This is a genomic window from Staphylococcus durrellii, assembly GCF_015594545.1.
GTDB classification, from domain to species: Bacteria; Bacillota; Bacilli; order Staphylococcales; family Staphylococcaceae; genus Staphylococcus; species Staphylococcus durrellii.
The window spans coordinates 57,672-173,014 of sequence record NZ_JADIIO010000001.1 but is presented as its reverse complement, the minus strand read 5'-3'; the positions used below and the strand labels follow the sequence as shown (position 1 = coordinate 173,014).

Genomic DNA, 115,343 nt, shown 5'->3' with positions numbered 1-115,343 from the left:
AAATCAACCTCCTTTAATGGGAAGTTACCCTATCAACTTGTAAATAATCTTATTTTTTAAATTTTTTCGATTATAGAAATAAATTTTAAACTATTTAAATATGGCAAAAACTTTAAATAATACGCTTAAAAGTTGATTTAGTAATATTACAGTTATCAATATTGTGAAATGTTTATTTTATTTAAATAATACTGCTTTTAAAATTATGTTTTAATTTAAGCTATATTTTTCATCACAGCTATTATCGCTTTTCATCCTCTTTTTAAAAGTACATCAGCGTTTAATCTCTTTTCACAATAGCTTCTTGAATATGTTACTCATTCCAATCATAAAAGCTTCGTCCAGTTTTATAACCTAAATCGCCCTTGTTTAATGATCTTAATATATTTACTTTTACTTCTGCTTGCGTAAGAAAATAATACCTTTTTCAAATTGCCATTGCATAATTTTAGTTATTTTCAGTTTTTAATAGTTGAGATATGTTTTGTATAAGCGGATAAAGTGCTCGACCTCGTTGTGTCAATGAATAACGTACTTTTTTAGGGTAATCAGTCGTTTCGTCCCTTGATACAACCTGTAATTTAATAAGATCAGATAATTGTTCAGTAAGCATTTTACGACTTATACCAGATATTTCGCGATGTAAAGCATTATAATAATTGGGTTTTTCATAAAGTGCACTTAAAATGATACCCTTCCATTTACCACCTAATGAATTTAAGACACGTTCCACCGGACAACCTCGTTCAATTACTTCATTGCAATTGCCGTAAATCATCTCTGAACACTCCTTACTATTAAAGTAGTTACTTATTTGTGCCTTCTTGTGAAAGCAATTTTAATATATTACGGTCTTATTATATCAAATTTAAAACTGAGGTGATTTAGATGAAACTAGTACAAATATCAAGTAACGTATATAAATTGAGCGTTGAGGTTGTTGTGGGAAGACCTGTACTAATTAATACTTGGTATATTATTGATGATGACAACGTTTATATTATTGATACAGGAATGAATGAATATGCGAATTTGCAAGTAAAAGTTGCTAAATTATTAGGTAATCCGCAGGCCATTTTCCTAACTCATGGTCATATAGATCATATTGACGGTGCAAAAGTAGTATCTGAAACGTTCAATATACCAATTTATGCTCATGAAAAAGAACTACCATACATTAATGGACTAAATCCGTATCCCAATAAAAAAGAAGTCGAAAATACCGGTGTAGCACATAAGGTTTCACCACTTAATGAACAATTAGTTAGCAAATTACCCTTTGCCTATTATTTAACTCCGGGTCATGCGCCAGGTCACGTCATTTTCTATCATAAAAAAGATCACTTACTTATATGTGGTGATTTATTTATCTCAAATAGCTCGGCATTGCACCCACCAATTTATAAATTCACTTATGATATGCCTCGAAATATTAAAGAAGGATCAATTATAGATATTATAAAACCCAAGCTAATTTCTACATCACATGGAGAAGACATTGTATATAACGACAGCTTATACAAATACTATAAATTTAGTTATGAAGAGGAGTAGTTAATAAAAATTCAAATTTTAGTATTTGTAATAATTGAAGCAGAACTTTAATTAACAAAAAGGCGATGAACTTCAACAGTTCATCGCCTTCCCTTTTATTGTTGTCTAATTTTTTGCGATTGAGGATCAAAATAATGAATTGATTCTTTTCTTAATTGTTGTTTTTGTTCATCAGAAAGGTCATTTTTGTTGCCGTATACTGATGATTCCCAACTACCATACATTGGGTTAGGGAAAATAATATATTTTTTACCGAAATCATCTTTATGTCGTTGCACTAATTTTTCTCTGTCTGGTTGAGAAGGTGATTTAGGATCATCAAAATCTAATAAATTATCGCCAAATAACATGACTAAATTATGATTTTTTCTAACTTTTTCTCTTCTAGACTCTTTACTTTTATCATTTTTACTTTTCAACATTAGATGATCTTTAGTAGCTTGTGGGATGCCTAGATTTTTCAAATTTTGTTGAGTTCCTTCAAAATCTTGAGGATAATCTCTATCTGTTATGTAGTAAATGTCGACACCTTTTTTATCAGCATATTTTAAAAATTCTTTCGCACCATAAACTGGTTTAGCTTGTGCTGATTCTACCCATTCATGCCAACCTTCTGGGTGAGACTTGTTGTATAGCGTTGCATAACCTTGATATGGTGAATTATCTAGTACGGTTTCGTCTAAGTCTAGCGCAATCGCTAATTTCTTCTGACCTTTGCCTTTATGCTTTTTCAATTCTTTATCTAACTGAACTTTAGCGCTGTTGTAACCTTGTAAATACAACGCTTTAGCTTCCGCAGAATTTTGATACCAAGAAACCGCCATCGTGTTTTCTGAACCTGGAGTTGCCTGATTTTGTGCTTTAGGTGCTGGCTTAGTTTGCGTAGCTGTGCTATTTGCATGTGCCGTAGAAGAATATGTACCCAATGGAGCTGAAACAGTAACGGCTGTTGCTAGAGTAAATGCTGCAACGTACTTTGAAATTTTCTTCATAAATTCACCTCTTTTTAAATTTTAAAACTCAATTCTCAAGCAATTATATAATACTTCAACTATATAATGTACCTCTCAATTTAAATTTTATTGAAAATTAAGAAAATTTACGTAAATTTCATTAAATTTGTAATTCATTTACCGAACAGATGACTTCAATCTTTTATTATTTTTAAGACCAAATACTTCTAATTTAAAAATTCGAGCATATTTAAAATTTTTACTAGAAGAGTAGTCCAAAAATATACAATCGCCTGATTTAATTTTCACCTTTTGTGTCTAAAATAGATGCTGGTTCTGATACTCCAATTTTCTTTAATTTAGTAATATACGCTTTCGTACTACCGATTTTGCGTATTGTAAAACCTAAGTAATAGCCATGTTAATTATTTAATTCAAAATCCATAGTTCCAACCTTTTATCCTTTATATTCACTACAAAATTCTCTTTTTAATCACAACAATTTTCCTAAATGTCGTGATTAAAAAGAGAGTGCCGAATTTGCAGTAAAGTGAGACCTATCTCTTAAAAATTTTTATCTTTTTTTATATAAAAAACTTGCCGTAAGTTTCATTTCGGTGCATACTCATATTATGACCTGATGTCTTATTATCAAAAGTTAATCCATCAAGCAATAAAACGCTTTCTTTTTATCTTTCTGAAATGATTTTGATATAATGTAATTGGGTAAACAGATTTTAGTACACATTTTATGTCCTTCACCATCCTATTACTAAAAGTAATGGGTTCAATCAGAAATATGTATTTTTATAATATGTTGGAATATATTATAATTATAGGTGGAAAGAGGACATGGGTAACATGCGCGTTACTTATAACTTAATAATGAAAGGTGAGACAGTATGGCTAATCAAAAAGAATCAAAAGATGTCATTCTTATTGGCGCTGGCGTACTTAGTACAACATTCGGTTCTATGCTTAAAGAAATCGAACCTGATTGGAATGTTAAACTTTATGAACGTCTAGATCGTCCTGGTATTGAAAGTTCAAACGAACGCCACAATGCTGGTACTGGACACGCAGCACTTTGTGAATTGAATTATACAGTTCAACAACCTGATGGTTCAATTGACATAGAAAAAGCAAAAGAAATCAACCAAGAATTCGAACTTTCAAAACAATATTGGGGTCATTTAGTAAGAGAAAATTACATTGCAAACCCTAAAGAATTTATTCGTCCATTACCTCATATCAGCTTCGTAAGAGGTAAAAATAACGTTAAATTCTTAAAAGATCGTTACGAAACTATGAAAGACTTCCCTATGTTCGATAACATTGAATTTACTGAAGATATCGAAGTAATGAGAAAATGGATTCCCTTAATGATGCAAGGTCATAGTAATAGCGATATTATGGCTGCAAGTAAGATTAATGAAGGTACAGACGTAAACTTTGGTGCGCTAACTCGTAAATTAGCTAAAAATCTTGAAGAAACACCAAAAACAGAAGTCCATTACAACCACGAAGTTGTAGACTTTAACCAACGTGTAGACGGTAAATGGGAAGTTGAAGTTCGTGAACGTAACAGTGGTAGAACACAAACACAACTTGCTGATTACGTATTTATCGGTGCAGGTGGTGGCGCTATTCCATTACTACAAAAAACAGGTATCCCTGAAAGCAAAAATTTAGGTGGCTTCCCTATTACAGGTCAATTCTTAGCTTGTACTAATCCAGAGGTCATCAAACAACACGATGCCAAAGTGTATGGTAAAGAACCACCTGGCACACCACCAATGACAGTGCCTCACTTAGACACTCGTTATATTGATGGAGAAAGAACTTTACTATTCGGTCCGTTCGCTAGTGTTGGACCTAAGTTCCTAAAATATGGTTCAAACCTAGATTTATTCAAATCAGTTAAACCATATAACATCACAACATTATTGGCTGCTGCTGCTAAAAACTTACCATTAATCAAATATTCATTCGACCAAATCTTAATGACAAAAGAAGGTTGTATGAACCACTTACGTAGTTTCTACCCAGAAGCACGTGACAAAGATTGGCAATTATACACTGCTGGTAAACGTGTTCAAGTAATTAAAGACACTGAAAAAGATGGTAAAGGTTACATTCAATTCGGTACAGAAGTAGTAAACTCTTCTGACAACACTGTAATTGCTTTACTTGGTGAATCACCAGGGGCATCTACTTCAGTATCAGTAGCACTTGAAGTATTAGAGAAAAACTTCTCTGAGTATAAAGATGAATGGTTACCAAAAATTCAAAAAATGATTCCTTCATACGGTAAATCATTAATTGATGATGCTGACCTAATGAGAAAAACTCGTAAACAAACTTCAAAAGATCTTGAACTAAATTATTACGAATAATATATTTAAGCAATGCCATTATTGATATGTGATTTCTAAGTTTGTTTAAAACCTCATATCAAATGGCTTATTGCTGTTTAATATTACTCAGTCTAAAAATTTCGTTATAATTAATGAACTTAAAGGAGTACAAGATATGAAAACATTATTAGTTGTTGTAGCCTTAGGTGCGCTAGCATTCTTCGGGCTAAAACGTTATCAAAAACACGTAAACAAAGTACCAAACATCGAGTATTAATATGACGAAGCGTAACAGACATGATGTCTGTTACGCTTTTTTTGATTAACATCTAACAATTTATCCTGCATTATAAATCGGCAGCCCCCTCATTACTCTAGATTAGTGAGGGGGCTTTACAAAATGATTAAGTTACTATATGAACACTATCCAAACTATAAATATCTTCTAATATCGTATTTCGACGGTATTCTTTAGTTTTTACTCTTCCTGTAATATCAAAACAGACCTTATCGCCATTGATTTTATGAATACTGAATGCAATATAAAATATCAACATTTACCAGTCTTTGATTTATTCAAAAAAACTGATACAACATACCCATGTATACTGTACCAGTCTTTGATAATTATAAAATTTGTGAATCAGTTCATTTTAAACCGTTACAACTCCCATTAATAACGCAATGAGTAACATAACGATTGCGAAGCCCCATATCCAGAAGAATGCATATTTAATATATGTTCCCATGTTTGCTTCTGCTAAACCAATTGCTAACCATAATGCTGGCGAGAAAGGGCTGACGAAAGTACCGATAATATTTCCTATTAACATAGAATATGCTGTGGAAACTGATGGCACATGGAATTGACCTGCAGTTTGTTCCACAATAGGTAAGATTGCGAAATAATAAGCATCCGTACTTGTTAATAAGTCTAGTGGAACCCCAAATATACCAACGATGATGTGTAAGTATGGTCCAACTCCATTCGGAATAATATGGATAAAGTTAAGTGCAATTGCTTTCAACATGCCAGTTTCATTTAGCACGCCTAAAAACATCCCAGCCGCAATAATGACTGCGGCCATCATCAACGCATTAGGCGCGTGTGCTTTGAGTCGACTCATTTGCTCGTCGACATTTGGGAAGTTAATAATTAGTGCAATTGCCACACCAATCATAAATGCAAATTCTGGTGGTGCGACATTTACTAACATCATAACGATGATAACTAAAGTTAAAATAACGTTAATCCAATTAATCCAAGGATGTTTTACTACTGTGCCACGCACTGGAAATTTAACCTCTTGATCACGTTCATACACTTCTACTAATTTATGTACATCGACGTGTTGTGTATCTTCTATTTCTCCATTTATCACTGCTCGGTTGATTCTTCTTTTTTCTCTTAAACCTAAATATACAGCAAAAATTAGCACTAGAAATACACCAACAATTTGTACTGGTATCACGCCATACCATAATTCATTAACATTTTTCACATTTAAAACTGATGCTGTACGAGCCATTGGTCCGCCCCAAGGCACCATGTTCATTACTGAAGCACTTAAACCTAATAACAAGATAAGTAAATACCGATTCATGTTCAGTGCTTTATATAATGGTAGTAAAGCTGGTATTGATAGTAAGAATGTCGTCGCGCCTGCACCATCAAGCTGAATGATAGTTCCGATAAGCGCCGTCATAATACAAACAATCACAACGTTCCCTCTTGTAACTAATATTAACCTTTTAACTAATGGCTTAAATAAGCCAGCGTCAGTCATTAAGCCAAAGAATATGATGGCGAAAATAAACATAATTACTACGCTCATAACTTGATCCAAACCACTATTAAAATATTTAACTAAATCGCCAATACTATGCCCTAATACGAGCGCCCCAATACTAGGTATTAAAATCATACCCACAACAGGACTAATACGTTTAGCGATTAACAACCCCACAATTGAAATAATTATAACTAGGCCCACTATCGTAAGCCAAATACTATCATCTTGCATAAACATCCCCCTTAGTTTATTAAAGCGCTTACAATTAAGTATTAATTAATTGTAACAGAGAAAATAATATAAAACTATAAGCATAAAATATATTTTCCGATTAAATATCAATGTATAAGCAATACTTATTATATGCAATTATAATTTATTAATATTGAGAATTAGCATAAATTGTTCTTTTTCATATATTAAAGTAATCCCTCACTTGAAAGGCATGACAAGTATGCAAGTGCTTAAATTTTTAGTGAATTAAGTAATCTCATTTACATAATTTGAATAATCATTCTTTTCTTCCCCACACGCCGAAAGCCATATCACGTATAAATGCTGCCTGGGCTTCTTGGGCTTCGTGAGACATGTTAGCTTTAAATGTTTCCAATGAAAAATCTTGATTTACAATTTCATTTTGTTTCATTCTTGTTTCCATCATTTCTGTTAACCATTGAAGATCGTTATCGTCAGACGTTTGAATAAGTGCTTCTGCAATTACTTGTGGTTGAGGAATCCCAATATTAAGATACATCATATACAATTTCTGCCCTATATGAATATCTCCACCTTCCGCCGCTACCGTATCCCAAATACGTTGAATAGCTTGTTGATGTAACGGCAATTGATGCGCACCAGCACCTCCATTAATTGCGTCACTTTCTTGGAAACATAGTATGCCGCCAGGTTTTAAAAATCTTTTTAAGTTTTGTAAACATGCTTTTGCTTCAGGAAGATACATTAATATTCGTCTACCTACAATCACATCAAATGGCTCTAGTTCATCAGGTAATTGGTACACATCACTATTAATATATTCTATATTGTCTGCATTATTATTAGCTTTTGCTATATCAAGCAACTGCTCATTCATATCTACGCCGATCACTTCACCCGAAACGCCAACAATTTCTGATAACAAATGCGTTACTTCACCAGTCGCGCAGCCTACGTCAAGTACGCGCATACCTTCTTGAATATTCACCGCTTCAAGCAACCTTAACGTAAAATCATTTCTACCTTGATGTCTCATGCTGAACCCCTTTCACTAATTTACGTAAATTAGCATTATTTATATAGCGCTTTCATTATCCTATATTTATATATTTAGGTTAAGTAAATTGCTTTCAAACGCTAAATATTTGATGCTATAGCGCTCTGGTTTTCCACACCGTGTTCAAGGGAATATTAACTTAAATATATAATGTTATGGTGTAAATATTTTCAAAGGGGTGCTAAAGGTGAAATTAGGTATTATTGGTTCAGGACATATGGGCAGTGCTTTAGTAAAAGGTCTTTATAATTCGAATAACATAAATATGCAAGATGTTTATATTAAATCAGGTAACAGTGATAAGGCTAAAAACCTGTCGTTAGAAGTAGGCGCGACACTCGTTCACCATTATGATGATTTTACACACTGTGACATGATACTTTTAATCGTAAATGAAGCTGCAGTTAGAGAAGTTCTCGACAACTTAAGTAGCGTAGCGAATGAAGATACTATGATAGTTTCAATAGTACCCTCATTATCTATTGCTGATATGGAACGTGTATTTTCTAAACAGCAACCTATCGTCAGCCTATTACCGAATGTCGTCGTCGAAATAAATAAAGGTATTATTGGATACGCACATAATCAACTACATCAAAATAATAAAATGATTAAGGACGTATTTGGCTGTTTAGGTAAGCTGGTAGAAGTTAAAGAAAGTGAATTAGATATTTTTAGTACAATGTCTGGATGTGGTCCTGCCATTGTCGATGTCTTTGTAGAAGCTCTGTCTGACGGTGCCGTACTAAATGGTATGGATAGAAATCTTTCTTATGAAGTGATACTAGAAATGATAATTGGCGTCGCACAATTGGCTCAAAAAACAGGACAACACCCTGGCGCGCTCAAAGACCAAGTAACTTCTCCCGGGGGGAGCACCATTAAAGCTACGAGCGCATTAGAAAAAAACAACTTCAGATACGCACTTATAGATGCTATAAACTCAGTCGATAAACGTTGATTAGAGATAAAAGATTCCCGCATCATAAAATTTTGATGCGGGAATCTTTAAACTTCTCACGCTTCTTGTAAATGACTCAATTTGTCTGCGTTGTCTGTGAAGACGCCGTCTACGCCCCAATTAGCTAGTTGGTTCGCACGCATGGCTTTGTTTACGGTCCATACGTTAAGTTCGTAGCCAGCTTCTTTGATTGCTTTAACTTTTGCTTCTGTGAGTGATTTATCTTCGATGTTTACGGTTTTTGAATTGCAGAAGTTTAATATCGTACGCCAATCTTCTTCAAATGCCGCTGCCTTAAATATGACTGCTCGTTTGAATTGTGGCATAAGTTCTTCGGCTAATTTTACCAACATTACATTAAAGCTTGAAATAAGGATTTGTTGGTCGTGCTTTAAGTTTGCTAACTTATCGCTCACTTGTTGTACCATGCTTTTTGATAATGCTGTACCTTTTGGTCCTGTAACGCCTTTTAATTCTACATTTAAGTTCATGTTATAGTCATTGGCGAAATTAATCACATCATCAAATGTAGGTAAATGTTCATGTTTAAATTCCTTACCGTACCATGCGCCTGCTGAAGCCGATTTAATATCGCTGTAATTAAAGCGCGTAACCTCTCCCGTCATATTCGTCGTACGATCTAAGTAATCGTCATGAATAATAACGAGTTGTTCGTCATCAGTAATCGTAACGTCTAATTCAATCCAGTTAACGTCTTTCGCTTTTGAAGCAGATTTAAATGATGCTATGGTATTCTCTGGAGCTTGACTTGGCAAGCCTCTATGTCCATAGACAGTAAACATAATTTCACTCCTTAATTAAGTCATGTTTTTTCATACATAATTATGCTATGCTCAGAGTATATTTTCATCAACTCTTCTCTGAATCAACACAATTGTATTATCACATGAATGCTTTATTGATTCCATTCAGAAGTACATATGTTTTATTTTTTTGGGGGGAAGGCTTATGTCTGCACAAGCTATCACAATACATACGAAGCAGGATATTATTGATTATGTAAATGGGCAAAAAAATCAAAAACGTACCGCTTTATTGTTAATTATCGTACTGGGCACTATCTTTTTAGATGCTTATGATTTAACAATTCTCGGTACTGCAACTGATCAATTAACTTCAGAATTTAAACTATCACCAAGTTACTTATCTTTTGTCATGACAGCAATGCCATTCGGTGCATTCTTTGGGGCTGCCATTGGAGGATTTTTTGCGGATAAGTTAGGCCGTAAACTTATTTTATCCGTGTCATTAATTTCACTCATTATCGGTTCTTTAGGTGCCGCATTATCACCTACACCTGCTATCTTACTCTGTTTTAGATTATTAATGGGTTTTGCGATTGGTATGGATAGTCCAGTTGCATTTACATTCGTGGCTGAAATCAGTAACCAAAAAGATAAAGGACGTAACGTAAACTATTGGCAAGTTGTATGGTATATTGCAGTAGTATCATCTGCGTTACTTGTTATGCTATTTTACGCTTTAGGTACAGGCACACTTTTATGGCGTTATACAGTAGGTTTAGGCGCTGTCTTCGCTACAATTATCTTAGTACTACGACTATTTTATTTAAGCGAAAGTCCAACTTGGTCTATGAAAAACAAAACATTGGTTAAAGCAAGCCGCGAATTAGAAAAAAACTATAACATTAACGTTAATATTGAACCTTATAAAGGTGAGAATGAAGAATTTCGTCGAACAGACGTAAAACATCCTTTACGTACGCTGTTCAATAAACGTTACCGTAAAAGAACGATACTTGCTACTTCGATTGCTACATTACAAGGGATGCAGTATTATGCGATTGGTTTATATATCCCATTAATTGCTGCATATGTCATTGGTAATAATAAGATTGAATCACTTTCAGGTACAGCCTTAATTAACGTTGCTGGTATTATTGGAGGACTGACTGGTGCACTGTTAACGACTAAATTCGGTGCACGTAAATTAACGATTACTGGATTCAGTATCGTCGCATTTACGATGATTGTTATAGGCCTATTTTATGGTCACACTTACACCTGGCTTATCGCCTTTATGGTAGCATTATTCCTTTTCGGTCATTCTGGCGGACCAGGTACACAAGGTAAAGCCATTGCAGCTCTATCATATCCAACAATCTTACGCGGTAAAGGGACAGGCTTTGTAGAATCAATCAGCCGTTTCGGTAGTATGTTTGGTACGTTTGTCTTCCCAATTATTTTAGCAAGTTTTGGATTAAACAAAACAATGTTAATCATCGCCACGTTCCCTATTTTAGGTTTAATCATTACTAAACTTATTAAGTGGGAACCTGTTGGCAGGGATTTAGAATACGAAGATCAATATATCGAAAAAGTTTAATGCATTTAATTACACAGTGGCTTAACGGTCACTGTGTTTTTTGTTTATTCCAAACGGGTTAGACTACCTGTCAGTTTAAAAAAGTACGTTGCAACTTCTGTTTGCGGGCATTTCAACTAATACTATCGTGAATTTTATCATTGGTCACAGGAAGAACTAGCCGAAAAATGACACGTTTCAAGACAAAGCATTTCAAAATGGGAAAGCGAGACGAACTATCCTCCTTTAGATATCCTCGTTGCTATGAGTGATTTATTTGATATGTCGTTGGACCATTTAGTTAAGGGAGATAGTGCATTTAAACAACAAATTTTGGACGGCAAAATAAACAAACATGAAAAAAAGGACGAACTATGGGAGACTTTTTTGCGGGATATTGGTGGCTTATCTTCCCGCTTGGCGGTTTCTTTTACGGTATCTTCGCCCAAATCGTTAACTTTCCAATAAGATCTACTTATCAACATAAAAAGGAGACACTTGATTAAGTGTCTCCTTTTAGCTATTTTCAAATTTCAAAGCATTTTTAACATTCATCACTGATTCGGCTGAGTCTTGTAATTGCTCTTTTTCATACTCGTCTAACTCTAATTCCACAATCTGTTCTATTCCATTGGCGCCTAATATGGTTGGCACGCCTAAATAAATATCGTTATAACCATATTCCCCTTCTAATAGTGTAATTGCTGGTAATAAGCGTCTTTGATCTTTAATAATAGCTTCTATCATACTGTAGAGTGCTGCAGCCGGCGCATAATATGCTGAACCATTGCCAAGTAGGTTTACAATTTCTGCCCCACCTTTTCTCGTACGTTTGACAATTTTTTCTATGACGTCACTATCTAGAAGGTTTCTTACGGCAACACCATTCACATTAGTAGAATGAATAAGTGGCACCATCGTATCGCCATGTCCACCTAAGACAAGGCCTTTTACATCTTTGACAGAAACGTTTAATTCTTGAGCAATAAACGTTTGATAACGTGCAGTATCTAACACGCCAGATTGACCGATAACGCGTTCTTTGGGAAATCCAGATGTTTTATATACTGTATAAGTCATTGCATCGACAGGATTAGTTAAGACAATAATCTTACATTCAGGAGAATATTTAACAATTTTTTCCGTAACATCTTTCATTATTTGTTCGTTCGTTTGTACGAGATCGTCTCTACTCATGTTAGGCTTTCTCGCAACACCTGCCGTGATAACAACTACATCCGAATCTTTGGTTGCTTTATAATCTGCAGAAGCATTGATACTTACATCAAAACCAAAAATCGGGCTACTTTCTAAGATATCTAAAGCCTTGCCTTTAGCCGTATTTTCACTTTCTGGCCTATCAATTAAAACTACATCAGCTAGTTCTTGTTGCGCAACAATAAATGCAAGCGTTGCACCTGTATTGCCGCCACCAATAATTGATACTTTCTTTTTAGACATATGCGTCGCCTCCCTCGGTAACTTTAATTTCATTGTATCACATGAAAAACATTTTCTTTATTATATAGCTTAGTCATTAGACTTAGCTTTATACCAAGCCACTGCTTGTTTTTCGGCATTTTTAATAAAGTCATTTTTGCCATCCATGTATGACTCAATGTCGTTTGGATACGCTAAAGCAAGTCTTGATTTTAAATTGCCATATTGGCATGATATATCTGGGTGTGCAATTAAATATGCTTTAAAAGCTAAGTGTCTAATGATTTCATCCTGGCTACTTTGATCAAAGATATGCACATGATGCGTCCTTTTGCCTGAAGTCATATTATCTTTTCTAAAAAAGCGTCGCCCTACTATTCCATTTTCTCCAAGTGGCTCATAACCAAGTTCTTGCATCTGGTCATCGAATTTATCTACTTCATTGATATCACTGACAATGGGCATAATATCAATGACAGGTTTTGCTTTTAAATCTACTACGGAAGTACTGCCGATGTGATGTATTTCCAATAATAAATCATCATATATAGTATAGCTTTTATCTTTTGCGCTTCCTTTTCAAACTCATCTTTCCAGCGTGGATTATGAGTTATGACTTCGACTTGCATATAAAAACCCCCTAAATAATGATTTATAAGTTATATCACTACGCTCTCCACTGATTTATTCATATTTTACACTGTTTTTATATAATAGTGCACATATCCATTTTAATCGATATGTAAATGGTACTTTCAACAAAAATATGCTATTATAAAGTTAAATAAAATAGTTCTCTTATTAAGAGTGAGTGGAGGGACTTGGCCCTATGAAACTCCGGCAACAGCCTTTTGGCGATGTGCTAAATCCAACAGTTATTTGTAACTGAAAGATGAGAAGATGTGTGGAAGCTCTTCTGATCTAGAAGGGCTATTTTATTTGTTAAAAATAAAAAAGGTGGTCATATTATGACAACATGCCGCGAATTATTTTCAGAATTAGAAGAATGGGAAGCATACAAACCAATGAATATGCCAAGTAGCATAAGTAAAAACATGCATATTCATGAAACTAAGCAACAAATTATTGATAAGCTGCTGAGTAACGTTGATTTCAAGCAACAAAAAGAAATCATTATACAATTAACAGATAAGCATAGATAATAAAAAAGCAGTCACTAAGACTGCTTTTTATAATTCTTACGTATTAAAGAATCAATTTGTATAGCCATTCGATTACCTATACTTATCAATATTAAAGTAATTACTTATTATATTTTCTTCTTGAATTTCTTTATTCATATATTTTAAAAATAGGTTAACATCTATATTACAAATATCTTTTAAGAATTTAGTTTCAACTTTAAATGTATCTAAAATATTATTCGGTGTTATTATATTTTCACTGAACAACAGCTTTAATAAACTATTTATTTTAACTGGTCTAGGCAATTTAATATCTTCATCTAAAGGTTCTAATTTTTTATATCCTTTTTTATTTATTGATGCCCAAAAATATCTGTATTGAGAATTTGACATTACCCCTAAATAATAGGCACGCATAGCCATAGCTTGAATAGATACTTGCCACTTTTCTTTTATCATTGTTAAATAATCTGGATTAGACTTTTTTGTTATTTTATTGAAATCTTCTTTAAACTCTATTGCTGGTAATAAAAATTCAGCTGCAAATAAGTCAGCTTCTTGTTCAATTATTTTATGTTCCTCATTTGACAACATATCGAATTGGATTTGCCTATGACAAAGGATATGACCTAATTCATGCGCTAAATCAAAATGCCTTCTTGCCGTAATACCTTTACTGTTACCTAAAACTATATAAGGCATATCATTTTTAGTCCAAAAACTATATGCATCTGCATCATTGTCTATATTTTTTTCATATATAACTATACCTAATTGTTCTAAACTAAATAATAGTTCACTGTTTTGTTTGTTATTTAATATAACTTCTCTAGCTATACGAGCTGTTTGTTTTATAAAATATTTCTTTTCTTCAATTTGACCTAACTCACTATCAATAATTTTTAATAAGTTAAATATTTCTAGTTGTGGTAATTTGAGGTACTTGAAAATATAATTAGTAAACATAACAATATAATTAGCTTGATAATATTGCTTATTTAATAATTTAATTGAAATTTGTTGGTTTTTCGCCCTAAATGCTATTGCATGTTTGTTTACAAGCTCATTGTGATTATTATCTTTAATTTCTGAAATAAAATAAGCCGTTTTAACATGAAATAATTTAGCTAACTGATGTATCTTATTAATTTCAGGCATCATGTTTTTAGTTTCATATTGCCAAATTGCTTGCTCACTTATATTAATTTTATCGGCAAGTTCTTTTCGACTATAACCACTTAAAATTCTAATATTTTCTAAATTTTCCCCAATAAACATTGTTAGTTACTCTCTTTCTTTAATTAACTGATTTATCTATATCATTGTTTTCATTAGGCAAAATACCAAATGCAAACGTTGGATCGACATATTTTTCTTCTTCGTCGTTTTGGAGTACTTTTAATTCTTCATTCTCTAGTGCATAATCTTCATCATATTTAATTAATTCATTTAATTCCATTGTTAAATCCCTTAATAATACAGCTTTTTTATTTAATGGATTTGGTGCCCATATTTTAACAGCATTCAACATCTTAGAACTATAATCAATACCATATGTAATAATTATAAATTTAATTTCATTATTATTTTTATCATGGTTATCATGAGGTTGATTAAATAATAGCGATTCTCCACTAATTTGGTGTTCAACTTTAAACTCATTTTCTATTTTCCCAAAGTTTACATCTTTATTATTTTTAATAAGTTCCTCTAAGTATCTTACACTTTTTTTATCTTCAATTAATTTTTTACCTTCAGTTACATTATTAGCATTAAAATATAGCTCATTTTTTAAAATGAATTTGAATCCAGTTGTAGTTGATTCATCGTTTAATTGAAACATTAAATATTTCCAAGATGGTCCTGCGCTTTGCCTGCTAGCTTCTGCAAATTTTGATACATGTTTTGCGACTTGGTCATCTATATGATTTGCTTTGACATAAGCGTAAGCATCGCTTATTTCCATGGTCGAATTAGCGTGATTTCTAACTTTAATATAATCCTTGTATCCAGTAACAATACCTTTTAAAATATGTTCGTTAAATTTAGCATCAAAGTTAAACATGATTTCATCAACTTCTTTCACTCTAATATCAGTTTAATAATACACCAATAATTTGTAATTTCCAATACTTTTTTAAAGCACATTTGATTTTAAGTAAAAAATTAAAAGCAGTCTTATGATGACTGCTTTTTATAATTCTTGTTTTTTAAAAATACAAAGTGAACTTACGTAAGAAAAAATAATCGTCAAAATGCCAATTAACCCATAAACTATAAGCGAAATTATACTTGAAGATTGTGCTATGGCTTCAACAATTGAGCCTGTAGATGTCATGTTTTTTATTATAAATACAAAAAATTCTACATAAAATAAAGCTACAACAAAAATAGACGATGATATTAAAATAACGTTAGAGTTTTCAGCCCCAAATTTAAATGTCAGCGGAAACATAATCCCATAAGTTCCAGCTCCTCCTAGACCTAGTAATACTGAAGCAATCGCCACTTTTATACTCTGGGTCGAAATAGCAGTAACTATTAATCCTACAAGCAATCCTATAACTACGAGCAACATATAGTAAGTAAAATAGCCATTAATATAATCTTTTCTTCGTACAGGCAAAGTTGAGATATAATTCATCCACTTGGAATGCTTTTCATGCTTTATAGTATCTGTCACAGGTGAAATTAAAATTAACATCGGTAAGAAACTACTCATTATAGGATTCAAAAACCCAAAAATAACACTAGCTATAATAGCAATGACTAAATATAAATACACTGCCTTTTTAGATGCATAGTAAGTGCTTAATAGCATACCTTTCAATAGATTTCACCTCTCATAATAATCTTTGTAGCGTCGTCTATTTGTTGAAGTTGCTCCGCTTCTGCTAATATTGTATAGTCATTAACCAACGTTATATGTTCTTGTTTACGTATTCTTGAAGCTACTATCAATTCATTAGGGATATTAAAATCTTCAACAGGTTGTTTGACGATACCGTAATTTGTTATTAATTTGTCTTTTTCTTCTTCTAATATCACTTTGCCATCTTTCATAAAAACAAGTTTAGTCGCTAGTTGCTCAATATCTTCAGATATATGTGATGATAATAAAATGCTTTTCCCTTCATTAATAAAATCTTCAAGTATTTCCATTACTTGCTCTCTACCAGAAACGTCCATGCCCGCAGTTGCTTCGTCTAAAATCAATAACTTACTATCGTGCGCTAATGCTATTGCTAGCGCTGTTTTCATTCTCATACCTCTTGAAAACGTGTTAATTATATTTGTTTGAGGTAATTCAAACTGTTCTATTAGTGAAAAAAATTGCTCACTATCCCATGTTTCGAAAATTTTATTAAACACTTTATCAATATCATTAATTTTTAATTTATTAGGTACTCTCAAATCATCAAATACGACACCAATTTGTTCTTTATATTGATAATCATCTTGAGTTATATCTGTACCAAAAAAGTAAATATCACCAGACTCTTTTAATCTGTTACCAACTATAGTATTAATGAGCGTTGTTTTCCCAGAACCATTTTGTCCTATTAATCCAACGGCTTCATTTTTATTAATTGAAAAAGATATATTATTTAAACTAAATTCTGATTTTTCATAAGCTTTATTAAGCTGTTTAATTTCAAGTAATTGTGTCATTGTTTAACTCTCTTTCTATGAAGTTAATTTTTATAAAATTTACGTACTTTGGCTAAATAACCAAACGCATTATACATAAATATGATAATGAGCACTAATATACTCAATCCTTGATTTATGCCAGTTGCCATTGAATATATACCTAAGAACATTGTTCCGATGATTAACATCATTAAATTCCAGTGATAAACTTTATACATTGATACTAAAGTAATATGTTTTTCGCCATCATCCATAAGATTAAAGATTTTATCGCTATAATTTCTTTCACCTTGTTTCGGAAATCTAGAGTCAAATTTACGAAAATAAAAACCTATAATAGTACCAGCTATTGAAGCTACTAAAAACGGTGTAATGGCCAACAATACATCATATTCTGAACCTCGACCTAATACAATAATGAACATATGGATGAGACTTACAGAAACTAAAACATAATACATAGCGTTAACTTTTAAATAATAACCATTTGCTTTGTTTTCATAGTAGTCTGCCTTGTCGTCATCTATATCTTCAGCTAATTTATTTTTAAATTCTAAAGATTTACGTTGGGTTCTAAATAACACTACTAACAAAATAATATTTATCAATAAGGCAATTATCGTAATTACGATAACAGTATAATGATTAGCGAATTGTATATTAGTAATAAGTTGTTTAAATATTGATGATCCTATGATTCCCCCAAATAAACCACCTAGAACTGCACCTATTATTAAAATTAATAAATATCTACCTACTTTCATAATTCTTCCTCCTCAAAGATAAATATACTTTCAACATTTTCGTTAAATATACGTGCTATCTTGACTGCAGTTAATATTGATGGCATAAAATCATTTCGCTCAATTAAAGAAATAGTTTGCCTTGATATTCCTGCTTTCCTAGCTAGTTGTGTTTGGTTGTAACCATCTCGTGCACGCAGTTCTTTTAGACGATTTCGCAAGTTTCATCAACTCCTTGACCATAATGTACATTACTTATGTCATTTTGACAAGTATATTAGTCAAAATAATATAAGTATAAAAAAAGGAAGCCAATTATTATTTTGACTTCCTCCATAGGTATCTACTAAAAACTTTAGTTTAGTTTTTACGTTTTTCTACAGCATAACTGTAGTTACCTTCGTACTTAACTAATTTATTTTGCTCTAATATATAGGTAATGTTGAATAATTTATTTAAGAAATATCTATCATGAGAAATGGTTATAATGGTCCCATTAAAATCCATCAGAGCTTCTTCAATCGTTTCTTTAGCATCTATATCAAGATGATTCGTAGGTTCATCAAGTATTAGAACATTAAAGTCTTGATTAACAATTTGGGCCCATCTTAAACGCATTTTTTCACCGCCACTTAAGTCCTTTATCTGTTTAAATACGTCTGCACCATAAAACATAAAGTTAGCAAGTATATGACGTGCTTGACCTTCTGTTACGTTCACAAGTTCTCTAAAAGTTTCTAGCACTGTTTCGCAAGAATGATGTGAAAATGGATGTTGTGATAAATAGCCTATATTCAAATTATTAGCTCTTTTAACTATCCCTTCATCAGGCTTAACATCACCTAGAATTATTTTAATTAATGTCGTCTTACCTGAACCATTTGGTCCGACAATAGACACATTTTGACCTCGTTCCACTAATACATTAATATCTTCAAACAAAATCTCGTTATACATCTTCGCAACGTGCTGTAACTCAACTACATCATTAGAAACACGTTTATTTTCTTGTAAGTCAAATTTCATTTTATCCGTTTCTAATATGGGTTTTTCGAAACGCTTTATACGATTCAAAGCTTTTTCCATGCTTTTAGCTCTTTTATACATAGCTGCATTAGGTGGTTTAGCTTGGCTAGCCCACGTTCTTAATTGCTTAATTGATTGTTCCATTTTATTAATTTTCTTTTGTTGTGTTTGATATGCCTCAAATTCAGCTAAAATTCTTTTCTCACGTTCTACAATAAAATAAGAATAATTACCATGATATGAAAATAATTTTTGTTGATCAATTTCTAAAATATGATTTATCGTTTCATCAAGAAAATAACGATCATGGGAAATGATGACTACCGCACCATTTTTATTTTTTACATATTCAGTAAGCCAATTAATTGAATCAATATCTAAATGGTTAGTAGGTTCGTCTAGTAGTAATAAATCTGTACTTTTCAATAAAATTTGTGCTAGACCGACTTTAGTTTTTTCGCCACCTGACAGCTTTCCCCATTCACTTTCAAGTAATTGTTTTATATTTAAACCCTTGGATACTTTACGGATTTGTGCATCTATTTCATAACCCCCATGGGCTTCGAATTGTTCTTGAATTTTGCCATATTGAGATAATAAATTTTTTACATCATTATCATTAATTGTCATGCGTTGTTCAAGTTCAGTCATCTTGTCAGAAAGAACATTCGTAGTATGAAATACTTCTTTCAAACAATCATATACTTTTTTATCACTTGCATAATGTGGGATTTGATTTAAATAACCGATACACACATTCTTCTTCCAACTCATTGTACCTGTACTAGGTAACTCTATCCCAGATAATAAATTTAATAAGGTAGTTTTTCCTTCTCCATTTCGACCTACTATACCTACTTTATCGCCTTCATTAAGCGTAATTTTAATATTTTCGAAAACTGTGTTATCTAAATAACGTTTAGATATATTCGATGCATTTAATATATTCATTTTTACTTCCTCCAAGTGAGCTATAAGGAAGTAATTAGCATCTAACGGTGTTCATATTCCCTATAGCTCTTATATTTTCAAAAAAGACAGACTCCACCAATTTTGAAAATACATTCGCAAATTTGTTGCGAACGATATATAAATATCGGCAACTTTGAGCTATAAGAAACATGTCCAACACCTCCTAGATTTAAGATTAGTGCAAGTATATACTATAATATTTCATTATTTCAACCTGTTTTACACTTTTGATTATCACTACAACTTTCACATAATTATAGTCATAAAAAACTACACACCCAAATGGATGTGTATTTCGCGTAACTACCTCATAATTTAATTTATTTCGGGTTTAATTACTGTTGCTGAGCTGGCATCATCGAGACCTTTATTTTTGGTTTCTGGTGCCATAAAGATTGATACGACAAAGCCGATAAACAGTAATCCTGATGAAATATACATCGTTGTACTTAATCCATAGTTAGACAATATAACTGGAAAGAAGAATGTACTGATGGCTGATGCGATACGACTGACGGTAGTTGTAAATCCACCACCTGTACCTCTAAAGTGTGTCGGATATAGTTCATAAGGATAAATCCATTGGTGACTACTCATGCCAGTATTAAAGATACCGTAAATAACAAAGAGTAATAGTATTATCCAAAATGGTGGGTTATTACCTGATACTACACCAAGAACAAATAAGGCAATCGTAGTAATCAAGAACGGCCACAATAGTGTCGGTCTTCTGCCAATTTTCTCTACAAAATATAATGCTGGGAAGGCTCCAATTAAATAAAATAAGTTAATAATTGCAGAACCTAAATATTCTTGCGAACCGCCTTTCAAACTAAATTCAGACAGTATTTCAGGGATATATGTACCGATTGCAAAAGTTGTCATGACTTGTACTGACCAAAATATTGAAATAAATAGCGTTCTTTTACCGTAACCATTTCTAAAAATATCTAACAAATTAGGTTTTTGTTCTGAATGCTCTTTTTGGCTAACTTGGACATGATCGCCAAACACACTTTGTACGATGTCTTCGGCTTTTTGTTTTTGGCCATGCTTTAACAACCAATGTGGTGACTCTGGCATATTTAAACGTGCGAATAATAATACGACTACTGGCACTGCACCACTCGCTAACATCCATCTCCAACTTGTTGCGTTGCCAATTGGAATAAGTAAATAGCCAACAATAAATGATACAGCGTAACCGATAAACCAGAATGCATTGATACCACCTAATAATGCGCCACGATTTTTCTTCGGTGCAAATTCACTCATTAGTGAACCTGCGATAGGATAATCCATACCTAACGTGACACCGATTAATATTCTTAAGATGATTAATTGTGTTGGATCCGTCACGAAAAACTGAGATATCGTAAATACACCGAGTAGCAACATGTCGATGATAAACATTTTCTTCCTACCTATAAGGTCGGTAAAGTAACCGCCGACTAATCCACCGAAAACCATACCAAGTAACGTCCCCATGCCAAGAAGACCTACAGTAGTTACAGACATATTAATATCTTTTTGCATTATCGAGAGTGCTATAGCAATGATACCGAGCGCATAGCCATCTACGAATGAACTACCACTACAATATGCAAATATTTTCATGTGAAATCTACAAAACGGAACATCTTCCATCGTTTTTGTCTTTTCCATTAAATCTTGCCTCCCAAAATATACAGAATGTTAATTACAGTATTTGCTGTATATCATTTTGATAGAACGCTAATAAACTGTTAATGTCTTGTGCAGCTGTGAAACCTGTTTGTATAGCTGTTTCTGTATAAAATGTACCTAAGTAGTCTCCTGCTAAATATAAACGACCTTCGGGTTCTGTCAATATAGGTTGAATGTCGGCACGACCTGGATAAACATAAGCTGAACCATATGGAAACTTCTGCACATGTGCCTCGACTACAATATTTCTAAAACCTGGGAACATTTCTTCAATATCGTCTAAATATTGCTCTAAAATTTCTTCTTCGGATTTCTCTAATAATGCGCGGCCTCTATTAGCCGGCGAGAATGTCATAAAGCTACTACCCTGATGACGATGACTATGCATACTATGCGTTAAATTTGAATTATGAATCAAAATATCAAATGACTTTTTCGGTGTTGCAAAGGCGTATACATCGTCCCACACTTGCTTTTCTGTTTCATTAGTTAAAAAGGAAGCGCTTACATGCGGGCCGTACTTAATTTGACTGAGCGCATCATTTAAACGTGGGCTCAAGTTTTTTGTCACTTTACGCGTAATAGGTGCTGGCGTCGCCATAATGATATATCGTGCAATTTCAGTATATGTTTTGCCGTCTTTTTCATATTTCACGCTAACAAAATCGTCATTATTTACGACTTCTTGAACATGCGCATTAAGCTCAACGCTGTCTTTAATACGACTAGCTATCGTATTTGTTAAAGTCGATGGACCGCCTACAATGTTACGTGTTAAACCATCTTCCTTACTCCAAATCATGTCAAAATATGCCACACCTGCGCCTGCAGAAATTTGTTCTGGCTCGCCAGTTGATCGGCTTACAGTAGGTCTAAAGATAGCATCTGCATCTTCTGGCAATTTTCCTGTAAAATCAGAAAATGTTCTGTTATTCATAAAGTTAAAGATACGTTGTTGTTGTGTACAGTAATCTTCATGCGCACGTCTTTTAGCTATTTTGCTATATTTTAAAACCGCGCCTCTCACTTTTGCTCCAGCAATCAACATAGAAATACGATCTTTCCAAGACATAGCAACTCTAAACGGATACAGCTCAACATGACCATCTAACAACAATTTGCCATTTAATTGCATCGCTGAAAGTTTTCCAGGAACTGGTAGTGCTTTTACGCCTACTGATTTTAATAATTCATCTGTCGCTGATCCTTTACCAGCGTAAACATGGCCACCCCAGTTCATCCAATAATTTCCACGACGCTCAGACATCACTCGTCCGCCTACACGATCTTCGGATTCTAGTAGTAAAATATCATGGTCTTTTAATCGCCATGCCGCTGATAAACCTGCTAATCCTCCGCCTACAATAATCACGTCTTTCATATATAAGCACCTTCTTCATTTACTATTTTTCTCTGCTATATCTTTTAGTTAAGTGATTCTAATAACTGTGCAATTTTTTGCTCATATTCTTTAGAAGGAGACGTTAATGGTTCGCGACAAGTTGTTGTGTCAAAAATACCTAACGCTTTCAAGCCTGCTTTGACAGTACCTGGAATTACATCTTCTTCTATAATGTTAAATAATGGTAATAATTGTTTATTAATTTCTATCGCTTGTTGAATATCATTGTTTTTCACTAATTCATATATTTTGGCTACTTTGTCAGGTACTAAGTTTGGTGCGATTCCAATAGCGCCTTCGCCACCGATTGCTAATGTAGGTAAGAATAGATCTTCATAACCGTTAAGTAATGCGAAAGTTTCATCATTTTTAACTAGCTCTAATAATTTTGAAGTGTGGATACCGTCGGCAGTATTTTTAATACCTACCACATGATCTAATTTACTAATTTCAGCTAAAACTTCTGGAGATAATTCAATACCAGTAGCTTCAGGATAATGATAAATAACAAGGCCAATATTTGTATTATCTTCAATAGCTTGGTAGTATGCTAAAATACCTTCGTCACTTGTTGGCATATAGTATGGATGTAGCACTAATGCAAAATCTGCACCTACTTCTTCAGCATATTGCGTTAACTGAATCGCATCGGTTGTACGGTGACACCCTGTGCCTGCCATTACATGTACACGGCCATTAACTTTTTCCGTAACAAATTTGATGATTTCCTTACGTTCTTCAAATGACATTAACGAATACTCGCCGCCGCTACCGCCGACAAGGACGCCGTGAATGCCGCCACTAATCACGTGTTCGATTAATTTTTCATAACTTGCATAATCAATATCTCCATTATTATTCATTGGTGTTGGTAAAGCTGCTATCATTCCATATGGTTTTTTATTCATAATTAGTTCCCTCGCTTTTTTATTTTTAGTCAATATTAATCATGACGCTTTTCACTTCAGTGTAGCTTTGAATACCATATTCTCCGCCCATTTCTCTACCTATGCCGGATTGTTTATATCCACCAAATGGCATTGTTTCTAGTTCTTGACCTACCGTGTTAATCCACACTGTTCCGGCTTTTAATTTATTTGAAATATGATGACCCGTTTTAATATTTTGAGTCCATACACTAGAAGCAAGTCCGTATTCACTGTCATTCGCTCTATTGATAACTTCATCGACTTCATCAAAAACAAATACTGCCATGACCGGACCGAATATTTCTTCTCGTGCAATTGTCATATCATCTTCTACGTCTACAAAAATTGTAGGTTCTACATAATAACCCTCATCATGTACTTTATTACCGCCACATAGAAGTTTGGCGCCTTCTTGTTTACCTTTATCGATATACTCGAGTACACGTTGTTGTTGTCTCTCTGAAATTAGCGGTCCCATGTCTGAATTTGGATCCATACTTGGACCTACTTGTACTGTAGCCGCATGTGCTTTAAGTTTCTCAATCACATCGTCATAAATGTCTCTTTGAACGTAAACTCTCGTACATGCACTACAATTTTGACCATGATTATACATTGTACCGTTGTATACGCCTTCGATAGTTTCATCTAAATCTGCATCATTTAATACAATCGCAGGTGATTTCCCGCCTAATTCAAGAGTGACATTTTTAATTTGTTCAGCCGCATTTTTCATTACTCCTGTACCAACGGCAGTTGAACCGGTAAATGCAAGTTTGTCGACATCAGTATGATTTGTTAGTGCTTCACCAACAGTACGTCCTTGCCCAGGTATAATATTTACTACACCATCAGGGAATCCTGCTTCTTTGAATAATTTTGCTGCATAAATTAGAGATAAAGGTGTTTCCATCGCAGGTTTAATAACGATCGTACAACCTACAGCTAAGGCAGCGCCTAATTTCCATGACGCCATTAATAATGGGAAGTTCCATGGAATAATTTGACCCACTACGCCAATAGGTTCATGTAATGTATATGCAACTAAGTCATTAGAAATCTGCGTCGTTTTACCGGATATTTGAGTTGCAAATCCTGCATAATATTCAAATTGTTGAATTGTACCATCAATATCATCTGCTAACGCCGTTTCATAAACTTTACCGCTGTCGATAGACTCAAGTTCGGCAAGTTCTACTCTATGTTCTTTAAGTAATCTAGCAAATTCATACAAAATGTTAGAACGTTCTTGCTCAGGCATTTGTGTCCATTCACCATTATCAAAAGCGTTACGGGCAGCTTGGACTGCCAAATTAACATCATTTTCATTCGCTTCACTTGCTGTAGCAATTTGCTTACCGGTAGATGGGTCAAGCACTCCAAACGAAGCATTGCTAGAGGCCTTTTGATATTCACCATTAATGTATAGCGGTATTTCATTATTTAAAAATTCCTGAACTTTCGGTTTAAGTTTTGAAAATTCAAAATTTTTCATATATGAATCCTCCTTAATTGAAATTATCAAAAGCTTAGCACCATTTTGAACAAATGTAAACCCTTACATTTAAAAACGGAACTTTTTTGTTCTTTCATAATTTAAATTGGACACAAACTTGTTTTAATTATCTTGTATAAACTGGTATCATGGTTTTAAACTATTAACGGAAACGGAGTTCTGTTGTAATGGACATCCCCTTAAAAAAGAAATTATTGAATAATAAAAAGCAGTTGCCTAAAAAACAACAAAAGTTATGCGACTATATATTGAGAAATTTTGAACACCTTGGACTAGTTACTATTAAAGAATTATCACAAAAAGCTGATGTTGGTATTTCTACTGTCATGCGCACTATCCATGCGTTAGATTATGAAAATTTCAATGACTTCCGCAAAGCTATTTATAACGAAGCGTTGCCAAATGATACTAAATTCACATTGCAGACAGCTTTTATTGAAAATGAACAACATTATTCTGATCCTCTAACGACTGTATGGGATAAAAGCGTTCAACTACTGAATCAATCTTTAAAAGATGAACTCGCAAACAATTTTAATCTCGCCATTGAATATATAGAAAATGCTGCAAGCGTTAGTATTTTAGGGACAAGACCTTATAAAGCAACAGCGCTATATCTAGAACAATTATTGAATGAGTTTTATTTTAATATTCATCAATTAAGCCATGATTTAGATGCAATGTTTGATAAAATCATCAAACTCACACCTAAAGATGTACTTGTTGTTTTTGCCTTTGAACCTTATACAAATTCAGTGATTAACGCCGTAAAAGAAGCATATCGATTAAATATACCAGTCATATTAATCACAGATTATGATTCTTCACCACTACTTGAATATGCTACCGTCACACTTAAAATAACTGTACAGAAAAATCATTTTACCGTCTTACCTATCATTGCATTAATCGACGCGATGATTCTTAAAATTGGTAATGATTTTTCAAAATCTACGGTAGAAAACTTGAAACAACTTGAATCGGCACTCGATCGTAATAACATTACCTATCGAGACGAAAATTAATAAAAAAAGTAAAAATGACTTGCATTGAAAAGCTTGATACAAGCGCTTTTTCAATTCAGTCATCTACTGTCCATATGTAATTAGAGTCTGGAAGAGAATATTCTCTTCCAGACTCTTTTCGCGTATTTATTAACCTTTCACCTGCAACCCTCTATAACGATTCAACGCTGCACAAAATTCTTGCTTACGTGGTAAGGCTAGACGCCCAGGATGTCCACTATGAGGAGAAATTGCATCTAGTCCTTCTTTGCCGATGAAATCATATAATTTATCTGCGGCCTGATTTAATGTGTCTCGTTCATTTAAAAGATGTTGTTGGTAATAATCTATCATCATAGCAAGACATTCTGTTTGGCTTGTATCAACGAGTTGTTCTAATCCTGTGATATCGATAGATTCCTTGCCATATAAAATGTAAAATTGACCCTTAACCTTAAACCGAGCATCTTTACCTTTTTTAATAAAACTTGATTTCAGAGGTATTCTTGCTGGTAATTCTCCAAAGTGGTTTTGTGAAATATTTTCACGCTCGTATCCCGTTGATTGTGCTATGTGTTTAGCCTCGTCTGTCACATCTTTTAATACGTATTCGTCCATCATTAACACCTGGTCAGCAACTTCAAAATAATCGCCTGAGCCACCAACAATCAATATCGTAGATACATGATAATCGTCATATAACGGTTTTACCTTACTAGCAAATGATGTTATAGGTTCTTTTTCAGGCGCAATTAATTGTTGCATGCGCCCATCTCTTATCATAAAATTCGTGGCAGATGTATCTTCGTCAATTAGCAATAATGAAGTGTCAGCTTCTAAGGCCTCCATAACATTAGTTGCTTGTGACGTACTACCGCTTGCATTTTCAGTTGAGAAACGACTTGTATCTTTATTTCCCGGTAAATTATTAATAAATGGTCTAATATTAACTTTTTCAATATTTCTACCATCTTCTGCTCTTATCTTCATTGCATCATTTCGTGTTATAACTAGTTCTCTACCGTCATCAGCTATATGATTGTATACACCACGTTCTAACGCTTGTAACAAGGTGGACTTACCATGAAAGCCACCACCCACAATAAGCGTAATACCTTCAGGCATACCCATACCTGTCACTGTTTTACCACTAGGCAATTGTAAAGTAATTTCCATATTTTCAGGACTTTTAAAAGCCACCGCTCCACTCATTGCTCTATCCGACACACCACTTTTTCGCGGCAAAATTGAATTATTTGCGACGAAAGCAACTAAATTTTGACGTTCTAACACTTGCCGAATGTAGGCTTGGTCTAACATTAATCTCACTTGTTGCTTAAGCGCTTGGCTATCTATATTTGGGTATAATAAACTGTTGTCGACAATTTTAGGTAGCATATTTGTTATTACATGCGCAGCTGCCTTACCTAATATTTTTCTACCAGCTGCAGGTAAACCAACTTCGAGACGGACCTCTATATCTTGTTCATTAATTACTACCGCACTGCGTGTTAAGATTTCTTGACCGCAACTATCAATAAAGATTTTGGCAGGCTTACCATTGTCTGCTTTAATAACATTTTGAATACTGTCTTTAACATTTCTTGTTAAAAAATCCGCCACGGCTGTTACTTTATCTTGCGTATCTAATAAATCATTTGGAATGCCGGCAGTCTGACGGTCTATTAAAATTCTCACCTTACTAGGTGGTGCGAAAGGATCAACTTGCACATGATCTATGGCTAAGCAAAAGTCCTCAAACTGGTACATGCCTTTCACCCGTTTATAAGCTCCGTATTTTTGTCCATCTAAAGCAACCAAAATTTGCTTTAAGTCAGTGCCCTTTTTCACAATAAAACTCCTTTAAATTTTAACTTGCTAATTCACTTACCCGTTCCCATTATTTATCGAAACTTTTCTCTAATCATAATCATTATATAAATGTATATGTGTTAGTATAAATACAATTAAATTATGTGAGGTGAGTTTATGATACGCTATCCAATCCTAAAAAATAATGCTGTCATAGGTGTCACTGCACCATCTTCTGGATTATCAAAACCGTTACATCACTTTACTGACGAAATTAGAGAAAGATTTAATGGTTATCATCAAGTGGTGTTTGGCGCTACCACATATACTCAATATAAAGGTAAATCAGCAGATGCTTATACACGAGCGAATGAATTTAATCAATTTATGCTTCATGACAAAATCGATGCCGTTATTCCGCCATTTGGTGGCGAACTCGCTTTAGAAATGATAGATAAAATTAACTTCACACAATTAGAACCTAAATGGCTGTTAGGCTATTCAGACGTGAGTATATTATTGCTAGCAATCACTCTAAAAACAGGCATAGCAACCGCTCATGGTACAAACATCGTTGATTTACGTGGACAATATAGTGATAGTACAACACAAATGTGGCATGAAGTTTTACAAACACCCAAAAACGGTTCGATTATTCAATACTCCTCACAACAATTTCAAAGTGAATGGCCTGACAAACCAACAGACTATATATTTAATTTTGATTCTCCGACTGAATGGAAATCTGTCAATAACGAACCTGTCATTATGGAAGGTAGGCTATTAGGTGGCTGTATCGATGTTATTCACCACCTAATTGGCACACCATACGGGGACCTAAGCCACTTTAGAAAACAATATATAAATAACGAACCTATTATTTGGTACCTTGAAAATTGTGAAGCAGAACCTACGTCGTTAAGAAGAATGTTAGTTCAAATGAAACTGGCAGGTTGGTTCGACAATTGTAATGGTATTGCTTTTGGTAGAACGAACATGCGCTATCAAGAAGATGATTACAATATAATAGACGCTTATAAAGATCTAGCTGAAGACTTAAGTTTACCGATAATTTACGATATAGATTGTGGTCACCTGCCACCTCAAATCACTTTTGTAAATGGCTCATACGGTAAAATAACATACGCTAACGGTAAAGGTACAATCACCCAAAGTTTTGTTTAGTAAATAATATAACATAGTTACCAAAATCATCAATTTATCTTCAAATTACAAGTTCAATTATTTAGGGGGGATCGCAATGCGTAAAAATGTATTTGTTATCGGTGCGGGATTGAGTGGATTAGTTGCATCAACAGAATTACTTAAAAAAGGTTATCATGTAACATTATTAGATCAAGAACCTCGTCAAGCGATTGGTGGTCAAGCGTATTGGTCATTTGGTGGATTATTTTTAGTTAATTCAAAAATACAACAACGGTTAGGCGTCCATGATTCATTTGAATTAGCATTAAACGATTGGTTTGGAACTGCTCAATTCGATCGCCTTGATGGCGAAGATTATTGGGCGAATGAATGGGCTAAAGCCTATGTAAAATTTGCAACTTATGATAAAGAAAATTATCTCAAAAATATGGGAATTAAATTGATACCTATTTTAGGATGGGCAGAACGCGGTGGTACTTCAGCTTCTACACACGGTAATTCCGTACCAAGATTTCATATAACATGGGGAACTGGACCTGGATTAGTTAATCCTTTTATACGTTATGTTTTTCAAAAAGAACAAGAAGGCCAATTTACATTCCTACCTCGGCACCAAGTTACACAGGTTACTATTGACGATAATCAAATCAAGCATATTGCCGGTAATATTTTAGAAGAAAGTGACGTAGCGCGTGGCAAACCATCATCAAGAACAATTATAGATACCTTTTCATATAATGTGGATTATTTAGTCATCACTTCAGGTGGTATTGGAGCGAATATACCTTTGATTAAAAAATATTGGCCGAAGCGACTAGGCACGCCACCTAAAAACATGATTCAAGGTGTTCCCGATTCAACGGATGGTCTGTTAATTAATATTTCTGAATATGCTGGCGTTAATGTAGTCAATAAAGACCGTATGTGGCATTACACTGAAGGTATAAAAAATCATAGTCCTATTTGGTCTAATCATGGGATACGAATTATCCCCGGCCCCTCTTCATTATGGTTTGACGCGATTGGCAATAGAATGACTGCCCCGGATTATCCAGGGTTTGATACGCTACATACGTTACAAACAATAACAAAGACAGGCTATGACTACTCATGGTTTATTTTGACAGAAGATATCGTCAAAAAAGAGTTCGTATTATCAGGTTCTGAACAAAATCCAGATTTAACTGACAAAGACATCAAATTACTTATAAAAGAACGTTTAGGTCGTAAGGCAACTTCTCCAGTTGATGCCTTTATGAATAAAGGTCCCGATTTCGTTATGGCTAATGATTTAGGCACCTTAGTTAAGAAAATGAACGATCTTTCCGGTGATGATTTAATAAAATACGAAGACATCAAAGCGGAAATTAAAGCCAGAGATTTACAAATTAATAATAAATTTAGTAAAGATCCTCAAATTGCTTTTATAAATAATGCACGTCAGTTTTTAGGTGACAAATTTATTCGTACAGCGAAGCCTCATAAAATATTAAGCGGTAATAATGGGAAATTAGTAGCCATCAAATTACATATTATTAGTCGTAAAACCTTAGGCGGCATACAAACTAATATAGATGGCCAAGCTATAAACCATCAAAACCTCCCCATTAAAGGCCTTTACGCTGCTGGCGAAGCATCTGGTTTTGGGGGTGGTGGCGTACATGGTTATCGTGCATTAGAAGGGACATTTTTAGGAGGTTGCATCTTTAGTGGTATACGCGTAGCAGAAGGTATCAATAAAAACGTTTAATACTATACCTCAGATTGTCCTAAATTAAGATAATTTATATTATTTCGTATAGTTAATAAATATTTAATGGAATTTATGGTCAACAGCTTTTAAAATAGCTTTATAAAGTACTTTGAAGCCTTAGCCTTTTAAAATATGGACTAAATTCAATACTTTTAAATATTTAACATCATCTATGAATAACACTTGGAGGACATCATGACTTTCACAATTTTACTTATATTTTTTATTGTACGGTTATACAGCTTAAAAATTTCAATTAACCACACACAACAATTAATTAAAAATGGAGCTAAAGAATATGGTGCACAGAATTCAAAATACCTTGCATTAACTCATATTCTCATCTATGTAGGCGCAGCCATTGAATCGTTAATCAATCAAGATACGTTCAGCCTGTTTAATGGTCTAGGCTTTGTACTACTACTTTTTGGATACTTAGTTTTATTCCATGTCATTAAAACTTTAGGTTCTATATGGACTCTTAAATTGTTCATCTTACCTGAACATCCTATCGTTAAATCAGGACTATATAAAATAACGAAACACCCTAACTATTATCTAAATATCTTACCTGAGCTCATCGGTGTACTGTTGTTAACACATGCGACTTATACAAGTGTATTACTAATACCGTATGCTTACTTCTTATATACAAGAATTGTACAGGAAGAAAAAATGATGGATTTATAAAATAAAAAGCCACGCCTATAGCTAACTTTTCTAACTATAGGGGTGGCTTTTTTTAATGTCATAATAACCCATAAAAGTAAATCACGCTAATTAAATATAGAGACATTTAACTCTTATAATTGAAATCATAAATTATAGCTAAACAATGGTTCGTTTTCGCTACAATTCAGTTCATCACTATGGATGTGACATATTTGTTAGTTGTTTTTCGAATTGCTTTTGCTACCATTAACCTTGTCTTTAGTGATACATATCATAAAAATTAAGGAGTATAACATGAACGATAAAACCGAAAGAATTTCAGAATTAGATTATATGCGAGGTTTTGCACTATTAGGAATTATTTTAACTAACATAATTTCCTTGTATAACTTCCCAACACCGAGCAACTTTGATCAAATTAAATACTTACAATTTATAGACTTTTTTGTTGAAGATAAATTCTTTACCATCTTTTCATTTTTATTCGGGCTTGGATTTTATATTTTCATTCGCAATGCTCAAAAAAAGGATTTGAACACCCATTTTGTCTTCTTAAGAAGATTGACTATTTTAGCAGTGTTTGGAATTTTGCATCAATTGCTTCAACCAGGCGAAGCTCTATTGTTATACGCTATATTTGGATTAATATTAATACCTTGTTTTTATTTAAATAAATATATCAACTTAGTTCTTGGCTTAATCATCTTATGTATATGTTTATATTTAGGAAATAAAACAATTCTTCCAATACCATATTTTTTATTAGGTCTTTCAGCAGGTCAATTCTGTCTTTTTAATAATATCAAAACTAAATTATTAATTATATTAACATCTCTTTCTGGCCTAATTTCAATTGCTTGCTGGATAATATTAAGTAAATCTTACGTATATCCTAGCTATAAATTGTTACATCATACATTAAATAACCAAGAACTTGCAGATTATGTTCAACAACAAGACTTGTACAATCATCTCATCGTTATCACAAGTCCATTTATCGCTTTATTTTACGTAAGTGCCCTCCTTTTAATCGTTAAAACAAATTTGTTTGGAAAAGGGTTAGCACCGTTAAGCTTTTACGGCAGAATGGCACTCACGAACTATGTAGGACAAACATTATTAATTTGGGTCGTGATGTTAATGTTCAACAAAAATCAACTCAACATAACTGATACATTATTTATATGCGTCATTATCTATATCTTACAATTAATTGCCTCAACGGTTTGGCTTAAATTCTTTAATTATGGTCCATTAGAATACATTTGGAGAATCGGCACATATATGAAAGTATTTAACAACAAGAAACCTAAAACTCAAGTGAATTATCAGTCTCGTATTTTTGAAAAAAATTAGATTAAGCTTAACATGGCTTCTCAATTAAATTTTAACTTAATTAATTATAAAAGCTGGCTTTCTACATACAAGTTCAGCTTTTATATTTAAAACATTGTGAACATTCTTATGCATCATTTTATATTCCCTGTTGTTTAAACCACCATAATATAATATGTATAGTTCTGTAATTAAAATAATAAAAGAAATTGTTAACAATATAGATAATTTAAAAATTATTGAAATGAAATATTAAAAAGTTTATGCTATATTTCACAGCGAATTTTGAAAATTTTAACAATATTGTAGAATCGGCGATATTGCTAATCAAGTAATTAGCAAATTTATTAAAAATAAAGGGGAATTTATTTTGAAAATATTAATAACAGGTGGCGCAGGATTTATAGGTTCACATTTAGCTGAGTACTTTAACGAGCAAAATTATGAAGTTTTCATTTTAGATAATTTAAAAACTGGTTATCATTCTAACGTAGGGTTTATAGATAACGCTCATTTAATTGACAACGACGTTACTAATAGTCAATTTGTTACGGAACTCATAAAAAAGGAACAATTTGATTACGTCATCCACTTAGCTGCGGTAGTAAGTGTTGTAGAAACAATTAAAAACCCTATACTATCGCAATCAGTTAATATTGAAGCTACATTAAATATGCTTGAATCAAATAGACAGTATAATAAAAATTTAAAAAAATTTATTTTTGCATCTTCAGCTGCCGTGTATGGCAATACAGAAGGTTTACCTAAAAAAGTAAATACATTTATAGATCCAGAATCTCCATATGCTATAGAAAAATACGCTGCTGAACAATATACAAAACTATATAATAAATTGTTCAATATGCCTACTACTTCATTAAGATTTTTCAATATTTATGGTCCAAGACAAGACCCTAGTTCACCCTATTCAGGTGTGTTATCAATTATGAATGAAAAATTTCAAAATGATGATACCTTCACCTTTTTCGGGGATGGCGAACAAACTAGAGATTTTGTTTATGTAAAAGATTTAGTACAAGCGGTTTCTATAGTACTCAATAATGAAAATGCCAATGGTAAAATCTATAATTTGGGGAGTGGCGAACAAATATCTTTATTACAAATATTTAATACGTTTGAAAAGTTATATAATAAAACAATTAACTACAAATTTTCTGATTCAAGAAGTGGCGATATTAAGCATTCTTATGCTCAAATTGAAGAGTTAACCTCATTAGGATACAAGCCAAAATATAGTGTTGAAGATGGTTTAGCAGCTTATGTAAATTATACTAACCATTCATAAAAATATACAAAGGGGGATAGTCAAAATGAAAGAGAAATTAAAAAAATTCATTTTAAACCAAGGTAAGAGAAAAATTAAATTCCTAATTGAACCATTAAAACTTCAATTAAGAAGTAAATACACTCGAAATATTATGTATTATGCTAATTTATATCAAAAAGTAAATATTGATGAAGATTATATACTATATCAAGTAAGAGACGGTCAAAGTATGACAGATAGTCCTTATGCTATTTTCAAACATTTAATTAATGATAAATCATTTAAAAATTTCCAACATATATGGGTAGTCTCTAACAGTTCAAAACAAAAATCATATTCTAAGTTATATAACCAATATAACAACGTTAAGTTCATAGTAAAAGAAAGTAAAGATTATCTTTTTTATTTAGCTAAATGCAAATATTTAATTAATAATGCTACATTTCCAAACTATTTTACCAAAAAGCACGACCAAACTTATATAAATACATGGCATGGTACACCATTAAAATTTATGGGATTAGATATAAAAAATAATTTAGTAGAATCTCAAAATACAATTAGAAATTTCCTAAGTTCAGATTACATTATTACACCAAACAATCATACTAGTGAAGTATTTAAAAAAGCATTTAAATTAGGCGGATTAATAGATAATTCAATTCTCGAGATAGGTTATCCTAGAATTGATAATACATTAAACTCCAATAAAGATGATGTCATCAAAAAACTAAATAACCAAGGAATTAAAACTAATAATTCTCCTATATTAATGTTTTCTCCAACATGGCGTGGCCGCTTAGTCAGTGACCCAGAAGATAATATTGAAGATATGATTGAAATAATAGAACAGTTAAATAAAGAAACAAAATATCAAGTTATTTTGAAAGTACATCCTTTTATTTATCACAAGGCAATGCATAATAAAAAACTAAAACCTTATTTAATTGATGATGATTTTGACACTAATGAATTATTGAGTGTTGTAGACATGCTAGTCACTGATTATTCAAGTATTTTTTTCGACTACCTAGTAACTGATAAACCTATTATCTTTTATACACCTGATTATGAAACGTATGAACAAGGTAGAGGATTATATTTACCCGTAAATTCATTGCCAGGCCCTTCTGTACATACGGTAACTGAGCTAATTAATACAATAATAAACGAAGATAATATTTTATCTGCTTATCGAGATAAGTATATAGATTATAAAGAAAACTACACTAGTTTAAATATAGAAAATGTTACTGCAAAATTAGTTAATTATATATTTGATAAAAAATCTTCACCTATCCCAAAATCACAACAAGCCAAAAAAACCTTATTGATTTATCCTGGTGGTATGAAACCAAACGGGATTACTACATCATTAATGAATCTTTTAGAAAGTATTGATCATAATACATATGACGTAACTCTTTTCTTAGACAAAACTACTAATAAAGATACATTAGATAATCTATATTCTATTAATAGTAATGTTAGAGTTATATTAAGAAGCGGACCATTACTATCAACTACTACAGAGTATTATCGAAATATATTAGTTAGAAATAGAGGGATCATGACTAAAATAGAAAAACTAGTTTACCCAGACAAATTGTATGAACGTGAATTTAGGAAGGTATTTGGAAACGCCGAATTCGACTATGCTATTGATTTTAGTGGCTATGCGATGTTTTGGTCATCATTAGTCTTAGCCAGTCATGCTAAAAGAAAGTTAATATATCTACACAGTGATATGAAAATGGATATGGAACGAACTGTTAATGGCATAAGACCCCACTATGCAAATGTAAAAGGGACTATTTCAATGTACCCATACTTCGATAAATTAGTTAACGTATCAGAAGTGACTAAACAAGAAAATATTAATAAACTTAGTAAAAAATCAACTAGAAGAAAATTCCAATCTTCCAATAATACCATTAACTTACCTAAAATACGCAAACTAATGAATGATGATAATGACATATTTGTTAAAAATGACAAACGTGTCTTAGTACGTCAAATAGATAAACAAATCTCAAGTGTGCCCTTTTCTAAAGAAGATTATAAAGTTATGACTATGGGACGTTTATCTCCAGAAAAAGGGTTTGATAATTTAATAAAATCTTTTGAAATAGTAGTGAAAAAACATCCCTCAGCTAAATTATATATACTAGGTGATGGACCACTCATGAATCAATTAAGTAATCTTATAATTACATTAAAATTAGAAAATAATGTATTTTTAATGGGTCAAAAGAGAAATCCATTTTTCATTATGAAAGAATGTGACTTATTTGTTCTACCTTCATACTATGAAGGGCAATCTATGGTTTTATTAGAAGCATTAACTATTGGTATAAATGTACTAGCTTCTAATATAGTAGCAAATAAATATGTATTAGATTATGGTAAATATGGTATGCTCTGCGATAATGACTATGCTTCATTGGCTACCAATATCATAGAGTTCATTAACGGGGAAAATAAAGAATACGACAGATTTGATGCTCAAAAATACAATAAGGCAGCTATTAATCAATTTTATGATATATTACTCAATTAGTAACAATGACAGGTGTTTTTAGCATCTGTCATTTCTTTCATAAAATAAGAGAAAGGGCGTTATTGAATGAAAATTTCAAGTGACTCAAATAAATTTATAATTGAAAATCTACATGAAAAAAAGTTGTCCATACATTCAGAAAATGGTGCTTTATCTTTTGAAAAAGAACAAGGAATATTTAATATTTCTTCAGAAAAATTATTAGCTTTTTATCAAATTGAAAATGCACCATTACATATTTTAAATGAACATGATATTCCCATCGATGTAAGTCAAATTGATGGTGAAATTGATTTTAGTAGCGACACTTATTTAAGTGTGGATGACAAAAATTATTATCTTTATATTGATCAAAACAATTTATTGACGCTAGTTTTTAATAAAAAACCTTCTTTCTTTAATTTTTACAATAAAGATTGCGAAATTATTAATATTAGTAGAGACAGTAAAGCATTCACCATTAACTTTACTTGTAAATATTTTAAACCTACATCTCTAAATGTGTTTATCAAAGATAGAAACCATACTTTTGAGATACCTTTAACAACAAGTTCATTCAAAGTAATAACATTAAAGCAACATACTTTCCAAGTAACTGCTAATTTCATAATCGATAAAAATGCTATAAGTAATTTAATTAACTATGACGAAAATATTATAAACTATAATGTAGAAGCGTATGACCTGCACTTTAATTATGATATAAAAGAAATGCCTTTGTCTGAGTATCCACCTCGAATAAAAGCACCCAATGCATACATGTTTAAAGAAAACGATGAAGTATGGGGCGAGTTTGAAAACAAGATGTGTTTATTTAAGATGTATAATACTAAACATGGAAATTTATCAACTAGAATATTCATAGTTCCAAAGTTAACCTATCGTTACTATTTGAAAATGACAAAAAACAACTTAGAAGCTAAATCTAAAAAACCAATCGTAATTATAGTTGAATATCCAGAAAAGGCCCAAGATAATGGTTTAATCTTTTTTCAATATCTACTAAATAATTATAGTGATAGATTCCATATATATTATTTACTATCAGATTATAGCTCTGACATTAAAAATCTTAAAGGGTATGAAGATAACATTATCCAATATCAGTCTTTGGAGCATATAAAACTATTTGAACGTTCTTCAGTGATCATACATACCCACACCCCAAATTATGTATTACCGTTTTTGACTAACTTTTTAGAAGACAAAGTTAAGTCTAAAAGTAAACTTTTTTTACAACATGGCATTATAGCTTCTAAAGATGTTAGTGGTATATATGGACGTACGCCAAGTAATGAATTTACAAATTTATTTGTAGTATCTTCAGAAAGAGAAAAAAATGAAGTTATTAATAACTATAATTATCCCGAAGCGTCTGTTATTCTCTCAGGTTTACCACGATTCGATAACATTATAAGACATAGACAGGCCTCATTAACTCATAAGCGTAGCATTTTAATAATGCCAACTTGGCGTAAGGAAATTGACCAATATAGTGATGCCAAATTTAAAAAAACTAATTTTTTTAAGGTTTTCAATCAACTACTAACAAATAAATCATTAATAAATTTTTTAGCGAATAATAACATTGAACTTAACTTTTACTTGCATCATAATTTCCAAAAATTCTCGCATTTATTTGATGCCACTTATATTAATATAATTTACGAAGATGAGCATAATGTAAAAGATTTATTATACGAAAGTAATTTATTAATCACTGATTATTCTAGTGTTGGATTAGACTTTGCTTTAATGCATAAAAAAGTAATCTATTATCGCCCTCTTGCATTGATAGATGCAGAAATTACTACTGAAGATAAGCACTTTCTACCAGGAAGCATTGTAAATACTGAAAGCGAATTATTAAAAGAATTGCAAAGTTTTGAAATGGATAATCACAACAAGGAAGTCCTCAAAGATATTTATCTATATGATGATACTCTTGCTTGTCAACGCATCGTTGATGCAATGATAGAAAAATTTAATTTATAAAGTTACTGAATTCAATACTGAAAGTAACATGTTAAATTTATCAAAATCATTTTCTCATGCTATATACATTTATAAGTTACATTTTGAACATCGCCAAATATACGAATTATTCGCCAACAAGCAACAAAAGCCTAAAGTAAATCTTCATTTGATAAGGTTTACCTTAAGTTTAAATTTGAATCGTAATTTTTTATCTTTGAAAAAATTATTAAAGCTGTCTTTCTATGTGAAAGTCAGCTTTTTATTGTGAATATATATATTTAAGTAGTTATCACTAATAAAATAATGCCTTTATATAAAGTTATTTAATAACAAAAATTATATTATTACAAAACTCACCCTTTTAATTTTGCTAAGACCTAGTTAAAATAAATATATTATTGTTAGAATTTTCTGATTTTTGAAAAGGAGGATTTCACATGAAAAACGAAGATAAATTGTGGAAAGATTGGCGTTTACACCTTTTAGTACTAGTTATTATGGTTATTTCAGAAGTTATAGGTCCACATAAAATACCATTAGGTTTTTCTTCTATATTATTGCTACCCGTTGTTTATGCTGTAATACTAGGATTAGTTGCTTATTTCTCCCCCATTGTGAAGAAAAAGCAAGCTAAAAATTCAGAGCCTTTAGTATTTATATCTGTAGCATTATTAATTGCGAAATTTGGCGTCGAAGCAGGGCCAGCCTTACCCAAAATAATTTCTGCCGGACCTGCATTAATCTTACAGGAGATAGGAAATCTTGGAACAATCCTTATCTCATTACCATTAGCTGTTTTATTAGGCTTAAGACGTGAATCAATCGGAATGACGCATTCCATTGGTCGCGAACCTAATTTAGCTTTAATAACAGAAAAATTTGGTATTAGTTCTCCTGAATGGCGTGGCGTTATGTCTATGTATATATTCGGCACTATTTTTGGAGCGATATTCTTCAGTATATTTGCAGGTTTAATTATTTCAATTTTACCTTTAAGCCCTTTGGCTTATGCAATGGCGACAGGTGTAGGGAGTGGCGTAATGACCGCCGCAGCATTAGGCCCTTTAGTAGAAATGTATCCGCATCAATCTAGCACAATTACTGCCTTTTCAGGAGTGAGTAATTTGCTCACATCGGTAACAGGTCTTTATATGGGTATATTAATCGCGCTACCTTTAACTCAAAAGTACTACGCTAGTATTATGAAAGTGAAAAATAAATTTAGTAACAACAAGGAGTGATTAACATGTCATCTAAAGTAACAAATTGGATTCTCACATTATGTGTGGTTGGTTTTATCGCGCTACTCAGTAACCTAATTGGTTATAATACATCAATGCTCAAAGGCGTACCTGGAATTTTGGTACTCATGTTTATCGCTTTAGCAGGTTTAATACTAAGTAATATTATCCCATTGAATATACCAAGCATCGCATACATTGGAGTTTTGGGGTTAATTATTACGATTCCTGGTTTCCCGGGTTCTACACACATCGTTCATTGGACAGAAAAAGTAGATCTTATGTCACTTGCGACACCTGTCGTAGCTTATGCCGGTGTATCTATAGGTAATTCATGGGTCGATTTCGCCAAACTTGGTTGGAAAACAGTTATAGTGGGAATGGTTGTTTTAATTAGTACATACATAGGTTCAGCGGTAGTTGCTGAAATCGTCTTACGCATTCAAGGAATTGTATAAAAAGATAAGCAGCGCATTTGAATGTATCATTTAGATGCTCTGCTCACTTATAAGCCACTAGATTTTTAAAAATTATTTTTCAAGTTAGTTATTTCGTTTAGCTTATATTAACTTAAATTACTATAAATACTTTAACCTTTAATTATATCTACGCAATCATAATATATACAGAAAACGGGAGACTTGCTTTTTAGACTACCTTCCGTCTTCTTAATGATAAAAATTCATTAAAACATGGTTATTGTAAGAACCAATAGTCTTCTTTTTCACCTTGTAAATAAGTATAACCTCTTGGGATTTCACCATGATCTTTTATATCATTATCGATAGCATCACGAATATTCCACACTAAGTGTATAAATGTCTGCAATTTATCTGCAAAAAATCCATTAGATGCATCCATATTCAATACCTTCTCGATTTGCGCTATCGATAAATTCATTTGTTGGGCTAAATCTTCTTCAGTTAGTGAAGATTGTTGGAAATGCGCAATTAATTCTTCACTTGTAATACGTCTTTGTTCTTTATTTAAAGTCATGATATTAACCCTCTTCCTTTTAAAATCACAATTATAGTACATATTAGTGTTAATACTTATTTTTAAGTTAAATTGTTAGCATTAATCATTTACTAGTTCAAACACTACATTTTACAATAAATTACCAACATAAATATGTTACGTACAATATAACATATTTATCTTATGCTATGAGCTTATATTTTAATTTTCTAGTTAAATTAACAAATTACCAATTACATGCTTATAGTTAAATAATTAGTATTTCTTGTTCAATTATTTAACTCTTGTTCAATAACTTCTTTATTTTCTTGTTGCATTTGCGTATATTCTTGCCCTTTTTCTATTAGGCTAGGTTTCACTTCAACTTTTGGATACATCATTACTGCACTAAAACCTACTAAACCGTGTACCATAAATGTCATAGCGTAGTTTAAATGATCTATTAATGTTCCCGCAACCATTGAGCCTATGACTTGCCCAACAGCTAACATTAAAAACGGAATACCGATACCTAACGAAGCATTTTTCACAAATATTGTCACTCCCCAAACTAACAACACGCCTGTCAGAAAGATATAGCTAGCACCGAAAAGCGAAGAAGCGATAAATGGTATTAACCATATTTTAGAAGTAAACACTAATATTATCGAAGCTAAAGATAATAGAGTAACGCCTAATACATAAGCAAAACGTAATCCGCGTTTATCGATAATGCGACCTGAAATGCCGCCAACCACACCTAATATTCCTATTAAAATCCAAAATATTGATAATTCAGTATTCGAATAATTATTTGTATTTTCTATAAAAGATTTCGAAAAGGTCCAAAACGGAGCTGTGGAAAATCCTAATACCGTTGAGGCAAAAATTATTTTTTTACTCGTATTAATATCCCTAATATTTAATGACCCTGTATCAATTTTGATGTTTTTATTCAAAGCAGGAATGGCATAAAAATTCCAAATTAAAACAATTAAAGCAATACCACTGTATATAAGGTATGTCATCCTCCAGTCTAAAAAGATGACCATTGCAGTAAATCCTGTGAACATTAAGCCAAAACTTGTACCTGAATTTATCCAAGTATTTGCCTTACCTTGTTCTGGCCACTTAATCCATAATGAAATCGTGTAACCATATGGCGGAGAAACTAATCCCGTACTTGCACCAGCAAATATGACGCCTAGAGAAAGCATTAAGCTGTTAGACGAAGTGCTAATTAATATTAATCCCATAAATACACTTAAACCAGATAACATTATCATATTTTTAGGTCCAATTTTATTAGTACGTAAAGTAGAATAAATTATCGTAAAACAATACGACAGATAGAATAACGAAGATATTAACCCCGCAGTTGATGCACTTATATGCATATCACGAGAGATGTTAGGTAAGAACAGACCAAAGCTAAACCGTCCCAAACCATACGTCGTTGCTATCATTGCTATGCCAGGTAACACTAATTTAGAGAATTTCATTTATTACATACTTCCTTTTTTATATAGAACGTTCATTCTATTTTTATAGTAAAAGATACGAGATTGATTATTAGTCAATCTCGTGATTCAAGTTTTTTACTTAGATAGCCTCATCAATAAATAAATTAGCTACATATATTGCATGCTTCGCAGCTTCATCTACGCCTATTAAAGTGGTCATAGACGTAGTGCCTTCCATCAATATCGTATAACGAATAGCTAAATCATGACCATTTTTAAATCCTGACTCGATAGCAAGATTTTCTAAATAATTGAGTAAACGCTGCTTATGACCTCTAGCAATAGATTCAATTTGGTTATCGGCATCAGTATAATCCTCTATCGCACGCATGAACATATCACCCGTATACGAGTAATCATTCAACCATTTGCAATGTCCCTTAACTGCAGCGATAAATGGTTCAGATTCTTGTATTTTTACATTTTCATCCAAATAATGCCAATAACGTTGCTCACGTTGTTTTAATACCTCTTCGATTAATTGCTCTTTAGAGTTAAAATGATTATATAACGTCATTGTAGCAACATTAGCCTCTGTAATTATTTGTTTCAAACCCACGCCATTAAAGCCATTTTCATAAAATAACCTTTCAGCAACTTCTAATAAATCATCTTTTTTCTTAGACATAAAAATCCACTCATTCAACTAGAATAATCGTTCTACCTAAAAGTAACATATTTCATTTTAAACTGTCAAAATGAGGTTGCTATAGTCTTAAAATTGTATATAGCAAACTAAAATCGTTCTTTTCATATTCAAATTATCAAAACTATTGTAAAGTAACTTCTTTATCAGCATTGCATTCGATGGACAATATGAAAATGTATATATACCTCTCAACTATATAGTTAGAGAGCTAAAACACATTTAAAGAACTTATGAATAAAAACTACCTATCTAAATAGGTAGTTTTATAGGTAGCTTTAATTTTATTTTAATTGTGTAATTTCTTTTCTATCAATAGCTTGTTCTTGGTCTTTAGATTTACCTTTTAACTCTCCAAGTTTTTCGATTTCTTCTAAAGTTCGTCCTTTTGATTCAGGTAAGCATATTTTCACAAACAATACGCCTACTAAACAAATAATTCCGAATATAGCAAATACTAATTGTTGAGAAAAATATGCGGTCATTATTGGGAATAATAATCCTACTAAGAAAGAGCCTACCCAATTTAGTGATGAAGCTGCGCCAGATGCCAGCCCTCTAATCGCTAACGGGAATATTTCACCAACAATGACCCAAGTTAATGGTGCCCAAGTAAAAGAGTAAAATGCTACATATATACTTAAAAATACAACTATTAAAATTGGACTAGTCGAAGGTGCAAAAATGTGAATGATGGCTGGTAATATAAACGATAATCCCATAACAAAGCCACCGATCATTAATAATGTTCTTCTTTTAAATTTATCGGCAATTGCTATAAATAGTAATGAACCTAAGACTAATATTACCCCTTGAATAATCGGCCACATTAAAGCTGAACTTGCAGTTTTTCCGGTTGCCTGTTCGACAATTAACGGAATATAATAAAATATTGCATTCGCGCCTTGAAATTGTTGGAAAGCTGCTACCCCTAAACCTGCAACTACCAAATATTTATATTTTCCATTAAATAACGTCGCAAGTGAATGATTCGTTAAAGTTTTATTCTCTAATTGAATCGTATTTTTGATTTCATTGTATTCCTTTTCAACTTCTTGATTATTTCTAATATGTGTTAAAACTATTTTAGCTTCTTCAAATTTTCCTTTTTTAATTAAAAATCGTGGTGATTCAGGTAATTTTAATACACCTAGGTATAAAATCAATGCTGGTATAGCTGCGATGCTAAGCATTAATCTCCAACCAATTTCTATAGGTAATTCTCTGAGAAAATAATCTACAATATATGAAATGAGCATTCCTGAGACTATCATAGTCTGATTAATGCCTGACAACTGACCACGATATTTAGCAGGCGCCATTTCTGACATATAAGCAGGTACAAGAGCAGAAGATGCACCAACCGCAATACCTAATATTATTCTTGATATAATTAAGAAATAACTACCGTCATGAGGCGCTACGCCAGATAAAATAGAACCTATTATAAAAATAATAGCTGAAATTAAAATCATTTTTCTGCGCCCTAATTTGTCTGATACCCTGCCAGCTAATATACCTCCAAATATAGCACCTAACATAACTGAGGACGTAATTAAGCCAATAATCATTCCATTATCTATATTCCAATCTTCTTTCAAAAATGGTAATGCGCCAGTCATAACCCCTATATCATAACCGAAAAGGATCCCCCCGAATGCTCCAAAGAAATAAATAAATCGATTCGAAACTTTACTATTTAATTTCATCCCAACCACCCTTTATGTTTAATCCATTTACTCAAATGAGATTATTGTATTAATTCATATTCAGCGTTAAATAATTTAAATAATGATGTAATCTGTGGAATTGTTAATTCTAGTGAAAGCACAGAATGGTGACCGCCTCCTGCTTCTATCCATCTTCTAATCCCTTGTTCAAAAGAAGGCTTTACATCCCATAAAATTCGAGCGACTGGTAAATTTGGTGCTGATTCATCTACAGCTTTGGCATTAATTTCATTAACGATGAATTTGTAATGTGTACCTAAATCTACCATCGTCACCATAACGCCTTCGCCTTGTTTGCCGTCAAAAACAAGTCTTGCTGGGTCATCTTTCCCACCTATACCTAAAGGATTAACTACAATTTTAGGCTTTGTGCTAGCTAATGTTGGGTCTACCTCTAACATATGAGAACCTAAAACATGTGTGTAACCCTCCCTCATATCATATGTGTAGTCTTCCATAAAACCAGTAGCTTTATTTTGTGTTGTGATTTTTAACAATCGATCTAAAGCTGCCGTCTTCCAATCGCCTTCACCTGCAAAGCCATAGCCTTGTTCGTTTAGTCTTTGCACCGCTAAACCAGGAAGTTGCTTCATACCATGTAAATCTTCAAAATTAGTGGTGAATGCAGTGTAACCACCCTCATCTAAAAATTGTTTCATAGCTATCTCATATTTAATTTGCTCTATAACCGACTTTTCAAATTCGTCTTTACTGTAATCTCTATAATCAAAATCATAAGCTTCTTTATATTTTTCAAATAACTCATTAACTTCTTTTGCTGAAACTTTATTTACATATTCCACTAAATCTCCAATACCGAAATAATCAACAGTCCAACCAAATTTAATTTGTGCTTCTATCTTATCCCCTTCGGTTACTGCAACGTTACGCATATTATCTCCAAATCTAGCTACTTTTAAGTTAAAGCTTTCATTATAAGTGTTAGCAACATGCATCCATTCATTGATTCGTTGTTGAACTAATGTATCTTCCCAATGCCCAAAGACTACTTCATTATTTTTATTCAAGCGTCTGTTAATAAAACCATATTCTCTATCTCCATGAGCTGACTGGTGCAAGTTCATATAATCCATATCAATATCTGACCATGGAATTTCTTTATTAAACTGAGTTGCTAAGTGTAATAATGGTTTTTGTATTAACTGCGTTCCTCTAATCCAGGTTTTAGCAGGAGAAAAAGTGTGCATCCATGTAATTACACCAACGACATCATCTCTATAATTAGCTTCTTTCATTATATTTTTAATAACATTCGCAGATATCGCTAATTTTTCTTGCAACTTGATTTCAAAATCTAAATCAGCAGTATTATTCAATGTTTCTACTATGGTTTCAGCATTATGTTTTACTTGTGCTAATGCCTCATCCCCATATAATTCTTGTGATCCAACTACAAACCAAAATATTTTTGATTGTTTCATTAAAATTCCTCCTAATTTTGACCATAATAAGCATTTACGCCATGTTTTCTTTCGTAATGTTTATCTAAAATTGATTGCGGTAAAGTCTCAGCAAATGGATTTAGTTGTCTAGTAAAAATATTCATTTTGCATACTTCTTCTAAAACCACTGCATTCATCACGGCATTTTCACAATTCTTTCCCCAAACAAAAGGTGCATGACCATGTAATAATACGGCAGGTACTTCCCAATGGTTTAATTCACGCTTTTCAAAAGTTTCTATAATGACTTTTCCAGTTTCATATTCGTAATCTCTATTTATTTCATCGACATCTAAAAATCTGGCACATGGAATCGAACCATAAAATGTATCTGCATGTGTGGTTCCCATAGCCGGTACATCTAGCCCAGATTGAGACCAAGTAGTTGCCCAAGGAGAATGTGTATGTACAATGCTCCCAATATCATTAAATTTTTTATATAAAGCAGCATGCGTAGGCATATCAGATGATGGTTTAAGGTTTCCTTCGACTACTTCACAATTCAAATTACAGACGACCATATCATCAGCTTTCATTTTGTCGTAATCTATCCCACTTGGTTTGATGACAAATAGTTGTTGTTCTGTATCAAATGCACTGGCGTTACCCCATGTATATTTAATCAACCCTCGTTTAGGTAACTCTAAATTAGCTTTATAAACTTCTTGTTTGAGTTGCTCTAACATCCTTATCCTCTCCTAAATACTGATTAGCATCCTTCTCGATAGGCAAACCATCTTTAATTCTCTTTAAATAATTTTGAAAATTTCGTACTTCTTTTTGAGTCGGTTCTACTGTCACTTCTTGATTATTTATAAACACTCTTTCATTTAGAAATTGTTCTAAAGTTATTTGCTCATCTAATGACGCATAGTGTGCTAAAATACTGATTCCCCATGCACCGCCTTCGCTTGCTGTTTCCATTACAGTGATACTTTCTTGTAGTACTGAAGACAATACTTGTTGAGCTATTTTCTTAGTTTTAAAAATGCCACCATGTGCTATTAATTTATCTAATTTAATATTTTCATTAGTCTGTAATAAATCCATACCAATTTTCAATGTACTAAAAGCACTATATAAATTCATTTTCATAAAATTAGCTAAGTTAAATTGATTGTTAGGTAGCCTAATAAACAGTGGGTAACCGACATCAATATCGGTAATATTTTCACCAGAAATATAGTTATAAGATAATAAGCCACCTAAATCGTCATCACTATTTAATGACGCCTCAAATATTTGTCCGTACATCTTTTCAGATGAAAATTTAACCCCCATAGTTTCCAATACTTCAGCAAATAAATCCATCCAGTCATTAATATCAGATGTACAATTATTAACATGAATCATTGCAACTTCTTTTCCATCAGGTGTAGTAACAACGTCAACTTGCGAGTAGTAATTTTTCAACTCATCATCTAAAACTATCATCGCAAACGCACTAGTTCCAGCAGATATATTTCCAGTATTTGCTCTAACCGTATTTGTTGCTACCATGCCAGTACCAGCATCTCCTTCAGGAGGACACATAATACAACCAGACTCAAGATTGCCAGTTGGATCTAATAACTTGGCTCCTGTATCAGTTAAATATCCAGCATTATCACCTGCCAATTTAACTTGAGGCAATAACTTTTCAATTAATAAATCACTACCATTTGATTTAAACAAATCACGTGTTTTATTCAATAAGTCTAACCGATAATTTTTACTATTAATGTCTATTGGGAACATGCCGGAAGCATCGCCTAACCCTAAAACTTTCTCTCCTGTTAAATACCAATGTATATATCCTGATAACGTAGTAATAAATTCAATTTGATTAACATGCGCTTCGTTGTCTAAAATTGCCTGATAAATATGTGCAATACTCCATCTTTCAGGAATGTTAAAGTTAAAATATTTTGTCAGTTTTTGGGCAGCTTCTTTTGTATTACCATTACGCCATGTTCTAAATGGTACAAGTAAATCATCATACTTATCAAAAGCTAAATAACCATGCATCATTGCACTTATACCAATAGAATTAATTTGTGTTAATGTAACGCCAGTTTTATCAAGTAAATTTTGTGCCATTACGCCATAACTTTTTTGTAATCCTACCCATATATCATTCGCAGAGTATGTCCAAAATCCATCTATAAAATTATTTTGCCATTGAAAACTACCTGAGGCTATAACATTCATTTTGTTATCAATCGCTATCGTTTTTATCCTTGTTGAGCCTAATTCTATGCCTATTGAAAGATCTTCACTCTTTATTTTATTCAACTTTTAACCTCCTAAGAAACCGCTTACATTTAGATTATTATATTTGTACGTATAAGTCAATATATAAAAATTATTAATACGTACAAATAAATTAAGTAAATAAATAAGGACCCTTCTATTAAAGGGCCCTTTTAAACTATTCATTTTAAATTTTTTTTATATCTTTGACTGAACTTCTTTCAATTATATACGTATCAATTAATTCTGACTTAAGCTCATTGTTCTTTTCAATTGCTTCAATAATTAAATTAGCCGCTTTAGTACCTAATAATTCTTGTGGATGGGCAGTAGACGATAAATTCAATTCTTTTAATCTACTTAAAATAGAATTATCTTCGCCAACTATTGAAATATCTTGTGGTATTTTTAAATTGCATTGTCTCAAATAGTGAATAATATCATATGCTATTTCATCGTTATAGCACACTAAAGCAGTGATATTAATTTTATTATTACTTATATGTTCAACAATTTGTTCTATAACTTTTTGTCGACTTTCAGTGTTGTATGTATATATATTTTCACCCTTGAATAATTTATTATTTTTTTCGAATGCATTAAAATATCCCTTCATTCTAAGTTTGCCTTGATTGTCGTCAATTTTTGTAATTAATGCTATTTTTTCGTGACCTTTATCGATAAGATATTGTGTTGCCAAATAACCTGATTTCACATCATCTATAGCTATATAGGGTAAATTTAACTCTTCATAATTAGCGTTTATCATTAAAATTGGAATATCTCGTTGTTTAAATAAAGGATAATAAGATAAATTAGGGTTATAGACATTGCTTTTAGTGGGTTCAACTATTAGGCCTGAAACGCCTTGATTTAACATCATTTGTAAACATTGCTTTTCATCTTCATGATTATTATTTGTGCTAGCCAATATTAAAGAATAGCCTTGGCTTTTTAATTCTTTTTCAATACCTCTAATGATATTTGGAAATATGTATTCAGATAAATATGTTACGATCACACCGATTTTTTTCAAACTTTTATCTTGTTTAGCACTTAAATATTTATTACTCACATAGGAGCCTGATCCTTTTTTCTTTTTAATATAACCTTCAGAAACTAGCAAATCCATTGCTTGTCTGATCGTATAGCGACTTAGATTATATCGGTCTTGAAATTGTTTTTCTGTAGGTAAGAGCATCCCAATATAATAATTTTTATTAATAATTTTTTCCTTAATTTCGTCTGCTACAATTTGATATTTTGGCTTATTCATTATTGAAAATCTCTCCTAAAATCGTCACTTTTACTAATAAATTTTATTATATCATATGAATAATTGATTCACCTTGGTGAAATTTATGCAATAACTTTCAACATTCTTACTTATTAACCCACTCAAATAAGTAAGAGAATACTGGATGCTCAGGATTTACACACTCCATATGAGGAAGGTCATTGAAGACGAATAAATCCAAATTAGCACTCGCAAATTTGCGTACAAAATCGAATGTATTGTCGACGACGACTCTATCGTCATTCTTACCATGTATAATTAATGTTGTAGCCGAAAGGTTCGCCTTTTCAATAGGGGAAGCTTCTTTCATTAATGCCTTATCGTCACCGAAATATGCTTTAGCAGCATTTTCTCCTAATTCATAATCATAAGTGAAAGGTACATCAGTAACTGGCGCTAAAGCAACTACGCGATCAACATTCGCTTCATTTAACAATGCGAGTTGTCCTCCTACTGAATGGCCTATAAGTGTAATTTCTTGGTTATCGTGATAATACTTAGATTGTTTGAATTTAGCTATCGCAGCTTGAACATCATCGTTAGGTATAGGCCATTTGTTTTTACCACGGCGATATTCTACCGTTACGACATTAAATCCTTCAGTATTAAACTTTTCGAATAGTGTATTAACATTCTCTTTAGTGTGTTTTTGACGCCAATAACCCCCGTGCACAAGTATTAACCATTTATCACTTTTGTCATCGTTAACATAAATATCGAAAAATTGTTCATCATCATTACCGTAAAATACGCTTTCCATTTTATTTCACCCCATGTAAGTTCATTTTTAATTTACTTTAATTCTAATAAATCCACTCACTAACACGATGCCAAACAGTTCTTAACAACTTTAGTTACTAAAAAAAGTGTATTATTTCTAAAGGCATTATTATAACGGCATTATTGTGTTTTTAAAAAAATAGAATAATTCTTCTGCATCATCATCGTAATCATTATTAATCCATTTTTTTAATACTTCTATTAATCCTGCACTCATAAAATCACACAACATTTTAGGATGCTTGGATGCGCGAATTTTTAAGGATAATTCATCACTTTTTAAACATGATTCGTCATACATCAATTTGCTGTGCACTTGGATTAATTCTTGATAAATATCTACTGACTTTGCTGAAGTAAATAAATGCCGGAATACCATCTTGTTTCTTTCAAAATATGACACAAAAGCTTCGACGAATGAATCTGTATCTAACTCATTGACGCGCGACTTTAATGAAGATCCTATATATTGTGCAAGATAGTACAATAAATCGTATTTGTCTTCGAAATAACGATAAAAAGTGCTACGATTAATTTCTGCCGCTTCACAAATTTGTTGTACTGTTATCACATCAAAATAATTTTTATAAAGTAGTTGATAAGTTTCATAAACAATATGTTGAACAGTTCTTTTCTGTACTGGTGATTGTGGTTGCATAACTTTCTCTCCTCAAACTTAAAATGCTTTACATGATATACTTAGCCGTAGCTTATCACAAGCAAACATAAGTTAACAAAGAGAGACATCTTAAATTTAAATTTGATTACCTTACCTACAATAAAATTTCACATTTTTTTCACATATAAAAATTCCCCATTCGCTGAATGAGGAATTAATTACCTTCCTACACTCTCCGAACAGGGAAATCATGTACATTAATATTTATACAGTTTAAATAGCTCCTAATCCACTTTATGCTTTATTCTTAATTGCCGACGTTTTCTGTCCAGTCATCAACTTTGTTGTCATGATCATCTACATAGTCTTTTGCAGTTTGCTCAGGGTTTTTGTTGTCGACGAATATTTTTTTAGATAGGTTTTCTTCGTCTTTTTTACTCCAATCATCAGCCATACGTGTCGCTATTTTGTATGCGCCAGGATGATTTTGTTTAAACTCTTTGTTAAAGACTAAATCGATATGTTGATCTTTGTTGCCATATACTTTATCAGGATCTTCTAACATTTTGAAATCTAATTCTTTATTAATCCAACTTGGGTCCATAGCAGTGAAGACTATTGGTTTTTGCTGCTTATATGCACCTTGAATTTTTTTGAATTGATCTTGGTCTGAAGATTTTTTCAGACTATATTTTTTTAAATCATTTTCGCCAATCTCATCTTTAGTTTGTTTCATTATGCCATTACGTTCATCTGTACCTTGGATTGTCCAATCCACTGATTTACCGAAATCTTTATTTTTCAAGTCACGGATAGAATCTACGTCTTGTTCATATTTAGGTACAGCTAATCCTACTTTCGCTTTATCAATTATATGATTTTGATTGTATACTGTAACTTTATTTTTAAATTTGTCGTAATACTTTTTATCTGTAGATGGGAATATACCATCTGCATGAAATTGGTTTTTATCTTCAGAAACTGAAGCATAGAGTGGACCACTTGCTTGAACTGGTGTTGTTGTAACGTTATAGCCAGCTTTCTTCAGTACTTCAGCAATTACTAATGAACGTGCTGTTGAGTTATCTGAAGCAATGTAAGGAATTTCAACATCTTTACTACCTAAAGCTGTTTTCTTATTATCCGACGAGCCACCGCCATTACCACAGGCACTTAGCACTAGGGCTAAGGCTAATGTGGCTACAAGGCCAACCATTTTAATTAAACGTCGCTTAATCATTCATCGCTTCCTCCTTTACCTTTTACTCTAAATCTCCGTAGCCATTATTTGTATGTTCATTTTTATATTTGTCATAAACTGCTTTATTATTCACTCGAGCATATAACATTAAGGCGTTGAAGACGATGTCTTGATCTGATGTTTCTTTAGCCAACGCTTCATATAATGCTGTAGTTTTTTCAATTTTATCTTTATTCATATCTTCATGAGGTTCATAACCCGCATATTGTGCAGACTGATAATCACCTTGTTCATGACCATTGCCTTCTTGCGTATACAATGTTTCATAATCAATATCTTCATCTTGTTGTACACTTGTACCGAAATAACTCGGCGGTGCTTGATGAGTAAAATGATCGTGACCATTATTATTAAAATGATTAGGTTGTTCATTCTCATAACCCATATATGATGGTTTGCGACTATCTGCGTATTGTCGATTTTGTGCATCAGTATCTGTATCTGTATATTCATCATAATCATTAGTAACTTCAGTTGCTTGTGATTCATTTGAATTTGAACTTTGTTCTAATGCTTTACCTTCAATATCGATTTCAGGCATTATGCCATCTAACCATTTAGGTAAATACCAAGTCGCTTTACCAAATAGTTTTGTCAATGCTGGAATGATCAGCATACGAACAACAAATGCATCAAATAGTACGCCGAAACCTAGAGCAATACCAATAGATTTTATCGTTGAATCATCTTGGAAGACGAATGAAATAAATACACTGAACATAATCAAGGCCGCAGCAACGATAACTGGTCCACTTTGTTTAATACCAACTAAAATCGCATGGTCATTGTCACCAGTCTTGCTATATTCTTCGTGTACACGCGTCATCAAGAAGAGCTCATAGTCTATGGCGAGACCAAAGAGTATACCAATTACGATAACCGGTAAGAATGCCAGTACTGGTCCAGTAGCTTCAACTCCAAAGAGATTTCCTAGGAACCCATCTTGCATAACTAGCGTTGTGAATCCTAACGTTGCAGCAAGTGAAAGTACGAAACCTAACACTGCTTTTAACGGTACGATAATTGAACGGAATACAAATGCAAGCAAGAGGAAAGCAATTGCAACGATAACGCCAGCGAATACTGGGATTGCGTTATTCAGTTTTTCTGACATATCAATGTTAATTACACTTTGACCTGATATTTCTGTATCCAAGTCATATTTCTCTTTTGCCTGACTATTATAATCACGTAACTCATAAGTTAAATCTTGTGTAGATTTAGCGTTAGGTCCTGCTTCAGGTACAATTGAAAGCAATGCATAATTATTATTGTCATTAAGTTGTGCTTTAGCAACTTTATCTACATGATTTAAATCTTTAATGTCTTCGCGAATATTGTCTAAATCATTTTCGACATCTTTTTTACTTCCATCATCTTTAGTATTTACTAACATGACAATTTGACCATTATAACCTTCTCCAAAGTTATCTGAGATCATTTTGTATGCTTTATGTTCTGGTGAGTCTAATGGTTTCAGACTGTTATCAGGCATACCTAAACGCATATGACTAACTGGAATAAGTGCCAGAATTAAAATAATCAAGCCAATAAGCGTTGCGATTACAGGTTTACCAACAATAAATCTACCCCAAGGACTACTTTCAACATTTTTATCTTTAGATTTTTCTTTGTCTCTCTTCGTAGTTAACTTAATACGCTTATGGAAAATGCTTATTAGTGCTGGTAATAAAGTTAACGCTGCTAATACTGCGAATAACACACTAATAGCAGAAGAGAATCCCATAACCGCTAAGAAGTCGATACCCACTAATGATAGACCACAAACTGCTACCATAACTGTTATACCAGCAAATATGACCGCACTACCTGCAGTACCTACGGCTAAGCCAATTGCTTCTATAGGGTCTTTACCTTTTTTCGCAAGTTCTTTATATCTAAATAGTATAAAGAGTGAGTAGTCAATCCCCACGGCAAGACCAATCATAATTGATAGCGTTAATGTGACATTTGGAATATCAAAGACATAAGTTAGTAAACCAATAAGTCCAACGCTCGTACCTAAACCAATTAGCGCACTAACAATCGGCATACCTGCTGCAATGATAGAACCAAATGTAATTAACAAGATAATAAATGCTGCAATAATACCCACAATTTCTGAAGTACCGCCAGGCTCTGCGTCCATAGCATTTTGTTGAGTTTTTTCGATATGCACATTGTGGTTATCCGTTACATCTTTTAGTTCATTATCGATAATTTTCTTAGATTGATCTTTCATACCGGTCTGCGGTACGACATAGTTAATATCTGCGATAGCTGTATTTTTATCTTTGTTGACTTGTCCGTTATCAAAAGGATTAGAAACATTTTGGATATAATCATCATCTTGACTGATATTATCCAACGCTTTTTCTATGTCTTTCTTCGTGCTTTTTTCTGTTATGCCACTATCTTTGTCGGAATGGAAAACAATCCGCATCGATGCTTTTTGACTATCCTGATGAAATTCTTTACTAATTTTGTCATTAGTATCTAATGACTTCAGACCATTCATTGTAATGTCGTCGTCAAATTTCGGTGTATTAACTGAAAGGATACCAATAATTACTGCAAGTACGATAATCCAAGAAAAAAGAGCCGTCCATTTATGTTTAGCAATGAATGCTCCCATTTTGTACAGTAGTTTTGCCAAAACATTCCCTCCTATATATATTTATTTTATTTTTAAATTATTTAACCTTTACCCTTTTTTAAACACTTAAAGTATTTTAGGTTTAAAAAAATTACAATATCTACTTTAACTTCCTACAAGATACGTGACCACCATTAGATTTTTCTTTGTGTGGAAAAATGCAACACATCTAAATTTTTGTCCTTTTTTATATTTAATAAGTGGTTCATAATGCAGTTAAATGACTTTTTTATAGATAGTAAGATAATTACGTTGGCTAACAATAATGATTAAAAATAAAAAACACTCCCGTTAATTTTCACTACAAAATGAAATTAACGAAAGTGTCTAATTTATATGACAATGCATCATACTTATATTTTTTATTCATTTATAAAACTTAAATTATACGATTAACCAATTAAACCAGAAATTGAGTCAATACCTTTAGCTACTGCGTCTGCAATGCTAGTCCCCATTGATACCCAGTCATGACCTAAACCTGATTTTACTGCGTTTGAAATTGCTTCTACGATACCTGACATAATTTGAACTCTCCTTTAAATTTAAATTATAGTAATTTCACAATGCTTAGGCGAAAGTGTCTACTAGTGTTTTGATTAATTTAATAACTCCGCCGATAATATCCGCTATCATCATTTTAATCATCTCCTTTATTTAATTTATCTAAATTATATTCCACAATATTTATTAATTGTTTAGTTTTGCCAAACTAAACATTTTAAAACCCTAACTGTTACAACAAAAAATTATTTTTACAATATTTCGCAAAATATTAACACTTAGGCAAAATATTGGTATTGCCAATTTTACAAAATCAAGAAATTTAATAGTAATACTATTGTCATTTGTTATGAATAAAGATTCAGATAAATCTTGTTCCAAACGACGCTACATAATGGTACTTAAAATATCTCTAATCCTTGTATGTGTACAATGTAACATCATCACAGTTAGGCCAATCCAAGTTAAATACGGCTGATGAGATAAACTATCGTCTCGTTTTATTATGTATAGGGAAAGACTATAGATTAATAGTTAAAATGTATTAGTAATAAAAACGCCAAAGTGTAAAATGAAATTATATTATTTTATATTTTTAAGGGGGATTTATAATGAATTATTCACCAAAACAAGGAACACGTAGTCACGGTTTACCACACGACCCATTTAAAAGTAGTACAGTGCCAAGACCCATTGGTTGGATTTCTACAGTATCCAAAGATGGACATGACAATTTGGCTCCCTATAGCCAATATCAAAACTTAACTTGGGATCCACCTATGGTTATGTTTGCCGCTAATCAATCTGTGTTAGGTGACCACGACCGTAAAGATACAGTAAAAAACGCTGAAGAAACAGGTTGGTTCGTATGGAACATGGCGACATATGATCTAAGAGAGGCGGTTAATCTATCCGCTAAAGCACTTGAACCAAATGTAGATGAATTTGAATATGCGGGCATTTCTAAAGCACAATGTATTGATGCACCAGCTTCTAGAGTTAAAGAATCCCCTATTCAATTTGAATGTGAATATGTTCAAACTATTCGCATACCTACTGGCGATCCTGTATCAACAGTAGATATCGTTATTGGTAAAGTAGCTCAAGTTCATATCAAAGATGAGGTCATCTTAGATAATGGTAAGTTGGACATTAAGTCAATTAAACCTATCGCTCGATTAGGTTATTATGATTACACTGTAGTCGAAGAAATTTTTGAAATGAAAGCACCAGCAGCATCAAAAGAAGAATTGGCTGGTCTTGAGGGACGTAATTTCGATAATAAATCTGAATAAATTGCCTTACCATCATATTAAGGGAGATGGTTTAAATGTCTAAAGATGCCGAAAAGTCGCAATCTAATAACAACAATTTCTTTAATGGAGTTAAGTTTTTTGTATATAGTCTTATTGGTATTATTATTTTTTTCGTGCCGATAACTATTAACAATACTTCTTCTATTTTATTAGATCATTTCGTCACATGGATAAGTCAGACCTTACCATTGTTAACAAAGGTTTTTATTATGCTTATTATAGTTGCAGGTGCGATACATCCATTCTTAAATGGGACGTGGAAGCGCAGTACTGTCGAAATCGTTTTTAGTTTATTTAAGGTTTTAGGACTTATTATAGGTATAATGCTAATTTTTAATATTGGTCCAACTTGGTTGCTTAGTGAAAAAACCGGCAACTATGTCTTTAATTTCTTAGTTATTCCTGTTGGTATTACGGTCCCTGCTGGAGGCGCGGTACTTGCTTTGTTAGTAGGATACGGATTGCTAGAATTTGTAGGTGTTTATGCTCAAAAAGTTATGCATCCAATATGGAAGACACCGGGACGCTCTGCAGTAAATGCCCTGGCATCATTTGTCGCAAGTTTCGCGGTAGGCTTATTAATAACAAATAAAGAATATAAAGAAGGAAAATTCACACATAAGGAAGCTGTCATTATTGCGACAGGCTTTTCTACTGTGACTGTAGCTTTTATGATTGTAATTGCTAAAACTTTAGATTTAATGACTATTTGGAATTTATACTTTTGGACTACACTTATTGTTACTGTTGCCGTTACGGCTTGTACAGTGAGAATTTGGCCAATTCGTAACATGAAAAATAGTTATTACGACAAGCCTTATGAGGAAGATGATACGAGCCATTTAAAAGGGATGCAGAAGTTGCGTTTTGCATGGTCGAAAGCAATGGAAACTGCAGATTCCTCACCAAATGTAATTAAAAATATCTTGTTAAATTTAAAAGAAAGTTTATTTATGACCATGAGCATATTACCTACTATATTATCAATTGGTTTACTTTGTTTACTACTCGCGCAGTATACAGTTATTTTTGATTATATAGCTTATATTTTTTACCCTTTGACATGGTTGCTACATATACCAGACGCTTTTTTAGCGGCTAAAAGTTCTGCTATTGGTATTACAGAAATGTTTTTACCGTCTTTAATAATAGTGAAAGCACCCTTGATTACTAAATTTATCATCGCCGTAACTTCCGTTTCAACAATTATATTTTTCTCGGCAAGCGTACCGAGCATTCTTGCTACTGATATACCAATACGCATTAGAGATTTGGTTATAATTTGGTTTGAAAGAACAGTCTTAAGTCTAATTATTGTGACACCAATTGCATATATATTTTTATAATAGCGTTAAAAGCTGAGCAATAATTAATTAGTGCGTATCATAATTATATTATACCGGCTAAACAGACCATAGATTCTATCAAAATAACAATCTCTATAAATAACTTTAATAAAGTTACTGGCGAAATTTAAAGAAATATAAACCATTAGAACGGTTTACTTACAGTTCTTCTTGGATGCTTTTTGTACTATATGTTTACAATTTAATACTTAAAATTATTAGCATTTGAGAAGTGACTAAATATACCTCTTTAGTTATTAAGCGACCCATATTATTTACCATTCGCCCATTGAAGTTACGCAACAAGATTTTACCGCATTTGAAATTTGTTCTAGAACAGTCAAGATAAATCATGCACTTACTCTCTTTCTATAATCAATAAATTATAAAGCGCTTATTTTGTCTAATGTAAAATAAGCGCTTTTATACTCTAGTCATTTATAGTTACTCTAATTAAATGATGCTTTATCATGCTAATCTTCCAACTCTTCAAAAGCAATGTCTACTGGCTCTTTCGTTAAGCAACGTGTAGTAATCATTAAATAAATGATGCCTATGATAAACCAAATCACACCAATGACAATTGCAAACTTATTTAAATTCAACCATAGATACAAGATAAAAATAAGGCCTAACCCAGGAAAGATGAGCTCTGTAACTATGTAATAAATATTACTTTTATTATCGAGTGTAAAATAATTTTTCACTACACATATATTCACCACTAGAAATGCAGTAAATGCACCAACATTAACTAGTGATGTCGCCTGTTCTAAATTTAAAAATAAGGCACACAGTGCTAGAATACCTGTGATAATAATATTAAAAACAGGTGTTTTTGTTTTCTTATTTAAGTAGCCAAAGTACCTTTTAGGTATAACATTGTCTCTTCCCATAGCATACAGCAGTCTTGAAGCACTTATTTGTGCAGCTAAACCAGAAGCAAATACCGAAAACATACCTCCTAAGATGAAAAAGATTAAATACGCTTTTCCACCAATGATTGTGGCTATTTCAGGTGATGCACCTTGAATATTCTTTAATATTGATACATTTGGAATTAGTGATTGCATAAAGTACGTTACAGTAAAGAAAAATACGCCACCTATAATCGTAATAAAAAATATTCCTTTAGGTATCGTTTCCTTAGGATTTACTGTATCTTCTGCTAATGTCGTTACAGCATCAAAACCTATGAAACTCATACCTAACAAAGCTGATGCGCCAAAGAATCCACTTAATTCATGGAGTTTTGGCATCAATTCATTTAATGACATAAAGTGCCCTGTACCACTGTTTATATCATGCACAGTTAACGTTATAAACACGATTCCTACAAGTATTTGAACGAAGACTAATCCTATATTAAGCGCAGCCGCAAACTCTATACCAAATATATTTAGCAATGTGATTAGTACTACCAATCCAACTATCCAAGTCCAACCTGGTATTTGTGGCAAGAGTGATGAAATAAATATTTTGGCTAACAATGCATTAATCATTGGTAATGACAGATAAGCTATAAACGATAGCCACCCTACCAAAACACCTACATAAGGATTAATAATATTTCTAGTATAAGCATAGACTGAACCAGATGATGGATATTTTTTTACTAATTTGCCATAACTTAATGCTGTTAATAAAATAGCTAAAAATACAAACACATATGCAAATGGTACATGCCCTGAAGAAATATTGGAAGCTATGCCAAATGTATCAAATACAGCAAATGGTGCCATATAGGCCAAACCAAGTGTAATGATGTGAACAAGTTTAAGCTTTCGTTCAATATGTCTTTCGTCATTCATAAAATCATTCCTTCCATGTATTTGAATACAGGAAATTAATTAATAAAGTCATATCTGATTGCCATGCTTCATCATTATTAAAGTGTTAATCTAAATTGACCCATACACTTTTAACTTCTGTATAATTTTCCAACGCATATGACCCCATCTCACGTCCAAATCCTGATTGTTTATACCCTCCGAATGGTGTTGCAGCATTCGTTAAGTTATAACAATTTATCCAAACTGTTCCAGCCTTTAATTTATTAGCCACTGAGTGTGCATTTTTTAAGCTCTGTGTCCAAACACCCGCGGCTAAACCATATTCTGTATCATTCGCCATGCCAACGACTTCATCGATTTCAGAGTACGGTATTAGTACAACTACGGGTCCAAATATTTCTTCTTTTACAATAGACATCTCTTTGTTAACATTAGTGAAAATGGTTGGCTTCACAAAGTAACCATCTCCGTTTTTTACACCACCTGTAACCATTGTTGCGCCTTCTTTAACACCCTTTTCAATATAAGAAGTAACGATGTCATATTGTTTTTGAGATACCAATGGTCCCATTGTCGTGCCTGCTTCAATACCTATGCCTAAAACAGTGTTTTCTGCATAATCTTTTAATTTTTGTACGACATGGTCAAAAATATTTTCTGGAATAAACACACGCGAACCCGCACAGCATACTTCACCTTGATTAACCATAATGCCACTGAATACGCCGGGAATAGCTTTATCTAAATCAGCATCTTCCAAAATAATATTCGGTGATTTACCTCCGAGTTCCAATGTGACTCGTTTCATCGTATCGGCTGCTTGTTTCATAATTTGTTGACCTGTTGCAGTTGATCCAGTAAATGCAATTTTATTAACTTTTGGATGATTTACTAAATAATGTCCCGCTTCTTTACCGAATCCATTAATAATATTAATTACACCATCTGGAAAACCACTTTCTTTAATTAATTTTCCTAGGTAAAGTGCTGACACAGGGGTTTGTTCTGCAGGTTTTAGAACAACCGTACAACCTGTAGCAATCGCCGGTGCTATTTTCCATAAAGCCATCATTATCGGGAAATTCCATGGGATAATTTGTCCTACTACGCCTATAGGTTCATGTCTTGTATAATTTAAAAATTCTGTGTCTATTGGAATAGTTTGGCCTGTTAATTTGGTAGTCCAACCAGCGAAATAACGTAAGTTTTCAATCGCATTGGGCAAATCACTTTCTCTCACTTCACCCACAGGCTTACCGTTATCTAATGAATCTAATTGTGCTATAATTTCAAAATCCCGCTCCATTAAATCAGCTAATTTAAACATTAATTTTGCTCTTTCATAAGCACTCATTTGCGCCCAAGCACTATCATTAAATGCTCGTTCTGCAGAGTCTACCGCCATATTCACTTCATTCTCTTTAGCTTCATACACAGTTGCTAACGGTACGCTCGTAGCTGGGTTTTCAGCAATAAACGTCGCCTTATCTCTAGGTGTATGCCAATCCCCGTTGATAAATAACGGAATTGGCTTATTTAAAAACGCTTGAACTTCTGGAATTACTTTATTTTGTGTAACAGTCATATAACTCCCCCGTTAAAATTATTTATAAATTGTTTTTTGGATTTCAGATGCTGCTTCATCTACGATATTGATAATATTGTCGATTTCTTCTTCATTCACAATTAAAGGGGGTGCAATAGCTACGATGTTCATACCTGGTTCAAAATCAAATGCACGAATTAATAAATCGCGATTAAAACATTCTGTAATAAGTTGATTTGCTGCTCTATCATCGAAGTCAAATGGTTCATTAGTCTCTTTATCTTTTACTAAATCAATACCTGCTAATAAACCTTTAGCACGGGGATTAGAAAAGAATGAATATTTTGCTTCTAACTTTTTCAGGCCATCTAATAATTTGTCACCCATTTTTTTAGCATGTGACACCCAGTTATCCCTTTCTAAAATTTCTATATTTTTTAGGCCTACCGCACATGCAGTAGGGTGTCCACTATAAGTAAATCCGTGAGGTAACATGTCATCAAATTCATTCAATGTATTTTTGATTTCGTCTCTCATGATAACGCCGCCCAATTGAATATAACCACTTGTAAGACCTTTAGCGACACACATGAAATCAGGTACTACATCCCAATGATTACAGCCGAACATTTTACCAGTTCTACCAAATCCACAAATTACTTCATCAGCGATAAAATGGATATCATTCTTATCACATATACTTCTAACTGCTTGTAAATAGCCGTCTGGAGAAACATGCACGCCACCTGCACCTTGGACGGGTTCAATAATAATTGCGGCAATTTGATCTGCACCCAACTCATCAATTAAACCACTAATACTTTTGTCATAATCCGGATGTGATTTGTCACCTAACTCACATTCAGTTAAATGTGCTTCTGCATTAATAATTTTTTGCTCGAGTATACCTGAGAAATCTCTGTAAGCTCCAATACCTGTAGCACGTTGTGCTGCAATCGTTACACCGTGATAACCTCTTTTAAGAGAAATAATAATATTTTTGTTGTCGTAACCTTTTTGTTGCCAATAAAATCTAGAAAGTTTAAAGGCTGTATCGTTAGATTCTGAACCACCTGATGTATAGAAAATTGCATTTAAATCTCCAGGTGCTAATGACGTAATTTTCTCTGCTAATTTTACAGAAGGTTCATTTGTATAATTATAAAAAGTAGTTGTATATGCCGCTTTAGTCATTTGGTTATAAGCAGCTTCTGCTAATTCTTTATTACCATGACCTAAGTTGACATTCCATAACATAGAAACACCGTCGATATATTCACGACCTTCAACGTCTTTCAAATAAATGCCATTACCTTCATCAAATATAATTTTCGGTCCTTGCTCATAATGTTCTTTTGGATTACTTTGAGGATGAATAATATGTTCACGGTCTAATTCAAATAAGTTTTTTTCGTTCGTCATAATTAACACTCCAATTTTATTTATTATTATTTGCTAGTTTATTTACTGTTTTTAGCAATACTTCTACGCCTTGAATAATATGCTTATCATAAGTTAATTCTGCTTCATTGTGACTAATACCTTTATGACTAGGTACAAATATCATTCCAGTATCCGTCATACCTGCCATATGTTTCGCATCATGCCCCGGGCCACTATACATTTCTAAATTTGAATATTTTAGTGATTCTGTACTTTCTTTTATAACTTGAGTTACGTTATTCGCGAATACAGTCGGTTTAGCCGCCCAGTCGACTGATACAGTAGCTTGGTAATCTTGTTCATTTGATACTGCAGCAATAAATTGCTCTATTTTAGTTTGGCATTCTGTTAAAACACCCTTATTTTGATGACGTATATCTACTATAAACTGCACTTCACCCGGAATAACGTTAGGTACATTAGGTGAAACATCAACCTTACCAATTGTGATATTTAAGCCTTTATGTTTTTCGGCTATTTCATAGATATCTTGTATCACAGCTGTAGCTTTATGAAATGCGTCTTTTCTATCTTGCATCGGTGTAGAACCAGCGTGATTAGATAAACCTTTAATATTAATAGACAACCACGTCATACCTTGAATGCCTTGAACAATTCCAATGTCTTTATGTTCATTTTCTAAAACTGGTCCTTGTTCAATGTGCAATTCAAGAAAACTATGTGCCTCTTTAATACGTTGAGATTCTAATCCCTTATAATTAATATGCTCTAATGCCTCTTCATAGGTAGTTCCTTCATTGTCAGCAAGATTATAGATATATGATTTTTTGAATTCACCTATTAGTCCACCAGAAGCGACCATTGGCTGCGGAAATCTAGCCCCCTCTTCATTTGTAAAATTAATGAGCTCGATAGGTCTCTCTGTTTCTATGTTGTAATCATTTAATGTTTTAATTACCGATAAACCTCCAAGCACACCTAATACACCGTCGAAACGGCCACCATAAGGTTGCGTATCAAGATGAGACCCAATCACAATAGGAGAAGCCTCATTATTTATACCTTTGCGTCGACCATAGATATTACCAAAGTCATCTACGCGAACATCTAATGATTCTTCCTTCATCCAAGAAATAAAATCATCTCGAATTAACTTATCTTCATGAGTTAAAGCTAAACGATACAATCCATTATTTGCCGTCTTGCCAACTTCTGAGCTTTTGTTGATTTTTTCAAACAAATAAGTTTCATCTACTTTTAATTCCGATGTCTCCACATATATCCCCCCTTACTTTGCTATATGCAAACTTCGTGCCAACTTATTTTGACAACTGAATAGTTACAGCTTAATCCTTTTTATTGAAAGCGTTTTCTAATAAAATGAGAATTATATTTATTAATAGTGAGTTACATTTGCATCAATGAGTCACAATTGCATCACTAATAAATGATGAAGAAATGAGGGGTATTATGAATTTAAATACTTTCGAATATAGCGATGAAAATATAAAGTCTGTTTTCAATGCATTAAATGATGGTATCTTCATAACAAATTATGATGGCATCGTAGTATGGATGAATGATACGAGCACTAAACAATTGAATACACCACGTTCTCAACTTATTGGGCAACATATAAGCATTTTGGAAAAGGATGGATTATTTAAACCGTCCGTCACACGTGTCGTCTTAAAAAACAATAAAATGACTACAAAAATACAAACTTCAAATGATTATAAATATTTAGCAACTGGTAAACTAATAAAATTTCCAAATGATCCTCAACAATATGTTTTAGTTCAAGTACGAGATATTACTGAGACAGTTAAATCATCATTGCAACTCGAAAAATCTGAAGAACTATTAAAAAATTACAAGAATGCAATTAACTATGCGCCTGCCTACAAAAAGCACCAACAAGATCAATTGATTAAAGGGAAGAGTGTTAAGATTCAAGAAGTTATGGATATTATTGAACGTATCGCTATCGTGGATACGAACACCTTATTAACTGGGGAAACGGGTGTAGGCAAAAGTAAGTTCGCCAAAGAGATTCATCGTTTAAGCGATAGATCAAATAAACCATTCATTAAAATCAACTGTAGCGCAATACCTGAAACGCTATTAGAATCTGAACTTTTCGGTTATAAAAAAGGGGCATTTACAGGGGCAAATGCTAACGGCAAGGAAGGACTCGTGTCACAAGCACATGGTGGCACTTTATTTTTAGATGAGATTGGAGAATTACCTCTCAGCTTACAACCAAAAATTTTACAACTTATACAAGATCATACTTATGTGCCTATAGGTGCATCTAAAGAAGAAAAAATTAACGTACGAATTATTACAGCTACAAATAAAGATTTGATTAGTATGGTAGAAGAAAAATCATTCCGCGCTGATTTATACTATAGACTTAACGTTATAGATATTAATATTCCGTCATTAAGAGAACGAAAAGAAGATATTCGCGGATTCTTAAATCATTTTACAAATTATTTTAATAAAAAATATAATCGTAACGTTATTCTAGATAAAGTAATACGCTCATATTTAGAAGCATATGATTGGCCAGGTAATATAAGAGAATTAGAAAATGTAATCGAATACTTAGTAGTTATTGCTAAAGATGACAAGATCGACGTATCATTTCTACCTAAAAAAATATTACAAACTAAAGAAACAACAACGACTACAAGCAATGTTAATACCTCTGAAATAGATTCATTACCTGACTATTTAAACAAAATTGAAAAAGACATCTTGGAACAATATCAAAAAAAATATAGGTCAACGAGAAAAGCTGCGGAAGCATTAAAGATTTCTCAAACAACTTATGTAAGAAAACTAAAAAAATATAACATTGACACTCATAATAATTAAAGTTTGGTACGAATTTTGCATTATGTTAATTGTAAAGGAGGAATATTATGTCACTTATAAATGATACATTACCTATGCAAGACGGTTACAGAATGCCAGGTGAGTATGAACCTCACGCCCAAACTTGGATGTTGTGGCCACAAAGAACAGATACTTGGCGAGCAGGTGCCAAACCAGCACAAAAAGCATTTACTGAGGTAGCTACTGCAATTTCACAATTTGAACCAGTTACGGTTTGTGTAAACCGAGAACAATATGAAGATGCAAGAAATAGATTACCTGATTCAGTACGTGTCATAGAAATATCTTCTAATGATGCATGGATGCGAGATATCGGCCCAACCTTTTTAAAAAATGAACAAGGCATTGTACGAGGTATTAATTGGTCATTTAATGCTTGGGGAGGTATTGATGAAGGTCTTTATTTCCCTTGGGACCAAGACAAATTACTAAAAAATAAAATTTTTGAATTAACTAATGTTGATGGATATGATGCAAGACACATCGTGTTAGAAGGTGGTTCTATTTGTGTAGATGGTGATGGCACGGTTATTACAACTGAACAATGTATTCTTAACAATAATAGAAATCCTACAATTTCAAAAAGTCATATGGAAATGCAATTAAGTAATTATCTCAACGTTGAGAAAGTCATATGGATAGAAAATGGTTTAGTCGACGACGAGACAGATGGCCATATTGATGAGGTACTATTCTATGTTAAACCCGGAGAAGTAGCTATGGGATGGACAGAAGATGTGAATCATCCACAATACAAATTAATCCAATCGGTATATGAACAACTCCAAGACGTTACCGATGCTAAAGGTCGAACTTTAAAAATTCACAAATTACCTATGCCAGAACAAATAACACTATCATCGGAAGAAAGTGATGAACTTGATTTAAGTGATTCGAGTTTTAAACGCTCAGAAGAAACACTCTTTATCGCAACTTACGTGAATTGTTATATATGTAATAATGGCGTGATTATACCTAAATTTAATGATCTGCAAGACGATATAGCATATACGACATTCCAAGAATTGTTTCCTGACCGTAAAATAGTCCAAGTATACACACGAGAAATTTCTGTTGGCGGTGGGAATATTCACTGCATTACCCAACAACAGCCTAAATAATATATCCATTGCGCATTATTAAATATCTTTTAAACACTTTTGTTTTAATTAGCAAAAGTGTTTTTTATGTCTATCAAAATTAAAACCACTCAAATACTATTTGAGTGGTTGCTTTAAGTCCAACAGAATTAATTATCAATCTCGAAATAAATAGGGGAAGATTAATTAAATTAAGTTTTAACGTTATTTTGTGGGGTTACGTTAACTTATAAATATTGGTAGTTATACTAATTCTGTATTGTAAGCGTAATATTCTTTGTTTAGCGCGCTTGCAACTTCATGATTCATAATGTTTCCATTATAAGTATTCAATCCCAACGCTAACTCATTATTACTTTTCATAACTTTTTCAACGCCTTTATTAGCGATTTGTAATGCATAAGGTAAGGTAGCATTATTTAAAGCAATCGTTGATGTACGAGGCACTGCGCCAGGCATATTAGCTACAGCGTAATGTACAACCCCATGCTTTTTATACGTTGGATTGTCATGTGTCGAAATTCTATCAGTTGTTTCAAATATACCGCCTTGGTCAATCGCAATATCTACAATGACGGCACCATCTCTCATTGATTTAACCATTTCTTCTGTAACAAGCTTTGGTGCTTTTGCGCCAGGAATCAATACGGCACCTATCACTAAGTCGCTATTTTTTACACATTCTTCAATATTTAAAGGATTAGACATAATCGTATGGACACGACCATTAAATAAATCTTCTAACTGCTGAAGTCGTTTAGGGTTAACATCTAAAATAGTAACATCAGCACCTAAACCAAGTGCGATTTTTGCAGCGTTAGTACCAGCTTGACCGCCACCAATAATAGTAACTTGCCCTTTAGATACTCCAGGCACGCCACCTAATAAAATCCCCATACCGCCTTTGTACTTTTGTAAAAACTCTGCACCAATTTGTGTCGACATGCGTCCCGCCACTTCACTCATTGGCGTTAATAACGGTAATGAACGGTCTGGTAATTGAACTGTTTCATAAGCAATACTCGTTACTTTATTTTCTTGTAATGCTTCAGTCAATTTTGGTTCGTTTGCTAAATGTAAGTAAGTGAACAATATTAAATCCTTTCTAAAATATTGAAACTCTTCTACTAATGGTTCTTTAACTTTCATCACCATATCAACATTCCACGCTTCTACCTGCGAATTAACAATTTGAGCGCCAGCCTTTTCATAATCTACATCTTCAAAATATGAACCAAAACCCGCAGCCGTTTCAACAACTACACTATGTCCTTGTTCGACTAACGCATGCACACCACTTGGTGACAAACTCACTCTGTTCTCGTTGTTCTTAATTTCTTTAACGATTCCGATTTCCATAATTATACCTCCTGTTATTTGACCTTACACTTACTAACATGCAAGAAGCGTGCCAAATAATATAAACGAGATAAAATTATTTTTACCGTTCCTTTTTACGATCAGTCGAGCTAGCAATTCTCATCGCTTTTCTATATTTCGTAACAGTTCGACGTGATATTTCAATTCCATTCTGCTCTCTTAATGTAGTCGAAAGTGCATTGTCTGACAGTGGTTCCGACTTATTCTCATCTTTAATATAGTTATTAATTAAACTTTTAACATTGATAGATGAGACATTATCTCCCATACCTGTACTTAGTTTAGAGGTAAACAAATCTGCCATATAAAACGTGCCTGCTGGCGATTGAATAACTTTATTTTTTATTGTTCTACTTATAGTAGAAACATTCATATCAATATCACTAGCAATAGATTCAAGTGTCATTGGTTTTATCATGTTTCTTTTTTTATCAAATAAGTCTTGTTGATACATTAATATGGATTTCGTAACATTCATTAGTGTTTCTTGCCTTTTTTCAAGACTATGTGTCAGCCATAAATAGTTTTTGTAATGTTGTTTAATGTATGATTTTAATTCCTTATTTTGATCTTCCAATGATAGATAATATTCATTCACTTCAACATTAGGTATACATGATTCATTCAAGCGTACGTTGAACCCTTTTTTATGCTTTTCTATAATGACATCAGGAAATAATTGTAAATACTCCGAACTCACGCGTTCATATGCAAATGGCTTAATTTTAAGTTTCTTTGCCATTTCAATAAATGTAGATAATTCTGTTTTAGACAGTTTAAATTGTAGGGCAATTTTCTCCCAATCGCCATTTGCTATTTCTTTAACTGAATGTTGTACTATTTTTCGAATCTGCGCTGATTCGTTTCTGACTTGCAATTGTAGACATTCTTTTAGACTTCTCGCACCTACACCCTGTGGTCCAAAATTTTGTAACAATAAAATATATTCGTCTAACTCATAGTCTTTAATATTGCATTCACGAGCTAAAGCGTCATCATCCACATTTAAGAAACCGCTTTCATTTAAATTTAAAATAATTTTAACTAAAATTACTTTATCCCTCTGTATACAATCAGCTACTTTAATCTCCCTTAATAGTTCATCCCAAATTAAATGATCTTCATTTGGCAAGCTTTCAATATAATCATTGTCATTATCATTTTTATACTTAGTCGTATTTATTTTTGCATTATCATACTTTTTATCTTCTATTTCAATCAAGGGATTTTCTAATGCCTCTTCTTGTATAAATTCTTTTAACTCCATTACTGAATATTGTAGTAGTGATATTGACTGGCTAAGTTGTTGCGTCATTGATATTGTTGTCTTTTGATTTTGAAATATATCTAGCATCAAAAACATCACCCCATTAAATTTACTATTATTTTCTATAATTAAATAACAATAGATTCTTTTTACGCGATTATAAAATAATTTAAAATAAAACTCCATATTTTATATAATTTGTATTGACGAATACTGTTTAAATTCAAGATTAGTGGTGCCATTATTTTTTATTAATATTCACTATTTATTAACCATTTCGACTACAATTTCATAGGTTTTATACATCACACAATTTATAAAATAACTATCCAATTGTTTTGCAATTTTACACATAAAACTATATGCTGTAAAAATAACAACGTTTTCATTTTTCTGAGGAGGCTCGCAAATGACTCATAAAATTGCACATTTAGTTAACGCACATACCGTCGAAATAAAACATCCGGTCAAAAAATGTTTTTATATTATTCGTGTATTAGAAAATACTATTATCAACGTAAAAATAAGTAAAAACGCTCGTATAACGCTACCTACTTATACTATTACGCCTTATGACACTGTTTTACCATACGAAGGTTTATCAAGATATCATACACATGGTTTTGCATTATCCAAATTTACTGTCGATGAAAACGACGAGGACATAACTATTAAGACGACTCAATTAAAATTAGTAATAAATAAACAACGTTTGAAATTTTATTGGTTTCAAAAAGATGCTAAGGATATATTCCAACCTTTATTTAATGATCGTCAAACTCAAGCTTATCATTTCGACATTTCCGATAACCATTCTACATGCCATTATATTTCCAGGGAAATAGATGAAAAATACTTTGGCCTAGGTGAAAAGTCGGGCACAGTAAATAAACACGGCGAACGCTATCGCATGTTAAATATTGACGCTATGGGTTATAGCGCCAAAAATACTGACCCTTTATATAAACATATTCCTTTTTATATTACTTATAAGCCATCAAATGAAATGACGTATGGTCTTTATTACGATGATTATCAACGCTCAACATTTGATTTAGGGAAAGAACTAGACAATTATCATGGCTATTATCGTTATTATGAAACGGAAGCAACTTTCTTAGACTATTATGTTATAGGTGGCTCTACTATAAAGGACGTAACACAAAAGTTCAGTCAAATAACAGGTCGCCCAACTGTTTTTCCTAGCTGGAGCGCTTCATACTCAGGTTCAACGATGCAGTATACTGACGAACCACGTTCTCAGTCACGTTTATCTCACTTTCTAAATGATTGTAAAAAACACGATATTAATGTACGTTCATTTCATTTATCATCAGGCTATACATCCATAGACGATAAGCGGTATGTCTTTAATTGGAATTATGACAAGTTTCCTAATCCTCAAGCATTTGGTAAGGCATTTACCGATAATAAGGTGGAAGTGGTAGCAAACATTAAGCCATCACTTATGTTAAATCATCCCCTACTTGACGAAGTCTTGGAGTTTGACGGTTTTATAAAAGATGAACATGGCGACCCTCTTAAAATTCAATTTTGGGATGATGAAGGCTATTACTTAGACTTTACTAATCCTCAAACGATTGCATGGTGGCAACATCAAATCAAAACAAAATTAATCGACAACCACATTCATTGCACGTGGAATGACAATAATGAATTTGAAATTTGGGATTCACACGCGCAAGTTTATGGCTTTAATAGCGGTCATACTAACTTCAATGACTATAGAGCAATCATGCCATTATTAATGTCTATGGCATCTAGGGAGATTCAAATTAAAGAAACTGACACCACTACTCCTTATATCATTAGTCGTTCCGGTTGTGCAGGTATGTCTAAATACGTGCAAACTTGGACCGGTGATAACAATACGAGCTGGGAATCTTTAAAATATAATAATTATATGGCTCAAGGATTAAGCTTATCGGGAGTACATAACTTTGGTCATGATATCGGAGGCTTTTCCGGACCCAAACCTGATCCTGAACTATTTTTACGTTGGGTACAAAATGGTATATTTTATCCTCGTTTTTCAATACATTCTTGGAATAGCGATCAAACGGTAAATGAACCTTGGATGCATCCTGAAGTGCTCGAAGATGTTAAAGCAGCAATGCATCTTCATGAACGCTTAATTCCTTATTTTGACCAATTACAACAAGAGAGTCATCATGATTTTATGCCTATTGTACGACCAACGTTTTTAGAGTTTGAACGAGACACTCAGACATTAGAAGATTACGACACATGGATGTTAGGTTCGAAGATGTTAGTTTCACCAGTAGTAGAACCGGGACAATCAACTAAAACAATCTACTTACCACAAAACAATAAAGGTTGGGTTAATTTCTTTACACAAGAAAGTTATGAAGGTGGTCAATATATCTCCTTAGATATTGAACTTGACACTATCCCTATCTTCATTCAAAAAAATAGTCAAATTCCTATGTATGACGATAAATTAGAGCATGAAAAATTAATATCTTTTAATTAAACAATGGGGGGCGGGGCAAAAATCTTATTTTTATAAGAAGATTTTGTAGTCCCGACCCAACAAAGATGACTAGAGTTGGAAAAAGCTTGATACAAGCGCATTTTCAATTCAATCATCTACTGCTCATATAAAAGTGAGTCTGAAGACAATATTAAGCCTCAGACTCACTTTTTTTATTATAATCCTAATAATTTTGGTAAAAATAATGATAATTGCGGTATAAAGGTAATGACAAGTAATAAAATGATAAGTATAGCAAAATAAGGTAATAAATATTTAAATACTGATTCTACCCTGACTTCTCCAACACTAGCCCCCACAAACAACGCACTTCCCACTGGTGGCGTAATATTACCTATACATAAGTTAAAGGCTATAATAATTCCAAAATGAATAGGATCTAAGCCTATAGCTTCAGATATTGGTAAAAAAATCGGAGTAAAAATTAATACTGCTGGCGTAATATCCATAAAAGTTCCAATTATTAATAAAATAACATTCATTAATAGTAATAACAGAATTGGATTATCAGTTAACGAAATAATACTTTTAGATATTGCTTCAGGTAAACCTGTATAACTCATAACGAGTGAAAATAATGCCGAAGCAGTAATTAAAAATAAAATCATCCCTGTAATTTCTGCAGTTTCTTTAATTATACTTGGTATATTTTTAATTTTTAAACTTTTATAAATGAGCGACAATACTGTTGCATATAATACAGCTACTGCTGCTCCTTCTGTTGCTGTAAACACGCCAACTACAATCCCACCTATTACTATGACAATTAGTAATAAGCTTGGAATAGCATCTAAAAATAAAAATATTTTATCTTTCCATGCAATCTTTTCAGATCCTTTATAGCCATGTTTTTTAGCCATAAAAAATGCAACAATCATACAGCAAATGCCCCATAAAATACCTGGAATATATCCTGCAATAAATAGTGCCGCTATAGATGTCCCACCACTAACTAGAGAATACACTATTAGTAAAGAACTTGGAGGTATTAATAAACCTGATGGTGCAGAAGCGATATTTGCAGCGGCAGAATATTCTTTTTTATAGCCTTGTGCTTTTTCCATAGGCCCCATGATACGACCCATGGCAGCCGCAGCGGCAACACTTGAACCAGATATTGAACCGAATAACATGTTCCCAACAGTGTTTGTATGTGCCAGCGAACCAGGCAATCGTCCTACCAAGACTTTTGCAAAGTTAACTAATCTAAATGCTATACCACCATTATTCATAATGATACCAGCTAACACAAACAATGGAATTGCTAACATTGTAAAATCATCTATCCCTGTAACCATACGTTGTGCTGCTGTCGCAATGGTTACATCAAAAGGTAATATCAATAATAATGTAATTATAGAACTTAAAATAATAGAAATAGCTATCGGTAATCCATAAAACAAAAATACAAAGAAACTAATAAATAATACTAAACCTGCCACTAACGTCATGATGTAGTCCCCCCATCATCCATATTATCTAATTCGCTTTTATCCAATAAGTTGTAGATAGAATAAAAAATTATAAATATTCCAGATACTGGGAGTGCGCCATACATACTTGCCATCGACAACCCTGTAGATGGTGCGTATTGTGTCCACGTCAGTTTTACTACTTCATAACCGCCGTAAATCATCAATACTAGCGCAATAATTATAATTAAAATATCAGTGATTTTTTCCATTATTAACTGTACTTTTTTAGGTAAAATTTCTCTAAAAAATAAAATGGCAATATGTTTTTTAACTCCGAAAACATAACTAGCACTAAGCAGCGCAAACCAAATCAAAAGAAATCGTACAATTTCTTCACTAACTGTACTTGGTGTATTAAAAATAAAACGTGAGACCACTTGATAAATAGACAATAAAACCATTATAAATAATGCAATACCAGCTAATGTAAGTAATACTTTATCAATGCTTTGTTTTACTTTTTTCATATTTCTTTTCCTCCTTTTGAATTAAGTCATAATATTTTTTAGTTTTTGGATCTTTAGCAAACTCTTTACGTAACGGTTTGGATGCATTTTTGAACGATGATTTATCTACTTTATGGAATTTCACTCCCATATCTTTTTTAGCAACTTCCTTTGCATGTTTAACTTCTTTGTCCCATAAAACTTCATGCTTTTTAGTTGAATCAGCCGCCGCTTCAGCAAGCCATTTTTGCTGTTGCTTTGTAAGATCATTGTAAGTATCCTTATTCATAATTAAGACATCGGGAACGTAAGCATGTTCTGTATAAGAATAGTTTTTCGCTATCTCCCCATGATTATTGGTTGTGAGTGCGGTTTCATTGTTTTCAGCAGCATCTATAACACCCGACTGCATCGCAGTGTATACCTCACCAAAATCCATAGGCGTTGGTGTACCACCCAATGATTTAATTAGCTTAACGCTCGTTTTACTTGGTTGAACGCGTGTTTTAACTCCTTTTAAATCTTTACTATTTTTGATAGCTTTGTCTTTGGTATAAATATTACGAGCGCCGGCATCATAATATGTAATTCCTAAAAATCCATTATCAAAAGTACTATGGAAAAATGCATTTTGGACTTTTTTCTCTTTCATTAAATGACGATAATTGTCTTGTGAATTAAATAAATATGGTGCGTTAAATAAAGAATACGAAGGTGAAAAACTTTCAAGTGCACCCGCAGATACTTTGGTCATTTGTATAGCATTTGTTTGTGTCATTTCTATTGCTTCACGCTCACTACCCAATTGGCCATTAGGGTATATTTTCACTTTAATTTGACCATGAGATTTTTTTTCCAATTCCTTTTTAAAGATTTCAAGCGACTTATGTACAGGATGCTCTGTTGGTTGATTATGAGCTAAAACTATCTCCTTTGGTTTTTCTTGTGCTTTGATCTGTGAGTTAAACGCAAAACTAAACATACCCCAAATAATGAATGCGCTTACAAAAATACTTAAAATTTTGGCCATATAATCCCCTCCATTTAATCTTCGCCAATAACTAACTATTTATGCATAATAAAATTTTAATCACTTAAACGAATAACAACGTTGTTATTCGTGCTCAAAAAAATATATCCCTTATTTATTATTGTAAATTTAATTTATGTCTAAATCAATAGTTATATTATTACACTAATATAATTATTAAATATTTATCGTTAATTTATAATTAATTATATTTAATAAACTATAAGTAGCCAGCCTCTCAATTAAGGCTGACCACTATTTTGGTAATAATAACCAACTAACTATTTCTACTCATTTAAAAAATTTCAACTGCTACTTATTCTAGTTTATTCGTCTTCATCATCGATATGATTGAGCATGTCATTAACTTATACGATACCTTCTCGTGCTCTAACATGAAAATCTTTCGGTTGTTCATGCACAATACTGCTTATATAACTAATGACCATTGGTAGGTTCATCCCTGTATATAATTTAAAGTTTTGTCCTTCCTTAAGCAATTGTGACATTACATTTGACGGCGTCCCACCCAGTAAATCTACAAAGACTGTTATGTTATCATCTTTATTTACTATATCGTTATACTTTTGTTTGATGTCAGCTTCGCCTTCTTCTAGTAATGGCACAGTGAAAACTTGTGGTTATGGTCCGAGTATCATTTCTAAACTATCTTTAATTCCATTGCAAAATTGGCCGTAGCTGACTAAAATTAATTTGTCCACATCGCATAACTCCTTTGCTGCTATCCCTTTTAACTTGAAAAAAGACTATTTACAATAAATCTTGAATTAATTTTTCAGCCTTTTTAGGACTATCTTTAGGGGCAAGTCTTTTTACTACATTACCTTCTCGATCGATAACAAATTTCGTAAAGTTCCATTTAATTTTTTTACCATATAAACTTGATGCTTCATTTTTTAGTAGTGTAAATAATGGACTTTCGTCTTTACCATTTACGTCAATTTTAGCATGTATTGGAAAAGTTACACCAAAGTTAATTTTGCATGTTTCTGAGATTTGGTCGTCTGTACCAGGTTCTTGATTGGCAAATTGATTACACGGAAATCCTAGAATAATAAGTCCTTGATCTTTATATTTTTGATAAAGCTCTTCTAATTCTTCAAATTGACCACTCAATCCACATTTTGTAGCAGTATTTACAACTATTATTACCTTACCTTTATAGTCATTTAAATAATAAGTGCTACCATCTTTGTTAGCAACTTGTATATCATAAATATTATTAGTCATTATATAGCGCTCCTTTTATAACATTGCTAATTTCAATTGATCTATCACACCACTAGATGAACCAGGGAATGCAAAAATCATTTGATTTAAATCTTGAGCCGTCAATTTTTGATTCACAATGAAAGTTAGTAAATTGACTAAATCCGGTGCATCATCGGCATAAATTGCAGCTCCTACTAATTGTTTATTACTATTCAACACGATAGTCATTTCCGCTTCAGTTTCATTTTTATATTCAAACACCATTTGTTTACCAAAAGGAATATCTTTCACTTTATAATCGTCGCTCTTGTTCGCTTCATCTATAGAAACCCCAATATTACTCAATCTTGGTAGTGTATATAAGACTGAAGGTATTGCGGGATAACTAATAGGATTGTCATTCATACCTAAAATATGTGCAGCGATATAGTTAGATTCAAATGTTGCAGTAGGTGTTAATTTAGGAATTGCTTTATCTAATACATCACCACTAGCATAAATATTAGGGATATTTGTACGTAAATATTCATCTACCTGTACGCCTCGATTAGTAAAATTAACGCCAGCCTCTTCAAGTCCAATACCGTGTACATTTGGTCTACGTCCAGTAGCGTCTAGCACATAGTCAGTGGTAATCTCTAATCCTGATTCTGTTGCTACTGTATAACGATCACCTTGCTCTTTAATCGCAGTAGTATTTTCATTCATATGGAATTGAACGCCTTCTGCAGCCAATTTATCCATTAATTTAGCAACATGTGCTGAATAAAAACCTTTGAGCGGCTCATCGTCAACATGAATCATATGCGTTTCTACGCCAGATTTAATAGTTATACTAGCAAATTCAATACTAATAATGCCTACACCTATAAATGTGATACTATTTGGCATTTGATCTAATGATAAGAAATCTCTACTATCATGCGTATATTCAGATCCTTCAATATCTAACTTATTGCTGTGTTGGCCTGTCGCAATAACTATGTTTTCGCCGTAATATTGTTCACCGTTTACTACGAGATGATGCTCATCTACTAATCTTCCTGCCCCTTCAATAATATCTATACTTTGTTGTTCAAATAAACCTTTCAAAGTATTTGCCATAGGGTCAATGATTTTATGTTTATAAGACATAAGGTTTTCCCAATTCACTGATAATGCTTCAGTATTAATTATGTTGGGATAGTGTGAAGCTTGCTCTAACACTTCATACGGATTTTCTAATAAAATTTTGGCATTACAACCATAATTCGTACATGTACCTGCTATACGATCTTTTTCAACGATAGCTACTGATTTACCTGCTTGGTTTAAAGTTAATGCGCTATGCCAAGCAGCATGTCCACTACCTAAAAATACGACATCATATTGTTTCATTTGAATCATCCTTTGTAATAGTTTTCAACGTTTCTTCTAAATTATCCATAATATTTTTAGCTTTTATATATTCATCTACGTCAAATTGTGAAGAAATACATTTAGAAATAGCTTTATGCACTTCTTCTTGCTGGTCTATACCTTTCGTAGTTAAAGTTACAATAAGTTGTCGTTTATCATTTTCAGCTCTAGTTCTTTGAATCCAGCCTGTTTGTTCTAATCTTTTAAGTAATGGCGTTAAAGTGTTACTCGCTAGATCTAATTTTTTACCAATTGCCCACAGCGTTTGATCATTTTCCTCCCACAACGTCAGTAAAACAAGGTATTGAGAAAATGTTAAACCAAATTTTTTTAATTGTTGTTCATAAAATTTGCTAAATAATCTATTAACATTGTAAGCAGAAAAACATAACTGATTAGCCAATTTCATTTCTTCATCAATCAAAATAACCCCTCCTCTTCTAGTCCAACTTTAATCAATCGCGCGCGATTAATCAACCAAATGAACTTATGAGTATTTCAAAGCAATAATCTTTAATTGTAAGTTTGAAAGATTTAAAATGTAGCTTACTTATTATAGTGAACGGCAGTAAATTACTATGTAGCTATATTAAAAGATAGGAAAGGAAGTTTTGTTAATTATGTTAGACGTTAAGCTAAATGAAGCACAACCGATTATTTCAATGAAGTATATAATGTTATCTAGACCAGAGCGTGGAGAAGATTTATCTATAAAAGTTTCTGCGCCATCAACTGGAGAAGATTTGCCTGTTATTCTTTTCGCACATGGCTTTGGTTCCTCTCAAGATGGTTATGAACCTTTAGCAGACTTTTGGGCAGCTCATGGTTTTATCGTAATTCAACCTACTTTTCTAGATTCTAAGAGGATTCATCTAAGTGATGACGATCCAAGAATACAATCTTTATGGCGTATTAGAGTAGATGACATGAAACATATACTCGATAATCTCGATTATATTGAATCTCTCGTTCCTGGATTGCAAGGGCGCATAGATTATCATCGCATTGTGACAGCAGGCCATTCATTCGGTGGACAAACTGCGGGAAATTTACTTGGCCTACAAGTAATGGATCCAGTGACCTATGCAAGTGAAAATTTATCAGATTCAAGAGTGCAAGGAGGCGTTCTTCTTGCTACGGCCGGTGAAGGTGGCGACAAGTTAACTCAATTTGCCGTCGATAATTTTTCTTTCTTAAATCCTAACTTCAAGTATATGAATAAGCCTACACTTGTTATTGCAGGTGACGCAGACCATTCACCACTAACTGTTGAAGGACCTGAATGGATGACTGAGCCATATTATAAAAGCCCTGGAAGCAAAAGCTTGTTGAATTTATACGATGCAGAATATTCACTTGGAGGTATACCTGGTTATGATATGAAAGAAACAACAGATGACAACCCACAAAGAGTTGAATTAATTCAATACGCTACATGGGCTTACTTCCGCTACGTGCTTAATATAGAATCTGCGAGTTGGTTAGCACTTTGTGACCAATTTAATAATAGCAACAATGACTTAGGTGTTATTATTTCTAAAAACGATAACTAATAAAAGATTAAAAATAGCCTTTAAATGATTCCCGATTAGAATTCATTGAAAGGCTATAATTTTAATAATTGTGATTTATATTCACTTGTTTAGCTGTTGGCTTGATGATCACTTGGCATCAACATCGATATTATGACAGATACCATGCCTATGAGCGCTATAATTAGGAACTCTAAAAAGTAACTAGATAATCGAGCCACATAGATCATTAAAATAGGCGCAATTGCAGTACCTAAAAATAATATCACTGTATTAACAGATAGAAAAAAGCCGTGGTTATTTTTAGCAACTAGCCCAACCTTAGAAATGACAGTAGGAATTGAAAAGGCTATTCCGGCTACAAAAGTCACACTAAAAATAGTAATCATAATAATATTGTGGAAAGTTCCCATTAAAACTAATGATACGACACATGTTATTAGGGCTAATGTTAACGTACGCTTTAATCCTAAGCGTCCGCTTATGCGTCCTGCTAATAACGATAAGAACATCCCAATGACCCCAAATACTTTTATGAGTGAAGCAGTAGACATATTACCACCAATTTGTTCAGAAGTAATATATGAATTCAAAATCGTGTACATACTAATAAACATAGTTAGCAAAGTAAATGAAATAAACAAACAATATAGTACGTTAAAATTATTACTAAAATCTTTAAAATTACCAAAAAACTTACTTAACTGTAACTGTCGATTTTGATGTGGACTTTCTGGTACAAACTTATATATAAGTACCACTAATACTAAATATAAAATTGTTAAAATGAAATATACCCAATGCCAATTGAGTTGGCTAACAATGATTTCACTTAAATTTTGACCTAATACGCCCGATAGCATAAAACTAGTACTAATAAAACTAATAGCGGTAATACGTTTAACCGGCGGGTAGGTTTCAGTTGTATATGTTATGGCAACCGGAGAAAATGTCGCGGCGAAAACACCTTGTACAGCTCTCATAATAATGAGTAAGGTAAATGAATGAACAAAACCAATTATAAGACAGATAACCACAAGGCCACTAATGCCAACCAAAATAGTTTTGACACGGCCAAACTTCTCAGAAATTGTGCCATAAAATAAACAACTTAAAGAATAAGTTATCGAAAAAATAACACCATTCAAGGTTGCAATCTCTTTAGGAACATGAAAGTCATCAGCAAAAGCAGCAGTTAGTGGTAAAGCAGTGTACAAACTAGCCATCACTATAATACCCGAAATAAACATAATTGTAGTGATGAGATTATAATTTTTGCTATTTTCCATACTTATTCATACTCCCTTCAAATTTTTAGTCAACGTTTCTATTATGCCAGTTAACTAATAAAGACTAAAGGGTATTTTACAACTAAATTTAGAATGATTTAAATTCATAATTTTCTAATTTTTCAGCATGTATCTTGCCATTAATATATTTTTCAAATATGCGTAGATTATAACCTACTACCACATTCTAATTTTTTAAATTAACTAAATTAAAAATACACCGCTAACGATTAAAGTGGCTTAATCGTTAGCGGTGCATTTAAACATATGGTTACCTAGGATAAATAAATTTTAATGCTTTGTTAAAATATTTTTTGAAGAAACGGTGCCTATGAATCCCTCGTCTTGAGGTTTGAAATTGAAAGCGCGAATTTTCATTTTTCAAACTATGCTCTAAAATTTTTACGCCTTCTAAACTATTAGGTACCATTTCTTTAATTCTTAATGTATGTTTAATACCTTCTTTCAAACCGACATACCAGTATACATTAACTTGGCGTTGTATGGGTTGGCGTTCTTGCATAAAATCAATAAAATATGGATACCATAACGACGGAGAAATTAATATATAGGTGCCAAAATTCTCTGGCATTGTATATAATGCGTAGAGAGAAACTAACGCCCCATAAGAAGCACCTGCAATTCCGATATCCTTATTATCAGTCGACACTCTATATTTATCTCTTAATAAAGGGATTAATGTTTCTGTTAGCCATGTTAAATAATAGTCTGCCTGTCCGCCGTTTACTTCGTTTCCTATTTGAGTCTGCCAAGGTGTAAAATCATTAGACCTATCTGCAGATTCAATACCTACAAAAATAAGATCTTTTTTGATGGATTTAAATAAGTAGTCTCCATCTTGTACACACAACAACGAATAATCTCGATTGCTACTTTTAAAATAACTTTTTGGTAATTTGACCGAAATGGTATAGCCATTCACTTGAAATCTATCTATATATTTATTCAACATTATTCCCCTTTACAACAAAATCTTTTTCATCCACCTTAATTCATAATATAAACTTGTAAGTGCTTTCCATTATGCTATAATTGATAATGATAATCAATACCAATAGAGAGAGGTAAAAAATGAAAAAATTTTTAGTCTTATTATTAATTTTGTTTGTTATTTTAGCAGCTTGTGGTAACAAAGATAATGACGATAACAAAAACTCAGATAAATCATCTACTAATAAATCAACTAAGACGTTCACGCAAAATGATGGTACTAAGGTTAAAATTCCTAAAAATCCTAAACGCATCGTCGTTTTACATCCTACATATATAGGCGCACTAATTAAATTTAATCATAAACCAGTAGGTGTTATAGATTTTGTAAAACAAAATAAAACCTTAGATAAGGCAACTAAAGGCATTAAAAGAGTTGGCCAAAAAGATATGGAACAAATTACCCAAACAAAACCAGACTTGATTATAACGACCAAAGAGGATAAAAACATTAAAAAGCTAAAAAAAGTAGCGCCAACAGTTCAATTTGATGCTAAAAAGACAAGCTATAAAGAAACAACGATTCAATTGGGAGAAATTGTTAATGAAAAAGCTAAAGCTAAAAAATGGGTAAAAGATTGGGATCATAAGATGACTCAAGACAAAGAAAATCTAGGCCATAAAATCAAAGGCAAAACTGTTACCGCTGTTCAATCAACACCAAAAGGCTTAATAGCTTTTGGTAAAAGTCTAGGCCGTGGCACTGAAATTGTTTATGATGGTTACGATATGCGTATGCCTAAAGCATTAGAACCCAAGGTGCATAATGCTTATAATGCACAAATTTCACAAGAAGATTTATCAACTTATACTGGCGATTACATTATTTTAGCAACTAATGGAGAACGGCCACCCTTTACAAAAACTAATAATTGGAAAAATTTAAATGCCGTTAAAAAAGGACATGTCATTACCCTAGATGCTTCAGATACATCTTATAACGACCCTATTTCTTTAGAAAAACAAAGAAAAATCTTATTACATCAATTAAATAATATAGAATAACGCTAAACGCTCAATAAACAAAATATACTTATACTTTTAGGTGATGTTATTTAATTCCGATAAAATCTTATATTTTATTAAAAGCATCTTTGTACATAATAACTTATGCATAAAGATGCTTTTTATTTTTTCTGAATTATGGTTATAGCACTTAGACTATTTAGTGATTCAATAGATAAAAATAATCATAAATTTTAAACGCAAACGTGTCACTATTTATGATACCAATATGATTACCACTATCATATAAATCCATAATGTGACTGGCTAATTTTTTAGAAGTGCTATATTTCTCTGAAACCTCATCATAATTTGTATCAGTAGTATCAAAATAACGATTTAAGAATTTAGATTTTGTTGCTGCAGGAGCGTTAACTTTCGCACGCATTTTAACGCCTTAATCTCTCAATTGAATATCTATACCTTCTGTATAATTGGCAACATAATATTTAGTTGCAGAGTATGTTAACGCTAAAGTACTAAAATTCAACTAATAAATTCTACAAATTGCTGAAGAAGCAATCATTTCAAAATCGCTTTTAATATATAAATCATGTTATATCGTTAGTCTACTTATATAACCTAATTAATTTTATCGAAATTAATTTTTCAAATCACACTATTTAGTTGCAATTAAACAAATTTGGTGTATGATGAAAGTGAATTATTACACTTGAAATTAGCGATAAATATGAGGAGTGATTTATTATGAATAAAGTAGGAAAATTGTTCTCAGCAACTCTCGTAGTATCAACGCTAGTCTTAGGTTCCTCAGCAGCTTATATTTCAACAAATAGTTCTCCAGTCCAAGCAGCACAGCAAGTACAAAAATGGGGTCATGGTGAAGGTGGTTCAAGTGGTGTCAACACTGAAAGCAATGCTAAATTAAAAGCCGAAACACCATGGTACAACTATGAAGGCTATACAACATACGACCCTTCATTTACGCAAGACTATAACTTCGTCCGCGCATTAAAGTATGATAATGTGTCTATCGATGGTTACAAGGTAGACCCAAAAGCAACAGCAGAATATGATCACTCTAAAAAAGTTTATGATACTACCGTAGACTTTAATGGAGATAATAAAGTCGTCTCAATCACGTTCTTAACAAAACCAGACTCAGTATCAAAAGCAACATTTAAAAAAGCACATACCTCTAACAAAATTGTTGACGAAGGCAAACTAGGCAATAAGGATGGAACATTCGTCAAATACGCGACAAATGCAGGTTCGTACACAGCTTTCTTTGACAAAAACGATAATTTAATGGAAGTTACAATAGGTCAATAAAACTGTAAATCTCACACTAAAAAGTATCTAAATAAGCAACAATGAGGTTGGACATAAACACCCAACCTCAAAACAAAAGAGCTAATCCGTAAAGGGTTAGCTCTCTTTGCATTCAAAATCTAACATGACTCAACTTACACTACCAATGGCAATTTCTATATTATACCAATAGAAATTGCCTTTTATTCTTTAGTCAGAAATATTTATATCCCAAACTCTTGGTTTTATAAATACTTCATTGCTTTCTTGATACAGTATTTTTACACTCTCAATAAAACAACTACTCGTTCTCTTTTTACCTATTATAGTAGTATGATAATTAATTACGTCGTATCTCGATATGCTACTTATTAGAATGCCACTTATTTTTTTGCATACCCTTGTGTGTTTAAGTGCGTAAGCATATTAGGTAAGATACTTCTTTCTAAGTGATCTTGAATGTGGTCACTCCATCCTTTAACATTTCTTACAGTGAAAGGTGCTCTGACAGGTCTGCCTTCATAGTATTTTTTCATTTCTTCATCGTATTCTTTAATATCACTTACATTAAATGGTTCATATTTATCTGTATGCATCACTATAGACTGAGGTAATCTTGGTTTAGTTGGATTTTTTTCTTGAGCAGGATAGCCTATACATAACCCCATGACAGGCGTGACGTATTCAGGCAAGTCTAATACTTCTGTAAGTTCCTCTATATTAATACGTACAGCACCGATATAAACACCACCTAGACCCATAGATTCTGCTGCAATTAAAGCATTTTGCGCCATAAGACCCGCATCAACAGTTCCAATTTGTAAAAATTCTGTGTAAGTGAGATCCACGTCAGGAGCAATTTGGTGATTTCTATTGAAATCTGAACAGAAAATCCAAAACTCTGATGCTTCTGTAATATACGGCTGGTCAGCACAAAGTTCTTGGATTTTTTCCCGTGTCTCTTTATCAGAAATTCTAATAATTGAAACAGCTTGTAACAAACTAAATGAAGAGGCTTGGTTAGCTGATTTAAATATATCCGTTACTTGTTCTTCAGATAATGGTTTGTTTTCAAATTTTCTTACCGAACTATGATTTTGTAATAACGAAATTGTCTCATTCATATTTTTTCCTTCTTTCGTTTTTTTAAATTTTGATATATAGTATATTAAAGTCATTAAGCCTTTTTGAGAAGAAGGCAATTAAATAAGTTATAGTATCAAAAAATGTACCTTTGTACAATGGAGGGGTTTTATGGTTAAAATTTGTAATTACGGATTTGATGAAGATGTTATAGAGGAACATAGAGATATTTATGGTATAGCATATACACAAAATATTTTGTCAGGACGCTATAAAAATTTAATCATATGGTATCTAAAAGAAAATGATAGACGCTATAATCAAATTAAAAAATTTCTTACTAGTATTTCTCAAGGATCTCTAACAAAACAATTAAGAGAATTAGAAGAAGACGGTGTTATAAATAGAAATGTATATGCTGAAGTACCTCCCAAAGTTGTTTATAGTTTAACTGAAAAAGGAAAAGCATTACTACCTATCATAGATATGATGGAAAATTTCGGCAAAAAACATGGACAACAGGCAAAAAAACAATAGCATTAACTATAAGAAAAAGTGTTTAGCATTTAGGATGAACTATTAGGTTAAAATGTTTAAGTACTAAAATTAGTACCTAGTCTAATATTATTGCCCTCTTTTAAAAATGAAATATCTCTTTTAGTATTAAAAATCAATGCATGATCAAAATTAAGGAGATGTTATTATGAAATTCGGCATTGTAGGCGCAGGGCCTATTGGATCAACATTATCTCATAAGTTACATGACAGTGGGCATAAAGTGAAAGTTGCAGATGTTCGTTCTGTTAAACATTTGAAAGATAAAAATATTAGTGGTCAAGCAGTTGAATTACAAAATATTGTAGAAGATATTGATATATTAATACTTTCTATTCCTACCGATGTAATGCCAAAACTCAGTCATATAATATCTAATATACCAAAAGATATTATCGTTGTTGATACTTCTAATTATTATCCATTTAGAGATAATAAAATTGAAGCAATCGAGGATGGCACACCGGAAAGTATATGGGTATCACAACAACTAGGCAGAGATGTGGTCAAAGCATTTAATAATCAGTTGGCATACACACTAGCTAATAAAGGCACTCCACAAGACAGCGAAAATCGTATAGCTATGGCAGTGGCAGGTAATGATATTAAAGAAAAAGAAATAATAATGAATATTGTAAGTGAGGTTGGTTTTGATACTATAGATAGTGGTGAATTGAAAGATTCATGGAAACAACAACCGGGCACGCCAGCTTATTGTACTGAGTTAACTAAAGAAGATTTAAAAATAGCTTTAGCAAACGCTAATAAAGAAGAGGCTCCATCACTTAGAGATAAAGTCATAGAAAACTTTTCTTCTGAATTTACGCATGATGATGTAGTAAACCTTAATAGAAAAATCTATAATGCCTAAGTAATAATAAAAAGCAACGTACAGTCCGAAAATGTGTGTTGCTTTCCCCATTTATAAGATCAAATTATTCTCACATACCAAATAAAATAACAACCTTCTTTTTTAAACAATTAAATATCATCTTATTGCTACTGATTTTGACTTTGAAAATGCTAGGACAATAAATACAAAGAGAGCCAATCCGTAAAGGGAGCAGCTCTCTTTGTATTTAAAATCTTACGGTTTTGAACGTATATGCTTGCTTGAGATATGGTTCAAGTCATAAACAAAGCTAAACGGGACTATGTTTTGTCTTAATGACACTGAATATAAGTAAGGTAACAGCTCAACGAGCTACAAAAGTGCATTAAAGAAAAAGCTAATTTCTATATTATCCAATAGAAATTAGCTTTTATTCTTTAGTCAGAACTATTTATGTCCCTGACCCTTTTATATTTCGACTTGTATTCGCTTTAGTATTCTAAACAATATCAATAAATTTTAAAAACTTCGAAAATATTTTCATATTAACATTTCATAACCAATTATTTTGTCTTTAATTTTAAAACCTTTATTACCCACCAAATACGTTTAGATTTCAGAGAAATACTACCCTTATTATCGTATTGACTCAAGTATGGCAAATGGTGAAAGGAATATACTATTTGGATTTGTTTATGGAACTAAACTTTAACTTAATCTTTATTTTTATCATTTCCGGTATATTTTAATATTTGATTTGGTACTAGAAATTTGAAAACTGCATTTTTTTCTTTCACTTTAATAATACCCTGCTCTTTAGCTAATTTATGAGCTATGGCTGGGGCAGTCCAAATAACTGGTAACATAATAATTGATATGGGTACTGCCGTGATAATAATAAACGACTGAATTGCATCAATACTTCCTTGTCCAATATTGATGAGAATTACGGAAATAGCACCCATTACCGCTACCCAAAATACTCTTATTATTTTCGGAGGATCGCCTTGTCCCGTTACTGACATAGATATTGAATACGACATTGTATCTGCCGTAGTAATAACGAATATTAACGTTAATAACAGCAACGCGATTACGACTAAGCTACCTAAAGGCAGATGATTAGCTATCGAAATGACAGCTGCTGGCAAACCATTCTCTTCTAAAGGATGACTGATAGTCCCAGCCTGATGACGTTCATAAAACAGACCACTGCCACCTAAAATAGTAAACCAAATTTGAGAAACTAATCCCGCTAAAATTGAAACTAAGATAAAAATTTCTCTTATTGTTCTTCCTCTGGAAACACGTGCTACTAACATGCCCATCAATGGTCCATAACCTATAAACCAACCAAAGAAAAACAACATCCATGCTCCGGCCCATTTATTGTCGCCTCTAAAAGTACTAATACTAATAAAGTGTGTAATATAAGTACCATATGAAGACATAAAAGTATGTAATATGAATATGCCTGGTCCTATCAAGATAATAAATGCAGCTACACCAAGCGCTAGCCACACGTTCAATTTACTTAAAAATTGTATCCCTTTATCTATACCAGTTACAGCAGAGAATGTTACTACCACAATTAAACCAACAACCGATACTACTTGCGTGATAATGTTGTCAGGAACTCCAAAAATACTATGTAACCAGTAACTAAATTGAAAACCAAAGAAACCTATTGTGCCTATCGTTCCAGCTACTGCGCCTAAAATACAAAATATATCTATCACAGAACCCAAACCATTACGCTCAAGTTTTTTACCAAAAATCGGATACAACAATGTTCTCGGTAAAATTTTCATCCCTTTATTGTAATGGGCATACATGATTATAATACCACTTACAGCACCATACACTGCCCACGCTGTATAACCCCATGAAGTGAAACTTTGAGCCATTGCTGCCGGTATTGCTTCGACGCTCTTATTTTTTATACTTGCATCCATTGTGGGAGGCACATCAATAAAATAATACATAGGCTCAGCTGCTGCCCAAAAAATTGCACCCGCTCCCAAACCAGAAGTAATAATGATTGCTGCCCATTTAAAATAGCCCATTTCTGGTTTAGATATATTGCCTAATCTAACACGACCATATTTTGTAATGGATAAAAATAATCCTACCGCAAATGTAACTAATAACAAAAATTGCCAGAAAGCACCGAAATACGTTATAGAATAATGAAATCCTTGTTGAATAAAATGTGAAGTGGCCTTAGTAAATAATGATGACATAACTACGAATATGATAAGTACGCCACCACTTATGATAAATACTGGCCAATCTAGCTTGTCTTTCAACTTTCTGTGAATCATTTTGACACCTCAAATATTCCTTTATAATTTAATTACTTATGCATATTGTTCCTATTTTCCTCCTAAACCTCAGTAAATCATGTAAACCAGTATATACTAATTACATCGTTTTTAAATGGTAAATATTGAAAAAGTAGCTAAATATTAAAAAAGACTCGCCATAATATTGACGAATCCCTCTAAAATTAAAGAAAAGTATATTTGCTTAAAAGAAGAAACATGAGATATTCTTATCTTAAACTAATCATCATTCCTCCACAGAAAGTCTATTAATTCATTAGCAACTTTGCTGTTTTCATGTAATTCACTATGTTGTGCTTTTTGCCCTTCATATTTTGACTCTTTGTAGCTTTTAGGACTATTTCCCAGTAAATATTTTAATGATTTTGAGGAACTATTCGATACACGTCCATCAGAGTGCGTGCCGTCTTGTATATCTCCATAAATATTTAATACTGAGATATGTTTTCCTTTATAAATTTCTTTTAGTTTAAGTAGTTGTTGGTAAGGTTGATTCATACGACTTGGTTTACCATTTTTATCAACTGAAATTTCATTTACTTTTTCATTTAAATTCAACACGCCATTAAACGTACCAGCGATGTTTACTTGTTTGTTTAATTGAGGCAATGAATGATCATCGCCATATAAATACATATAGTTGGCAAAAGATAAATTACCCATCGAGTGTCCTACGAAGTTAAACTTTTTAATTTTATATTCATCTTGTAATTTCACCAAGACATTTTTAATCCACTTTGCATTTATGTCATAATCGCCTTGCTTATTATTTTCCAACACGACTTGAACGACAGGATTCTTTGCATTCTTTTTCAGCTTTCCTTTTAACTGAACTTGGCCATTATTACTCACCACAGCCGTTATGACATTCTTTGTTGCGCCCTTTCTCTTAGCCTGATTCACCATATATTTCTCGGAATTTAGCGTCCCTGCATAACCATGTAAAAATAACGTTGGTGTTTGGCTTTTTATATATTTTGAATGTTGTGTATGTTGCTTACGTTCTTGTTGATTAGAATTTGATTGGCTTTTATTCATCCCGAATGTGATTAATGACACAATAACAACGATAACTATTAAACTACTGCCTAAAATCCATAACTTCTTCACTACATTGACCTCTATTCTCAATATTTTGTATTTATTATAATGCAAGTTAATAAAAATTTCTTTAATTAGCTCAAGATTTTAGTAATATGGCCGTTAAATTTAATTTTATGTTTGCTAAAGCAATTGCTTATATCTAAAATTATTATATGTAGAATTGATATAAGCACAATGCTAGTCATATTGTTAAATGGAGTGTTATAAATGGAAAACAATATCGAACAATTAAAAGATATTATTAATAATTCTAATAAAATCACATTTTTTACAGGGGCAGGTATATCTGTAGCAAGTGGTATTCCAGACTTTCGCTCTATGGGTGGCCTTTTCGATGAAATTTCAAAAGAGGGCTATTCTCCTGAATATTTATTAAGTGCCGATTATTTACAAGATGATCCAACAGGATTTATGAATTTTTGTCATAAACGCTTATTATATACTGATAAACAGCCTAATAATGTACATCAGTGGATTGCTGAGCTAGAAAAAAGTAATCAATCTCTAGGCGTCATTACCCAAAACATTGATGGGCTCCATTCAGTTGCTGGTAGTGAAAAAGTCGACGAATTACATGGTACGTTAAATCATTTTTATTGTATTAATTGCCATAAAGACTATTCGCAATCCTATGTCATTACTAATGATTTACGTCATTGTGAAGCATGCGATAGTGCTATTAGACCTGATATTGTACTTTACGGGGAAATGCTTAATCAAGAAACCATAGTTAATGCCCTAAATAAGATACAACAAGCCGATACGCTAGTCGTACTCGGATCGTCACTTGTAGTCCAACCAGCAGCAGGACTTATTTCAAATTTCGAAGGTCAAAACCTCATTATAATTAATAAAGAGCCCACACCTTATGATAGAGATGCAAACTTAGTTTTCCATGAAGACATGGTTACTGTAATTAATGAATTAAACAAATAACAATTTAAAATCCCCTTTCCAAATTGAAATATTTTAAATTAATTGTGATAATACACAACATTTTGTGTATAATATTAATTAAAAGATTTAATTATTTATCAAAGGGGATTTTTTTGTGAAATTAAAATATTTGGCTGCTAGCGCACTCTTAGCTTCAATGGTTTTATCGGCGTGTGATATTAATATTAATACTGGATCAAGTAATGATTCTAAAAGTTCTAAAGAAGACGCGCAATCTAGCAATAGTAAGAAAAACAACGACAATGAGTCATCAAATAATAACTCTTCTTCGTCATCTAATAGTAATAATCACAACGAAACTACAAATTCTAATGCGCATTATGCTAAAGTTTGGATTTCGGTCATCGAGGAGAGTGGTGGCACTGTAGACCCTTCTAATACTGAAATCGGCCATGAAGATGTATCCGGTAAAGCGCTAAACCCATATAATAAAAGTGCTTCAGCGAAATTCCCTAGTGGTACACAATTATTATCAGGTACACCAACGGCAGCTGGGCAAGTAACGTATCAAGATAATAACGATGGTACAGTGACTGTTTACAACGTTCCAAGTCATTTTCAAAATAAAGGTTGGGATGAAGATGGTTATACAGAACGTGAGTCTAACCGTATTCTAAATAATCCTAAAACAGTTAAACTTCAAGACCTGTCACAAAGCACAATTAACGCTTGGACAAATGTTATTTCGGAAACAAGTGGCTATGGCGATATGAGTAGTACCGATAGTGATAGCGATGACAGCGGTGAAAAAGTAACAAGAGATAATGTTATTGATAAAGTGGAAGACTTTGAAGGACATACTTTAGATACTTCTACATATAAATATAAAGAGCCTGAGCAAAATGAAGATGGAGAATGGGGATTCTCCTTTACCGATAAAGACGGCGACCTTGCAGGTTCATATATTGTAGATAAAGATGGCGATGTCACTAAATATGACGAAAACGGCGATCCTGAATAAAATCATAATTTATTAAATTAAAAACAACCTCCTGACTCACTTTAATTTAGTGTCAGGAGGTTTATTAATTATTGTACTTCTTTAGCTAATGGGATTGATGCTTGGGCACCACTACGCTGTACTGTAACTGATGCTGCTTTATTTGCATAATCGATGGCCTCAGTTAAATTTAAATCACTCATATCAAACTTGCTGACGAACGCTCCGATAAATGTGTCACCTGCTGCAGTTGTATCTAAAGCATTCACTTTATACGCTTCAACAAATCCAGAGTCCTCTTTCACGGCATAATAAGTTCCCTGCTCACCTATCGTAATAATGACTACCTTTATGCCTAATTCTAAAAAGTACTTCGCATTTTGTTCCATTGATGCTTTATCATCAACAGAAATACCTGATAATATTGCGGCTTCAAATTCATTAGGTATAATCACATCGGTTAACGCCAATAATTCTTCTGGTAAAGTTTCTGCAGGTGCTGGATTTAATATCGTCGTAACCCCGGCATCTCTAGCAATTTTGAAAGCTTGGATTATCGCGTCTACAGGAACTTCTAATTGAGCAACGACATAATCTGATTGTGCAATCTCGTCTTTTGCCGTATTTACGTCTTCCGGTGTTATAGCCATATTAGCCCCACCATATACATATATCGTGTTATGACCTTCAGCATCAACCGTGATAAAAGCTTGCCCTGTGTCGGCAGTGTCAGATTTTGAAATATATTGCGTATTAATGCCAGCTTCTTTGAAATCATCAAACATAAAGTTAGCTAAATCATCTTTACCGACTTTGGAAATGAAGGTAGTTTGTGCGTTCAATCGAGCTGAAGCTATCGCTTGGTTAGCACCTTTTCCTCCGCCAAAAGCTTTCTGTGCATTATCAACATGTAACGTTTCTCCCGGTTTTGCATAACGTTCAACTGACAAAAATTGATCCACATTTGTTGATCCTAAAACGACTACTTTGTTTGTCATGACTTACTCTCTCCCTTAATATTAAAATGTAACGTTAGATTCTAAAATAATATTTGAAAATGGTGTGATTTCTCCAGTACGTATATTCCCTTTATTCAATGGATGGCTAAGATATTCTTTCATTGTTGAATGCGGAATAAATTCAATTTCAACATCATCTTCAATTAATGCTTTAATTTGCTTTAATTGTTGCGCATTTTGAGTTTTAATTTCCTCGGCTAAATAAATTTTTTGTATTTTCATTTCTGCTAAGACAGTTTTCAGTACGTCTATAAATAATGGTAATTCTTTTGTCACAGCTAAATCAATTCTTCTGTCGTCATTAGGTATTGCCATACCTGCGTCATTAATTGTTAATAAATCAAAATGGCCGATTGTGGCAATTGCTTTGGATACATTACTGTTAAGCATTTCTGTTTTTTTCATAGTTATCGCTCCTAATTACTATTTAATAAATACCGTTACTGTTGCCGCTACTAAAATAAGTACTAAACCAATAATAGTAATAACCATTTCTTTCGAAGTCTTACGTTGGTTTAAGAAGTAAATACCTGTTAACGTTGCTAACACGACTGAAGTTTGAGAAAGTACGAAACCAGTAGCTAAACCATTCATATCTGGCTGCGCCGAAATTAAATAAGTTAATGCTGCAAAAGCAAAGAAGAAGCCTGAAATAATTTGCAACCATGTTATCTTATTGGTAAACGCGTTTTCTTTTTTCATGTTAATTAAGCCATAAACGACTGCTACTATAACCATACCAATCGCCTGTGGTAGGAATGCTGCTTTACCACCGATATCAGTTGCTTGAGGTGCTGCTGAATATAACCAATAGCCGATTTCCCCAATTAATAAAATAACGACTGCTTTTTTCAAATAATTACTACTAGTAGCTTCAGTCTTTTCACTCCATACCGTCATACGTGCACCAATTAAAATAACGATTAACGCACTAAAACCAATAATTTTATGTGAAATGCCAGGCCAGTTTCCTAAAGCAAAGACGCCCCAAAGTGAAGCACCTAATAATTGGAAAGCTGTTGTTACTGGCATCGCTCTTGATGAACCTATGTACTCAAAAGCTTTAAACGTCATAATTTGACCAAAACTCCAACCAGCTCCTGACAATATCGCGAAAAATAAATCCATTCCCGTTGGAAAGCTATGTCCGGTAGATAGATAAAAGACTCCAGCAAAAATTAAAGTTCCTATCGTTGTTCCAATAATTTGATTTACCGGTTTACCACCAAATTTTGATGCTATAGTAGGAAATAACCCCCAACCTATTAATGGTCCTAACCCAATCAATAATGCTACTACGTTCATTTCTTACACCTCTCTATATTTAGTAAAAGCATTTTTAAAATAAGTAAAACGTTTTACTAAAATATAACACTTCCTTTCTAAAATGTATACGCTTTCTTTTTATTTTTTTATAGTTAAAAAGCCCTAAAAGCTAAATTGACTTTTAGGGCGCTACTTATTTTAGTCTTTGCGTTGTTTCCCGCACTATTATTTGTGTAGGTAATTCAATTTTCTCTGTTTTACTACTTAAACCTTCTACTTTTTCAATAATAAGCTTTAATGCAACCTTACCAATGTCGTCCATAGGTTGCGCAATTGTCGTTAAAGCTGGATTCATATATTTGGCAAAATCAATATCATCATAACCAATAATTGAAATATCTTCAGGTACCGTAATGCCTTTGTCTATTAATGCGCGTATGGCACCTATAGCAATTTCATCATTTATCGCAAAAATGCCAGTCACTTTTTTACTAATAATTTGACCGACGGCATTTCTACCACCAAGTTTTGATAATTCCGTATCTATCTTTACAGGCATAGAGATATTACAAGCATCACAATACTCCTCAAAACCGCTAATTCTGTCTTTCATGTTAGCCATTAGTTCGTAAGGTTGTATAATTGCAAGGTTAGTATGCCCGTAGTCTATTAAATGCTTTGCGGCTGACTTTCCACCTTCATGTTCATTTGTACGTATGATATCGGTGAAGCCATTATCTTCACTTTGGTCCAAAACCACATACGGCACTTTATGTTTATTTAAATACGCATTTAAATTTTCAGGTTTATCTATAAATCGGCCAATGACCAGTCCGTCTACACCGTGCTCTACCAAATGTTTTATATTCTCTTCCAATCCTTTATTAATGGTCGTTAAAAATATAATCTCAACGTCGTCCGGCTTATGTTGATCCATACTTTGCATAATAGTTGAGAAAAAAGGGTTCGTTAAACTTGGCAGTAATACGCCAATTAATTTGGTTTTAGTTCCACGTAATTGTTGCGCATTTTTATTTGGTATATAGCCCAGTCTTTCCTTTGCCTCTAACACCTTTTTTATTGTAGCTTGTGAGAAACGCTGCTTATTATCATTCAGAATATGAGAAACAGCAGTTACAGATACACCCGCTTCCCCAGCCACATCTCTAATAGATACTTTTTTCATGATTCATTACCCCTTGCATTGCTAAACGTGTTTTAATAACAAGTTTATCACACTATAGCTATGAACCAATGTAAATGCACTGAGATTGAGCACGGATTGCTATTGCTCTATAGAAGTGATCGCAAAATCGACAAGCGTTTTATTTATGTGAGATTAACTTTTAGCCACAATATTTGAGCGTTTCAACATGCTTATTACCATAGTGCAAAATACGAGAACACCACAAATAAAATACATCCATTTAAAGCCTACTAAGTCTGATATCGGTCCCATCACGGCACTTCCTAGAGAAATCCCTAAATCTGCACAAGCGATAAATAAACCTAACAACATATTGCGACCTACTTTAGGCAACACAATACTTAGATAAGAAGTTAATGAAGGGTAGACCATCGCTTGCGTTATCCCTACCAATACAGCACTCGCGTAGAAAACACTGACGCCTACTTGTGGTCCGAGTGCTATGACAAATGAGGCAATGACAAGTAATGATAATACCGACACCATATACTTTGGGTGCCATAAACCATCTGAAGGAATATATTTTCTTAAATAAAATCTCGCTGCAACGACTGCAATAGCTTGAAGCGTTAAAAAAATGCCAGCATGAGCAAATTCAAATTTCAATGTATATAATGGCATAAAAGTACTCACTGCACCAAAAACAATCGACACAATAATCATAATCAAACCACTATTCAGTAATTCTTTATTTTTAAAAAATTGCACATATACCGTTACAGCATTGAATGGCAATTTTTCAATTTTCTCGGTGGTATTCGGCTCTTGTTCATTAAATGTTATACGATAACCAAAGATTGTTGTACATATAACAATAACAATAATGACAACGGCAAAAAGTGTCATATTATCAGCATGCCAAATACCCACAGCGATTAGTGGACCAATCAAATTTGGAATAGTAGAAAACAATGAATACAACGATACACCTTCTGAACGATGTTTTTCTGGCAAAGCATCGATAATACCTAGTTGTAATGACATTGAGAAAAATGCAGTACATACACCCTGCATAACGCGAGCTAAAAAGTAGCCTTCTAACCCAGTGAAACCATATAAAATTAACGCTGTCGTATTGATAAGTAGAATGATGCGCAATATTTTAATGGGGCCTACTCGAGCAATAATCTGTCCGGCCCATGGGCGAAAGAACATTGCCGTTATCATATAAGCGCCCATCACAATACCAATCTGTGTATTTGTGGCACCTAAATCATGACCTCGTAATGGTATAAAGACGTTCAAAATCGCATTAGCACTAAAGAACATCAATGTTAATATATATAATCTTAAAAAAGTCCAAGACATAGCACCTTTCATCTTCTCACTCCTTAGAATGATAGCTGTTTATCAATTAATGCTGTCGTATAAGCATTATGACTGTGATGTAAGTCAGCTGTTTTTATTTGTTCTTCGATTTTGCCACTTTTAAAAATAATTAATTGCTCACATAAATAAGTGGCAGCTTGTATATCATGTGTGATAAAAATATAGCTTAACTTTCGTTTGGAGCGTAGACGTATCAATAGATCTAGTATTTGAATTTGAATAGACATATCAAGAGAACTAATCGCCTCATCAAACAAAATATATTTAGGTTTTAAACTTATCGCTCGTGCTATAGCGACTCGCTGTGCTTCACCACCGGATAACATAGTTGGATATTTATCCATATATGCCTTAGACAACCCTACTTCTTCAAGTAACGCAATGGCTTGTGTTTCTTTTCCTAATTTATCTCGAACGCCACAATGACATAAAACTTCAAACAATATCTCTCTAATAGTTTGGAAGGGATGTAATGAAGATGTATAATCTTGAAAAACTGCAGCAATCTGGCCACGACGTATTTTTTTCTTATGTATTGGTTTACCATCTAATATAATCGTACCTTTGTCTGGCTTTTCTATTCCTAAAATCAATCTACTGAGCGTTGATTTTCCACTTCCACTTTCACCTATAATTGCAATAGTTTCACCAAGAGGACATTGAAACGATACCCCTTTTATAATGGGTGCTTGCCTACGACGAAAGAGTCTTGAACTACCATATGACTTTTCAACATTCTTAATTTCAAGCATTAATGTCACCTCTCATCACACGTTTAAAGTGTTCATTCATCTTCTTTTTTGTCGACAATAAATATTTAGTATATTCCTCCTTAGGATTTGAAAAGACAATTTCTTTTCTTCCTTCTTCAATAAGTCGTCCACTTTTCATCACGACAACTCGATCAGCAATTTTATTAATCACTGATAAGTCATGTGAAATAAAAATTATAGCGCAGTCGAGATGGTCTTTAATTTGTTGAAATGTTGCCAATACATCGTATTGGGTAATCGTATCTAGTGCTGTTGTTGGCTCATCTGCAATAATTAATTTCGGTTGTAATGCCAATGCTAGAGTTATCATTAAACGTTGCAACATACCGCCGGACAACATATACGGATAAGACTTTAATACGTGTTTAGGATTGTTTAAGCTCATGTGCTCCATATGCTCTATCAAAGTAGCTTCAATTTCTTTTATCGATAAATTAGTATGTACTTTCATTGTTTCAAACATTTGTTTACCTACAGTCGTCGATGGATCAAATGCACGGCTACCTTGCTGCATAATCATCGCAATATCTTTGCCTCTATGCTTTTTCAATTGATGTTCGGAGAGCTTTAACATATCTATCCCATCAAAATTTACTGACCCTTCAATTTTTAAACGTGCTGGATTCAATCCAATTAGCGATTTGCAAGTAATTGACTTTCCACTTCCACTCTCGCCAATAATGCCTAATGTTTCACCTTTGTTTAATGTGAAGTGGACATCTTTAACGAGTATCGTATCAGTCCATGTGTCTATAATTTTTAATTGATTAACAGATAATAATGTCATGAGCCTTCCACCTCTTTCTTCATGCCATTTAATTTTTCTTTAGAAGAAATTCGTGGATCAATTGTCATTTGTATAGCATCTGATAAAAAGTTGAATACCATCACAATAATGGCAATAGCAATGGCAGGTGCAAACATCAATTCTGGATGTGTGAACATTACTTTTCTTGATTCATTCAACATCATGCCCCATTCAGCAGTAGGCGCCTTCACACCCAAACCTAAAAATGAAAATCCTGATATTTGCAGTATCATTGAACACATCGAACTACTAGAAATAATAGCGATATCAGCAAGTGTTAATGGCATGATATGCTTATATATTATCTTCAAATCATTCATACCAATAGCATTAGCAAATTTAACATGATTAGCAGCCGTATATTGCATAACGCTTGTACGAATAATACGACAAAACCATGCCCAACGCGTTAATATAAATGCCAAAATAATGTTTTCTATACCTATTCCAAAAAGTGCAATCAATGCTAGAGTCAATACATAGCTCGGAAATGCTAGCATTACATCACATATACGCATGATCAAAGCATCGATATAACCTTTAAAATACCCAGACACAAAACCCAGCATTGCACCGATTAATACAGAGAGAAACAAGGCTACAAATACATACATTAAGCTTGGTCTTATCGCATAAATCAGTCTTGTTAATACATCTCTACCTAAATGATCTGTTCCTAACAAATGGCGCAAACTTATACCAGCAAATTTATTTGTAGTATCTATATGATTAGGTTCATACAATGTTACTAATGGCGCTGCTAACCCTAAAAACATATATACACCAATAATGGCCATGGGAACTATTATCTTTGTGTCTCGAAATAAACCTTTAGAAAAAATCATCATAGCGCCTCCCTTAATCTTGGATTTAAAAGCGCATTAATGATATCTGCAAGCGTATTAAAAACTATAAACAAAATTGCTACGATTAATACATACGCTTGTATAACGGGAAAGTCATGTTCTAATATAGCTTTAAGACTTAATTGGCCTAGGCCCGGCCAAGCAAATACATATTCTATAACTACTAGTCCCCCCATAATCATCGGTATCGACATACAAAAGATTGATACTGCAACCTGTAATGCATTACGCAAGACATGGAGCATTAAGGTAATTGATTTAACACCACATGCTCTCAAATAAAGTACGTACGCTTCATTCAATTGTTCTATTATCGAACTTCTTATATTTCTAAAATAAATACTGGCATAGGTAATGGTAATAACAGTAACTGGTAATATGTAACTTTCAGGTCCCGATAAACCTGAAGTCGGTAGTAAGTTTAATTTCACTGATACATAAATAATTAATATTGAAGCAACCCAATATGATGGTAATGATGTTAGAAAAAAAGCAACTGAACGAATAGTATAATCAGTAATCTTTCCTCTAGTTAGTGCACTAACGACGCCTAATACTATTGATGTAATTATTACTGCAATACTAGAAATTATCGTTAATTTCAAAGTGTTTATGAATGCAGAACTAATGCGTTGAGCCACAGGGTCACCAGTAATATAACTCGTGCCGAAATTGAACTGCACTGCTTGAACCAACCAATTTTTATACTGAATAAGTAGTGGCTCGTTTAAACCATATTTTTTATTAGTTTCCGCAATAAGTTCAGGAGTTACATTTGGTGTGCCTTGCGCATGCAAAATAGTTACAGCTGGGTTTGCATCTGTGATATAAGTTAGTAAAAAAGTCATAAAACTTACTACAATCATCAATGGAAACATAAGTGCAATACGTTTTAAGATAAACTTGAACATATCAGTACTCCTTTATTTATACTGCATCTCGTTAAACGGTAATTCATATTGTGACTGTGTAAATGAAACTTTCTCTAAATCTTTAGGTGCAACAACTGTCATATTGCCATGTGAAATTGGTATAAATACTCCCTCATCATCAATCTGTTGTAATATGTTTTTATATGCTGCTGAACGCATTTTGTCATTTTGAATTTTAAATACATTATCAATTTCGCCATATAATTTATCTTTATTCGCAATACCTGCAGTGGCACTTTCGTAACCATTTTTAGCTTTAAATGCAGCTACTGTACTTTGTGGATCATACAACAATCCCCAAGTTTGGTTAAACATTAAATCATAATCTCCGGAAGTACGACGTTCAGCAATTTTGTCTGAAGTTTCGCCATTAATATTTAATTTAACACCCATTTTTTTAAATTCTGCCTGTAAAAACTCAGCTTGTTCTTTTTGACTCGAAGAACCTTTGTCATAGACCATTGACATTGCAAGTGCTTTACCGTTTTTTTCACGCACATCACTATCTTTCGTTTTTTTCCAACCTGCCTCATCCAATAACGATGCTGCTTTTTTAATATTATATTGACGTGTAGGGATATCAAAATTAATATCAGCGACATTTTTAGCAAATAATTGTGTTGCAGGCTTTTCTTGTCCATCTAAAATTTCTTTAGTAATTTTATCTCTGTTAATCATATGCCCAATTGCCTGTCTCACAGTCTTATCACTTACGGTACTATTGTTCTTACCAGAGTTTACTACTAACATTTTCGTATTCATTGATTGACTCTTTTTCACTTGATAATCGCCTGTGTCTTTTAATTGTTTTAAAGCGTCTTTATCTAAGCTATCCGTACCTCTATCGTCAGTAAAAGCAAAGTTTGTTTCCCCTTTTTTCATAGATAAGAAAGCCGTCTCGCCAGCCGGTACCACCTTTGCTTGCACCTTGTTTAATTTAGGCTTTTCTCCCCAATAATCATTATTTTTCAGGAAATTTGCTGACTCATCTTTTTTGTGTTCACCTAATTTAAATGGACCGGTGCCATCAAAACGTTTTACGCCATCTTTTGTAGTACCATTTTTAAAATCTTTAGGAGACACAAAAACGTAAGGTCTTGGCATAGCTAATTCTGCCAAAGTAGGCTGATAAGCTTCTTTTAAATTGATTTCTACAGTATATTTATTTTTAACGTTAACGTCATTAATCAAAGTCGATATTTTCAGCCAAGAATGTAATTTTTTATTCTGTTGGACAGCTTCTATATTTTTCTTAACTGCTTCAGCATCAAATCGTTCTCCGTCATGGAATTTCACATCTTCACGTAGATAGAAAGTATACGTTTTGCCATCCTTTGACACATCCCATTTCTTTGCTAATAGTGGCTTGATACCTGCTTTAGTATTACGAACTAATGGTTCATAAATCATAGCTTCTGCAGACATAGAGCCACCATAAACATGCGGATTCATATCACCGATATCTTTAACTGTTGTATAAGTTAATTGTTTATTCTTTTTCTTATCTTCCAGTTCTTTATCGTTACCACAACCAGTTAATATCACTCCTGATATCAGTAACATCGAACTTAATTTTGCTAGTTTTCTCATGCTTTTTCCTCTTTCCGTATAGAAAAATTGTGTTGGTTATTTTATGTAATGTCCAAAATCATTTAATAATTTGTGCCTTTAGCAAACTGTCATGTCACACTGCTAAACTATCTTTTTTATTTCTAAAAATCTTGTAATTAAATCCATATCTTCTTTAAAAAGTTCTATATCAAATTGTGATGACAAGCGTTGATCTGGATGCTCTAATCTGTATCTTTGACAGCGCTCAATATACCTTTGTAAAAACTTATCTATCATTGGTGTAGCAATACCAAGAAGTTTTGCAATATGTTGAATAATAGCTGTTCGATAATAATCTTCACTAGGCATACGAGGTATACGTATTATTTGTTGTTCATCTTGATCAACCCTTTGTATAGGAACTGCGGAAAAATCAAAATAACGTCCCTTATTATCTGGTTTTGAAAATGGATCAATGAGAATTGCAGAATATCTCACATACAATAAATATTCTTGTAATATATTTGGCAATGTTTCAAAGTTTTCAATGTTATCTTTATCTATCGATTCTGCTTTCACAGGGTAATTTTCTTTTGTCATAAATTCCAACAGGTTAATTGTAGGTACATTTAACTTTTGCGTTATAGTCGATATTTCTTTCCACATCAATCGCATTTCGTGAATCAATGTCATCGTAATTGGTCCTTCAGGAAACAATTTATAAATATATACTGGTACTTTTGTGCCATCAAATACGGCGGTTAATGAGAAATCATTCATAAATAATGGTGGATGTAAGTATAGGGAACTGTTGCGCGACTCAGCATGTAGTGGCGATGCCATAACTGACATCTTTATTTTCAATCGTTGAAATAAATCTTTTAGATATCCTGTCATTTCTGAAAACTCATGATTAGATCCCATATATATTTTAGTTTTAACGCCAGTGGTTAATACTCGATTAGGAGCCATGTGATTAATGACTCGTGTATCTCCTATATATGTTGAATAGGAGATAACTTCAATATCTTTATTGAACTTCATAATAAATTGTTCAACAATCATGTGAGAACCGAACGTTGGCGATACTAAAACAATATGCTTAATATTTTCTAAAGTTGGTGTAGGTAATTGTCGTAATACATTGTGATAAGCGTCGGCCGTACAGGCCATAATAACTGTGTCGTACTCGTCCTTCACTTGACTTAAATCACCATATAAATTATTAACCTGGAATTGCCCAGTTAAATGCTGATGTATCGCGTTCTGAGCCATTACCTCAAAATACCCGTCACGTTTATATGCTTGAAATAAACGTTGAGATTTAGTAGAAGTAGTAGCACGTCCTACCATATCAATGATTGTATCCGTATATTTATAACAAATGTTAGCCAGTTGAATAGCTACTGGCCCCGTCCCAATGATTAATATTTTAGACATCTTTTACACCTACTTTGATTGCTGCCTTCTTATAGAACGCAATATCAAAAATCTGATAAGGTCTTATCCGTTTATCAACACAGTGCCACTTGTTTGCATCAGGAGATTGCGAAGGAAAATTAAATAACTTTTTAATCCCATCACCATAACGCATTGCTACAACAATATCCTCGTTTGTGAGTGCATATAGCTCGTCTAATATATCGTACTTAATCGGAACTGTGGAACTAAAAATCACATGCGTGACATCTTTAATATCTTGCACTTGATCTACGGTATGTTCTGTAATTTCAATATCGTCATTTGGAGCTAAAATCTTAACAATACGTTGAGCTAAATCCACTGCTTGTGAATCTATATCAATACCAATGACTGAGGCACCCGTTTTTTTAGCAACTTGAATTAATGTCATAGGATAAGCTCCTGCTCCGACCAATAACAATTTGTCTTCATTAGTAATTTGCCATTGTCCAAACTCTTCCTCAATACAGTGCTCGACATTGTTAAAATAACCAGAGTGAGACGCCTTACCCTCTAAAAATCGTCGTGCACGAATAATTTCAACTTGTTTTACGCATAGTGCAGTAATGTTTTGGAGTTGATGCGTTAAATATGCTTTTGTTTGTTCATCTTCCCACGTTTCATATTGTTGTTTATGTGTTGTATTCACAATGAATCGACTATAATCATCAACTAATGCTTCTAATGCATCTATGTAATGTTTATCTTTTAAAATATTGAATATCGTTGTTAACTAACAATGAACAGTACAAAAAGCCAAATTCTTAAATGATTTATCAAATCGTAATTGTTACGATTTAACACAAATAATAGTACGCTTTATTAATGGTTGTCAATAAAAAGTGATAATATTTTTCAATTAAATTTTTGTTTTAGCCTCGACACCGATGTTTTTAGAAGATTTTATGCTGCTATAAAATAAAAAAACCACATCAATGGATGATGTGGTTTGCGCGTATATATTTAAATCGCTTCATATGTTTTATAGTATTATTTTCGAAATGCTAAAGTACTTTTATCTATCAAGATGTCTATATAAAGTAGCCCTACTTATATTTGTTTTTGCTTTTATTTCGTCTAAGGTGAACTTTTTACTCATATACATATCGACTGCATCTTTAAGGTTTTGGTCATTACGCTTAGGCCTTCCTACCTTTTTCCCTTTCCATGTATAATCTTCCATGCCTAAACGTGTTCTAAATTTAACAATATCGCTTTGAAATTCAACTATGTGGTGTAGTGTGTCTATAAATGCTTCATTATAAGAACTTGAAATTTCCTTATCTAAGTTAATAACATATAAACTGATTTTATTTACCAAAAAATGATCTAATACTTCGGTTAAATGTTTAGTAGAATCTGCAAGAATACATAAATCCGTAACGTATAAGACATCTTCATGTTGCAAAATCGAATTCAATAATTCACTTAATGTGGATCTGTCTTTATTTTTAGCATGGCTTTCTTCATGCATATTATTTGTATGTAAAAGTATTTTTTCGCACTGTTCTTCTAAGCTATCATTTATCGTTACTGGCCTTATATAACCATATTTCATCATCCTACACCACCTTTGCTGAAAGTATAACATATAGTTTCAAAAAGGGGTGTTAATATGAAACTAATATGCTATACTTTGTTAGATGTTTTTTGAGAGGAGTATGGGTTATGCTAGAAAAGCTAAAATTTGAATGGTTTAACCAACCAGGTAAAAATATACTTGCTGGAATAGTCGTAGCTTTAGCTTTAATACCTGAAGCTATCGCGTTCTCTATTATTGCTGGTGTAGATCCTATGGTAGGACTATATGCTGCATTTATTATAGCAAGTGTAACTGCAATTGTAGGCGGTAGACCTGCTATGATTTCAGGTGCCACAGGTGCAGTTGCTTTAATAGTCACGCCTTTAGTTAAAGAATATGGTGTTGAATATTTATTTGCTGCTACCATTTTAATGGGATTAATTCAGTTATTATTAGGCGTACTTAAAGTTGGACGGCTAATGAAATTCATTCCTCGCTCAGTAATGATTGGTTTCGTAAACGCACTAGGGATTATGATATTTATGTCTCAAATTGAACATATTTTCGGCGTTTCTATATCGACATATATTTATGTCTTTGTAACATTACTCATCGTTTATATCGTGCCACGATTTTTCAAAGCAATTCCAGCACCTTTATTGGCAATAATTATTTTAACAGCTATTTATCTATACACAGGTGCAAATGTAAGAACTGTTGGTGATTTAGGAAGCATTAAACAGACATTGCCACACTTTTTAATACCTAATGTGCCATTTAATATAGATACATTTAAAATTATTTTTCCTTATTCATTATCAATGGCTATCGTCGGGCTTGTTGAAAGTTTATTAACTGCCAAAATAGTTGATCACGCAACGAATACTTACAGTAGTAAAAACAGAGAATCTCGCGGACAAGGTATCGCCAATATTGTTACTGGGTTCTTTGGCGGTATGGGTGGATGTGCAATGATTGGCCAATCGGTTATTAATGTTAAATCAGGAGCTAACAGTAGATTATCTACCTTTACGGCAGGTGTGTTACTTATCTTTATGATTATTGTTCTTGGTGACCTAGTTGTCCAAATACCCATGCCAATCTTAGCTGGAATTATGGTTATGGTTTCAATGGGTACGATTGATTGGAAGTCATTCAAATATATTAAAAATGCACCAAAAACAGATGCAGTTGTGATGATATTAACTGTCGTTATTGTTTTAATGACACATAATTTAGCTATCGGTGTCGTTGTAGGGGTAATATTTAGCGCTCTGTTCTTTGCTACTAAAATATCCAAAGTTCATATCGATTACGATGACTTAGGTTCAATGAAACGTTTTTCTTTTGACGGACAAATATTCTTCGTATCTATCGATTCTATAATGAGTCACCTTGATTTCAATATAAGTAATAGTATTGTTGAATTAGATTTCTCAAAAGCTCATTTATGGGATGATTCAGCCGTAGATGCTGTAGATACCATCGTAGAAAAATTCGAAAACGGCAATAACACCGTTTATGTCAAAAACTTAAATTCCGACAGCCACAAGATTATCTCAGAATTAAGTAAATTGAATGAAAACCATTTAACTCAATAAATTTTGGGGATTATAAATATAGAATTGCATTCTTTTCATATTAAAAAGAGTCACAAACTAAAAATTTGTGACTCTTTTGCGTTTTAGAAATACTAACTAATTATAATTTATTATCGACTTTTAATTTTTTCCTCATACTCCATCAACCCTAAATGTCCTTTTAACGTTGCGTGCTCATACTCTTTTCTAAAGACACCACGCTCTTGTAAAACTGGGATGACGAGGTCAATGAACTTTTCAAATAAATCTGGATATGTGGGCGGCATTAATGTAAATCCATCACACGCCCCTTGCTGGAACCATTCAATCATTTCGTCAGCAACAATATCAGGTGTACCCACAATCGTCTTATGACCTATCCATGTTGAAAAGCGTTCGAGTAATTGTCTCAAAGTTAATTCCTCAGTTTCAACGGCATTTTTCACAGCAATATAAATTGATTTAACGACTTTTTGTTGTACTTCTTCATAGGGTTGCAAGTTAGGAACGCGCTCATCCATTTCCCAATTAGCAATATCTAGCCCTATCGCTTGAGATAAACGCTTTTTCCTATTCTCTATAGATACAAATTGATCTAATTCTTGTTTTAAAGCGTATGCTTTATCGTATGTTTCATCAACATAGACTGTTAAACCAGGTAACACGAGTGGTGCACGACGATTTTCTTTAATTGCGCGTAAACGAATGTCTTCTCTAAAATCCAGCGCATCTTGCATATTCCAAGCAATAGAAAATATACCTTCAACATGTCGCGCTGCTATCTCTCTTCCTGATATAGATGTCCCTGCTTGAAATAATATAGGTCGACCATATTCAGACGTAGGTATATTAATTGCACCATTCACTTGGAAGTGTGGACCAGTATGTTTAATTGCCTTTATTTGATTACTATCTAATCCGACACCAGTTTCTTTGTCATTAATAATTGCGTTTTTATGAAAAGACCCCCACAATTTTTTCATAACTGTAATAAATTCGTCTGCACGGTGATATCTTTCATCAAGTAACGGTAACTTATCCATGGAAAAATTTTGAGCTTCTAAATCAAATTGTGATGTAACGATATTAGCACCAATACGTCCTTGCGATATTTGATTTAGACTTGATAACATTCGTGCGGCTAAATATGGCTCATAAAATGAAGATGAAATCGTCGACACAAGCCCAATATGTTTTGTTTCACGAGAAACTGCAGCCAAGGCTGTTATAGGTTCAAAATAGTAAGAAATCTGCCCAGTACCTTCTTCTGAGATGTATTGCCCATCTCCCAGAAAGAAAGCATCTAACTTACCTCGTTCAGCCAATTGTGCCATCTTAATTTGAAAATCAATACTTCCAATTTCATCTATATGAGAATTAGGAAGTCGCCATGAATCTGGATGTAGACCTGTGCTATAAACTAAAGCTGTTAAATGCATTTCGCTCGCCATTTTGTACCCTCATTTCGTCAATTATAATATTGATTAACAAGAGTATAACAAAACAATTAAAAATTTATACTTTTATTTAATAAATACTTTGGAAAGTTATTTTATAATTTTTTCAAAGTTGTAATTAAAAAATCACCATTAATAAAAATTAACACTTTAACATGATTAAATTTTTAAATTGCATTTTATTTATACTTGTCCTCTAGTAATCCCGGTCAAAGTATCATTAGCCTTAAAGATCTTACTATTCATTGATGTCATGACCATACCTTTTTATTTTCAAAATTTTTAAAGCTCATTTATAACGTTCAACTATTTAACTTCTCTATTGAACATTTTATTTTAAAATAATTTTACTATACTTAACTAATTATATACTTTAAGAATATAGATTTGATTGAATAAATGACTTAGCAATTTTGGGAGTATATCCTTCTTTGCGCCATACAATTTTTGTTTTAGGTAACCATGGATTATCAAGAATTGGTAAAATTACATAATCTTTAGCAATGCATTTTGATATTGAAGATTTTGGCATGATTGTAACACCATAATCTCTTGATAGTAACTGAATTAACATTGATGAATCATAACATTCACATTGTACATTGGCATCAAGTTGATGCGTGTTAAAAGTATCCATAATTTGTTTATATAATCCACTATATGTTGTTGAAGTAAGTAAAATTAAAGGTAATTGTGATAATTCTTCTATTGTCAACGCATCTCTATCACATAGCTTAGCAATAGGTTGAGGCAAGACGCAAACGCATTCATCTTCAACGATAGTTTGTGTCTCAATATCTTTATCGTATAATTCCTCGTTGATATAACCCACATCTATTTTTCGTTCTTTTAATAATTCCATGATTGAAACGCTATTAGATTCCCAAATATTAAACAAGATTTGTTTATTATGTTGCTTAAATAGATCTATTTGTTTAAACATCGTTTGAGAACTATAAATTGTCGTTCCAATAGCTAGTTTTTGATTAATTTGCTCATTAAATTCTTCCGCTTCAACTAAAACACCGTCTACTGTATTTAATATATATTTAGCTTTTTCCAGAAAAAAACGACCTTGCGCAGTAAGTTTAACTTTTTTCTTTTTATTTCTTTCAAATAGATTGAAACCAAGCTCATTCTCCAAATCTTTCAACTGGCGACTAAGCGGTGGTTGTGCAATGTTTAACGACTTTGCCGCTTTAGTTATGCTTCCCTTTTCTGCAATTGCTACAAAATAATTTAAATGTCTCAATTCCATTGCAATCACCTCTTTTATACTCAAAAAGTATTATTTTAATATTTAATATATATTTATTATATGTATATTTTTAGAATTATACTAGCAAATGAGAGGAGGGATGCAAGATGAAATTAATCGTAGGTATATCTGGAGCTACTGGTGCCATTTTTGGCATTAGACTTTTAGAAATTTTAAAAGATATAGAAAATGTAGAAACTCATTTAGTCGTATCCCAATGGGCTTTAACTACAATCAATGAAGAAACACATTATAGTATAGACGAGGTACGTAACTTATCTGATTATTACTATTCACCTAAAAACTTAGGCGCTGCCATATCAAGCGGCTCATTTAGTGTAGATGGTATGATTGTTGCGCCTTGTAGTATGAAATCTTTGGCTACTATCAGTATAGGTTTAGCAGATAACCTTATTACGAGAGCAGCAGATGTCATGCTTAAAGAAAGAAAAAAACTCGTATTAATGCCACGCGAAACACCCCTAAATGATATCCACTTAGAACATATGCTCAAACTATCACGTATGGGCGTAACAATTTTCCCTGCAATGCCTGCATTTTATAATCATCCAGAAAGCATTAACGAATTAATTGACCATATTGTTTATCGCTTACTAGCCCAATTTGGCATAAATAAATTACCCGCAGGAAAAGTATGGACGGGATTTTCGAAACAAGCATAATCTAAAACTCATCACAAAAAGATGAACAAATAAATCATTTAAAACATTCAATTTTACAAGAAAGAAGTGAACGCATTGGCTTATCAAGATTTAAGAGAATTTTTAGATCTGTTAGAATCAGAAAATCAATTAATTAGAGTCAAAGATGAAGTTATGCCTGAACCAGATTTGAGTGCAATTGGAAGAAATGCACCAGATTTGGAAAATGGACCTGCAGTATTAGTCGAAAATATTAAAGGCTATCACACACCACTTGTGTTAAATGTCCATGGTAGTTGGCAAAATCACGCCTTGATGCTTGATTTACCTAAAAACACTTCAATTAAAGATCAATTTTTTGCATTAAAAGAAAAATGGGACAAATACCCTATAAAACCCAATTGGGTAGATGCAAAAGATGCTCCTGTAAAAGAAAACATTATTAGCGAAGAAGATGGTATTAATCTATTTGATATTTTGCCATTATTTAGAATTAATGAATTCGATGCAGGCTATTATTTATCAAAAGCGCTAATTGTAAGTAAAGACCCAAACAAACCAGATAATTATGAAGAACAGAATGCAGGGACTTATCGTGTTCAAGTCAAAGGTAAAGATAAAGTTGGCATCCAACCTTTACCATTCCATGATATCGCTGTCCATTTAAGTCATGCTGAAGAGCAAAATGAACCTTTACCTATCGCAATCTGCCTAGGTAATGATCCTGTATTAAGCTTTATGGCGAGTACACCAATTGAATATGTTCAATCAGAATATGATTTCGCAGGCGCTTTAAAAGGCGAACCAATTGAATTAACGAAAAGCGAAACTGGGAATTTGGACATTCCAGCACGTAGTGAAATTGTACTTGAAGGTTACATTGAACCGCGAAAACGTGAAATCGAAGGTCCATTCGGAGAATTTCCAGGAAGTTATTCTGGTTCAAGAAAACAACCGATTGTCAAAATCACTAAAATAACGCATCGAAATAATCCAATATTCGAAAACTTATATCTTGGTATGCCATGGACAGAAATAGATTACCTCATCGCTTTGAATACCAGTTTACCACTATACAAACAACTAAAACGTGATTTCCCTGAAGTAGAAGCTGTTAATGCAATGTATACACACGGTATAGGCGCAATTGTTTCTACTAAATCAAGACTTGGCGGTTATGGTAAAGCTGTCGCAATGCGTTTGCTATCTACACCACATGGTATGCCGTATACCAAAATTGCAATTATCGTAGATGAGTTCGTGGACCCATTTAATTTGGAACAAGTCATGTGGGCTTTAACAACAAGAGTTCGTCCTGATAAAGATGTTTTCAAAGTACCGCATGCTCCAGGTATGCCACTAGACCCTTCTTCCGAACCTACAGGTATGCATACAAAATTAGTTATAGATGCGACAACTCCTGTTGGAGCGGACGTTGCACGTGATACAGAACTTCTTGGCGTACCTCCTAAAAAAGATGAATGGATGAATATATTAACTCGTATTAGAGATGGAAAGGAAGATTAATATGATGTGTCCAAGATGCAATTCAAAGAATGTTGAATTATTATCTAGAGCACCAAAAGATGATGCTTGGGAAGTATATATTTGTAATACTTGTACTTTTTCATGGCGAAATACAGAGCACGAAAATATTACAGACCCTAATAAATACGATTCAAGATTTAAATTAAATCCAGATGAATTTGAACAACTAGATGAAATACCACCTATTCCTGATTTAAAAAAGTAAGTGAAAAGGAGTTGCGATGATAATGGAATTACCAAGTGATGTTGCACAATTACTAAATGGTCAAGATTTAGAACAAAAACAGCATATTGTAATGACGTTGCACTCTATTACTTCAGAAGGCTACCCTCATACATCTATGCTGAGTGTAGGGGAAATTATCGCCATTAATTCTAAACATTTACGTCTTGCCTTATGGCCCCGTACAACAACAACCTTAAGTTTAGAATCATTAAAAAAAGCTAATTTAGTCATAGTATATAATCAAAAAGTCTGTTATTTAGAGTTAGATACAATTGTTCTACCAAAACCAGAAGTAGAACAATATGAACGTGTACGTTTCGAAGCTATTATCCAAACTATTAAAATTGATAGTGCCAAATATGCCGAAATTAAATCAGGTATCACTGTAAATATGTATAATCCAAACGAGGTGATAGAACGTTGGAAAGTTACTTTAAATGAATTATTAAATGTTTAATTATAATATATCGCTAAGAAGCTCCCACTTATTTTATTATAAATTAAGTGGGAGCTTTAATAATATTAAATATCGTATTGATGAATATATTCCCATAAATAGAGACACCCGATTGTTGCGTGCTCACCCCAAATAGCTTTGCAGGCTTTCAACAACTCTCGACCATTTTCATTAGATGCTTTGTATAAATACTTTGCTGCACGTTGTAATCCAACATCATCAATTGGCACCACGTCTTCTCTTTGCATTGTAAAAATAAGAAATACTTCGGCCGTCCATTTACCAATACCTTTAACGGCAGTTAACCGTTTTATGATTTCGCTATTACTTAATGTAGTAAATATAGTGAAATCCAATGCCTTATCTTTAATATATTCAATAAGATTAAATAGATATTTTTGTTTAGTTGTTGATAGTCCTATCTCCGCCATATCTTCTTGAGTTAATTTACTGATCCTCTCGACAGACCAATCATTATTTATTTTTTGAGTTAAACGTTCAAAGATAGTTGCTGCGGCTTTAACTGAAATTTGTTGTCCTACAATCGATCTAATAATAGACTTCAGTGGGTCTGGGCGTATATTTTTATTAATATCACCAATGTCTGTTATTAGTCCTGCTAATACACTATCTGTATTCATTAATTGTTGCGTGCGTTCATCTTTAATTGAAACATGCCATGTTGTTTCCATTGATTCACCTCATTTTCAAATAACAGCTTTGAAAAAATCGAATAATGTCTATAACGATATGCTTCTATTACTATTATATTTTCTCTTGTCTTCCCTTTTGATAATTAAATAGTAATAACAATAATGAAATCATAGCGAGTATCACAACAATAACACTAAAAATAACGCCTGCTCCTTGAATAGAAAGCCCTAGTTCTAATAATCCTACGCCCACTACAGGTATAGAAATCGCTATATAAGCAATAGTAAAGAATGCAGACGTAATTTCTGCCTGTTTATCTTTTGGCGATACCGTATTCACTGTAGATAAACCTGCACGGAAGCTAAAGGCCTGACCGAAACCTGAAATAATTGCACCAATTAGTAATAAAACATATGAACTAAGTAGTAATGAAATGCCTACTAATATTACGCCTGCTATCAATGTCGCACTACCTAACATCAGAACGTTATAATCTGATTTTTGTTTGAATAATAATTGTCCCACTGTTGAAGCACAAAACACTAAAAATACTGTCACACCAATAATTGCTTTGTTATGGATGTTTAAGATATCTCCTAAGAAATTAGGCGAAATTGCAGTAAATAGACCGAGCATTGAGAAACCTACAAATACTGGAATCATGGCATAGATAAATGTGCCACGAATATCAGAGGGGACACTCAATTTTTGAACTTTAATATGAAAACTTTGCTTGTTTTTAATAGGTTCTGGCATTAACCAAATAGCAATAAATGCAGGAATTAATAACACAATATCGACAATAAACACTAAATGTAGCGCGTATGGAAGATATTGTGCCAACACACCACAAAGCAATGGGCCAAAACCTAGTCCTAACATATTAACACTACTTGCGATAGTTGAAGCTTGGTTCTTTTTATCGTCAGGCGCTAAATTCACAATGGTTGTTGTAGCCGTACTAGTAAACAAGCCTGCTGAAAGACCAGAAATAACTCTTCCTAATAATAATAGACCGACGTTAGTTGCCGAAAGAAATACAACGGCACTAAGTACAGATAATATAATCCCTGGGATAAGTACATAGCGTCTGCCGATGCGATCTGAAAGTTGGCCAAATACTAACAAACCACCAATAACGCCTAGTGCATAAACGGCATAAATAATTGTTATCATTAACGGTGATAAATGAAATGCGTCACTATAAATTGGATATAGTGGCGTTGGCAGTGTAGTCCCCATCATAACAATCATAAAAGCATACACTGCACCAATGAATCCCCATTTCATTTTACGGTTAGTATTCTCTTGGTTATTCAATTACTTCACCACTCCTTATTTTATGTAATAACTTCAAAAATACTTTGAATAATCTATAACATTATTGTTGTATTATATATTTCGATTTCAAAATAACAATTCAAACTATGAATGCAATGTATATAATGTCTTATCATGTAAATTATTACTTTATTCTATAAACGATTCTCGACTTTATTACGTCAGTAATACTTGTGAATACACTTTTATCCTTTAACAATAATGATAAATAATCATATTTTTGTTTAATTTATCCAATATTCGATTTTCTGTAGATAGACTTTGTTTTTGTAATAAATTTCACTCAATAACAAGCCTATATCACATACTGTAATACTGAAATGCATTATTGGCAAAGTAATCTTAATTTTTTTAATAAGTTAAAGCACCTATACAAAAAATCCCACTAATAAATTAGTGGGATAAACACGACATATTGTCTTGTTTTAGTAGATTCTGTAACTTTAGGTATAAATACAATATATATTGTACTTATACATTAGCGCTTTCATTTCTATTAGTCAAGCTTTTTAGAGATTTTCGTCTTTCTCATATTCTCGTATAAGTAAAGCTGAAAATTACAGAATACTAAAACTTAGAGAGCCACTTTCAAGCGACTACCAAAGGAATCACTCATACCTAAAATTACAGAGTACTAAAACAAATAAGAAAGAATAATCCAGGAGTTAAAGAATCACTCATACCTAAAATTACAGAGTACTAAAACTTATCACTATCTTTAATAAAGCTCATATCAGAATCACTCATACCTAAAATTACAGAGTACTAAAACATTATAGGTCAATTAAATCGTAATCACGTAGAATCACTCATACCTAAAATTACAGAGTACTAAAACTTCTCGCACTATCACAATAAAACAAAATATGAATCACTCATACCTAAAATTACAGAGTACTAAAACCTAAAGGTTTATTTACTTTTGCTTCTTCTTGAATCACTCATACCTAAAATTACAGAGTACTAAAACCACGGTCTAATTCAATAATTCGTGTTGAGGAATCACTCATACCTAAAATTACAGAGTACTAAAACTGTTTTTCTGCTTGTTTGCCAGCTGCTATCGAATCACTCATACCTAAAATTACAGAGTACTAAAA

General features: G+C 32.8%; 101 protein-coding genes, 2 pseudogenes, 1 CRISPR repeat array and 1 riboswitch (1 of these 105 only partly in view). Of the genes and pseudogenes, 34 read left to right on the top strand and 69 right to left on the bottom strand.

The annotated features are described in order from the left end of the window. Positions 1–448: 448 nt before the first annotated feature. Positions 449–778 (bottom strand): winged helix-turn-helix transcriptional regulator, encoded by a 330-nt coding sequence (locus ISP02_RS00725; protein WP_195719759.1) that lies wholly within the window; start codon positions 776–778, stop codon positions 449–451. A gap of 110 nt (positions 779–888) precedes the next feature. Between ISP02_RS00725 and ISP02_RS00720 the strand changes: the two genes are divergently transcribed. Continuing rightward, positions 889–1,554: an MBL fold metallo-hydrolase gene (locus tag ISP02_RS00720; RefSeq protein ID WP_195719758.1), complete on the top strand. Its 666-nt coding sequence runs from the start codon at positions 889–891 to the stop codon at positions 1,552–1,554. Between the two features lie 95 nt (positions 1,555–1,649). Here ISP02_RS00720 and ISP02_RS00715 read toward each other — a convergent pair whose 3' ends face one another. Continuing rightward, the gene (locus ISP02_RS00715) at positions 1,650–2,546 is read right to left on the bottom strand and encodes a 5'-nucleotidase, lipoprotein e(P4) family (protein ID WP_195719757.1); all 897 of its coding nucleotides are present in this window, start codon (positions 2,544–2,546) and stop codon (positions 1,650–1,652) included. Positions 2,547–3,409: 863 nt separating this feature from the next. On the opposite strand from ISP02_RS00715, the gene lqo reads away from it, so the two are divergent. Continuing rightward, positions 3,410–4,903 (top strand): L-lactate dehydrogenase (quinone), encoded by a 1,494-nt coding sequence (lqo, locus tag ISP02_RS00710; protein WP_195719756.1) that lies wholly within the window; start codon positions 3,410–3,412, stop codon positions 4,901–4,903. Between the two features lie 136 nt (positions 4,904–5,039). Continuing rightward, on the top strand, positions 5,040–5,141 hold the full coding sequence (locus ISP02_RS00705) for an SE2200 family small protein (RefSeq protein WP_195719755.1): 102 nt from the start codon (positions 5,040–5,042) through the stop codon (positions 5,139–5,141). 376 nt (positions 5,142–5,517) lie between these two features. On the opposite strand, the gene ISP02_RS00700 is transcribed toward ISP02_RS00705, so the two are convergent. Both ISP02_RS00700 and ISP02_RS00695 read right to left on the bottom strand, forming a co-directional pair. Beyond that, positions 5,518–6,888, bottom strand: a complete 1,371-nt coding sequence (locus ISP02_RS00700) for a CitMHS family transporter (RefSeq protein ID WP_195719754.1) — start codon at positions 6,886–6,888, stop codon at positions 5,518–5,520. A 280-nt stretch (positions 6,889–7,168) separates the two neighbouring features. Next, positions 7,169–7,909 (bottom strand): class I SAM-dependent methyltransferase, encoded by a 741-nt coding sequence (locus ISP02_RS00695; RefSeq protein WP_195719753.1) that lies wholly within the window; start codon positions 7,907–7,909, stop codon positions 7,169–7,171. A gap of 208 nt (positions 7,910–8,117) precedes the next feature. Here ISP02_RS00695 and proC point away from each other — a divergent pair, with 208 nt between their 5' ends. Beyond that, on the top strand, positions 8,118–8,891 hold the full coding sequence (gene proC, locus ISP02_RS00690) for a pyrroline-5-carboxylate reductase (RefSeq protein ID WP_195719752.1): 774 nt from the start codon (positions 8,118–8,120) through the stop codon (positions 8,889–8,891). A gap of 56 nt (positions 8,892–8,947) precedes the next feature. Here the strand turns inward: proC and ISP02_RS00685 are convergent, their stop codons facing one another. Continuing rightward, entirely contained in the window at positions 8,948–9,694 is a 747-nt protein-coding gene (locus ISP02_RS00685; RefSeq protein WP_195719751.1) for a glycerophosphoryl diester phosphodiesterase, read from the bottom strand. A 166-nt stretch (positions 9,695–9,860) separates the two neighbouring features. On the opposite strand from ISP02_RS00685, the gene ISP02_RS00680 reads away from it, so the two are divergent. Continuing rightward, on the top strand, positions 9,861–11,258 hold the full coding sequence (locus ISP02_RS00680; RefSeq protein WP_195719750.1) for an MFS transporter: 1,398 nt from the start codon (positions 9,861–9,863) through the stop codon (positions 11,256–11,258). Positions 11,259–11,611: 353 nt separating this feature from the next. Beyond that, positions 11,612–11,743 (top strand): hypothetical protein, encoded by a 132-nt coding sequence (locus ISP02_RS13105; protein WP_268933150.1) that lies wholly within the window; start codon positions 11,612–11,614, stop codon positions 11,741–11,743. Positions 11,744–11,753: 10 nt separating this feature from the next. Here the strand turns inward: ISP02_RS13105 and mdh are convergent, their stop codons facing one another. The 3 genes from mdh to ISP02_RS13165 form a co-directional block, all read right to left on the bottom strand. Then, on the bottom strand, positions 11,754–12,698 hold the full coding sequence (mdh, locus tag ISP02_RS00670) for a malate dehydrogenase (RefSeq protein WP_195719749.1): 945 nt from the start codon (positions 12,696–12,698) through the stop codon (positions 11,754–11,756). A gap of 69 nt (positions 12,699–12,767) precedes the next feature. Beyond that, a complete protein-coding gene (locus ISP02_RS00665) occupies positions 12,768–13,208 on the bottom strand; it encodes a GrpB family protein (RefSeq protein ID WP_328805999.1) in 441 nt (146 codons plus the stop codon). After that, the gene (locus tag ISP02_RS13165; protein ID WP_328805998.1) at positions 13,175–13,306 is read right to left on the bottom strand and encodes a hypothetical protein; all 132 of its coding nucleotides are present in this window, start codon (positions 13,304–13,306) and stop codon (positions 13,175–13,177) included. The genes ISP02_RS00665 and ISP02_RS13165 overlap by 34 nt, the downstream gene beginning before the upstream one ends. A gap of 166 nt (positions 13,307–13,472) precedes the next feature. Continuing rightward, positions 13,473–13,576: riboswitch (SAM riboswitch) on the top strand. Positions 13,577–13,645: 69 nt separating this feature from the next. Between ISP02_RS13165 and ISP02_RS00660 the strand changes: the two genes are divergently transcribed. Further along, positions 13,646–13,840, top strand: a complete 195-nt coding sequence (locus ISP02_RS00660) for a hypothetical protein (protein ID WP_195719748.1) — start codon at positions 13,646–13,648, stop codon at positions 13,838–13,840. Positions 13,841–13,912: 72 nt separating this feature from the next. Here ISP02_RS00660 and ISP02_RS00655 read toward each other — a convergent pair whose 3' ends face one another. The 11 genes from ISP02_RS00655 to ISP02_RS00605 all read right to left on the bottom strand — a co-directional run bounded on the left by ISP02_RS00655 (position 13,913) and on the right by ISP02_RS00605 (position 25,729). Beyond that, positions 13,913–15,100, bottom strand: a complete 1,188-nt coding sequence (locus tag ISP02_RS00655; protein WP_195719747.1) for a spr1629 family repressor/antitoxin — start codon at positions 15,098–15,100, stop codon at positions 13,913–13,915. Between the two features lie 19 nt (positions 15,101–15,119). Next, the gene (locus tag ISP02_RS00650) at positions 15,120–15,908 is read right to left on the bottom strand and encodes a spr1630 family ClpXP-sensitive toxin (protein ID WP_208455758.1); all 789 of its coding nucleotides are present in this window, start codon (positions 15,906–15,908) and stop codon (positions 15,120–15,122) included. A gap of 108 nt (positions 15,909–16,016) precedes the next feature. Beyond that, positions 16,017–16,652 carry an ABC-2 transporter permease gene (locus tag ISP02_RS00645; protein WP_195719745.1) on the bottom strand — a complete coding sequence of 212 codons (636 nt, stop codon included), beginning with the start codon at positions 16,650–16,652 and terminating at the stop codon, positions 16,017–16,019. Beyond that, positions 16,649–17,494: an ABC transporter ATP-binding protein gene (locus ISP02_RS00640; protein ID WP_195719744.1), complete on the bottom strand. Its 846-nt coding sequence runs from the start codon at positions 17,492–17,494 to the stop codon at positions 16,649–16,651. The genes ISP02_RS00645 and ISP02_RS00640 overlap by 4 nt, the downstream gene beginning before the upstream one ends. Before the next feature lie 23 nt (positions 17,495–17,517). Next, positions 17,518–18,240, bottom strand: coding sequence for a DUF3169 family protein (locus ISP02_RS00635; protein ID WP_195719743.1), 723 nt, complete (start codon positions 18,238–18,240; stop codon positions 17,518–17,520). Then, the gene (locus ISP02_RS00630; RefSeq protein ID WP_195719742.1) at positions 18,237–18,440 is read right to left on the bottom strand and encodes a helix-turn-helix transcriptional regulator; all 204 of its coding nucleotides are present in this window, start codon (positions 18,438–18,440) and stop codon (positions 18,237–18,239) included. The genes ISP02_RS00635 and ISP02_RS00630 overlap by 4 nt, the downstream gene beginning before the upstream one ends. 139 nt (positions 18,441–18,579) lie before the next feature. Next, positions 18,580–20,196, bottom strand: coding sequence for a ribosomal protection-like ABC-F family protein (gene abc-f, locus ISP02_RS00625; RefSeq protein WP_195719741.1), 1,617 nt, complete (start codon positions 20,194–20,196; stop codon positions 18,580–18,582). 336 nt (positions 20,197–20,532) lie between these two features. Further along, complete coding sequence (locus ISP02_RS00620) at positions 20,533–21,882, bottom strand: MFS transporter (RefSeq protein ID WP_195719740.1); 1,350 nt, start codon at positions 21,880–21,882, stop codon at positions 20,533–20,535. A gap of 34 nt (positions 21,883–21,916) precedes the next feature. Beyond that, a complete protein-coding gene (locus ISP02_RS00615; RefSeq protein ID WP_195719739.1) occupies positions 21,917–23,284 on the bottom strand; it encodes a flavin monoamine oxidase family protein in 1,368 nt (455 codons plus the stop codon). A 44-nt stretch (positions 23,285–23,328) separates the two neighbouring features. Next, complete coding sequence (dapA, locus tag ISP02_RS00610; RefSeq protein ID WP_195719738.1) at positions 23,329–24,213, bottom strand: 4-hydroxy-tetrahydrodipicolinate synthase; 885 nt, start codon at positions 24,211–24,213, stop codon at positions 23,329–23,331. A gap of 25 nt (positions 24,214–24,238) precedes the next feature. Next, positions 24,239–25,729, bottom strand: a complete 1,491-nt coding sequence (locus ISP02_RS00605; protein WP_195719737.1) for an aldehyde dehydrogenase family protein — start codon at positions 25,727–25,729, stop codon at positions 24,239–24,241. 188 nt (positions 25,730–25,917) lie between these two features. On the opposite strand from ISP02_RS00605, the gene ISP02_RS00600 reads away from it, so the two are divergent. Continuing rightward, positions 25,918–26,775 (top strand): MurR/RpiR family transcriptional regulator, encoded by an 858-nt coding sequence (locus ISP02_RS00600; protein ID WP_195719736.1) that lies wholly within the window; start codon positions 25,918–25,920, stop codon positions 26,773–26,775. A 129-nt stretch (positions 26,776–26,904) separates the two neighbouring features. Here ISP02_RS00600 and ISP02_RS00595 read toward each other — a convergent pair whose 3' ends face one another. Then, positions 26,905–28,605, bottom strand: coding sequence for an ABC-ATPase domain-containing protein (locus ISP02_RS00595; protein WP_195719735.1), 1,701 nt, complete (start codon positions 28,603–28,605; stop codon positions 26,905–26,907). A 138-nt stretch (positions 28,606–28,743) separates the two neighbouring features. On the opposite strand from ISP02_RS00595, the gene ISP02_RS00590 reads away from it, so the two are divergent. From ISP02_RS00590 to ISP02_RS00550, 9 genes are all read left to right on the top strand, one after another. Further along, the gene (locus tag ISP02_RS00590) at positions 28,744–29,751 is read left to right on the top strand and encodes a S66 family peptidase (RefSeq protein ID WP_195719734.1); all 1,008 of its coding nucleotides are present in this window, start codon (positions 28,744–28,746) and stop codon (positions 29,749–29,751) included. Positions 29,752–29,827: 76 nt separating this feature from the next. Continuing rightward, a complete protein-coding gene (locus ISP02_RS00585) occupies positions 29,828–31,483 on the top strand; it encodes an FAD-binding dehydrogenase (protein WP_195719732.1) in 1,656 nt (551 codons plus the stop codon). Positions 31,484–31,681: 198 nt separating this feature from the next. After that, positions 31,682–32,176 (top strand): isoprenylcysteine carboxyl methyltransferase family protein, encoded by a 495-nt coding sequence (locus ISP02_RS00580; RefSeq protein WP_195719730.1) that lies wholly within the window; start codon positions 31,682–31,684, stop codon positions 32,174–32,176. A 276-nt stretch (positions 32,177–32,452) separates the two neighbouring features. Continuing rightward, a complete protein-coding gene (locus ISP02_RS00575) occupies positions 32,453–33,514 on the top strand; it encodes a DUF418 domain-containing protein (RefSeq protein ID WP_195719728.1) in 1,062 nt (353 codons plus the stop codon). A gap of 349 nt (positions 33,515–33,863) precedes the next feature. Further along, positions 33,864–34,799 carry an NAD-dependent epimerase/dehydratase family protein gene (locus ISP02_RS00570; protein WP_195719726.1) on the top strand — a complete coding sequence of 312 codons (936 nt, stop codon included), beginning with the start codon at positions 33,864–33,866 and terminating at the stop codon, positions 34,797–34,799. Positions 34,800–34,824: 25 nt separating this feature from the next. After that, positions 34,825–37,341, top strand: coding sequence for a glycosyltransferase (locus tag ISP02_RS00565; protein WP_195719724.1), 2,517 nt, complete (start codon positions 34,825–34,827; stop codon positions 37,339–37,341). Positions 37,342–37,407: 66 nt separating this feature from the next. Next, entirely contained in the window at positions 37,408–39,336 is a 1,929-nt protein-coding gene (locus tag ISP02_RS00560; protein ID WP_195719722.1) for a CDP-glycerol glycerophosphotransferase family protein, read from the top strand. Positions 39,337–39,755: 419 nt separating this feature from the next. Further along, complete coding sequence (locus tag ISP02_RS00555) at positions 39,756–40,559, top strand: DUF3100 domain-containing protein (RefSeq protein ID WP_195719720.1); 804 nt, start codon at positions 39,756–39,758, stop codon at positions 40,557–40,559. A gap of 5 nt (positions 40,560–40,564) precedes the next feature. Continuing rightward, positions 40,565–41,017, top strand: coding sequence for a hypothetical protein (locus ISP02_RS00550; RefSeq protein WP_195719718.1), 453 nt, complete (start codon positions 40,565–40,567; stop codon positions 41,015–41,017). 238 nt (positions 41,018–41,255) lie between these two features. Here the strand turns inward: ISP02_RS00550 and ISP02_RS00545 are convergent, their stop codons facing one another. From ISP02_RS00545 to ISP02_RS00485, 13 genes and pseudogenes are all read right to left on the bottom strand, one after another. Next, entirely contained in the window at positions 41,256–41,555 is a 300-nt protein-coding gene (locus ISP02_RS00545) for a DUF2316 family protein (protein WP_195719716.1), read from the bottom strand. 251 nt (positions 41,556–41,806) lie between these two features. After that, a complete protein-coding gene (locus tag ISP02_RS00540; RefSeq protein ID WP_195719714.1) occupies positions 41,807–43,018 on the bottom strand; it encodes an MFS transporter in 1,212 nt (403 codons plus the stop codon). Between the two features lie 100 nt (positions 43,019–43,118). After that, complete coding sequence (locus ISP02_RS00535) at positions 43,119–43,667, bottom strand: TetR/AcrR family transcriptional regulator (RefSeq protein WP_195719712.1); 549 nt, start codon at positions 43,665–43,667, stop codon at positions 43,119–43,121. Positions 43,668–43,969: 302 nt separating this feature from the next. Further along, positions 43,970–45,394, bottom strand: a complete 1,425-nt coding sequence (locus ISP02_RS00530; protein ID WP_195719710.1) for a sugar porter family MFS transporter — start codon at positions 45,392–45,394, stop codon at positions 43,970–43,972. Positions 45,395–45,435: 41 nt separating this feature from the next. Continuing rightward, on the bottom strand, positions 45,436–46,857 hold the full coding sequence (araA, locus tag ISP02_RS00525) for an L-arabinose isomerase (RefSeq protein WP_195719708.1): 1,422 nt from the start codon (positions 46,855–46,857) through the stop codon (positions 45,436–45,438). An 11-nt stretch (positions 46,858–46,868) separates the two neighbouring features. Then, positions 46,869–47,564, bottom strand: a complete 696-nt coding sequence (locus tag ISP02_RS00520; protein ID WP_195719706.1) for an L-ribulose-5-phosphate 4-epimerase — start codon at positions 47,562–47,564, stop codon at positions 46,869–46,871. Further along, complete coding sequence (locus ISP02_RS00515) at positions 47,533–49,152, bottom strand: xylulokinase (RefSeq protein ID WP_235980482.1); 1,620 nt, start codon at positions 49,150–49,152, stop codon at positions 47,533–47,535. Before ISP02_RS00515 ends, ISP02_RS00520 begins: the two co-directional genes overlap by 32 nt. Before the next feature lie 145 nt (positions 49,153–49,297). Beyond that, a complete protein-coding gene (locus tag ISP02_RS00510) occupies positions 49,298–50,386 on the bottom strand; it encodes a GntR family transcriptional regulator (protein ID WP_195719704.1) in 1,089 nt (362 codons plus the stop codon). Between the two features lie 106 nt (positions 50,387–50,492). Continuing rightward, positions 50,493–51,167 carry an alpha/beta hydrolase family protein gene (locus ISP02_RS00505; RefSeq protein WP_195719702.1) on the bottom strand — a complete coding sequence of 225 codons (675 nt, stop codon included), beginning with the start codon at positions 51,165–51,167 and terminating at the stop codon, positions 50,493–50,495. Between the two features lie 129 nt (positions 51,168–51,296). Further along, on the bottom strand, positions 51,297–51,845 hold the full coding sequence (locus ISP02_RS00500; protein WP_195719698.1) for a TetR/AcrR family transcriptional regulator: 549 nt from the start codon (positions 51,843–51,845) through the stop codon (positions 51,297–51,299). 268 nt (positions 51,846–52,113) lie between these two features. Then, positions 52,114–53,046 carry a glycine betaine ABC transporter substrate-binding protein gene (locus ISP02_RS00495; RefSeq protein WP_195719696.1) on the bottom strand — a complete coding sequence of 311 codons (933 nt, stop codon included), beginning with the start codon at positions 53,044–53,046 and terminating at the stop codon, positions 52,114–52,116. 522 nt (positions 53,047–53,568) lie between these two features. Then, positions 53,569–55,723 (bottom strand): annotated as a pseudogene (locus ISP02_RS00490) (MMPL family transporter); the annotation flags it as partial. 392 nt (positions 55,724–56,115) lie between these two features. After that, positions 56,116–56,247 carry a beta-class phenol-soluble modulin gene (locus tag ISP02_RS00485; RefSeq protein ID WP_195719693.1) on the bottom strand — a complete coding sequence of 44 codons (132 nt, stop codon included), beginning with the start codon at positions 56,245–56,247 and terminating at the stop codon, positions 56,116–56,118. Positions 56,248–56,838: 591 nt separating this feature from the next. On the opposite strand from ISP02_RS00485, the gene ISP02_RS00480 reads away from it, so the two are divergent. Continuing rightward, positions 56,839–57,522 carry a flavin reductase family protein gene (locus tag ISP02_RS00480; RefSeq protein ID WP_195719691.1) on the top strand — a complete coding sequence of 228 codons (684 nt, stop codon included), beginning with the start codon at positions 56,839–56,841 and terminating at the stop codon, positions 57,520–57,522. A 35-nt stretch (positions 57,523–57,557) separates the two neighbouring features. Continuing rightward, complete coding sequence (locus tag ISP02_RS00475; RefSeq protein WP_195719689.1) at positions 57,558–58,889, top strand: YjiH family protein; 1,332 nt, start codon at positions 57,558–57,560, stop codon at positions 58,887–58,889. Between the two features lie 473 nt (positions 58,890–59,362). On the opposite strand, the gene ISP02_RS00470 is transcribed toward ISP02_RS00475, so the two are convergent. The 4 genes from ISP02_RS00470 to ISP02_RS00455 all read right to left on the bottom strand — a co-directional run bounded on the left by ISP02_RS00470 (position 59,363) and on the right by ISP02_RS00455 (position 64,908). After that, positions 59,363–60,700, bottom strand: coding sequence for an APC family permease (locus tag ISP02_RS00470; RefSeq protein WP_195719687.1), 1,338 nt, complete (start codon positions 60,698–60,700; stop codon positions 59,363–59,365). Between the two features lie 85 nt (positions 60,701–60,785). Continuing rightward, the gene (locus ISP02_RS00465; RefSeq protein ID WP_195719685.1) at positions 60,786–62,267 is read right to left on the bottom strand and encodes an aldehyde dehydrogenase family protein; all 1,482 of its coding nucleotides are present in this window, start codon (positions 62,265–62,267) and stop codon (positions 60,786–60,788) included. A gap of 18 nt (positions 62,268–62,285) precedes the next feature. Further along, entirely contained in the window at positions 62,286–63,650 is a 1,365-nt protein-coding gene (locus tag ISP02_RS00460; protein ID WP_195719683.1) for an aminotransferase family protein, read from the bottom strand. Positions 63,651–63,666: 16 nt separating this feature from the next. Beyond that, positions 63,667–64,908, bottom strand: coding sequence for a M20 family metallo-hydrolase (locus tag ISP02_RS00455; protein ID WP_195719681.1), 1,242 nt, complete (start codon positions 64,906–64,908; stop codon positions 63,667–63,669). 194 nt (positions 64,909–65,102) lie between these two features. On the opposite strand from ISP02_RS00455, the gene ISP02_RS00450 reads away from it, so the two are divergent. Both ISP02_RS00450 and aguA read left to right on the top strand, forming a co-directional pair. Beyond that, a complete protein-coding gene (locus tag ISP02_RS00450) occupies positions 65,103–66,515 on the top strand; it encodes a sigma-54 interaction domain-containing protein (protein WP_195719679.1) in 1,413 nt (470 codons plus the stop codon). A gap of 47 nt (positions 66,516–66,562) precedes the next feature. Next, positions 66,563–67,657, top strand: coding sequence for an agmatine deiminase (aguA, locus tag ISP02_RS00445; protein WP_195719676.1), 1,095 nt, complete (start codon positions 66,563–66,565; stop codon positions 67,655–67,657). A 222-nt stretch (positions 67,658–67,879) separates the two neighbouring features. Here the strand turns inward: aguA and ald are convergent, their stop codons facing one another. Both ald and rpoN read right to left on the bottom strand, forming a co-directional pair. Beyond that, positions 67,880–68,995: an alanine dehydrogenase gene (gene ald, locus ISP02_RS00440; RefSeq protein WP_195719674.1), complete on the bottom strand. Its 1,116-nt coding sequence runs from the start codon at positions 68,993–68,995 to the stop codon at positions 67,880–67,882. An 82-nt stretch (positions 68,996–69,077) separates the two neighbouring features. Beyond that, positions 69,078–70,370: an RNA polymerase factor sigma-54 gene (gene rpoN / locus ISP02_RS00435; protein WP_195719672.1), complete on the bottom strand. Its 1,293-nt coding sequence runs from the start codon at positions 70,368–70,370 to the stop codon at positions 69,078–69,080. Between the two features lie 322 nt (positions 70,371–70,692). Between rpoN and ISP02_RS00430 the strand changes: the two genes are divergently transcribed. Continuing rightward, on the top strand, positions 70,693–72,798 hold the full coding sequence (locus tag ISP02_RS00430) for a glycoside hydrolase family 31 protein (protein WP_208455757.1): 2,106 nt from the start codon (positions 70,693–70,695) through the stop codon (positions 72,796–72,798). A 176-nt stretch (positions 72,799–72,974) separates the two neighbouring features. Here the strand turns inward: ISP02_RS00430 and ISP02_RS00425 are convergent, their stop codons facing one another. From ISP02_RS00425 to ISP02_RS00395, 7 genes are all read right to left on the bottom strand, one after another. Beyond that, positions 72,975–74,270: a TRAP transporter large permease gene (locus ISP02_RS00425; protein WP_061854007.1), complete on the bottom strand. Its 1,296-nt coding sequence runs from the start codon at positions 74,268–74,270 to the stop codon at positions 72,975–72,977. Beyond that, positions 74,267–74,761 (bottom strand): TRAP transporter small permease, encoded by a 495-nt coding sequence (locus tag ISP02_RS00420; RefSeq protein ID WP_061854008.1) that lies wholly within the window; start codon positions 74,759–74,761, stop codon positions 74,267–74,269. Before ISP02_RS00420 ends, ISP02_RS00425 begins: the two co-directional genes overlap by 4 nt. Beyond that, a complete protein-coding gene (locus tag ISP02_RS00415; RefSeq protein ID WP_195719671.1) occupies positions 74,736–75,770 on the bottom strand; it encodes a TRAP transporter substrate-binding protein in 1,035 nt (344 codons plus the stop codon). The genes ISP02_RS00420 and ISP02_RS00415 overlap by 26 nt, the downstream gene beginning before the upstream one ends. 368 nt (positions 75,771–76,138) lie before the next feature. Then, positions 76,139–76,396 (bottom strand): PTS sugar transporter subunit IIA, encoded by a 258-nt coding sequence (locus ISP02_RS12920; protein ID WP_328805997.1) that lies wholly within the window; start codon positions 76,394–76,396, stop codon positions 76,139–76,141. Positions 76,397–76,541: 145 nt separating this feature from the next. Next, the gene (locus tag ISP02_RS00405; RefSeq protein ID WP_061854011.1) at positions 76,542–77,021 is read right to left on the bottom strand and encodes a glutathione peroxidase; all 480 of its coding nucleotides are present in this window, start codon (positions 77,019–77,021) and stop codon (positions 76,542–76,544) included. Between the two features lie 15 nt (positions 77,022–77,036). Next, a complete protein-coding gene (locus tag ISP02_RS00400) occupies positions 77,037–78,380 on the bottom strand; it encodes a dihydrolipoyl dehydrogenase family protein (protein WP_195719669.1) in 1,344 nt (447 codons plus the stop codon). Continuing rightward, positions 78,367–78,825, bottom strand: a complete 459-nt coding sequence (locus ISP02_RS00395) for a MarR family winged helix-turn-helix transcriptional regulator (RefSeq protein WP_195719667.1) — start codon at positions 78,823–78,825, stop codon at positions 78,367–78,369. Before ISP02_RS00395 ends, ISP02_RS00400 begins: the two co-directional genes overlap by 14 nt. 196 nt (positions 78,826–79,021) lie before the next feature. On the opposite strand from ISP02_RS00395, the gene ISP02_RS00390 reads away from it, so the two are divergent. Then, on the top strand, positions 79,022–79,954 hold the full coding sequence (locus ISP02_RS00390) for an alpha/beta hydrolase family protein (RefSeq protein WP_195719665.1): 933 nt from the start codon (positions 79,022–79,024) through the stop codon (positions 79,952–79,954). Between the two features lie 89 nt (positions 79,955–80,043). Here the strand turns inward: ISP02_RS00390 and ISP02_RS00385 are convergent, their stop codons facing one another. Then, positions 80,044–81,222, bottom strand: coding sequence for an MFS transporter (locus ISP02_RS00385; protein WP_195719664.1), 1,179 nt, complete (start codon positions 81,220–81,222; stop codon positions 80,044–80,046). Between the two features lie 271 nt (positions 81,223–81,493). Further along, positions 81,494–82,195 carry an alpha/beta hydrolase gene (locus tag ISP02_RS00380; protein WP_195719662.1) on the bottom strand — a complete coding sequence of 234 codons (702 nt, stop codon included), beginning with the start codon at positions 82,193–82,195 and terminating at the stop codon, positions 81,494–81,496. Positions 82,196–82,314: 119 nt separating this feature from the next. Between ISP02_RS00380 and ISP02_RS00375 the strand changes: the two genes are divergently transcribed. Further along, positions 82,315–83,238, top strand: a complete 924-nt coding sequence (locus ISP02_RS00375) for an ABC transporter substrate-binding protein (RefSeq protein WP_195719660.1) — start codon at positions 82,315–82,317, stop codon at positions 83,236–83,238. 160 nt (positions 83,239–83,398) lie between these two features. Here ISP02_RS00375 and ISP02_RS00370 read toward each other — a convergent pair whose 3' ends face one another. Beyond that, a complete protein-coding gene (locus ISP02_RS00370; protein WP_195719658.1) occupies positions 83,399–83,626 on the bottom strand; it encodes a hypothetical protein in 228 nt (75 codons plus the stop codon). Positions 83,627–83,946: 320 nt separating this feature from the next. Between ISP02_RS00370 and isaB the strand changes: the two genes are divergently transcribed. After that, the gene (gene isaB, locus ISP02_RS00365) at positions 83,947–84,531 is read left to right on the top strand and encodes an immunodominant staphylococcal antigen IsaB family protein (RefSeq protein WP_195719657.1); all 585 of its coding nucleotides are present in this window, start codon (positions 83,947–83,949) and stop codon (positions 84,529–84,531) included. Positions 84,532–84,893: 362 nt separating this feature from the next. Here isaB and nfsA read toward each other — a convergent pair whose 3' ends face one another. Beyond that, positions 84,894–85,634: an oxygen-insensitive NADPH nitroreductase gene (gene nfsA, locus ISP02_RS00360; RefSeq protein ID WP_195719655.1), complete on the bottom strand. Its 741-nt coding sequence runs from the start codon at positions 85,632–85,634 to the stop codon at positions 84,894–84,896. 130 nt (positions 85,635–85,764) lie between these two features. Here nfsA and ISP02_RS00355 point away from each other — a divergent pair, with 130 nt between their 5' ends. Both ISP02_RS00355 and ISP02_RS00350 read left to right on the top strand, forming a co-directional pair. Beyond that, positions 85,765–86,130, top strand: a complete 366-nt coding sequence (locus ISP02_RS00355; protein WP_195719653.1) for a winged helix-turn-helix transcriptional regulator — start codon at positions 85,765–85,767, stop codon at positions 86,128–86,130. A gap of 166 nt (positions 86,131–86,296) precedes the next feature. Continuing rightward, on the top strand, positions 86,297–87,019 hold the full coding sequence (locus ISP02_RS00350) for an NADPH-dependent F420 reductase (RefSeq protein ID WP_195719651.1): 723 nt from the start codon (positions 86,297–86,299) through the stop codon (positions 87,017–87,019). A 674-nt stretch (positions 87,020–87,693) separates the two neighbouring features. Here the strand turns inward: ISP02_RS00350 and ISP02_RS00345 are convergent. Together ISP02_RS00345 and ISP02_RS00340 are read right to left on the bottom strand one after the other, a co-directional pair. Continuing rightward, positions 87,694–89,304 (bottom strand): BCCT family transporter, encoded by a 1,611-nt coding sequence (locus ISP02_RS00345; protein WP_195719649.1) that lies wholly within the window; start codon positions 89,302–89,304, stop codon positions 87,694–87,696. Positions 89,305–89,544: 240 nt separating this feature from the next. Continuing rightward, complete coding sequence (locus ISP02_RS00340; RefSeq protein ID WP_195719647.1) at positions 89,545–90,435, bottom strand: alpha/beta hydrolase; 891 nt, start codon at positions 90,433–90,435, stop codon at positions 89,545–89,547. A gap of 201 nt (positions 90,436–90,636) precedes the next feature. On the opposite strand from ISP02_RS00340, the gene ISP02_RS00335 reads away from it, so the two are divergent. Both ISP02_RS00335 and ISP02_RS00330 read left to right on the top strand, forming a co-directional pair. Continuing rightward, entirely contained in the window at positions 90,637–91,365 is a 729-nt protein-coding gene (locus ISP02_RS00335) for an NAD-dependent protein deacylase (protein WP_195719645.1), read from the top strand. Between the two features lie 115 nt (positions 91,366–91,480). Continuing rightward, positions 91,481–92,347 (top strand): hypothetical protein, encoded by an 867-nt coding sequence (locus ISP02_RS00330; protein WP_328805996.1) that lies wholly within the window; start codon positions 91,481–91,483, stop codon positions 92,345–92,347. A 68-nt stretch (positions 92,348–92,415) separates the two neighbouring features. Here the strand turns inward: ISP02_RS00330 and rbsK are convergent, their stop codons facing one another. From rbsK to ISP02_RS00265, 13 genes and pseudogenes are all read right to left on the bottom strand, one after another. Next, positions 92,416–93,324, bottom strand: coding sequence for a ribokinase (rbsK, locus tag ISP02_RS00325; protein WP_195719644.1), 909 nt, complete (start codon positions 93,322–93,324; stop codon positions 92,416–92,418). A 21-nt stretch (positions 93,325–93,345) separates the two neighbouring features. Beyond that, complete coding sequence (gene rbsD, locus ISP02_RS00320) at positions 93,346–93,750, bottom strand: D-ribose pyranase (protein WP_195719643.1); 405 nt, start codon at positions 93,748–93,750, stop codon at positions 93,346–93,348. 18 nt (positions 93,751–93,768) lie between these two features. Next, positions 93,769–94,650, bottom strand: coding sequence for a ribose/proton symporter RbsU (rbsU, locus tag ISP02_RS00315; RefSeq protein ID WP_061854042.1), 882 nt, complete (start codon positions 94,648–94,650; stop codon positions 93,769–93,771). A gap of 154 nt (positions 94,651–94,804) precedes the next feature. Continuing rightward, entirely contained in the window at positions 94,805–95,797 is a 993-nt protein-coding gene (gene rbsR / locus ISP02_RS00310; protein ID WP_195719642.1) for a ribose utilization transcriptional repressor RbsR, read from the bottom strand. A 153-nt stretch (positions 95,798–95,950) separates the two neighbouring features. After that, entirely contained in the window at positions 95,951–97,138 is a 1,188-nt protein-coding gene (gene cntE / locus ISP02_RS00305) for a staphylopine family metallophore export MFS transporter CntE (RefSeq protein WP_195719641.1), read from the bottom strand. Between the two features lie 11 nt (positions 97,139–97,149). Continuing rightward, the gene (locus ISP02_RS00300) at positions 97,150–97,899 is read right to left on the bottom strand and encodes an ABC transporter ATP-binding protein (RefSeq protein ID WP_195719640.1); all 750 of its coding nucleotides are present in this window, start codon (positions 97,897–97,899) and stop codon (positions 97,150–97,152) included. Further along, positions 97,892–98,707 (bottom strand): staphylopine uptake ABC transporter ATP-binding protein CntD, encoded by an 816-nt coding sequence (gene cntD, locus ISP02_RS00295; protein ID WP_195719639.1) that lies wholly within the window; start codon positions 98,705–98,707, stop codon positions 97,892–97,894. The genes ISP02_RS00300 and cntD overlap by 8 nt, the downstream gene beginning before the upstream one ends. Next, positions 98,704–99,573: a staphylopine uptake ABC transporter permease subunit CntC gene (gene cntC / locus ISP02_RS00290; RefSeq protein ID WP_195719638.1), complete on the bottom strand. Its 870-nt coding sequence runs from the start codon at positions 99,571–99,573 to the stop codon at positions 98,704–98,706. The genes cntD and cntC overlap by 4 nt, the downstream gene beginning before the upstream one ends. Beyond that, complete coding sequence (gene opp1B, locus ISP02_RS00285; RefSeq protein WP_195719637.1) at positions 99,573–100,505, bottom strand: nickel/cobalt ABC transporter permease; 933 nt, start codon at positions 100,503–100,505, stop codon at positions 99,573–99,575. Before opp1B ends, cntC begins: the two co-directional genes overlap by 1 nt. A 12-nt stretch (positions 100,506–100,517) precedes the next feature. Further along, on the bottom strand, positions 100,518–102,116 hold the full coding sequence (cntA, locus tag ISP02_RS00280) for a staphylopine-dependent metal ABC transporter substrate-binding lipoprotein CntA (protein WP_195719636.1): 1,599 nt from the start codon (positions 102,114–102,116) through the stop codon (positions 100,518–100,520). Between the two features lie 102 nt (positions 102,117–102,218). Further along, positions 102,219–103,517 (bottom strand): staphylopine biosynthesis dehydrogenase, encoded by a 1,299-nt coding sequence (cntM, locus tag ISP02_RS00275; RefSeq protein ID WP_195719635.1) that lies wholly within the window; start codon positions 103,515–103,517, stop codon positions 102,219–102,221. Next, positions 103,510–104,253 (bottom strand): annotated as a pseudogene (gene cntL, locus ISP02_RS00270) (staphylopine biosynthesis enzyme CntL); the annotation flags it as partial. The gene cntM and the pseudogene cntL, both read right to left, overlap by 8 nt. Before the next feature lie 300 nt (positions 104,254–104,553). After that, on the bottom strand, positions 104,554–105,096 hold the full coding sequence (locus tag ISP02_RS00265) for a recombinase family protein (RefSeq protein WP_195721795.1): 543 nt from the start codon (positions 105,094–105,096) through the stop codon (positions 104,554–104,556). A 110-nt stretch (positions 105,097–105,206) separates the two neighbouring features. Here ISP02_RS00265 and ISP02_RS00260 point away from each other — a divergent pair, with 110 nt between their 5' ends. Continuing rightward, positions 105,207–106,661, top strand: coding sequence for a SulP family inorganic anion transporter (locus ISP02_RS00260; protein WP_195719634.1), 1,455 nt, complete (start codon positions 105,207–105,209; stop codon positions 106,659–106,661). Positions 106,662–106,771: 110 nt separating this feature from the next. On the opposite strand, the gene ISP02_RS00255 is transcribed toward ISP02_RS00260, so the two are convergent. Continuing rightward, positions 106,772–108,091 carry an NtaA/DmoA family FMN-dependent monooxygenase gene (locus tag ISP02_RS00255; protein ID WP_195719633.1) on the bottom strand — a complete coding sequence of 440 codons (1,320 nt, stop codon included), beginning with the start codon at positions 108,089–108,091 and terminating at the stop codon, positions 106,772–106,774. A gap of 379 nt (positions 108,092–108,470) precedes the next feature. After that, positions 108,471–109,355 (bottom strand): LysR family transcriptional regulator, encoded by an 885-nt coding sequence (locus tag ISP02_RS00250; protein WP_195719632.1) that lies wholly within the window; start codon positions 109,353–109,355, stop codon positions 108,471–108,473. A gap of 107 nt (positions 109,356–109,462) precedes the next feature. On the opposite strand from ISP02_RS00250, the gene ISP02_RS00245 reads away from it, so the two are divergent. From ISP02_RS00245 to ISP02_RS00230, 4 genes are all read left to right on the top strand, one after another. Then, positions 109,463–110,038: a UbiX family flavin prenyltransferase gene (locus ISP02_RS00245; RefSeq protein WP_195719631.1), complete on the top strand. Its 576-nt coding sequence runs from the start codon at positions 109,463–109,465 to the stop codon at positions 110,036–110,038. A gap of 75 nt (positions 110,039–110,113) precedes the next feature. Beyond that, positions 110,114–111,544 (top strand): non-oxidative hydroxyarylic acid decarboxylases subunit C, encoded by a 1,431-nt coding sequence (locus ISP02_RS00240; RefSeq protein ID WP_195719630.1) that lies wholly within the window; start codon positions 110,114–110,116, stop codon positions 111,542–111,544. A gap of 1 nt (position 111,545) precedes the next feature. Then, entirely contained in the window at positions 111,546–111,770 is a 225-nt protein-coding gene (locus ISP02_RS00235; protein ID WP_195719629.1) for a non-oxidative hydroxyarylic acid decarboxylases subunit D, read from the top strand. 22 nt (positions 111,771–111,792) lie between these two features. Further along, on the top strand, positions 111,793–112,248 hold the full coding sequence (locus ISP02_RS00230) for a pyridoxamine 5'-phosphate oxidase family protein (RefSeq protein ID WP_195719628.1): 456 nt from the start codon (positions 111,793–111,795) through the stop codon (positions 112,246–112,248). Between the two features lie 65 nt (positions 112,249–112,313). Here the strand turns inward: ISP02_RS00230 and ISP02_RS00225 are convergent, their stop codons facing one another. Together ISP02_RS00225 and ISP02_RS00220 are read right to left on the bottom strand one after the other, a co-directional pair. Next, positions 112,314–112,940, bottom strand: coding sequence for a DNA-3-methyladenine glycosylase family protein (locus ISP02_RS00225; protein ID WP_195719627.1), 627 nt, complete (start codon positions 112,938–112,940; stop codon positions 112,314–112,316). Between the two features lie 73 nt (positions 112,941–113,013). Continuing rightward, complete coding sequence (locus ISP02_RS00220; protein WP_195719626.1) at positions 113,014–114,222, bottom strand: MFS transporter; 1,209 nt, start codon at positions 114,220–114,222, stop codon at positions 113,014–113,016. Between the two features lie 626 nt (positions 114,223–114,848). Beyond that, positions 114,849–115,343: a CRISPR direct-repeat array (repeat unit 36 nt; unit sequence GAATCACTCATACCTAAAATTACAGAGTACTAAAAC) (it continues 1 nt past the right edge of the window).

Bases quoted from the DNA above. Each gene is read 5' to 3' on its own strand.
- ISP02_RS00725 (WP_195719759.1), bottom strand. From the start codon at position 778: ATGATTTACGGCAATTGCAATGAAGTAATTGAACGAGGTTGTCCGGTG.
- ISP02_RS00720 (WP_195719758.1), top strand. From the start codon at position 889: ATGAAACTAGTACAAATATCAAGTAACGTATATAAATTGAGCGTTGAG.
- ISP02_RS00715 (WP_195719757.1), bottom strand. From the start codon at position 2,546: ATGAAGAAAATTTCAAAGTACGTTGCAGCATTTACTCTAGCAACAGCC.
- lqo (WP_195719756.1), top strand. From the start codon at position 3,410: ATGGCTAATCAAAAAGAATCAAAAGATGTCATTCTTATTGGCGCTGGC.
- ISP02_RS00705 (WP_195719755.1), top strand. From the start codon at position 5,040: ATGAAAACATTATTAGTTGTTGTAGCCTTAGGTGCGCTAGCATTCTTC.
- ISP02_RS00700 (WP_195719754.1), bottom strand. From the start codon at position 6,888: ATGCAAGATGATAGTATTTGGCTTACGATAGTGGGCCTAGTTATAATT.
- ISP02_RS00695 (WP_195719753.1), bottom strand. From the start codon at position 7,909: ATGAGACATCAAGGTAGAAATGATTTTACGTTAAGGTTGCTTGAAGCG.
- ISP02_RS00685 (WP_195719751.1), bottom strand. From the start codon at position 9,694: ATGTTTACTGTCTATGGACATAGAGGCTTGCCAAGTCAAGCTCCAGAG.
- ISP02_RS00680 (WP_195719750.1), top strand. From the start codon at position 9,861: ATGTCTGCACAAGCTATCACAATACATACGAAGCAGGATATTATTGAT.
- ISP02_RS13105 (WP_268933150.1), top strand. From the start codon at position 11,612: ATGGGAGACTTTTTTGCGGGATATTGGTGGCTTATCTTCCCGCTTGGC.
- mdh (WP_195719749.1), bottom strand. From the start codon at position 12,698: ATGTCTAAAAAGAAAGTATCAATTATTGGTGGCGGCAATACAGGTGCA.
- ISP02_RS13165 (WP_328805998.1), bottom strand. From the start codon at position 13,306: ATGCAAGTCGAAGTCATAACTCATAATCCACGCTGGAAAGATGAGTTT.
- ISP02_RS00660 (WP_195719748.1), top strand. From the start codon at position 13,646: ATGACAACATGCCGCGAATTATTTTCAGAATTAGAAGAATGGGAAGCA.
- ISP02_RS00655 (WP_195719747.1), bottom strand. From the start codon at position 15,100: ATGTTTATTGGGGAAAATTTAGAAAATATTAGAATTTTAAGTGGTTAT.
- ISP02_RS00640 (WP_195719744.1), bottom strand. From the start codon at position 17,494: ATGACACAATTACTTGAAATTAAACAGCTTAATAAAGCTTATGAAAAA.
- ISP02_RS00635 (WP_195719743.1), bottom strand. From the start codon at position 18,240: ATGAAAGTAGGTAGATATTTATTAATTTTAATAATAGGTGCAGTTCTA.
- abc-f (WP_195719741.1), bottom strand. From the start codon at position 20,196: ATGAATATATTAAATGCATCGAATATATCTAAACGTTATTTAGATAAC.
- ISP02_RS00620 (WP_195719740.1), bottom strand. From the start codon at position 21,882: ATGGAAAAGACAAAAACGATGGAAGATGTTCCGTTTTGTAGATTTCAC.
- ISP02_RS00615 (WP_195719739.1), bottom strand. From the start codon at position 23,284: ATGAAAGACGTGATTATTGTAGGCGGAGGATTAGCAGGTTTATCAGCG.
- dapA (WP_195719738.1), bottom strand. From the start codon at position 24,213: ATGAATAAAAAACCATATGGAATGATAGCAGCTTTACCAACACCAATG.
- ISP02_RS00605 (WP_195719737.1), bottom strand. From the start codon at position 25,729: ATGAAAAATTTTGAATTTTCAAAACTTAAACCGAAAGTTCAGGAATTT.
- ISP02_RS00600 (WP_195719736.1), top strand. From the start codon at position 25,918: ATGGACATCCCCTTAAAAAAGAAATTATTGAATAATAAAAAGCAGTTG.
- ISP02_RS00590 (WP_195719734.1), top strand. From the start codon at position 28,744: ATGATACGCTATCCAATCCTAAAAAATAATGCTGTCATAGGTGTCACT.
- ISP02_RS00585 (WP_195719732.1), top strand. From the start codon at position 29,828: ATGCGTAAAAATGTATTTGTTATCGGTGCGGGATTGAGTGGATTAGTT.
- ISP02_RS00580 (WP_195719730.1), top strand. From the start codon at position 31,682: ATGACTTTCACAATTTTACTTATATTTTTTATTGTACGGTTATACAGC.
- ISP02_RS00575 (WP_195719728.1), top strand. From the start codon at position 32,453: ATGAACGATAAAACCGAAAGAATTTCAGAATTAGATTATATGCGAGGT.
- ISP02_RS00565 (WP_195719724.1), top strand. From the start codon at position 34,825: ATGAAAGAGAAATTAAAAAAATTCATTTTAAACCAAGGTAAGAGAAAA.
- ISP02_RS00560 (WP_195719722.1), top strand. From the start codon at position 37,408: ATGAAAATTTCAAGTGACTCAAATAAATTTATAATTGAAAATCTACAT.
- ISP02_RS00555 (WP_195719720.1), top strand. From the start codon at position 39,756: ATGAAAAACGAAGATAAATTGTGGAAAGATTGGCGTTTACACCTTTTA.
- ISP02_RS00550 (WP_195719718.1), top strand. From the start codon at position 40,565: ATGTCATCTAAAGTAACAAATTGGATTCTCACATTATGTGTGGTTGGT.
- ISP02_RS00545 (WP_195719716.1), bottom strand. From the start codon at position 41,555: ATGACTTTAAATAAAGAACAAAGACGTATTACAAGTGAAGAATTAATT.
- ISP02_RS00540 (WP_195719714.1), bottom strand. From the start codon at position 43,018: ATGAAATTCTCTAAATTAGTGTTACCTGGCATAGCAATGATAGCAACG.
- ISP02_RS00535 (WP_195719712.1), bottom strand. From the start codon at position 43,667: ATGTCTAAGAAAAAAGATGATTTATTAGAAGTTGCTGAAAGGTTATTT.
- ISP02_RS00530 (WP_195719710.1), bottom strand. From the start codon at position 45,394: ATGAAATTAAATAGTAAAGTTTCGAATCGATTTATTTATTTCTTTGGA.
- araA (WP_195719708.1), bottom strand. From the start codon at position 46,857: ATGAAACAATCAAAAATATTTTGGTTTGTAGTTGGATCACAAGAATTA.
- ISP02_RS00520 (WP_195719706.1), bottom strand. From the start codon at position 47,564: ATGTTAGAGCAACTCAAACAAGAAGTTTATAAAGCTAATTTAGAGTTA.
- ISP02_RS00510 (WP_195719704.1), bottom strand. From the start codon at position 50,386: ATGAATAAGCCAAAATATCAAATTGTAGCAGACGAAATTAAGGAAAAA.
- ISP02_RS00505 (WP_195719702.1), bottom strand. From the start codon at position 51,167: ATGGAAAGCGTATTTTACGGTAATGATGATGAACAATTTTTCGATATT.
- ISP02_RS00500 (WP_195719698.1), bottom strand. From the start codon at position 51,845: ATGCAACCACAATCACCAGTACAGAAAAGAACTGTTCAACATATTGTT.
- ISP02_RS00495 (WP_195719696.1), bottom strand. From the start codon at position 53,046: ATGATTAAGCGACGTTTAATTAAAATGGTTGGCCTTGTAGCCACATTA.
- ISP02_RS00485 (WP_195719693.1), bottom strand. From the start codon at position 56,247: ATGTCAGGTATCGTAGAAGCAATTTCAAACGCAGTAAAATCAGGTTTA.
- ISP02_RS00480 (WP_195719691.1), top strand. From the start codon at position 56,839: ATGAATTATTCACCAAAACAAGGAACACGTAGTCACGGTTTACCACAC.
- ISP02_RS00475 (WP_195719689.1), top strand. From the start codon at position 57,558: ATGTCTAAAGATGCCGAAAAGTCGCAATCTAATAACAACAATTTCTTT.
- ISP02_RS00470 (WP_195719687.1), bottom strand. From the start codon at position 60,700: ATGAATGACGAAAGACATATTGAACGAAAGCTTAAACTTGTTCACATC.
- ISP02_RS00465 (WP_195719685.1), bottom strand. From the start codon at position 62,267: ATGACTGTTACACAAAATAAAGTAATTCCAGAAGTTCAAGCGTTTTTA.
- ISP02_RS00460 (WP_195719683.1), bottom strand. From the start codon at position 63,650: ATGACGAACGAAAAAAACTTATTTGAATTAGACCGTGAACATATTATT.
- ISP02_RS00450 (WP_195719679.1), top strand. From the start codon at position 65,103: ATGAATTTAAATACTTTCGAATATAGCGATGAAAATATAAAGTCTGTT.
- aguA (WP_195719676.1), top strand. From the start codon at position 66,563: ATGTCACTTATAAATGATACATTACCTATGCAAGACGGTTACAGAATG.
- ald (WP_195719674.1), bottom strand. From the start codon at position 68,995: ATGGAAATCGGAATCGTTAAAGAAATTAAGAACAACGAGAACAGAGTG.
- rpoN (WP_195719672.1), bottom strand. From the start codon at position 70,370: ATGCTAGATATATTTCAAAATCAAAAGACAACAATATCAATGACGCAA.
- ISP02_RS00430 (WP_208455757.1), top strand. From the start codon at position 70,693: ATGACTCATAAAATTGCACATTTAGTTAACGCACATACCGTCGAAATA.
- ISP02_RS00425 (WP_061854007.1), bottom strand. From the start codon at position 74,270: ATGACGTTAGTGGCAGGTTTAGTATTATTTATTAGTTTCTTTGTATTT.
- ISP02_RS00420 (WP_061854008.1), bottom strand. From the start codon at position 74,761: ATGAAAAAAGTAAAACAAAGCATTGATAAAGTATTACTTACATTAGCT.
- ISP02_RS00415 (WP_195719671.1), bottom strand. From the start codon at position 75,770: ATGGCCAAAATTTTAAGTATTTTTGTAAGCGCATTCATTATTTGGGGT.
- ISP02_RS00405 (WP_061854011.1), bottom strand. From the start codon at position 77,021: ATGACTAATAATATTTATGATATACAAGTTGCTAACAAAGATGGTAGC.
- ISP02_RS00400 (WP_195719669.1), bottom strand. From the start codon at position 78,380: ATGAAACAATATGATGTCGTATTTTTAGGTAGTGGACATGCTGCTTGG.
- ISP02_RS00390 (WP_195719665.1), top strand. From the start codon at position 79,022: ATGTTAGACGTTAAGCTAAATGAAGCACAACCGATTATTTCAATGAAG.
- ISP02_RS00385 (WP_195719664.1), bottom strand. From the start codon at position 81,222: ATGGAAAATAGCAAAAATTATAATCTCATCACTACAATTATGTTTATT.
- ISP02_RS00380 (WP_195719662.1), bottom strand. From the start codon at position 82,195: ATGTTGAATAAATATATAGATAGATTTCAAGTGAATGGCTATACCATT.
- ISP02_RS00375 (WP_195719660.1), top strand. From the start codon at position 82,315: ATGAAAAAATTTTTAGTCTTATTATTAATTTTGTTTGTTATTTTAGCA.
- ISP02_RS00370 (WP_195719658.1), bottom strand. From the start codon at position 83,626: ATGCGTGCGAAAGTTAACGCTCCTGCAGCAACAAAATCTAAATTCTTA.
- isaB (WP_195719657.1), top strand. From the start codon at position 83,947: ATGAATAAAGTAGGAAAATTGTTCTCAGCAACTCTCGTAGTATCAACG.
- nfsA (WP_195719655.1), bottom strand. From the start codon at position 85,634: ATGAATGAGACAATTTCGTTATTACAAAATCATAGTTCGGTAAGAAAA.
- ISP02_RS00355 (WP_195719653.1), top strand. From the start codon at position 85,765: ATGGTTAAAATTTGTAATTACGGATTTGATGAAGATGTTATAGAGGAA.
- ISP02_RS00350 (WP_195719651.1), top strand. From the start codon at position 86,297: ATGAAATTCGGCATTGTAGGCGCAGGGCCTATTGGATCAACATTATCT.
- ISP02_RS00345 (WP_195719649.1), bottom strand. From the start codon at position 89,304: ATGATTCACAGAAAGTTGAAAGACAAGCTAGATTGGCCAGTATTTATC.
- ISP02_RS00335 (WP_195719645.1), top strand. From the start codon at position 90,637: ATGGAAAACAATATCGAACAATTAAAAGATATTATTAATAATTCTAAT.
- rbsK (WP_195719644.1), bottom strand. From the start codon at position 93,324: ATGACAAACAAAGTAGTCGTTTTAGGATCAACAAATGTGGATCAATTT.
- rbsD (WP_195719643.1), bottom strand. From the start codon at position 93,750: ATGAAAAAAACAGAAATGCTTAACAGTAATGTATCCAAAGCAATTGCC.
- rbsU (WP_061854042.1), bottom strand. From the start codon at position 94,650: ATGAACGTAGTAGCATTATTGATTGGGTTAGGACCATTAATAGGTTGG.
- rbsR (WP_195719642.1), bottom strand. From the start codon at position 95,797: ATGAAAAAAGTATCTATTAGAGATGTGGCTGGGGAAGCGGGTGTATCT.
- cntE (WP_195719641.1), bottom strand. From the start codon at position 97,138: ATGAAAGGTGCTATGTCTTGGACTTTTTTAAGATTATATATATTAACA.
- ISP02_RS00300 (WP_195719640.1), bottom strand. From the start codon at position 97,899: ATGCTTGAAATTAAGAATGTTGAAAAGTCATATGGTAGTTCAAGACTC.
- cntD (WP_195719639.1), bottom strand. From the start codon at position 98,707: ATGACATTATTATCTGTTAATCAATTAAAAATTATAGACACATGGACT.
- cntC (WP_195719638.1), bottom strand. From the start codon at position 99,573: ATGATTTTTTCTAAAGGTTTATTTCGAGACACAAAGATAATAGTTCCC.
- opp1B (WP_195719637.1), bottom strand. From the start codon at position 100,505: ATGTTCAAGTTTATCTTAAAACGTATTGCACTTATGTTTCCATTGATG.
- cntA (WP_195719636.1), bottom strand. From the start codon at position 102,116: ATGAGAAAACTAGCAAAATTAAGTTCGATGTTACTGATATCAGGAGTG.
- cntM (WP_195719635.1), bottom strand. From the start codon at position 103,517: ATGTCTAAAATATTAATCATTGGGACGGGGCCAGTAGCTATTCAACTG.
- ISP02_RS00265 (WP_195721795.1), bottom strand. From the start codon at position 105,096: ATGAAATATGGTTATATAAGGCCAGTAACGATAAATGATAGCTTAGAA.
- ISP02_RS00260 (WP_195719634.1), top strand. From the start codon at position 105,207: ATGCTAGAAAAGCTAAAATTTGAATGGTTTAACCAACCAGGTAAAAAT.
- ISP02_RS00255 (WP_195719633.1), bottom strand. From the start codon at position 108,091: ATGGCGAGCGAAATGCATTTAACAGCTTTAGTTTATAGCACAGGTCTA.
- ISP02_RS00250 (WP_195719632.1), bottom strand. From the start codon at position 109,355: ATGGAATTGAGACATTTAAATTATTTTGTAGCAATTGCAGAAAAGGGA.
- ISP02_RS00245 (WP_195719631.1), top strand. From the start codon at position 109,463: ATGAAATTAATCGTAGGTATATCTGGAGCTACTGGTGCCATTTTTGGC.
- ISP02_RS00235 (WP_195719629.1), top strand. From the start codon at position 111,546: ATGATGTGTCCAAGATGCAATTCAAAGAATGTTGAATTATTATCTAGA.
- ISP02_RS00230 (WP_195719628.1), top strand. From the start codon at position 111,793: ATGGAATTACCAAGTGATGTTGCACAATTACTAAATGGTCAAGATTTA.
- ISP02_RS00225 (WP_195719627.1), bottom strand. From the start codon at position 112,940: ATGGAAACAACATGGCATGTTTCAATTAAAGATGAACGCACGCAACAA.